Here is a 115,343-nt window from a genome sequence, read left to right as displayed (position 1 = left end):
CGGCGGTGGACGCCCTGGTCACGGTCGCGTTCCTGGACACCGCACAGCGGTGCCTCGTTTCGATGCAGGACTTCCTGGCGACCGCCGTGCCCCGCTGACGGCGCCGCCACCCCGAACAGGAGTGGAGTGGAGATGAGCACGTCCGGCCTTCTCGCCGAGACCGAGCACTGGGTGCCCACGTCCGGCGGTCACCAGCTGCACGTCAGGCAGGTCCCGCCGCAGGGCGGCACCGCTCCCGGCGTGCTCTTCCTGCCGGGGCTCTTCTCCGACGGCGGGTTCTTCCTCGGGTCGGCGGGGCGCGGCCCGGCCACGGTCTTCCTCGACCGCGGCTTCACCGCGCACGTCGCCTCGCTGCGCGGGCACGGCCGCAGCCGCTGGCCGCGGCGGCGCGCGTACGACTGGAACTTCGACACCTACGTGCGCCATGACATCCCGGACCTGGTCCGCGGGGTGGCGCAGCTGCACCGGGGGCCGCTGTTCGTGCTGGCGCACAGCATGATCGGGTACGCGGTCCTGGCCGCGCTCGGCGTCGATCCGGCGCTGCAGCGGCACCTGGCCGGGGTGGTGACCCTCTCGTCGGCCGTCAACGACTACTCCGAGGGCGGCGCCGGCAAGCGGGTGCAGCTGCGCGGCGCCGCGGTGCTGGCCCGGCTGGCCGGGCGGTTCCCGGCGAAGGCGCTCAAGCAGGGCCGGTGGGACGAGCCCGCCGGGCTGATGCGCCAGTTCGCCGACTGGGCGCCGAAGGGCGAGTTCCGCAGCGCGGACGGCGCCACGGACTACTGGCAGGCGCTGTCCCGGGTGACGCTGCCCGCGCTGGTCGGCATCGGCGCCGCCGACACGTTCCACGCCTCGCCCGCACGCGGCCGCAAGCTGGCCGACCGGCTGGGCGGCCCGGTGGACTTCCGGGTGTACGGCAGGCAGACCGGCCTGAGCTGGGACCCCGGCCACCACGACGTGGTCCGCGGCGCGCGGGCCGAGGCCGAGGTGCTGCCCGGCGTGGCCGCCTGGATGCGCCGGATCGCCACCGGCACCCCCGCGAACGAGGAGTAGGAGCCCACCGTGCTCGAGCACATCCAGCGCAACCACGACACCGTGCCGGAGCACGGCCTGTACCTCTACGAGAAGTTCGCCGGCACGCCGGAGTTCGTGAGCTACCGCGAGTTCCCCGAGCGCATCGCGGCGTACGCGGACCACTTCCGGGCGCACGGCGTCGGACCGGGCACCCGGGTGATCGTGCCGTTCGAGACCTCCAGCACGGTGATCCTGTCCTTCTTCGCCCTGATGGAGGTCGGCGCGGTGCCGCTGAGCGTCAAGCCGCTGCTGCCGCACTCGCCGAAGGCCGGCTACGAGGACTTCCTCGGGCGGGTGGCGGGGGAGTTCGCAGCGGCCGCCGTGTTGCAGACGCCCAGCCTCGGCACCGTCGACCTGCCGCTGACGCGGCTGCCGCTGCCCCGGCCGGAGCTGCGCAAGCCGGCCGCGCGGCTGCGCGTGCCCGACGCCGAGGAGATCGCGTTCGTGCAGTTCTCCTCCGGCTCGACCTCGTTCCCGAAGGGGATCCCGATCACCCAGGGCCGGTTGCGCGCGAACCTGGCGATGATCGTGCGCACCGACGGCCGTGGGGTCGAGGACCGGGTCAGCAGCTGGCTGCCGCTCTACCACGACATGGGCCTGGTGGGCGGCATGCTGTCCTGCTTCGCGGTCGGCGGCGACCTGCTGCTGGCCGAGCCCGCGACGTTCCTGTTCGACGCCCCGGGCTGGTGGGCGCACCTGGCCCGGGAGCGGATCGTCGGCACGGTGGTGCCGAACTTCGCGGTGGACTACTCGCTGCGCCTGATGCGCGACCTGGAGGCCGACGAGCTCGCCGAGCTGGACCTGTCCGCCCTGCACGTGATCTACCTCGGCAGCGAGCCGATCAACATCCGCAACCTGGAGGAGTTCCTGGCGCTGATGGCGCCGGCCGGGCTGCGCGACGACGTCTTCATGCCCTGCTACGGCATGGCCGAGACGGTGCTGGTGGTGACGAGCCGGCCGCGCGGCGGGCGGGTCCGGATCGTGCGCTCGCCCTCCGGGCTGCCCGCGATCTCGGTCGGGCCGCCGATGCCGGAGTTCACGGTGCGGCTGCGCACCGAGGACGGCAGCGTGTGCCGGGAGGGCCGGCTCGGCGAGATCGAGCTGGCGGGCGGCACGCTGGCGGACTCCTATCTCGACGACGCACGGCCGCTCGCCGGGCCCGACGGCTTCTACGCCACCGGCGACATCGGGTTCGTCGACGGCGGGGAGCTGTTCATCACGGGCCGGATCGGCGACCGGATCAAGGTCAACGGGCAGAGCCTGTTCGCCGCGGACTTCGAGCAGGCTCTGGAGCAGCTGGCGTTCGTCCGCCGGGTGGCGGTGGCGCAGTCCGGCGGGCGGATCGTCGTGCTGACCGAGGCCGACCGCACCGCCCGGACCGACCCGGACGGCTGCCGGGCGAGGATCGCGGAGCATCTGGTGCACGCGACCGGCGTCACGGTGCGCCCCGCGGACGTGCACTTCCTGCGCCCGGGGCGGCTGCTGCGCACCAGCAGCGGCAAGCTCCAGCGACGCGCGATCGTGCGCGCCTTCGAGAACGGCGACTTCAGCGAGGCGCCGCCGCCGCGGGAGCCGCTGTGCGACATCCCCACCTGATGATTACTTGGGAGTAGGATCACGGCTACGTATCGTTAGCCCATGCGCGGTTGACTGCGAGCGCAAACAACTACGACCATCCATCTCGTGGTTGGTGATGGCGGCATGGGGCGGTGGCCGGACCTCCCCGAACCGCGGGACCTGGACCTCGGCGGCCGTCGGCTGTCCTACCGGGACTTCGGCTCCGGGCGGCCGGTGCTCGCCCTGCACGGACTCTTCAGTGAGGGCAGGGCGTTCGCGCGCCTGGCCGCCGCGCTCGCGCCACGGTGGCGCGTCATCGCCCCGGACCAGCGCGGCCACGGCTGGTCCGACCCGGCCCCGCCGTACACCCGCGAGGGGTTCCTCGGCGACATCGTCGCGCTGCTCGACCACCTGGGCATCGCGCGGCTGCCGATCGTCGGGCACTCCCTGGGCGGCGCCAACGCGTACCAGCTGGCCGCGCGCCGGCCGGACCGGGTCAGCGCGCTCGTCGTGGCCGACGTGGGCGCCGTGATCGAGGCGGACCTGTCGTTCGCCCGCGCCTGGCCCCGCCGCGCGGCCACCCGCGAGCAGTTCCTCGACGGCCTGGGCTTCCTCGGGCCGTATCTGGTGGACGGGGTGTGCGAGCACCCTGACGGCTGGGGCCTGTCCTGCCGGGTCGAGGAGGCGCTCGACACCCAGCAGCTGCTCAACGGCGACCACTGGGCCGACTGGCTCGCGGTCTGCTGCCCGACGCTGCTCATCGCGGGCAGTGACAGCTTCGTGCTGTCCGCCGACCACGCCGCCGAGATGGTGGCGAAGCTGCCCCGGGCGTCCCTGACCGTGCTGCCGGGCGGGCACTTCGTCCACGACGACGACGAGGCCGGCTTCGCCGCCGCCGTGCGCTCGTTCCTGGACGCCACGGCCGCCTAGACCCCGCCGCCGCGCCGGGACCCACCCACCTCACTCCACCCTCGCCACGTATCGAAGGGTGTACGCCGCCTCGCGCGGCGCGTCCGGCCGCATTTCCTGCCTGGTCACACCCGCTACGGCCGGTGATCGGGAAGATGCGCCTTGTCGAGACAGTTCATCGCTTGTAGAGTTCCTCACAAGATGACTTTTGCTGTCCGACCGTCCGCTATGGAGCCGCACGTAGCCACACCCCGAGGAGCCACGAAGTGACCACGATCGACACCGACGAGATCCAGGCACGCGTCACCGCGTTCATCGTCGACCACCTGCTGGGCAGTGAGTCGGCGGGCGAGCTCGACGCGGACTCCCCGCTGCTGGAGTGGGGCGTCCTCAACTCGATGAACACGGCCCGTCTGCTCACGTTCATCCGTGAGGAGCTGCACGTCTCCGTGCCGCCGACGGCCATCACCGGCAAGCACTTCCGCAGCATCAACACCATCACCAGCCTCGTGCGGTCACTGCTGCCCACCGAGGTCGCAAACGCCTGAAGCCCACGCACTACGACAAGGAGGCGATCGTGCAACCAGCGTTCGACATCGCAGTGATCGGCGGCGGTCCCGCCGGCTCGACGGCGGCGTCCTACCTCGCGAAGGCCGGCCTCTCGGTGGTCGTCCTCGAGAGCGAGACGTTCCCCCGCGAGCACGTGGGCGAGTCGCTCGTCCCCGCCACCACGCCGGTGCTCCTGGAGATCGGCGCGATGGAGAAGATCGAGGCCGCGAACTTCCCGAAGAAGTACGGCGCGGCCTGGACCTCGGCGGAGTCCCGCCCCATCGACCACATGGGCTTCACCGGCCTGACCCACGACTTCCGCGCCGCGGACATCCTCTTCCACGAGCGTGACCAGCCCGGCGTCGACCGCGACCACACGTACCACGTCGACCGCGGGCTGTTCGACCAGATCCTGCTGGAGCACTCGGCCAGCCTCGGCGCCGACGTGCGCTACCGGGCCCGGGTGCAGAAGGTGGACTTCGAGGGCGAGTTCCCCGTGGTCCACGTCCGCATCGACGACGAGCTGCAGCAGATCCCGGTGCGGATGGTCGTCGACGCCTCGGGCCGGCGCACCCTGCTGGCCAACCAGATGAAGACCAAGCAGTCCGATCCGGTGTTCAACCAATACGCGATCCACACGTGGTTCGACAACTTCGACCGCAAGGCGCTGGCGCTGAACCCGGAGCAGACCGACTACATCTTCATCCACTTCCTGCCGCTCACCGACACCTGGGTGTGGCAGATCCCCATCACCGAGACCATCACCTCGATCGGCGTGGTGACCCAGAAGAAGCGCTTCGCGGCCTCGAAGACCGAGCGCGAGGAGTTCTTCTGGGACTCGGTGGAGAGCCGGCCGGAGCTGGCCCGCGCGCTGCGCGAGGCCGAGCAGGTCAAGCCGTTCAAGTCCGAGGGCGACTACAGCTACAGCGTCAGCCAGATCTGCGGCGACAACTTCGTGCTGGTCGGCGACGCGGCCCGGTTCGTCGACCCGATCTTCTCCAGCGGGGTCAGCGTCGCGATGAACAGCGCCCGCATCGCCTGCGCGGACATCATCGCCGCCGCCGAGGCGGGTGACTTCGCCAAGAAGCGGTTCAGCATCTACGAGACCAAGCTGCGCCGCGGCGTGAGCAACTGGTACGAGTTCATCTCCATCTACTACCGCCTGAACATCCTGTTCACCGCGTTCGTCCAGGACCCCCGCTACCGGCTCGACGTGCTCAAGCTGCTGCAGGGCGACGTGTACGAGGACGACGAGCCGGCGGCGCTGGCCGAGATGCGCGAGATCGTGCGCGCGGTCGAGGAGGACGAGACCCACCTGTGGCGGCCGTATCTCGGGGAGCTCAAGGCCCCGACGGCGGCGCCCGCGTTCTGACCCTTCGACGTCGCGCCGGCTCCCGGCCGGCGCGCTCACCGTCCGCATCGTTCGGGGGCCGACCCGCGATGCCCCGGCACATCCGCCGGAGCGGGCGGGCGATCAGTTCGAGGACGCGAGCCGGGGTCCGGTCTTCCGGACTCCGGCCGGTCAAGGTTAGGAGGTTTCCCCGTGTCCTACGCTTTCCAGCCCAATCCCCCGATCCCCGCTCACGAGGTGCTGATCTTCCTGCTCCAGATCGCGACGCTGCTGCTCGTCGCGGTGGTGCTGGGCCGGGTGGCCGAGCGGTTCAAGATGCCCGCGATCGTCGGTGAGCTGTTCACCGGCGTGCTGCTGGGTCCGAGCCTGCTCGGGGCCGTGGCCCCGGCGTTCTCGGAGTGGCTGCTGCCGCACAAGGCCATCCAGTCGAACATGCTGGACGCGGTCGGCCTGCTGGGCATCCTGCTGCTGGTCGGCATCACCGGTGCCCACCTGGACCTGGGGCTCATCCGCCGCCGCGGGATCACCGCGGTCCGGATCAGCCTCTGCGGGCTGCTGCTTCCGCTGGGAGCCGGCATCGCACTCGCCTACGCACTGCCGGCGGCCTTCCTGCCGGACGGCGTCGAGCGCACCGTGTTCGCCCTGTTCCTCGGCGTCGCGATGTGTGTCAGCGCCATCCCGGTCATCGCGAAGACCCTCGTCGACATGCGCCTGCTGCACCGCGACGTCGGGCAGCTGACCATCGCGGCGGGCACCGTCGACGACGCGGTCGGCTGGCTGCTGCTGTCGATCGTCTCGGCGATGGCCACGGTCGGGTTGAGCACGATGAAGGTGTCCCTGTCGGTGCTCTACCTGCTCGGCTTCATCCTCTTCGCGGTGCTGGTGGGCCGCCCGCTGGTCAACGCCGTGATGCGGTTGGCCAACCGCAGCGAGAACCGGGGCACGACCGTCGCGGTGGTGGCGGGCCTCATGATCCTCGGCGGCTCGCTCACCCACGCGCTGGGCATGGAGCCGGTGTTCGGCGCGTTCGCCGTCGGCATCCTGATCGGACGGCCGGGTGTGGTCGATCCGGAGCGCCTCGCGCCGCTGCGCACCGTCGTGCTCTCGGTGCTGGCCCCCATCTTCCTCGCCACGGCGGGTCTGCGTATCGACCTGACCGTGCTGGGCGACCCGACCGTGCTCGGCATCGCGCTGGCGGTGCTCGCCGTCGCCATCGCGGGCAAGTTCGTCGGGGCGTACCTGGGCGCCTGGATGAGCGGCCTGAACAAGTGGGAAGGACTCGCGCTGGGTGCCGGGCTCAACGCCCGGGGCGTGGTGGAGGTCGTCGTGGCCATGGTGGGCCTGCGCGTGGGGGTGCTGGACACCAAGTCGTACACCATCATCGTGCTGGTCGCGGTGGTGACCTCGCTGATGGCGCCGCCGATCCTGCGCTACGCCATGACCCGGGTCAACCAGAACGCCGAGGAGCAGGCCCGCCGGCTCGCGCACGAGGCGTGGTCGACACCGGTCTACTCCGCGGCGGAGAAGGAGAGCGCGTCGGTGCACTGAGGGCCCGGCGACGATGTCACCAGCCGTGCCGCCCCGCCTGGCGGCACGGCTGGTGTGCGTCACAGCGGCTCGGTCAGGTAGCACCCGACGGCGTCGCCGAGCACCGCGGTGAGGCCGGGGGCGGTGGCGGAGGCGAGCACCGGCTCGCTCACCAGGTAGCGGAACAGCGCGAGGCCGAGCAGCTGGGCGGCGATGAGCTGGGCCCGCAGGCGGGGCTGGTCGGCGCCCAGGCGGGTGATGACCTCGCCGAGGAACTGCTCGATCAGGTCGGTGCGGGCGAGCGCGGCGGCGTTCTGGTCGGTGAGCGCGGCCGCGAGGCGGGCCATCGGCACCAGCCCCGCCTCGGGGCTGTCCCAGACCGCCAGCACGGTGCCGACCAGCCGGCGCCCGGCCAGCTTGGGCGACCCGTGCACCACGACCCGGACCATGCGGCGGATGTCCAGATCCAGCTCGGTCGCCTCGTCGATCAGCTCCTGCCGGGTGTGGAAGTAGTGCCGCACCAGGGCCGGGTCGACGGCCGCCCGGCGGGCCACGCCGCGGATGGTGGTGGCGTCCAGCCCGTGCTCGGCGATCTGCCGCCGGGTCTCCTCGAGGATGAGATCTCGGGTCGTCATCTCCATGGCCGGGGCCTCCCTTTCTCAACAAGCGGGGAATTCAACGCTTGACAAGTCCAGTGTAGACCGGATACTCATCTGCAGATGAGTTTTCTTTCACAACACTCCGGGGGCGGCAGATGACGGTGATCGAGACTGTGCACACCGGTCGCGCACCAGGCGTCCAGGTGGCGGAGGCGACCGACCGCGCGAGCGCGCGGCTGCTCCCGCTGTTCGACGGCGGCAACCCCGACCTGCTGCTGCCGGCCCGCGACAACGAGGTGGCCGCCGCCTACGGGCTCATCGGCGGCGTGCCGGCCGCGGCCTACGCGACCGACCCCGCCCGCCGCGGCGGCGCGATGACCCAGGAGGGCTGCGCCCGCGTCGCCGAGGTGATCGAGCGCGCCGACCTCAAGGGCCTGCCCGTGGTGGGCGTCTGGCAGTCCGGCGGCGCCTCCCTCGGCGAGGGCGTGGGCGCGCTGGACGGCGTCGGCCGCGTGTTCCGGGCCATCGTCGGCGCCTCGGGCCGGATCCCGCAGATCTCGGTCGTGCTCGGCTCGGCGGCGGGCGGCGCGGCGTACGGGTCCGCGCTGACCGACCTCGTGATCATGGCCGAGGAAGCGTCGATGTTCGTGACCGGGCCCCGCGTGGTGCGCGACGCGACCGGCGTCGAGGTCGGCTTCACCGAGCTGGGCGGCGCAGCGGTGCACTCGCGGCACAGCGGCGTGGCCCACCTGATCCGCCGCGACGAGGGCGACTGCCTGGCCACGGCCCGCGACCTGGTCCGCCTGCTCGGCGGGCAGGGCGGCTTCGGCGAGCCCGGCGACGTGCTCGACGGCACCGACCTGCGCGCGCTGCTGCCGGAGTCGCCGCGCCAGGCCTACCCCGTGACCAAGCTGGTCGACGCCCTGCTCGACGCGCCCGCGGTGCAGCTGCACCCGCGCTGGGCGCCGAACGTGGTGACCGCGCTGGGCCGCCTCGGCGGGCGCACCGTCGGCGTGGTCGCCAACAACCCGCTGAAGCTGGGCGGCTGCCTCGACGCCGACGCCGGCGACAAGGCCAGCCGCTTCGTGCGCATGTGCGACGCGTACGGCGTGCCCCTGGTGGTGCTCGTCGACGTGCCCGGCTACCTGCCCGGGGTCAGCCAGGAGACCAGCGGCGTGCTGCGCCGGGGCGCGAAGCTGCTGCACGCCTTCGCCGCCTGCCAGGTCCCCCGGGTCACCCTGATCACCCGCAAGGCCTTCGGCGGTGCCTTCATCGCGATGAACAGCAGGTCGCTCGGCGCCGACGCGGTCTACGCCTGGCCCGGCGCCGAGGTCGACGTGATGGGCGTCGAGTCCACCGTGCGGGTGGCCCACCGGCGGCGGCTCGAAGCGGTCGCCGACCCCGCCGCCCGCGCCGCGCTGGAGGCGGAGCTGGTCGAGGAGTACCGGCGCACCGAGCACGGGCTGGCGGCCGCGGTGCGCGACCGGATCGTCGACGCGGTCATCGATCCCGTGGACACCCGGTCGACGCTGATCCGCGCGCTGAGCCACCGGCGCTCGGTGCCGCACCGCCTGCCCAACATCCCGTTGTGACCGCGGAACGTCCGAGGAGGAACCGTGGACTTTGGCTGGACCCCACAACAGCAGCGGCGCCACTCGGACACGGTCGCGGCCGTGCGGGAGGCGTTCGGGCAGGCGCCGCGCGAGGAGGGTTTCTACACCCGCAAGGACTGGCTGCGCCTCGGTGAGCTGGGCCTGCTCGGCTGCTGCCTGCCCACCGCGTACGGCGGCGGCGGGCTGGGCGCGGTCGACACCGCCCGGCAGATCGAGGCGCTCGGCTACGCCTGCCCCGACACGGGCCTGGTGTTCGCCGCCAGCGCGCACCAGTTCGCCTGCGCCGCGCCCATCGCCGAGTTCGCGAGCGAGCAGGCCAAGCGTGAGCTGCTGCCGGGCCTGAGCGACGGCACGCTGATCGCGGGCAACGCGATGACCGAGACCGACGCCGGGTCCGACGTGTCCCGGCTGGTCGTCACCGCGACCGAGACCGACGGCGGGTATCTCCTCAACGGCGAGAAGACCTTCGTCAGCAACGGCCCGGCGGCCGACGTGTACGTCACCTACGCCACCACCGACCCGCACGCCGGGCACCTGGGCGTGACCGGGTTCGTGGTGGACCGCGCCTCGTCCGGGCTGGTGGCGGGCGAGCCGTTCGACAAGATGGGGCTGGGCTCGTGCCCGGCCGGGCCGGTCCGGTTCGACGGCGTGTTCGTGCCGCACGAGCGGGTCCTCGGGGTCGAGGGCCTGGGCGGCGCGATCTTCCAGCAGTCGATGAGCTGGGAGCGCACCTGCCTGTTCGCCGGATACCTGGGCCTGCTGGAGCGGCTGGTGGAGCGCGCCGTCGCGCACGCGCGCGAACGCCGCCAGTTCGGCCGCCCGCTGGCCGACTTCCAGGCCGTCTCGCACCGCATCGCGGAGATGAAGCTGCGGGCCGACACGGCCCGGCTGCTGCTCTACCGCGCCTGCTGGGAGATGGACCAGGGCAGCCCGCGCCCGATGTCGGTCGCGATGGCCAAGCTCGCGGTCTCCGAGGGCGTGCTCGCCGCGGCGCTGGACGCCGTACGCGTCTTCGGCGGGCGCGGCTACCAGCGCGCGGACGGCATCGAGGCCGCGCTGCGCGACGCCGTGCCGGCCACGATCTTCTCCGGCACCTCCGACATCCAGCGGCACATCATCGCGAAGGAATTGGGGTTGTGATGCTGCACGAACTGCTCACCCGATCCGCCGCCCGATACCCGGACAGCCTGGCCGTGGCCGGGCCGGACGGCACGCTGACCTATGCCGAGCTCGACCGCGCCACCGACCGGCTGGCGCACGGGCTGCGCAACGCCGGCGTCGAGGCCGGTCACCGCATTCTGCTGTGGAGCGACAAGAGCTGCACCGCCGTCGCGCTGATGCAGGCGGCGCTGCGCATCGGCGCGATCTACGTGCCCGTGGCGCCGGGCAACCCGGCGGCGCGGGTGGGCCGGATCGCCGAGGACTGCGCGGCCACGCTGGTCGCCGCCGACGCCGAGCGCGCCGCGGCCGGGCCGGAGGTGCCCGGCGGTTGCCCGGTGGTGGCGTTCGAGCACCTCGACGCCCCGGCGACCGGGCCGCTGCCGCCGGTGGACGGCGCGCCCGGCGACGTGGCGTACATCCTCTACACCTCCGGCTCGACCGGGACGCCCAAGGGCGTCGCGATCAGCCACCGCAACGCGCTGGCGTTCGTCGACTGGGCCGTCGAGCTGGTCGGGGTCACCCCGGTGGACCGGCTGTCCAACCACGCGCCGTTCAACTTCGACCTGTCGGTGTTCGACCTCTACGCGGCGCTGCACGCGGGGGCTTCGGTGCACCTGATCCCGCACGAGATGGCGTACGCGCCCGCGCAGCTGGTCGAGTTCATGCGCGAGCAGGACATCTCGATCTGGTACTCGGTGCCCTCGGCGCTGGTGCTGATGATGCACGAGGGCGGGCTGCTCGCCGCCGATCCGCCGCCCGCCATGCGCGCCTGCGTGTTCGCGGGCGAGCCGTTTCCGATGCCGCAGGTCAAGGAGCTGCGCCAGGGCTGGCCCAAGATCCGGCTGTGGAACTGGTACGGCCCCACCGAGACGAACGTGTGCACCTCGTACGAGGTGACCGACGCGGACCTGCAGCGCGACCGGCCGCTGCCGATCGGCGAGGCCGCCGCCGGCGACGAGGTGTTCCTGGACCCCGAGGGCGCCGAGGGCGAGATCGTGGTCGCCGGGCCGACCGTGATGGTGGGCTACTGGGGCCGCGAGCCGCAGCTCGGCCCGTACCGCACCGGTGACCTGGGCCGCCGCGCCGAGGACGGCGTGTTCGAGTACGTCGGCCGCTTCGACCACATGGTGAAGGTGCGCGGGCACCGCATCGAGCTGGGCGAGGTGGAGGCCGTGCTGGCCGCGCACCCCGCGGTGGCCGACGTGCTGGTGCTGACCACCGGCGAGGGGCTCGGGGCGCGGCTGCACGCGGTCGTCGTGCCGGCCGCCGGGCAGCGGCCCACCCTGCTGGGCCTCAAGAAACACTGCGCGGCCGGGCTGCCCACCTACATGATCATCGACACGGTGCACGTCGTCGAGGCGATGCCGCGCACCGCGAACGGCAAGAAGGATCGCGGCGCGCTGACCGCGGCGATCGTCGAGGGGAGGATCTGATGACGTCGACCGAGCCGTACCCGGCCAGCGTGGACATGGACACGTTCCGGGCGGTGATGGGGTCCCTGCCCAGCGGGGTCTGCGTGGTGACCTCCATCGACGACGAGGGGCGGCCGCAGGGGCTGACCTGCTCGGCCGTGTGCAGCGTGTCGGGCGACCCGCCGCTGCTGCTGGCGTGCGTGAAGGAGCCCAGCCGGACGCTGGACGCGATCCGGTCGAGCGGCCGGTTCGCGGTCAACTTCCTGGACGCCGACGCCCAGGCGGTGTCGGCGCTGTTCTCCAGCCCCGTCGCGGACAAGTTCGGCACCGTGGCCTGGGACGACGCCAACGGCATGCCCCAGCTGCGGGCGGCCGTGGCCACCGCGCAGCTGATCGTCCACGACACCGTCCAGGCCGGCGACCACGCCATCGTGATCGGCAGGATGGTGGAGGGCGAAGCACACCGCAACCGCTTCCCGCTGGGCTACTGGCGGGGCAGCTACGTACGCGTGTTCCGGATCGCGCGGGCGTGACCGCTCACTTCTTCGCGGGCTCGTCCGCGGTCTGCTCCGGATTGATGACCGCGGCGAGCGCGGGGGCCATGATGTCGATGACCGCGTCCAGCTTCGCGTTGGCCAGCGGGCGCAGGCCGAGCATGTGCCGGGAGGCGGCAAGGCCGAACAACATCGCGCCCACGATGGCGGCCCGCAGGTCGGCTTCGGGATCGTCGATGGCCTGGGCCAGCGTCGCGTTGAGCTTGTCGCTGCTGGTGTCGCGCAGCAGGCCGGACGCGGTCGGGTCGGCCAGCGACGAGCGGTAGATCGCCTTGACGGCGTCCCCGGCGTCGGACTCCCACAGGTCCAGGTAGAGCCGCAGCAGCTCGGCGGGCAGCTCGTCGCCCGCCTCGGCCACGACCTCGGCGACGCCGTTGCTGAGCGGCACGATGTCGGAGACGGCCGCGGCGAACACGCCGGCCTTGTCGGTGTAGAAGTGGTGGATGAGCGCGCCGTCGACCCGCGCCCGAGCCGCGATCGCGCGGATCGTGGTGCCGGCGTAGCCTCGCTCGGCGAACAGCTCGCGGGCGGCCACGGCGATGTCCTCGCGGGTCCGGCTGTCCCCGGGACGCCGACCGGTGCGGGTTCGGCGCACCGTCTTGGTGGCCGCCGCTTCCTCGCGGTCAGCTGACTGATTAACCATTTTGATCCCATTCACAGCAGAATTCATCGTGTGCTGATTATTCATCAGCATACCACCCGGAATCTGCTTGACAATGAGGTCCGCTCAATGTGACTGAACGCCCACCGGCACCTCACTCACCGCTGCCGCATGCGGACTCCACAGGACCTCCCCGCCGAACCGGCGCCGGGGCAGCGCGTGGTGCCGGCCCGGCAGCACCCGCGACCAGTCCAGCGTGATCCCCTGGCAGAACAGGTGTGCCGCACCCTCCATCAGCTCCCCGACCGTCGCGTTCGGCCGGACGTCCAGGTGGGAGCCGGGCACCTCGACGCGTACGCCGCCCCGGCGCGACCGGCCGGGCACCGGCCGGCAGCGCGCCCGCTCCGCGATCCGCCGCCCGTTGAACCGCCGGTTGACCGCCTGCATCACCTCGTCGATGCCGGCCTCGCCGGTGACCACGAGCTTGGCGTAGCGGCCGATGCCGTCGGCGGTGACCGACTCGGGCGCCAGGCCCCACAGCCGCCACAGCTCGCACAGCGCGATCTGCACCGAGATCTGCGCGGCCACGTGCGTGCTCCGGTCGGCGAAGACCGCCTCGGAGAGCAGCCGCACGCCCCGGCCCGCCGTACGGCCGACGGCCGAGCGGCACTCGTCGAACGCCTGCCGGAAGTCCGGCTCGCTCTGGTAGAGGTAGCGCGCCGAGGCCAGGGTGGACAGCGGCTCCCCGACCAGCCGCAGGCCGACCTGCTCGTCCAGCGCGGCGGCCGTGTTACCCATGATCACGTTGCCCGCCGTACGGCCGTCGGCCAGCGCGCGCAGCGAGTGCAGCGCCCCCGGCAGCGACTGCGCCAGCACGGCGGCGCGCCGGTTCAGGTGCCAGCGCCGGTGCGCGAGCGTGTGCTGGATGTCGGGCAGCCGCTGCACCGGCGTCTCGGCCAGCAGGTCGGCCAGCCCGTCCGCGGCCGCCGCGAGCCCGTTCGCGTCCGCGCCGGACAGCAGCAGGAGCAGCGGGCGCCGCCAGCGCGGACCCGGCTCGGCGGCGGTGTGCCACGGCGCGGACCCGGGCCGGGCGGGGCTGGGGCGGGAGCCCAACCGGGGCGCGTGCCAGCGGGGCGCGGGCGGCGGCACCGGCGCGACCTCCGGGCGGCCCAGCAGGATGTGCGCGTTGGTGCCGCTCAGCCCGATGGAGCTGACGCCGACCAGGCCGTGCGCGGGCAGGTCGAGCGGCGCGCCCTCGGGCATCACCCGCAGGCACGACCGGGCCCAGTCGATGGCCGGGTTCGGCACGTGGTGGTGCAGCTGCGGCGGCACCTGCCCGCTGCGCAGCACGTGCACCGCCTTGAGCAGCCCGGCCACGCCCGCCGCGGCGTCGGTGTGGCCGAGGTTCGCCTTCACCGAGCCGACGTACAGCGGCAGCCCGGCCGGGCGGTTCGGGGTGAACACGCGGCTGAGCGCGTCCGCCTCCACCGGGTCGCCGACCGGCGTGCCCGGCCCGTGCGCCTCCACGTAGCGCACGTCGTCGGGGTGCGCGCCCGCGTCGAACAGCGCGTCGCCGATCAGGTCGACCTGCGCGTCCACGCAGGGCATGGTGGGGGTCATGGCGCGCCCGTTGTGGTTCACCGCGGTCCCGCGGATCACCGCGAGCACGCGGTCGCCGTCGGCCTCGGCGTCGGCGAGGCGCTTGAGCACCACCACGCCGACGCCCTCGCCGCGCACCAGGCCGTCGGCCCGCGCGTCGAACGGCTTGCACCGCCCGGTCGGCGACAGCGCGCCGAGCTTGGTCAGGTAGATGTTGAGGTCGGGGGCGACCAGCACGTTGACCCCGCCGGCCAGGGCCACGTCCGACTCGCCGCTGATCAGGCTGCGGCAGGCCAGGTGCACCGCGACCAGCGACGACGAGCAGGCGGTGTTCACCGTCATCGCCGGGCCGTGCAGGTTCATCAGGTACGACAGCCGCCCCGCGGCGAAGCTGAACTCGCGGCCGCTGGCGAAGTTCTTGTCGATGGCGGTGGTGCCGCCGCCCTGGGCGTGCAGCAGCAGGTAGTCCATCGCCAGCATGCCGAAGAAGACGCCGGTCCGGCGGCGCGACGCGTCGTCGTCGCCGAGCCCGGCGTCCTCCGCGGCCTCCCACGCCACCTCCAGCAGCAGGCGGTGCTGCGGGTCGATCTCCCGCGCCACGTCCGGCCGGATGCCGAAGAAGGACGCGTCGAACCGGCCGACGTCCGGCAGGAACGCACCGAACCCGCAGTACCCCGCGCCCGCGGTGGTGCGGTCGTCGGCGTTGTACGCCGAGCTCCACCGCTCCGGGGGCACCGTGCCCACCGCGTCCACCCCGGCCGCGATCACCCTCTGGAACGAGTCGAAGTCGACGATGCCGCCGCCGTAGCGGCAGCCGATCCCGATGATCGCTACTGACTCCTGCTCATCCCGTCTACGACTGAGCCGCATCCCTGTTCCCCCAGGTCTGTGTATGAAAAAGCGGCGGTTACGCCGCCGCCAGCTCCTCGACGAGTCTGTCGAGGCGTGCGGCGAGCGCCGCGGTGAACGCGCGGGCGGTGAGGAAGAAGTGGCCGCCCTCGAAGATCGTCATGTCGAACGAGTCGGTGGTCTCCCGCTCCCACGCCAGCATCCCCAGCGAGTCGGCCATCGGGTCCTGCCGGCCGCCGAACACGGCGATCGGGCAGGACAGCGGCGGCCCCGGCTCGCGCCGGTAGGTCTCGGCCAGCCGCAGGTCGGTGCGCAGCATCGGCAGGTACATCTCGAGCAGCTCGGGGTGCTCGTTGACGTCGTCCGGCGTGCCGCCGAGGCGGCTGAGCGCGGCCAGCAGCTGCGTGTCGGGCAGCTCGTGGATCGGGCGGTGGGACAGGCCCGCGGCCGGTCCGTTGCGCCCGGCAACCACCAGCAGCGCCGGTGAGTTGCGCCGGTTCTGCAGGTTGCGGGCCACCTCGTACGCCAGCAGCGAGCCGAGGCTGTGCCCGACCACGATGTACGGCCCCCGGATGCGGTCGACGATCTGGCCGGTGAGGTCGTCGATGAGGCACTGCCAGTCCTCGATCAGGCTCTCCCGGAAGCGCCGCCCGTGCCCGGGCAGGTCGATCGGGATGACCTCGCTGGCGTGCGGCAGCCAGCCCTGCCAGCTCTGGAAGTGCATCGCGCCGCCACCCGCGTGCGGCAGGCAGAACACCTGGATGCGCGGTGACGGCCGGTCCTGCGTGGGCTGCGGCGCAGCGGCGAGAAGGCGACCGAGGTCATCGGAAGTAGTCATCGCGTTCCGCCTTTCCTGGTAGTCCGCGGCCGGTGCGGAACCGCGCACGCGATGTCCATTGACATGGATGTCATCATACGTAGACTTCATCAAAAGGAGAACTCATCTTTTGATGACTTAGATCGCAGGCCGCGCAACCGGCACCGACGCGCAGGTCAGGACGCGATGAGCAGCGGGAGGCGCGGATCGCATGGAGACACGACAGCGCGATGCCGGACCGGCCGGCGACATCGCCGTGGTGGGCGTCGGATGCCGCCTGCCCGGCGGGGTGACCGACCTCGACGGGCTCTGGGACCTGCTGCGCCACGGCGTGGACACCACCGGAGCCGTGCCACCCGAGCGCTGGGGCGCCGAGTTCCACAGCCCCGACCCCGACGCGCCCGGCACCAGCTACTGCCCGCGCGGGGCGTTCCTCGCCGACGTGGAGACCTTCGACGCCGACTTCTTCGGCATCTCCCCGCTGGAAGCAGGCGAGATCGACCCGCAGCAGCGGCTGCTGCTGGAGACGGCGTGGGCGGCGATGGAGGACTCCGGCCGCCCCCGCGAGAAGTGGGCCGGCAGCCGCACCGGCGTGTACGCGGGCATCCTGGCCATGGACTACACGCTGCTGCACGCCAAGACCGCCGGCATCGGCAGCATCAACCCGTACTACGCCAGCGGCAAGGAGTTCAGCTTCGCCGCCGGGCGCATCGGCTACGTGTTCGGCCTGCACGGGCCGAGCATGATGGTCAACGCCGCCTGCTCCTCCTCGCTCATCGCGGTGCACCTGGCCTGCCAGGCGCTGCGCGCGGGCGAGTGCGACACCGCCCTGGCCGGCGGGGTGAACCTGCTGCTCGCGCCCGAGCTGAGCGTGTTCATGAGCAAGGTCCGCGCGCTGTCGCCCAGCGGCAGCTGCCGCCCCTTCGACACCACCGCCGACGGCGTCGTACGCGGCGAGGGCGCGGCGATGGTCGTGCTCAAGCGCACCGCCGACGCGATCGCCGACGGCGACCGGATCCTCGGCGTCATCGCGGGCAGCGCGACCAACCACGACGGCCGCAGCGCCGGCCTCACCGCCCCGAACCCCGAGGCGCAGCAGGCGGTGCTCGCCCACGCGCTGCGCGCCGCGAAGCTGGAGCCGCGCGACCTGTCCTATGTCGAGGCCCACGCGACCGGCACCCCGCTCGGCGACCCGATCGAGGTCGCCGCGCTCGCCTCCGTGCTGGGCGCGGGCCGCGACCCCGACGACCCGCTGCCGATCGGCTCGATCAAGGCCAACTTCGGCCACCTCGACTCCGCCGCCGGCATCCTGGGCCTGCTCAAGGCCATGCTGATCGTCCGGCACCGGGTCGTCCCGCCGCAGATCCACCTGGACCGGCCGATCGACGACCTGCGCGCCTCCGGCCTGACCGTGGCCACCGCCGCCACGCCGCTGGCCGGCACCGACGGCCCGGTCTACGCCGGGGTCAGCGCGTTCGGCCTGTCCGGCAGCAACGCGCACCTGATCCTCGCCTCCCCGCCCGCCCTCGGCGCGGGCGTGCCGCGCCGGCCCGCCGCGCGCAAGGGCCGCCCCGCCGCCGCGATGCCGCTGCTGCTGCTGTCCGCACCGGACCACGTCCGCCTCCGCCGGCACGCGGCCGAGCTGGGCGCGGCGCTCGCCGCTCCGGACGCGCCCGACGGGGCCGACCTGTTCGCCACCGCCGCCGTGCGGCGCACCCACTTCGCCGGCCGGCTCGCCGTGCGGGCCGGCGACATCGCGCAGGCGCGGGCCGCGCTGGACGCGTACGCCCACGGCGCCGAGCATCCGGCGCTGCGGGCCGGGGACACCGCCGACGCCCGGCCGCTGCCCTTCGTCCACGCCTTCACCGGCGCGGCCGCGCACCCCCGGCTGGGCCTCGGGCTCTACCGCACGCAGCCGGTGTTCCGTGCGGCGCTCGACGCGTGCGCGGCGGTGATCGAGGCCGAGGCCGGCTGGTCGCTGCTGACCGAGCTGGGCCGCAGCAACGCGGCCTCCTCCCGCGAGCCGGCGGTCAACCTCCCGGTCCTGGTCGCGGTGCAGCTCGCGCTGTCGCGCCTGTGGGAGTCGTGGGGGCTGCCGCCCGTGGCGGTGCTCGGCCACGGGCCCGGCCGGATCGCGGCCGCCGCGGCGGCGGGCGTGCTCGACACCGCCGACGCAATGCGGCTCGCCCTGCGCGCCGCCGCGCGGCCCGCCGCCGACGCCGCCGACCGGCTGGTCGTCGCCGAGGGCACGGTCGACGACGTCACCGCGGCCGTCGCCCCGATCGCCGGGGTGCGCGTGCTCGACGTGCTCGGCCCCGCCACGGTCGTGCTCGCCGGGCCGGGTAGCGCGATCCGCCAGGCCGCCGCAACCCTGCGCGGCGCCGGGATCACCTGCGGCCCCGCCCGCCCGCTCACCGCGTTCGACCTGCACCCGGGCTCGGCCGAGACCGCCGCGCTCGCGGCCGGGCTCACCGTCCGGCCGCCGCGCGTACCGCTGCTGGCGCTGCCCGCCGACTACGTCAACGACGCCGACCGGATCGGCCAGCTCGTCGGTCCGGATCGGCTCTGGCCCGCCGTCGACGAGTTCCTCGGCCGCCGCGCCGTCCACTTCCTCGAGCTCGGCCCCGGGCCGGTGCTGTCGTCCCAGCTGACCGCCGCGCTGCGGCACCGCAAGCGGACCGGCCGGGTGTACGCGGCGCTCAACCACGCGCCCGACGCCGTGGCCGCCGTCGCCGACACGCTCGCGGCGCTGTACGTCACCGGCGCGCCGGTCGAGTGGGATCGTGTCTTCACCCCACCGCGCCGTCCGGTGCCGCTGCCCGCGACCGAGCTGGCCGGGCGCCGATTCTGGCTGGCCGGCGTGACCGCCGGGGCACAGGGCGGGGCACCGGCCGCAGCGCAGAGCGGCCCCGCCGCCGGCCCGCCGATCACCACGACGCCGCGGGCCACGCAACCGGAGCCGGCGGCCACGGCGGTCCCGGCCGCAGCCGGTGCCCGCATCCCCGCTCCCCGGGCACCTCTGCCGGACGGCACGCCCACCGCCGGCCCCGCCCCCGGCGGTGCGGCGGTGACGGTGTCCGCGCAGGTGGCGGAGGTCCGGCCGGTGTCCCGGGAGGACGTCGCGGTCGAGATCACCCGGATGGCCGCCACGCTGCTCGGGCACGACCCGGACAAGCGGCTGTCCCGCGCGCAGGGCTTCTTCGACCTCGGCATGGACTCGTTCACGCTGGGCCGGCTCGCCCGCGCCATCAGCGAGCGGTGGGCCTGCGACGTCGGTCCCGGCGAGCTGCTCGACCACCCGAGCATCGACCAGACAGCCGAGCTGGTCGTCACCCTGGCTCCGGCGGAGCCCGCACCGCAGCCGTCCGCCCCGGCCGCGCCGGTGGCGAGCCCGCAGGCCGGGCACGGGACGCAGACCGCCGGAACGCCGGCCGGACCCACGGCACCGGCCACCGCGCCGACGAGTTCCCTCACGACGACGTCGCCGGAGGCCGTGCCAGCGGATCCGGTGGCGGCCGCCGTCGCGCCGGGGGTGGGCCCGGCGGGACCGGCGGCGCCCGCCGCCCCGGCAGCCGGGCAGGGGGTGCCCGGCGCCGGGGCGGCCGGAGCGCCACCCGAGGACGGCGCAGCGGCCGGAGCCCCACCCGCCGACGGCGTGGGGGCCGACGAGGACGCCATCGCGATCATCGGCATCGGCGCGCGCTTCCCCGGCGGCGACGAGGGACCCGACGGCTACTGGCGGATGCTGCGCGACGGCGTGGACGCCAGCGGCGAGGTGCCCGCCGACCGCTGGCCCGCGGCGCAGCTGCTCTCCGCCGACCAGGCGCCGGGCACCGTCGCCACCGCGCGGGGGTCGTTCCTGGACCGGGTCGACACCTTCGACCACCAGTTCTTCCGGGTGTCCGCCCGCGAGGCCCGCAGCATGGACCCGCAGCAGCGGATCTTCCTGGAGGTCGCGTGGGAGGCGCTCGACGACGCGGCGGTCGACCCGCGCGGTGACGCCGCCGGGCGGGCCGGGGTCTTCGCCGGGCTGAACACCACCGACTACCAGCAGCTGGTCACCCGGCACACGAGCAACGTCGACCTCTACTACGGCACCGGCAACTCGTTCTCGGGCACGTCCGGGCGGCTGTCGTACTTCCTCGGGCTGCGCGGGCCGAGCCTGTCCGTCGACACCGCGTGCTCGGCCTCGCTCACCGCCGTCCACCTGGCCTGCCAGAGCATCCGCTCCGGCGAGTGCGACCTGGCCGTCGCGGGCGGCTCCAACATCATGGCCACGCCCACCGTCTACCTGGCCATGTCGGCCGGCGGGGCGCTGTCGGCCGACGGGCGGTGCAAGACCTTCGACGCCGCCGCCGACGGCTACGGCCGGGGCGAGGGCGCGGGCGCCGTGGTGCTCAAGCGGCTGAGCAGCGCGATCGCCGACGGCGACCGGGTGTACGCGGTGATCCGCGGCAGCGCGGTGAACCACAACGGCGCCAGCGGCGGCCTGACCGTGCCGAGCACCGACGCGCAGACCGAGGTGATCCGGACCGCGCTGGCCCGCGGCGGGATCGCCCCGGCCGCCGTCGGGTACGTCGAGGCGCACGGCACCGGCACCCGCCTCGGCGACGGCATCGAGCTGCGCGCGCTCGCCGCAGCGTACGGCACCGGGCGTGATCCGGCCCGGCCGCTGCTGGTGGGCTCGGCGAAGACGAACATCGGGCACCTGGAGGCGGCCGCCGGCATCGCCGGTCTGATCAAGACGGTGCTCGCGCTGCGGCACGCCGAGATCCCCCCGCACCTGCACTTCACCGACCCGTCGACGCAGGTCGCCTGGGACCGGCTGCCGCTGCGGGTGAGCGCCGCGGGCGCGGCCTGGCCGCCCGGCCCCGAGCCCCGGCTGGCCGGGGTCAGCGCGTTCGGCTTCACCGGCACCAACGCGCACGTGGTCATCAGCGAGGCCCCGGCCGCGACGCCGGTCGAGACTCCCGCGACCGGGCGGTACTACGTGCTGCCGGTCTCCGGGGCGGGCGAGCCGGTGCTCGCCGAAGCGCTGGACCGCCTGCGCCACCACGTGTCCGGGCTGGACGAGGCGGGGCTGCGCGACGCCGCGCACACCGCCTTCCGCCGGGCGCACCACGAGCACCGCCGCGCGGTCGTCGGGCGCACCGCGGCCGAGCTGGCCGAGGCGCTGGCCGCCCCGCGCCACGCGGGCGTGGTGCCGGCCGGTACGCAGCCCCGAACCGCGTTCGTCTTCGGCGCCACCCTGCCCGACCTGGACTGGAACGCGCTGGCCGACCGGGAGCCGGTCTTCGCCGCCGCGCTGGACGAGTGCGCGGCCGAGATCGCCGCCCAGCTCGGCACGGACCTGCGGGAGCGGCTGCGCGGCGGGTTCACCGGGGACCGGGTCGCCGCGCTGGCCGTGCAGGTCGCGCTGGCCCGGCTCTGGCAGGCCCAGGGCCTGCACCCCGACGTGCACGTGGGACGGGGCGTCGGCGAGGTGGCGGCGGCGGTGTGCGGCGGCGCGCTGGACCTGGCCGAGGGCGTACGCGTCGCGGCCGGCCGGGGCACCCCGACCGCGCGCGGCACCGGCACCGTCCTGTTCGACTCGACCTCCGCGACCGCACGCACCGGCGACCCGCTGGCCCCCTGGTACGGCTCGGACGCGTGGGCACATGCCACCGCGTCGGCGCTGGCCAGGTCCGGGCCGGTGCTGGCGGTGGCGGTCACCGGCGGCCCGGCCGCGAGCGAGCTCGCCGGGCTCGCCCCCCAGCAGGTCACGGCGATCGGCGGCGATCCCGTCCCCCGATCGTTCGCCGACGCCGTGGCCCAGCTCTTCGTCCACGGGGCACGCCTCGACCCGGACCGGGTCACCCCGCGCGGCCGGGTGGTGTCGCTGCCCCGCTATCCGTGGCAGCGGCGGCGGCACTGGATCGACGTGCCGGTGCTGCTGGCCGACGACCCGAAGGTCGCCGGGCACGGCGGCCCGCACCCGCACCTGGCCCCGGCGTTCGTCCCGGCCGACCAGCCCGACGTGCGCTACCACGCGGTACGCGGCCCGCTCGCCGCCACCGACAGCCCGACCTCGCCGATCGACCTGGCGGAGGCGGCGCTCGGTGCGGCCCGGGACGCGCTCGGCACGGCACCGCTGTCGCTCACCGGGCTCGGCGGCGCGGACCTGTCCGGTGCCCTCGCCACCGGCGGGCGCGGCCCCCAGCTGCGGCTCTGCCGCGACGGTGACGGGCTGGCCGTGACACTGCACCCCGCCGACGGCGGACTGCCCGCCGCCCGGCTGCAGGCCCACCCCGCGGCAGCACCGGCCGTGCCGGCCACACCCGGCTCGGTTCGCCCGGCGGGTGGGCTGCTGCTCGCGCCGGATGCGGTCGCGGCGCTGCTGGCGGCCGCCGCCGAGGCGCTCGGCGGGCATCCGGTCGAGCTGTCCACCCTGGACGGCGTCGACTGGTGGGCCGCCGCGCCGGACCGGATCTCGGCCCGTGCGGCGGTCGGCCCGGACGGCGCGGTCGACGCGACGGCGTACGCCCCGGACGGCACCGTGCTGTTCGCGCTGCGGGGGATGCGGTTCGTGCGGACGGACACGTTCCTGGTCACGCCCGAGGAGGCGGAGCGCTGGACCGGTGCCGGCTACCGGACGCGGTGGGAGCGGGCGGAGGTGTCCCCGGCCGCGCCGAGCGGCACCTGGGCCGTGCGGCCCGCCTCGCCCGCCGCCGAGGAGCTGGCCGTCGCGGTCGCCGCGGCGCTGGCCGAGCGGGGCGCGGAGCTGACCGAGGGCCGGGCCGACCGGGTGGTGATGGTCGCCGACGGCGCGGAGCCCGCGCCCGAGGCGACGGCGGCGCTGGTCGCCGCGGCCCGCGACGCGGTCGCCACCGGCGCCTGGCTGTCCATCGTGACCTGCGGCGCGACCGACGCCCCGGGTGTCACGCCCCGGCCCGGCCCGGCCGCCGCCGCGGCGACCGCCCGGGTCGTCGCGACCGAGATCGGCACGGCGTGGGGGCTGCTCGTCGACGTCCCCGCGGGGGTGTCCGGCGCGGCCCACGCCGCGCTGGCGCTGACCGCGGGCCCGGAGCTGCCCGAGGACGAGCTGGTCCACACCCAGAGCGGCTGGTACGCGCCCCGCCTGGAGCACCACGGCCCGCTGCGCGGCCCGCTGCCGCCGCCCCGCCTGGATCCCGAGCGCTGGTACGTCGTCACCGACGCCCTCGACCCGCGCAACGAGACCTTCCTCGACTGGCTGCGGGCGCACGGCATGCGGCGCCTGGCCGTGGTCACCGCGACGAGCGACCGGGCGCCGTCCCGCGGCCGCGGCGCCGCGGCGGGGTCCACGACTGCCGCATCGCGGCCGGTGGCGGAACGGCTCGCCGGGCAGGGCGTCGAGGTGCGGGTGATCCCGCCCGGCGACCTCGCCGGAGCGCTGGCTGGGCTGGACGTCGGCGGCGTGGTGCACCTGGCGCAGCCCGCGCCGCTGCGCTCGCTCGCCGAGTTCGACCCGGCGGAGGCCGGTGCCGACCTGTCCCGCTACCGGATCGCCGCCCAGCTCGACGCCGCCACGCGCGGCACCGGCGCGGCGGGCGCGGCCACGACCCCGATGTTCGTCGTCACCGGCTCGGCGGCGGCGCACTTCGGCGCGGTGGGCGCGGCGGGGCGGGCGGCGGCCGAGGGGGCGCTGCTGTCCCTGGTCGCCGCCCGCCGCGCCGCGGGGCTTCCGGCGCAGCTGCTGCGCTGGATGCCCCGGGCCGACACCGGCGACCTGTCGGTGCGCGACGCGGCCGGGATGGCCGTCAGCGGGGTGACCCCGGCCGACGCGGGCGACCTGCGCGAGGCGTTCGACCTGCTGCTGCGGTCCGGGGTGGCGCACCTCGACCGGGCGGTGATCGCCGAGGCGGCGTTCGTGCGGGCGTACGGCCCGGCGGCCCGGCGGTCGGTGGCCGCCGCGCTGGCCGCCGACGGCGCGCCGGCCGCTACCGCCGCCGCGCCCCGTGCCGCCGAGGTGCTCGCCCTCGACGCCGACCAGCGGCTCGACCGGGTGCTGGAGACGGTGTGCGCGGCGGTCGCCGACGCGCTCGGCGAGACCGACGTCGCGCCGGACGTCGGGTTCTTCGAGCTCGGCATGGACTCGGTGATGTCCATGGCGCTGCGCACCACGGTGGAGCGCGCGTTCGGGTGCTCGCTCACCCCGACCCTGACCTTCGAGTACCCGACGAGCCGGGCGCTGTCCGCGCACGTGCTCGAACAGATCGGCGGTGCGCCGGGCGGCCCGCGGCCCGGACCGGCGGCGGCCGTCCCCGCCCCCGCCGGCACCGCACCGCCGCCGGCCCCGGCGGCGACCGCGCCGGACGGCCTCGACGAGGCCTCGGACGACGACCTGATGACCCGACTGGCCCTGGCGCTGAGCGGAGCCCGCCGCCTGCTGGACGAGAAAGGGCAGTGATGACCGACATCGACTACCGGCCGCACCTCGTGGAGGCGCTGCGCACCATCGAAGAACTGCAGGCGCGGCTCACCCAGCCGCAGGCCGCCGAGCCCATCGCCATCATCGGCATGGGCTGCCGGCTGCCCGGCGGCGTGACCGAGCCGGACGAGTTCTGGCAGCTGCTGCGCAACGGCGTCGACGCGACGGGGGAGTTCCCCGCCGACCGCGCCGACGCCGCGGCGTACTTCGACCCCGACCCCAACGCCCCCGGCAAGGCGCACACCATGCGCGGCGGCTTCCTCGGCCGGGTCGACCGGTTCGAGCCCGCCGTGTTCGGCATCTCGCCGCGCGAGGCGGTGGGCATGGACCCGCAGCACCGGCTCACCCTGGAGGTGACCTGGGAGGCACTGGAGCGCGCCGGGTACGCCCCGGACCGGCTGGACGGCAGCCGCACCGGCGTCTACCTCGGCGTGTCCACGACGGACTACGTGCGGCTGCGGCAGCAGGTCGGCGACCCGGCCGACATCGACGCGTACCAGCTGGTCGGGGAGCCGAGCTTCCTGGCCGGGCGGATCTCGTACACGCTGGGGCTGCGCGGGCCGAGCCAGGTGATCGACACGGCCTGCTCGTCGTCGCTGGTCGCGGTGCACGAGGCATGCCAGGCGCTGCGCTCCGGCGAGTGCGACCTGGCCCTGGCCGGCGGCGTCAACCTGATGCTCGCGCCGTACGGCTTCGTGCTGATGAGCAAGTTCGGCGCGCTGGCGCCGGACGGGCGGTGCAAGACCTTCGACGCGTCCGCGGACGGGTACGCCCGCGGCGAGGGCGCCGGGGTCATCGTGCTGAAGCGGGCGAGCGAGGCGCTGGCCGACGGGGACACCATCCTCGCCCTGGTCGCCGGTTCGGCGATCAACCACGACGGCCGGTCCAGCGGGATGACCGTGCCGAACCCCTCTGCCCAGCGCGATGTCGTGGAGCGGGCGCTCGCGCAGGCCCGGATCGCACCGGACCGGGTGGACTACGTCGAGGCGCACGGCACCGGGACCTCGCTGGGCGACCCGATCGAGCTGCGCGCCCTGCACGACGTGCTGGCCACCGAGCGGGCGGGCGACGACCCGCTGCTGGTCGGCTCGGCCAAGACCAACATCGGGCACCTGGAGTCGGCCGCCGGGATCGCCGGCCTGATCAAGATCGTGCTGGCCATGCGGCACGGTGAGATCCCGCCCCACCTGCACTTCACCGACCCCAACCCGAACATCGCGTGGGACCGGCTCAACGTCCGGGTGACCGCGTCGCACCAGGACTGGCCGTCCCGGGGGCAACGCCGGGTGGCCGCGGTGAGCAGCTTCGGCGTGAGCGGCACCAACGCGCACGCCGTGCTGACCTCGGGCCCCGACCCGGCCGAGCGCGCGGGCGCCGACCCGGCGCACGAGACCGTGTTCCTGCACGCCCGCACCGGCCAGGCGCTGACCGAGCTGGCCGACCGGTTCGCCCGGCACCTGCGCCGCGAGCCCGGCCTCGCGCTGCGCGACATCGCCTTCACCACGCAGGTCGGCCGCACCCGGCAGCCGGAAGGGCTGGCCGTGGTGGCCGACGGCGTGGACGGCGTCGCCGACGCGCTCGCCGCGTACGCCCGCGGCACCCGCGACACCCGGGTCATCGAGGCGAGCCTGCCCTCGCACAAGCACCGCAAGACCGCCTGGCTGTTCACCGGCCAGGGCTCGCAGTACGCCGGGATGGCCGCCGGGCTGCTCGCCGAGCCGGCCTTCCGGGCGGCGTTCGACGAGGTGGCGGCGCTGCTCGACGAAGGGCTCGACCGGCCGCTGCGCGAGGTGGTCTGGCCGACCGCGGGCACGCCGACGCCGCTGGACGACACCCGCTACACCCAGCCCGCGCTGTTCGCGATCGAGTACGCCCTGTCCGCGCTGTGGCGGTCGTGGGGCCTGAAGCCCGCGGCCGTGGCCGGGCACAGCATCGGCGAGGTCACCGCCGCGGTGGTCGCCGGGGTGCTGTCGCTGCCCGACGCGGCCCGGCTGGTGGTGGCGCGGGCGCGGCTGATGTCGGCGCTGCCCGCGGGCGGTGTGATGCTCGCGGTGCGCTGCGACGAGCAGACCGCGACCCGGTTCATCGGCGGCTACCCGGACACGGTCGCGCTGGCGGCGGTGAACAGCCCGAACGACGTGGTGGTCGCGGGCGCGGCCGACGACGTCGCCGCGGTGCAGCAGGCGATGGCCGCCGAGGGCATCGCGGGCACGCTGCTGACCGTCTCGCACGCGTTCCACTCGCCGCTGATGCGGCCGATGGTCGACGAGTTCCGCGCGGTGCTCGACGGGCTGACCTTCCACCAGCCCCGGCTGCCCATCGTCTCGAACGTGACCGGCACCTGGTGGACCGGCGCCGACGCGGGCCCGCAGTACTGGATCGACCACGCGCTCGGCGCGGTGCGCTTCCTCGACGGCGTACGCACCCTGCATGCCGACGGGATCCGGACGTTCCTGGAGGTCGGGCCGCAGCCGGTGCTGTCCACGCTCGGCGCGCGCTGCGTCGACGACGACCAGGCCGTCTTCGTCGCCTCGCTGCGCCGCGGCGGCGAGCGCCAGCAGCTCCCCCGCGCCCTGGCCACGCTCTACCTGCGCGGCGCGACGGTCGACTGGCCGGCCGTGCACGCGGGGCGGGACACCCGGCGCGTGGCGCTGCCGACGACGCCGTGGCACGGGGAGTCGTACTGGTTCCGCGAGGCGGCGCCCGCCCCGGCCGCGGCCGCGCCGCTCGGCGAGACGGTGCTGACCGAGCCCGTCGCCGCGCTGCGCCTGCCCGGCGCGTTCCCCCTCTACCGGCTGCGCCCGCCCGCCGACGGCGACGGCGCCGAGCTGCCTGTCGGCGCGCTGGCGGGGCTCGCGCTGGAGCTGGCCCGCGACGGGTACGGCCACCGCTTCACGGTGCTCGAACAGCTCGTCGTGCACGAGCGGCTCGGCGCGGCGGAGCTGGCCCGGGGTGCGCAGGTGACGCTGTCGCGGATCGACGAGGCCGGCGTGCGGTGCGCGGTGCACGCGGCCGACCCGGCCGGGGAGTCGGCCGGCGCGCCGTGGCGGCTGCTCGCCGAGGCGGTGGTGCGCACCCGGCCGACCGCCGAGCAGCATATGGCGATCGAGGCCGACCGCCTGGTCACGCACGACTTCGACGCGGCGGCCGCGGCCAACGCGAGCCGGGTGCTCACCTGCGACGTGGTCGCGCACGTGCGGCGCGAGGGTGACGGGGTGCTGTTCGCGCTGGACCCGGCCGCCGACATCACCGCCGCCCGGGTCGTCGACGCCACGCTCGCCGCCGTGCACTGGGCCGCGGGACGGTCCGAAAGCGACCGCGCCGCGCCGGTGGACGGGACCAGGCTGGGCGGCTTCGTCTGCGCCGACCCGGCGAAGGTGCGCTACGTGTACGCCACCGGCGGCCGGGACGAGGCGGGGGCCGTCACCGGCAGCGTGCGGCTGTACGCCGAGGGCGGCGCCTGCGTCGGCGGCGCGGCGACGGTCACCGTGCCCGCCCCGCCGCCCGCCGGGCTGGTCCGCACCGCCTGGCAGGACCCGGCGACGCTGCTCTACGACCTGGCCTGGCACCCGCTGCCGCCCGGCACACCGGCCCCGGTGCCGGTCGCCGGCACCGGGCACCTGCTGCTCGCCACCGAGCTGGCCTTCGCCGACCAGCTCGCCGAGGAGCTGCGGGCCCGCGGCGCGCAGGCGTTCGTGGCCGCGCCGCCGGTGCGGGGCGTCGCCGACGCCTGCGCACCGGACCTCGACGCGCTGCGCGAGCTGCTCACCTCCTGGGCCGCCTCGACCGCCGACCCGTCGCGGATCGTGCTGCTCACCGGGCTGGCCGCGCCGCGGCTGACCCATACCGACGCGCGCGGCCTGCACGAGCACCTCGCGGTCAGCGATCTGCTGGTCACGGCGCTGGTGCAGGTGCTCGGGGAGACGCTGCCGGGCGTACGCCTGGTCGTGGTCACCCGCGGCGCGGCGGGCACCGGGTTCGAGGGCTCCGAGGTGGACGCGGTCAGCCAGACGCTGTGGGGCCTGGGGCGCGTCGTCGCGCTGGAGCACCCCGAGCGCTGGGCGGGCGCGATCGACCTGGACCCGCACGACCGGCGCGGCGAGTGCGCCCGGCTGATCGAGGCGCTGGGCCGCACCGCGGTCGAGGACCAGCAGGCGGTACGCGGCACCGGCGTGCTGGTCGCGCGCCTGGTGCCCCGGCCGCTGCACGAGGGCGAGGCGGGCCGCGAGCCGGTGATCCGGCCCGACGGCAGCTACCTGGTCACGGGCGGCTTCGGCGGCATCGGCCAGGAGATCGCGACCTGGCTCGCGGTCGCCGGCGCGGGCCGGATCGTGCTGTCCGCGCGGTCCCCGCTGCCCGGCCGGGACACCTGGGACGGCGAGCTGAGCCCCGCCGACCGTACGCGGGTGGACCTGGTGCGGCGGCTGGAGCGGCTCGGCGCGCAGGTCACCACGGTCGCCTGCGACGTCGTCGACGACACCGGCATGGCCCGGCTGTTCACCGAGCTGGCCGAGGACCGGCTGCCGCTGCGCGGCATCGTGCACGCGGCGGGCGTCTCCGGCCCGGCGTTCGTCCGCGACGTCACCCCGGCGGAGTACCGCGCGGTCTGGGCGCCGAAGGTGGTCGGCGGCGCGCTGCTGCACCAGCTCAGCGGCGCGTCGACGGAGCTGGAGCTGTTCCTGTCGTTCTCCTCGGTCGCCGCGACCTGGGGCTCGCAGCACCTGGCCAGCTACGCCGCGGGCAACGCGTTCCTGGACGGGCTGGCGCACCTGCGCAAGGGGCAGGGCCTGCCCGCGCTGACCGTCGCCTGGGGCCCGTGGGACCTGCCCTCGGCCCTGTTCGACGCCGAGGTGATGGCGTTCCTGCACGCCACCGGCCTGCGCTCGCTGGACGCCGCGCAGTCGCTGCGGCTGCTCGGCCCGCTGCTGGCCGGCGACCGGGCGACGGCGGTGGTCTGCGCGGCGGACTGGTCGGTCTACAAGCCGGTCATGGAGGCCCGCACCGACCGGCCGGTGCTGCGCACCCTGCACGTCGACGACGACGAGGCGACCGACGGCGAGCGCGGCGCGTACGCCGACCTCGTGGCGCTGGCGGGCACGCCGGACGCGGCCGGGACGGCGCGCGAGCTGATCACACCGCTGCTGTCCGACGTGCTCGCGGGCGTGCTCGGCGGGACCGCGATCGGCCCCGACGACGACATCGTCGGGCTCGGCCTCGACTCGCTGATGGCGATGGAGGTGGTCCGGGCGCTCAAGCGGGAGCTGCGGGTGAGCGTCAAGGCGAGCGCGCTGTTCGAGCACCCGACGGTGACCGACTGGGCGGCCCTGGTCCGCGACGAGTTCGCGCGGGCGCACTGGGGCGACGAAGGCTCCGGCGACGGCGCGACCGGCGACGGCCGGCCCGACCAGACCGACCCGGCCTGGATCGACGGCGACGTGCGGCTCGACCCGGCGATCGTGCCGCAGGGACCGGTGGTGGTCACCGCGTCGCCGCGCCACGTGCTGCTCACCGGCGCGACCGGCTTCGTCGGGGCGTACCTGCTGGACGAGCTGCTGGACCGCACCGACGCGACGGTGCACGCGCTGGTGCGCTGCGACGACCCGGCCGAGGGCCTGGCCCGGGTGCGGGACAACGTCACGCGTTACCTGCCGTGGCGGCCCGACGCCGACGCCCGCGTCGTGATCGTGCCCGGTGACCTGGGCGAGCCGATGCTGGGACTGGGCGGGCAGCGGTTCGCCGCGCTGGCCGCGGACTGCGACGCGATCTTCCACGCGGGCGCCTGGGTCCACTTCAGCTACACCTACGACCAGCTCCGAGCGGCGAACCTGACCGGCACGCAGGAGCTGCTGCGCCTGGCCGCGCACGGCGCCCGCACCATCCCGGTGCACCACGTGTCGACGTACGGCATCTGGGGCGTGCCCGCGCAGGGCCGCCACGCGATCGCCGAGGACGAGCCGATCACCACGGCCGGCCGCCTGGTCACCGGGTACGTGCAGACGAAGTGGGCCGCCGAGCGGCTGGTCGAGCAGGCCCGCGAGCGCGGGCTGCCGGTGGACGTGCACCGGCTGGGCCGGGTGCTCGGCGACTCACGCAGCGGCGCCTGCCTGACCACGCACTTCACCACGCGGGTCATCAAGGGCTGCGTCCAGCTCGGCCTGGCGCCCGACATCGACATCGACATCGAGATGACGCCGGTCGACTACACGGCGCGGGCACTGGTCGCCATCGCGCTCGGCAAGAGCGCCTTCGGCGACACGTACCACCTGATCAACCCGAAGAAGATGCGCTTCCTCGACCTGATCCGGATCATCCGCGAGCACGGCTGGCCGGTCGAGGTGGTGCCGGTCGAGCGCTGGTGGTCGGTGCTGCGCGACTCGTACGGCAACCGCCCCAACGAGCTGCACGCGGTGATGGGCGTGGTCGAGGAGTTCGTCGTCGGCGGCGAGGAGGCCATCGACTACGGCACGGCCAACGCCGAGACGGCGCTCGACGGCACCGGCATCAGCTGCCCGCCGCTGGACGCCGAGCTGCTGCACACCTACCTGACCTGGCTGCGGGAGACCGCGTACCTGCCCGAGCCGGTCCAGGTCACCAAGTCCACCCCGGCGGCGCGGCCGCGGTCGCGCCGGACACGTTGAGAACGGCTACGGAGGTCGAGATGTCCAAGGGACTGTCCAAGCAGGTCATCGTCGTCGGCGCGGGCCCGGTCGGCCTGACGCTCGCGTGCGAGCTGGCCCTGTCCGGGGTGCGGACGCGCGTGATCGAGCGCCGCGCCTGGCGCACCAAGGAGTCGCGGGCCATGGGCCTCTACCCGGGCAGCATGGAGCTGTTCGACATGCGGGGCCTGGGCGAGACGTTCGCCGAGTTCGGCAACCCGGCCGACCGGATCACGCTCAGCACCGGCGGCGGGATCGAGCTCGCCGCGCTGGACTCGCGGTACGCGTACCTGAACGTCATCCCGCAGAGCACGATCGAGGAGATCCTGGAGACCCGCGCCCGCGAGCTGGGCGTCGAGATCGTCCGGCGCACCGAGGTCGTCGAGTTCACCCAGGACGAGACCGGGGTGACGGTCACCCTGCGCACCGACGGCGTGCAGCGCACGGAGCGCTGCGCGTACCTGGTCGGCTGCGACGGCTCGCACAGCGTGGTGCGCGAGCAGCTCGGCATCGACTTCGGCGGCAGCACCCACCAGTACGCGGCGATGCTGGCCGACGTGCGGCTGGCCAAGCCGCCCGCGGAGAAGGTCCGGCTGACGCCCGCGCCCGGTGCGGTCGCCGTGACCATCGACTACGGCGACGGGTGGTACCGGCTGGCCTGCCTGGACCGGTCGCAGCCGTGGAGCGACGAGCCGCTGACCATGGAGGTGCTGCAGCAGACGTTCGAGCGCATCCTCGGCTACGACCTCGGCCTGCACTCGCCCCGCTGGCTGGCCCGGTTCAAGGTGCACGAGCGGCTGGCCGACCGCTACCGGGTGGGCCGGGTCATGATCGCCGGGGACGCGGCGCACCTGCACTCGCCGCTCGGCGGCCAGGGCATGAACCTCGGCATCCACGACGCGTTCAACCTGGGCTGGAAGCTGGCCGCCGAGATCGACGGCTGGGCCCCGCCCGGCCTGCTGGACTCGTACGAGGTCGAGCGCCGGCCGGTGGCCGCGGCCACGATCCGGCTGACCGAGCGCGGCACCCACATGGTCACCAGCGCGTCGCCGCCGGTGCGCGGCGTGCGGCAGCTGGTCACCGGGCGGGTGCTGCGCAGCCCGCGGGTGCAGCGGGCGGTGGCCGCCCGGGTGGCCGGCCTGACCACCGCGTACGTCGACGGCCCCGGCGAGGGCGCGCTCGCGGGCACCCGGATGCCGGGCCTGACCCTGCACACCACCGGCGGCGTCGACGTGCAGGTGCACGAGCTGCTGCGCAACGGCACCTTCCTCCACCTGGAGCTGCGCGGCGCCGAGCCCGCCGACGTAGCCGACTGGGGCGAGCTGGTCACGACGGTGGCCGGGCGGATCGTCGCGTCGGGCGGGTGGGGCGCGGCGACGGCGGTGCTGGTGCGGCCGGACGGGCACGTCGCCTGGTCGACGACGACGATCGACGACGAGGACCGGGCCGCCGAGACCGCTGCGGCGATCACCACCTGGTGCGGCACGCCGTACCCGGGTCGCCGGCCGGTCGTGGGCTGGCCGCACGACTTCCCGGCGGAGGCCCTGGCCGCCCCGGCGGACGCCCTCGCCGCCCCGGCGGTCGAGGCCGACCTCGCGATCAGCGCCACGGAGCGGTGAGCCGCCGTGGAGCAGTGGCAGTCGGCGTTTGAGACGCCGCCGGACTGGACGGGCTGCGTCGTCACGATCGGCTCGTTCGACGGCGTGCACCGCGGGCACCAGGCGGTGGTCCGGCTGGCGGTGGCCCGCGCCCGCAGCCTGGGCCTGCCGAGCGTGGTGCTCACCTTCGACCGGCACCCCCGCTCGGTGGTACGCGCCGGGCAGGCGCCCGCCCAGCTCACCACCGCGGGCGAGCGGGCCCGGCTGCTCGCCGGGCTAGGCGTGGACTACCTGATCACCCAGCCGTTCACCGACCGGTTCGCGGCGCTGACGCCGGGCGACTTCGTGCAGTCGGTGCTGGTCGACGGGCTGAACGCGAGCCTGGTGGTGGAGGGCGCGGACTTCCGGTTCGGACGGTTCGCCGCGGGCGGGGTGGACGACCTGGCGGCGCTGGGCATCATCCACGGGTTCTCGGTCGAGGTGCTGGAGCTGCGGGCGGCGGGCAGCTACGCCGGTGCGGCGTACTCCTCGACGCTGGCCCGGGGCCTGATCGCGGCGGGTGACCTGCTCGGCGCGCGCGAGGTGCTGGGGCGGCCGCACCGGATCGCCGGGGTGGCCGGGCGGGCGGCGCGGCCGTCGGCCGGGCGCGGGCGGCTCGCGGTGCGGCCCGCGCCGTACGCGGCGCTGCCCACGCCGGGCGTCTACCGCGGCACGCTGCACCTGGACGGCGTCGCGCTGCCGGCGCGTCTGCTGGTGCGGCCGGATGCGGGCGAGCCGGGCGAGGTGCAGGTCGAGGTGCGGGACGAGGGCGCGGGGCTCGCCGCCGTGGGCGACGTGTCGCTGGACTTCCTGGCCCGGATCGCCGCGCCCGCGGCCGATCCGATGCGGCCGGCCGGGATCCTGCCGTGACGGCGCGGGGGCAGGCCGTGTCCGAGCCCGCCGCACCGGGCTGGCGGCGCCCCGGCCGGCGTCCCGGCGCGCACCACACCGCCGACCGCATCCTCGACACCGCCCTGGCGATGTTCGCCGAGTCCGGGCTGGACTCGGTGACCGTCCGCGCGATCGCCGCGCGGGCCGAGGTCGACGCGGCGCTGGTGCACCACTTCTACCGGTCGAAGGAGGGGCTGTTCACCGCCGCGGTGGCCGGCGCCGCGGTGCCGGCGGGGCTGGCCGACCTGGTCCGGGCGCCCCTCGACGGCGTGGGAGAGCGCCTGGTCGCCGTGTTCCTGGCGCACTGGGAGCAGGCCGAGGTGCGGCCGCGGCTGCTGGCGGTGCTGCGCTCGGTGCCGTCCAGCCCGGCGGCGGCGGGGCTGATGCGCGACTGCCTGGACGAGCATCTGACGGCCGCGGTGGCCGCCGCCGGCGCCGACCACCCGGCCGAGCGCGCCGCGCTGATCGGCTCCCACCTGATCGGGCTGGCCATCGTGCGGTACGTGCTGCGCTCGGAGCCGCTGGCGAGCCTGCCGGTGGGCCGGGCCGCCGCCGCGGTGGGGCCGGTGCTGGGGGCGTACCTCGTCCAGCCGGTCGCCCGGCTGCGCAGGGCGGGGTGAGACCGCCCATATCGACCGATTGGCATGGATCACGCTGGACCGGGACCATAATTGATCGTACGATGATTTCGTCACTCGATGACTTCAGCCGGAGTCGTCGTCACGCCACGATGGGAGTAGTCACGTGGAAACTGGAAGGAGGCAACCCAGTACCGCCTGGACCTGGGTTGCGGCACTCGTCGGCGTCTTCATGGTGGCCGTCGACACCCTGGTGGTGACGACCGCACTGCCGGAGATGCAGCGTCACCTGAACATCGGCATCTCCGGTCTGGAGTGGATCGTCAACGCCTACACGTTGACCTTCGCCGTCTTCCTGCTCGTCGGCGCGGCGCTGGGCGACCGGTTCGGCCGCCGCCTGCTGCTCGGCATCGGCCTGGTCATCTTCACCGGGGCCTCGGCCGCGGCCGCCGCCGCGCCGAACCTCGGCACGCTGGCCGGCTCGCGGGCGCTGCAGGGCTTCGGCGCCGCGATCATCATGCCGCTCACGATGACCCTGCTGGCCAGCGTCGTGCCGGCGGAGAAGCGCGGGCACGCGTTCGGCCTGTGGGGCGCGATGGTCGGCCTCGGCATCGCGCTCGGCCCGGTGGTCGGCGGCTCCATCACGGAGGCGCTGTCCTGGCAGTGGATCTTCTGGATCAACGTGCCGATCGGCGCGGTGCTCCTGCTGATCATGCCGCTGGTGCGGGAGAGCCGCGGCGGCGCCGGCAAGCTGGACCCGCTGGGCACCCTGCTCATCACGGTCGGCCTGTTCGGCGTCGTGTACGGCCTCATCCGCGGGCACGAGCTGGGCTGGGACGACCCGGGCATCCTGACCGGCCTGATCGGCGGCGGCCTGCTGGTGCTGGCGTTCGCGTGGTGGGAGCGGCACGCGGCGGCGCCGATGGTGCTGCCGGGCCTGTTCCGCAGCCGCGGCTTCACGCTGACCACGGTGATCGCCATGATCATGCCGTTCGGCGCGTTCGCGGCGGTGTTCCTCGGCGCGCAGTTCCTGCAGACCATCATGGGTTACTCGCCTCTGGAGGCCGGCGTGCGCACCCTGCCGATGACCGCGATGCCGCTGATCGCGGCGCCGCTGTCGGGCCGGCTCAGCGACAAGATCGGCGGCAAGCCGCTGGTCGTGCTCGGCCTCGCGCTGCTGGCGTCGGGCATCGGCTGGATCGGCCTCATCGCGACGCCGACCATGCCGTACAGCGACCTGGTGCCGCCGTTCATCCTGGCCGGGTTCGGCCTGGGCCTGTTCATGCCGGCCGTGGCCGCGCTGGCGATCAACTTCGCGCCGGCGAACCTCGACGGCGTCGCCTCCGGCGTGACCAACGCGGTGCGCCAGGTGGGCACGGTCCTCGGCGTCGCGGTCGCGGGCGTGATGTTCGCCGAGTACGGCGGCTTCACCAGCCCGCAGTCCTTCGTCGACGGCCTGGTCGCCGCGCACGAGGTGGCGGCGATCGCGCTGGCGGTCGGCTTCCTGGTCGCGCTGGGCATCCCCCGGTCGCGCCCGAAGGCGCACGGCCACGGCCCCGCTCCCGAGCAGGCGAGCGCGGCCCCCGCGCCCGAACTGGCCGGGGTCAAGGGCTGACCCCGGCACGTCGGGGAGGCCCTTTCCGCGCCCCGGTCGAGCGCCTCCCCGGCGTCCGTCGCATATCCGCTCTTTGGCCGATCGGACATCCCGCGAAGGTCTTAAATGGACCTAGTGTGGTACGGAGTCGAACCACGGCCATCGATCGATCGAAGGGTCCCCCTCACCATGAACGCCGTCCGCCTGCGCTGCAACGGAGCCAGCATCGTCCACTTCGAGCCCGACGGCCTGCTCGTCACCGCGAGCATGCTGCCGCTGGGCGCGCAGCACGTGTGGCACGCGCTGACGCTGCAGATCTCGTATCTCGGCACCGGCGGCGTGCTGACGTACGTGCAGACCGGCGGCGGCGGTGGTGAGGGTGACGTGTCGATGGAGCTGACCACGCTGGCCGGCCGCGGCGACCGCAGCCAGCCGGACGTCCGGCTGGTGCGCTTCGACCTGCCCGAGGGGGCCTCACAGCGGACGGTCACCATCTGGGGGATGCCCGGCGGCGAGGACGACGCCCGGGGCGAGCTGTCGATCACGATCGAGGGCACGCCGTCGGAGATGACGGTGACCACCCGAGCCGCGTTCACCCGCTCCGACCTGCCGCTGGCCAGGCTCCGGCCGGTCTCGTCCTGCGCGACCGACCTCCTATGATCAGCCCGCGTTCTCCTCGGCCGGGGACGGCTCGCGGCGGCGCAGCCGCGGGAACCAGGCGGGCACCGCGCGCCGGTACTCGTCATAGGACTCGCCGTAGCGGGCGCGCAGCCGGGGCTCCTCGTAGAAGTGCACGAACGCGGCCTGGCCCAGCGACACCACGACCCAGTAGACCAGCAGCGAGGTGCTGCGCAGCACCGCCGCCTGGCCGAGGATCGCCATGTCCACCGCGACGTACATCGGGTTGCGGACGAAGCGGTAGAGCCCGCCGACGACCAGGTGCTCCGTCTCCGCGACCGGGGCCGGCGTGCCGAGCCCTTCGACGATGAACCGCAGGAAGGAGTGCAGTAGGGTAGCGACGCCGACGACGATGAGGACCCAGCCCGCCGCGGTGAGCAGGCCCTGCGCCGGCACGGACGGCCCCGGGCGCCAGTGGCTTATCCACCAGGGCAGCAGACCGACCACCGTCCCCGGAGCTACACAGAGAAACAGCAGGCTACCGAGGACGGCTTTCGTTTTCCGCATTCCGATCATTCTACATAGGGATCATCGACCGTCAATGGAATCGGCGTCGACCGGACAAGGAGGAGCGATGTCCGAGGAGCGAGGCGAGGGCCCGGTGCCCAAGCCGACGGGACGCCGCCCCGGCCCGGTCTCCAGCTACCAGGCGGTGCTCGCGGCCGCCCGGCGGGAGTTCGGCACGCACGGCTACCAGGGCACCACCACCCGCGGCATCGCCACCGCGGCGGGCGTGGACACCGCCCTGATCCATCACTTCTTCCTCACCAAGGACGGCCTGTTCGAGGCCGCGGTCGGCCAGGCGTTCCGCTGTGACGACCTGCCCGCCCAGATCGACGGTGACCGCGCGCTGCTCGGCGAGCGGCTGGTCGCGGCGTTCCTGCGGCACTGGGCGCAGCCCGACGTCAACGACTGCCTGCGCGGCGTGCTGCGCTCGGTGCACACCTCGACGCTGGCCGCCGACGCGGTGCGCGACCTGCTCGGCGAGGGCGTGCTGGCCCCGGTGATCCGGCAGCTCGGCGTGGCCTCGGTGGAGCGGCGCGCGGCGCTGGTCGGTGCGCAGCTGGTCGGCCTGGCCACGGTGCGGTACGTGTACCGCCTCGAACCGGTGGCGTCGCTGGACCCGCAGCAGGCGGCCGTCCTGCTCGGCGAGGTGTTCCAGCGGCTGCTGGTCGGCCGGCTCTAGGGCTGCTGCGGCAGCGGGCCGGTCAGCAGGCGCTGCAGCACCGCGCCGGTGCCGCGGACCAGCTCGGCCAGGTCCAGCTCGGCCAGCGGGCCGCCGCCCAGCAGGTAGCGGCACATGGAGACGCCGGTCAGGTGGGTCGCCGCGAGCGCGGCGCGCAGGCGCGGCCGGTCCGGGCTGACGCTTGCCGCGATGGCGCCGAGCAGCTGGCTCACGTACTCCGACTCCAGCCTGCCCACCGCGTCCGGGCTCTCCAGCGACGCGGCCAGCCGCGCCCGGTGCAGGTCGGCGGTGGCGGCGTCCTCCCAGGGCGCGAGCACGGCCTGCGCGGCCCGGCGGCCGATGGTGGACGGGCTCTGCCGCAGCAGCCGCGCGGCCAGCTCCAGCGGGTCGCTGTCGACGGACAGCGCGTTCCACAGCAGGTTCTCGCGGGAGCCGTAGTAGTGGCGCACCAGCCGGGGGTCGACGTCGGCGGCCCGCGCGATGCTGCGCACGCTGGCGCCGCTGCAGCCGTGCTCGGCGATCTCGCGGCGAGCCATCTCGAGGATCGCCTGGCGCACTCCCCCGGGAGGCACCTCGCCGGCGTCTGCCACCGTCTGCTCTCGCGCAACCATGGGGCACACCCTCATCCCGGCCGTCAACGATGACAACGCGGACATCATACCGCAGCAACGGTGCAACAATCCCGAAGCAAACGTGTCCGTAGTGGAGGGATGCCACACGCCGGTCCGGCCCTGACGTGAGGCGAGGCTTCTGTCACGCCGCGGGAACGGCGTGGCAGAAGCCTCGCATCGGTGCGGCCGGCACTCAGGCGGGAGCGGCGGCCTCGTCGGGGATGACGGCGAAGATCTGGTCGGCCACGCAGACCGGGCGCGGGCTGCGGTCCGACGACATGGTCATGCGGGCCACCACCCGGTAGCCGCCGGGGATCCGGCGCACGTCGCGCACCTCGGCGCTGCCGCGCAGCCGCGAGCCGGTGGGCACGGTGCCGTTGAACCGCACCCGGTCGAAGCCGAGGTTGATGACGCTCTTCGCGTTCTGCACCCGCACCAGCTCCGCCACCATCGACGTGCACAGGGACAGGGTGAGCGCACCGTGCGCGATGGTGCCGCCGAACGGGCTGTCGGTCGCGGCGCGCTCGGCGTCCACGTGGATCCACTGGTGGTCGTTGGTGACGTCGGCGAACGAGCTCACCCGCTGCTGGTCGACGGTCTGCCAGTCGGTGGGGCCCCAGACCTCGCCGACCGTGTCCGGCAGCGCCGCCACGTCCTCGATGACCCTCATCGGCCACCGCCGTCGGGGCCGAAGGCCTTGATGCGCCAGCCGTCGATCTGCGGCGCCGCCGCCTCCTGACGGCCGCTGATCGTGCGCACCGCTGTGTACACGGCGCCGACCACGATCGCGCCGATGATCAACCGCTTGAGCACGGTATCCACCCTCTCCGGGGATTCGGGAAACGGAATAACTCCTCTTTTGATGAATTCTATTCCGGGCGCAGTGCCTGGTCAAGGCCGTCGATGCCCCGCACCGTGGCCAGACCCTGCAGCGCCGCCAGCACGTGCGTCACCGGCACGCCGTTGAGCTGGGCCGCCGCGACCACCTCGTCGTACTCGGGCTGCGCGGTGACCACCCGGCCGTCGAGGAAGCCCCGCTTCACCCCGACCTCGGCCGCGCCGACCCGCACCCGCACCCGGTCCCGGCGCAGGCTGCGCCGCTCCACCCGGGACACCCGTACGCCGAGGGTGGTGGTGTGCTCGAAGACCACGCGGCACACGGTGTCCAGGCGCTCGGCGTCGGTGAGCACGCTGAGCACGTGCGCCGGGCGGCCCTTGTGGCCGAGGGCGGCCGTGCACCAGGCGTCCGCCGCGCCGACCCCGCGCAGGTGGTCCAGCAGCGTGGGCCACACCCGCGGGTCGAGGTCGTCCACGGTGGCGTCGACCCGGTGCAGCTCCGCGTCGAGCCAGCCGTCCCCGGCCCCGGCCGCCGCCGTCGCGGTGCCGATCACGACGCGTACCACGTTGGGATGGGTCTCGGGGTCACGCGTGCCGGCGCCGACGCCGACGGCGACCGGGGTGCCCGCGGGCGGCGGCCCCCACGCGGTGGCGAGCGCGGCCAGCAGCGCGGCGCCGGTCGGCGTGCACAGCTCCATCCGCCCGGGATGCTCGGCGACCGGTGCGCCCGCGGCCGTGACCAGCTCCAGCACCGCGGGCACCGGCACCGGGATCAGCCCGTGCGCGGCGCGCACCGTGCCCGAGCCCAGCGCGATCGGGCCGACCACCCGCGTCACGCCGTCGCCCAGCAGGTCGAGGTCGTGCAGGGCGAGCGCGCACCCGACCACGTCGGCGATCGCGTCGAGCGCGCCCACCTCGTGGAAGTGAATGCGCTCGATCCCGACGCCGTGCACCCGTGCCTCGGCCTCGGCCAGCCGCTGGAAGGCGGCGGTGGCGAAGGCGGCCGCCTCGTGCGGCAGCCCGGCCTTGCCGATGACGGCCAGCACGTCCGACAGGTGCCGCTCGGTCTCCGTCTCCGGAGCCTGGACCTGCGCGTACGTGGCCCGCAGGCCATGCCGGCGCACCTGCACCGGGTCCACGGTGACCGGCTCCACGCGCAGCCCGGCCAGCCCTGCGCGCACCACGTCGAGCGAGGCGCCCGCGTCCAGCAGGGCGGCGAGCAGCATGTCCCCCGCGCAGCCCTGACCCGGGTCGATCCACAGCGTCCTCACGCGGCGGCCCTGGCCGTGGCACGCGCGATCCGGGCGGCGGCCACCCCGGCGCCGAACCCGTTGTCCACGTTCACCGTGGTGATGCCGGGCGCGCAGGTGTTCACCATGGCCAGCCAGGCGGTGACGCCCTCCAGGTGCCAGCCGTATCCGACGCTGGTGGGCACGGCGACGATCGGGGTGCCGATCAGGCCGCCGACCACGGACGGCAGCGCCGCCTCCATCCCGGCGACGACGACCACGACGTCGGCGGCCCTGATCCGGTCGAGCTGGTCGAACAGCCGGTGAATTCCGGCCACCCCGACGTCGACGATCTCGTCGGCCCGGGAGCCGAACACGGCGATGGTGGTGGCGCACTCGCGCAGCACCGGCAGGTCGCAGGTGCCCGCGCTGACCACGGCCACCCGGCCGCGCGGCGGTGGTGGCGGCCCGAGCACGACGGTCCGTCCGATGTCGTCGACCACCGCTCGGGGCAGGTTGCGGCGGCAGTGTTCCCGGCCCGCCTCGTCGACCCGGGTCGCCAGCACGGCGGTGTCCGGATTGGCCGCATGCAGGCCGCGCAGCGCACCGACCACCTGCTCGGGCGTCTTGCCATGTCCGAAGACGACCTCGGCATCACCGGTGCGGGCGCGGCGATCGACGTCCAGCGTCGCGTATCCCAGCTTCATCTGATGATTTCCTCGTCTGTTGAGTTTATGCTCTAACCATACATCGCCATGTGTCGACTAGGGAGCCCTGATTCGCATGAACGGAGACCGCAGCACAGCCGAACTCGCCGACCTGCTCGTCCAGGAGATCGCCGGATACGGGCGGACCCTGGTCGCGGCCTCCGGCGGCATCGACTCCACCGTGGTGGCCGCCGCCGCGGTCCGCGCCCTCGGCCCGGCCGGCGTCGGCCTGCTCACCGCCGTGTCCGCGTCGCTGCCCGCCGAGGAGCTGGTCGAGATCCGGCGGCTGGCCGCCGAGCTCGGCGTCGCGCACCACACCCCCGCCACGCGCGAGCTGGACGTGCCGGAGTACGCGGCCAACGGCATGCAGCGCTGCTACTTCTGCAAACGCACGCTGCTGGAGGCGGCCCTGGAGACCGCCGCGGCCGAGGGATACGCCGCGATCGCCACCGGCACCAACGCCACCGACCTCGGCGACCGGTTCCGGCCGGGCATCGTCGCGGCCCGTGAGCGCGGCGCCCGCACCCCGCTGGCCGACCTCGGCGTCGGCAAGGAGCAGGTGCGCGCCATCGCCCGCCACTGGGGCCTGCGCACCTGGGACAAACCCGCCGCGGCGTGCCTGTCCAGCCGGATCGCGTACGGCATCTCGATCACCTCGGCCCGGCTGGCCCGGGTCGAGCGGGCCGAGGCGGTGCTGCGCCGGCACCTGCACGGCCTGGGCAACCGCGACCTGCGGGTACGCGACCTCGGCGAGTCCGTCCGGGTGGAGGTGGACGCCGACGCCGTCTGCTGGATCGAGCGCGACGTCGAGGTGCGCAACCTGCTCCGCGAGTCCGGCTTCGGCCAGCTCTCGGTGGAGGTCGTCGCGTTCCGCTCCGGCTCCATGAACGAGCTCCCCGTCGCCGCCTGATCCGCCGAGACGAGCGAAGCTCCGTGCACGCTGTCAGACCAGCGCGCACGGAGCTTCGGTCGGGTCAGCGGGAGGACGACGACCAGATGCGCTCGGGGCGATCGGCGCGGATCGGGCGGGTGGCCTCCCACAGGCGGCGCCACGTCGCGCCCCGCGGCCCGGACGGCCGCTCGATCCGGCCGGCGTGCGACTCGCGCAGCGCCCGGTACCAGCCCAGCTCCTCCTCGGCCCAGAGCCGGTGCACCGCGTCGGCGACCCGGACGTTGAAGTCGCGGGCGGCCTCGCCCTCGTGGGGGAGCATCGGGCGGCCGTACCGGACGGTCAGCGACGGCCGCCCCCGGATGATGGCCCACTCGCCGCGCGGCATCGCCGCGTACGTGCCGCGCATCGCCACCGGCACCACCGGCACCTTGCGCGACCAGGCCAGGAACGCCGCGCCGATGCGGAACGGCGACATCCAGCCGTCCTGCGAGCGGCTCGCCTCGGGGAACAGCAGCAGGCTCCAGCCCAGGTCGAGCAGCTGCGGCGCGAGGCTCGCCTGCTTCTGCTTCGCCGAGCCGCCGAAGCGCTCCACCGGGAACGCGTTGAACGCGAGCGTGGTGACGATCGCGCGCCAGCGGGCGGTGAAGAAGTAGTCCGCGGCGGCGCCCACGGCGACCCGGCCCGCGAAGTTCTTCGGCAGCGTGTTGAGGATCAGCGGAGCGTCCAGGTGGCTGGCGTGGTTGGCCGCGAAGATCACCGGCCCGGTGAGCCCGTCGAGGTACTCGGTGCCCTCGACGGTGGGCCGGGTCTGCGCCCAGACCAGGGGCTTGAGCACCCCCGCGTGCAGGCCGCGCCGGGCGGCCCGCGCCGCCTTGCTGCGCGTCCACGCGGTCCGGAAGGTCAGCCCGGGGCTGGGCTTCCGGAACGGCACGGCCGAGCGCGGCGTACGCGAGCGCCCGCGGAAGTCCCGCCCGGCCAGCAGCTGCTTCAGATCGCTTCGGAAGGTCATCGGCTTCCTCTCACCGGACGTCGGCCAGCGTGGCCGGCGGCGTGTGCTGGTACGTGATCGACGGGCTGCCGCCGACCGTGTCCTTGGCCATCTCCAGCGCGTCGGCCAGCGTGGACGCGCTGCGGAAGCCCATCCGGGCGGCGGCCTTGCGGTCCGCGCCGACGAAGATGACGTCGCCCAGGTGCTCCATCGCGTGGGCGCCCCAGTACCACATGTAGAGCGGGTGCACGCCGTGGTAGGCGTAGCTGTTGCGGTAGAGGTGGGTGTACCAGGGGTCCTCGGCGAACTGCTTCTCGAACTTCGACTCGATGGCGGCCTGGTCCGTGGTCTGGGTCAGCACCTCCTCGAAGAAGTCGATGTAGCTGGGGTGGTGGATCTGGTGGAAGTCGTTCGGCATCGGGTGGTAGAAGATCGCCACCCCGCCCTGCCGCACGATCGGCTTGTTGCGGTACAGGTTGAAGAAGTAGCCCAGGCCCAGGCTCATCACCAGGATCGGGTTCATGATCGAGTTCACGTTGTACGGGCACAGGAACGGCAGCCCCCACACCCCGATGTCGGCCTGCCCGTCGATCTCGGTCAGCTGCTGGCGGTGCACGTTGGCCAGCGTCAGCGGGTGCACCTCCTTCGGGTCGCCCGCGTGGATGCCGGTCACCCCGAACGGCGCGTCGTTGCGCTGCCAGATCTCGCGCCGCAGCTTCAGCGGCGTCAGCTCGTTCGCCTTCTTGAACGCCAGCAGCGACGCCTGGTCGCGCAGGTTCCACTCCCACTCGCGCTTCTGCAGGAACTTCGTCGCCTCGGGGAAGTTGTCGCCGTTCAGCGTGGTCTCGATGGTGAAGACCTTGACGTGGTCCTCCACCACCTTGGCCATGCGGTGGTAGGAGTGGTGCATCGCCGAGTTCGGCGGGTCGTTGAACGACGTCGAGTGCCGCAGCGTGTGCACGTTGTGGTGGTGCTTCAGGCTCTTGTACGAGCCCAGCCCGACCGCCACCGACTTCGGCCCGCCGCTCATCGCGGTGAGCGTGATGTTGACGTACACCAGCAGGTCGCTCTCGGCCGCCCGCTTGTTGATCTCGACGTCCTCGCCGTGCCGGGTCAGGCCCAGGTGGGTCATCCCGTCCGGGTCCTCGGCGTCGTGGTTGCGCAGGTGCTTGGGGAAGAAGGCGCGGAACACCCGGTCGCCGACGGCCCGCTTGAGCTCGGCCGGCGTCATCCGCCGGTGCAGCGCGTTCGCCGCGAGCAGCTCGACGTCGTCGACCCCGGCCGCGGCGGCCAGCTCCAGCACGTGCTCGATGATCCGGCCCCGGATGTCCGGCGGGCGCATCTGCGGCAGCGGCAGCGAGATGTCGTCGAAGACGATGGTCAGCTTCATGTCCGGGCGCAGCAGCTCCGGCAGCGGCGGGGTGCCGTGCGGGTTGAGCAGCGCGTGCCGGATGGCCGCGTCCAGGTCGCGGATGCCGGGCAGCGAGTCGGGCGGGTAGATCACGCGCGTGCCCAGCGGGAACTTCTCCAGCCGGAAGCCCTCGCCCTGGTGCACGAGCAGGGAGGGGGTGCGCTCGTCCACTTCGAGTACGAATCCGGGTCTGCTCATCTCGGTCTCCTCAGATCTCGGCCAGGTCGAAGGCGACCTTGACGGTGCCCAGGCGTCCGGCGTCGGCGGCGTGGCCGACCGCCTCCCGCCAGCGGGACAGGGGGTAGCGGGCGTCCACGAACCCGTCCAGCGGGGCCCGCCCGACCAGGTCCAGCGCGCGGTCGAAGTCGCCCTCCCGGCCACCGCCGGCCTCGGGCACGCCACCGGAGTCGGTCGCGTACGCACCGACCAGGTGCAGCTCGCGGAACCAGACCGGGGTCAGGTCCACCGTGGTGGAGGGCATGCCGGTGAGCACCACCGTGCCGCCCGCGCGGGTGAGCCGCAGCGCGGTGTCCACACCCCCGCCGCCCGTGCACTCGAACGTCACGTCCGCCCCGCCGAGCAGGTACTCCGCGCCCATCACCGGGCTCTCCAGGGTGCCGCCGGTCAGCCGGCGCACGGCCCGCGCGGCGCGGTTGGGCTCGATCACCTCGGTCGCGCCGAGCTGCCGGGCCCGCACCTGCTGGTGGCGGTGCTTGGCCACCACGTGGATGCCGCCCACCTCGGTGAACTCGCGCAGCGCCAGGATGGTGAACAGGCCCACCGTGCCCGCGCCGACCACCAGCACGGTCGCGCCGGGGGCCAGCGCCACCCGGCGTACCGCGTGGATCGCGCAGGCCAGCGGCTCGGCCAGCACGGCCAGCTCGTCGGGCACACCCTCGGGCACGACGTGCAGCTGGCTGCGGTGGGCCACCATCTGCTTGCTCCACCCGCCGCCGGTGTCCCCGCAGTACCCGGTCTGCAACCCGGCCGCGAGCCCGCCCGAGGTGACCGCGGTGCACCGGGACTGGCGTCCCGCGGCGCACGCCGGGCAGAGCCGCAGGCCACGCGCCGCGCAGGACAGCACCGGGTCGACCACGACGCGGCTGCCCTTGGGCAGGTCCGGCGCGTCGTCCAGGGTCACCGCGACCACCTCGTGGCCGGGCACGAACGGTGTCGACACCAGCGGCGTCAGGTACGGCGACGAGCGGCCGGTGAGCATCGCCAGGTCCGAGCCGCAGATCCCGGACAGGAGCGGGCGCAGCCGCACCCAGCCCCGCCCCGGCAGGTCCGGCTCCGGCACCTGGGTCAGCGTCAGCGGCGCCAGGTTGCTGGCGATGGTGCTGGTGAAGCGGGAGCCGAGGCGGGTGCCGGTGGCCCCGCGGGCGGTCAGGTACTTGACCGGCGAGTTGCGGTACTGCAGGGCGAGCATCATCGGACACCACCGGGCACTCGGTTGACGGTTTCGGCCAGGGTCTGCAGCGCGCCGTGGGTGTTGGCCCCCCACTGCTCGATCTGCCAGTGCTGCTTCTTCGCGTGCCGGTAGAGCCGGGGGTCGGGGTTGACCGGGATCGGGTTGCCGACCAGCTCCAGCAGCGGGCGGTCGGAGTAGCTGTCGCCGTACGCCCAGGAGCGGGACAGGTCGAGCCCGGCCTGGTTCGCGTAGCGCCGCAGCCAGGCCGCGCGGGCCTCGCCGACCAGGGGCGGCGTGTCCAGATACCCGGAGAGCACCCCGTCGCGCTGCACGTGCAGCCGGCTGGCCTGGATCTCGTCGAACAGCGGGGCCAGCGGGGCCAGGAACAGCGACGCGGTGCCGGTGATCAGGACCGTCCGGTGGCCCGCCGCGCGGTGCGCCCGGATCCGGCGGATCGCCTCGGGCATCGCCCGCAGCAGCAGCGCCTCGCCCATCCGCTCGTCGACCAGGCGCTTGATCGCCGCCTCGGACGCACCGGCGTAGCGGCGCATGAACTCGCGGATGAAGTCGCTGCGGCTGCGCCGGTCGGTCTTGGCGTACCCGACCATCGCGCCGGCCAGCGAGAGCAGCTCGCCGGGCCACTGCGCGCGCTCCCGGTCGACCAGCCGCGCCCACAGGTACGTCTCGATGACGTTGGACTTGACGACGGTGCCTTCGAGGTCGAACACCGCCGCGATGTCGTCGCCGGGGACCAGCTGCTTCGGCCCGGCGGCACGGGAGCGGCGGCCGCCGGCCTGCCGCTGCAGCGCGGTGATCGCCGGGCAGTGCACCTCCCGGATGTAGTGCGTCCAGTCGATCACCGAGGTGTCGAAGCCGAACCGCTCCGCGTGCTCCGCGGGCATGGACCGGTGCAGCGCCAGCGTGTTGTCGTCGGTGTAGATCGTCTCGACGGCGCTGTACACGCTGTACAGATCGGACAGCCGGCGCAGCTGCTCCACCCGGGTCTGCTCGGTGTGCACCTTCGTCATCCAGCCGCGGGTGCGCGACGACGAGGGCAGCCGCATCACGGTGCGCTCGGCGGCCGAGACCAGGCGCTCGCCGTTGCGCAGCAGGCCGTCGAGCTTGCCGGTGCCCACGAACCGGAAGGACGGCACGGTGATGTGCCCCTTGTCGCGGTCGGGCATCGGGTGGCGGCTGAAGTAGTCGCGCAGGTGCTCGTCCATGTCACGGGCGCTGAGCGGGTTCCGGAAGCCGGAACCGGCGTGGTAGTACGCCGTCTGCCCGGGGGCGACCGGGTTGGCGGTGACCGCGAGCATCGCGTTGACCACGAAGTCGATCGGGATCACGTCGACCGGCGCGTCCGGCACGCCGGGCGGGAACGGCAGGATGCCGCGGCCGTAGGCCAGGATGATCGGGTCGAGCATCTTGTACGACTCGAACCAGCCCGGGAACGGGTGGCTCAGCGCGCTCTGCACGATGGTCGGCCGGAACACCGAGATCCGCATGCCCTTGGTGCGGGCGTACTCCTCGGCGACGCGCTCGGCCATAGCCTTGGTGAACGTGTACACGTCGGTCCAGCCCAGGCTCTTGGCACGCTGCCTGCCCGCCTCGACCAGGCGCTTGTCCACCAGCTCCAGCCGCGCCCGCTCCGCCGCGGCGGCGGCCCAGCTCGGACCGGCCTTGCCGTCGGCGGCCCGGCCCTGCGCGACCAGGCGGCGCAGCACCTCGGGGCGGCGCGACTCGTGCTCCACCTCGACCCGCGCCGCGTCGGCGGCGGCCAGCTCGGCCCGCCAGTCGACGTCGTGCTCCAGCGCCGCCTCCGCCACCAGGCCGAACCGGCCGCCGTTGACGTACGCCGTGGACACGTGCACCACGTGCGGCTGCACCGCCAGCCGGGCGACCGCGTCGTAGAGGTTCACCACGCCGGTCACGTTGGTCCGGAACGCCTCGTCGATCGGCGGGTCGAACGAGACCGAACCGGCACAGTGCAGCACCGCGGTCAGGTCCTCGGGCATCGTCAGGGACGGCGAGGTGAGGTCGCCGTCCAGCACGCTGACCCGGGTGCGCAGCAGCTCCTCGATGCCCGCCGTGCCGATGCGCTTGCGCAGCGCGCTGAACACCGGCTTGCGGGTGAGGCCCGCCAGGCGGCTCGCGGCCGAGGTGGCGCCGCGGCCCCGGATCAGGACCGTCACCCGCGTGGTCGGGTGGTCGGAGAGCAGCCGCTCCAGGAGCGCCTGCCCGAAGAAGCCCGTGGCGCCGGTGATCAGCACGTGGCCGTTCTCCAGCAGCCAGTCGGGCGTGGGTGCGGTGGACACTGATCCTCCCTAGGGTGAGCTGTCGGCGTGCCGGCCCGGGCTGGCCGGCTGCTGGTCACGGGACTCCGTGAGGAAGTCCAGGACCCGGCCGACGACCTCCGGCCGGCGGAGGATCCGGCGGTGGCCGTAGCCGGTGGTGCCGATGAGCCGCACGTCGGGCAGGGCCCGCTGCAGCGTCAGCGCCTCGGTGTACGGCACCTCTCTGTCGTGGTGGTCGTGGATCAGCAGGGTCGCCGGCAGCGTGTCCGGCGCGCGGTCGGCGAACCGGGCGGGCAGCGTGAAGTCGGTCATCGGGCGGCCGAGCCGCTCCTCCAGGCCGGTGCGGAAGCGGGCCAGGCAGCGCGGGCCCATGCCGAGGGTGCGGGCGAAGACCGCGATGTGCGGCTCCAGCTCGCTCGGCGCTCCGATCGTCACCAGGCGCTCGGTGGCCAGCCCGTCGGCCACGGCCACCCCGGTGGCGCACCCGCCGAGCGAGTGCGCCACCACGGCGTACGCCGGGCCGCAGTCGGCCACGACCGCGCCCAGCGCGCCGATCAGGTCGGTGAGCAGCCCCCGCCCCGCCCCGAACGGGCCCGGGTCGGAGTCGCCATGGCCCGGCGCGTCCAGCGCGACCACGCGGAACCCGGCGTCCACCAGCGGCGCGACGAAGTCGCCGAGGTCGGTGCGCCGGCCGCCCCACCCGTGCATCAGGTAGACGTTCCGCGGCCCCGCACCCCACTCCTCGGCCACGATGCGGCCCGAGGACCCGGCCACCTCGAAGCGCCGGCCGGGCGGGCACGCGCCGGCCGGGTGCCGGCGCGGGATCGCGCACCAGATCCGCTCGGCGAGCCGGCCGCCGGCCGCCGGTGCCAGCCGTTCCAGGACGGCGAACACCGAGCGGACCGCGACCAGCTGCACCGCCTGGGCGGGCGTGGCCTTGCTGACGGGACTGACTGCCATGGCAACTCCTCCGAAGGACGCGCCGGGTCAGCCGGCGGTGGCGCCGGCCTCGGCGAACACGAGACTCACGTTGTGGCCGCCGAAGGCGAACGAGTTGGACAGGGCCGCGGCGACCGGACCCGTCCGAGTCTTCACCACCAGGTCCACATCGCACGCCGGGTCGGGATCGTCCAGATTGGCCGTGCCGGGTATCATGCCCCGGTCGACGGTGAGCACGGTGGCGATCGCCTCGATGGCCCCGGCCGCGCCGAGCAGGTGCCCGGTGACGCCCTTGGTGGAGCTCACCGCGGGCGAGTCGCCGAAGGCCGCGCGGATGGCGGTCGCCTCGACCTGGTCGCCGAGCTTGGTCGAGGTGCCGTGCGCGTTGACGTACTTCACGTCGCCGGGCGCGATGCCGGCGCTGCGTACCGCCTTGCGCATGGCCTCGGCGGCGGCGTGGCCGTCCGGGCGGGGCATCGTCGGGTGGTACGCGTCGGTGGTGGCGCCCCAGCCGATCAGGTCGGCGTACCGGCGCGCCCCGCGGGCCTGCGCGAACTCGGCGCTCTCCACGACCAGGATGCCGGCGCCCTCGCCGAGCACGAAGCCGTTGCGGCGCACGTCGAAGGGGCGGCTGGCGTGGGTCGGGTCGGCCCAGCCCGCGGCCAGCGCCCGCGCGTTGCCGAACGCGGCCACGCCGGTGCCGCCGAACGGCGCCTCGGCGCCGCCGCAGACCACCACGTCGCACTCGCCGTCGCGGATGAGGCGCAGCGCCTCGGCGATGGCGTGCGCGCCCGCGGCGCAGGCCGTGGAGATGCTGGAGCTGAAGCCGCGGATGCCGTACTTGATGCCGATCCGGGCCGAGGCCATGTTGGGCAGGAAGCCGGGGTAGAGCAGCGGGCTGACCGCGTTGCCCCCGCGCGCCTGCCAGCCGAAGGACTGCTGCTCGTAGGTGGACATGCCGCCGACGCCGGTCGAGACGACCACGCCCACCCGGTACGGGTCGACGTCGGTGCCGATCTCGATCTTGGCGTCGCGGATGGCGTCGTCGGCCGCGGCCAGCGCCATCAGCAGGAAGCGGTCGACGACGCGGGCCGCCAGCGGCGGCAGCACCTCGATGGCCTCGATGGGCGGGGCGATCGCGGCGGCATCGACGGCGCCGAACGTCGGGTGTCCCTCAGGCGGGTTGACGATGCCCGAGCGGCCGACGCACAGCGCGTCGAAGAACTGGTCGAGGTCGCGGCCGACGGGCGTGAAAACGCCCATGCCGGTGATCGTTGCGGTTCGTGCGGCGGAAGCGGGCATCGCTCTCGGGTCTCCTCGTCACTTGAGGGCGGCCCGGCCGGTCCGGCCGGCCGGGCCGTGCACTGGGGGAGGGAAGCCGCCGGTCAGGCGCTGGCGCCCACGGCGGTGCGGGCAGCGACCTCGCCCGCGATCTGGTCGATGGTCATGCCGGTGAAACCCGACATCTCCTCCTCGGTGAACTTCGAGCCGTACGTGTCCTCGAGCAGGATCGCCAGCTCGGCGATGGCCAGGGACTCCAGGTCCAGGCCCTCGGGACCGAGCACGGTCTCGCCGGTCACGTCGCTCACGTCGTAGTTCATCTGGGCCAGGCCGTCGATGACGGTCGTGCGGACCTCAGCGATCATCGGGATCACTCCTTCTCTGAGCGGGTCGCTCAGCTGATGTGGATGGACGGGCTCAGGCCAGCTCGGAGACGAGTGACCGCGAATCGTGGGCCGTGAGGACCTCCGACACCACCCGCTGTCCGGAGCGGATGGCGCCTTCCATGAGGCCGAAGTACTCGGTGCTGGTCTCGGTGCCGGCCCAGTGCACGCGCCCGGACGCGGTGGTGAGCCGGGGCCCGTGCCGCGTCCAGTCGCCGGGTCCGAACAGCGCCGCGTAGCAGCCGACGCTGAACGGGTCGTTGAGCCAGTCGGTGATGTGGCACGCGACCGGCTCCCCGAGGAAGGGGAAGACGTGGCTCGCCTGCGCGACCGCCACGGCCCGCTGCTCGTCCGCGGGGAGTGCGGAGAAGCGGTGGGCCTCGGCGCCGGTGACGAACCCGGTGAGCACGCCGGGCGAACCCCCGGCGGGTGTGTCGTCGACGGTCGACAGCAGCGGTCCGTCCGCGCTGATCGACCAGCCGGACAGCCCGTGCTCCCGCCACAGCGGCGTGGGGTAGACGAGCTGGATCTTGAGGGCCGAGCCGCGCGCGGTGTGCGCGCTGGTCCGGCTCTGCGGCAGCCGCGGCGTGAACTCGATCCGGTCGGCCAGGGCCGGCGGGATCGCCACGATCACGGCGTCGGCGCGGTGCGCGCCGCTCGCGGAGTGCACGACGACGCCGTTGTCGTCGGTGTGGATCGCCGTCACCGGCTCGTTCAGCCGCACCGGATGCGGCAGCTGGGCTGCCAGGCGCTCGCTGATCTGGTGCGCCCCGCCGTCGACGCGCGACTCCTGCGCCCCGCCCTCGAACGCGTTCAGGTAGCGCAGACCGCCGCCCGAACGCAGGTAGAAGGCCATGTGCAGGACGGAGACGGCAGCCGGGTCGGCGGCCATCATCTCGCCCAGGAACAGCGGCAGGAAGGTCGCCGCGTCCGGGTGGTCGATCTCCTGAGCCGCCCACCTGTCGACGGTGAGCCGGTCCAGCACGTCCGCGCCGGGCGTACGCCACGGCTCGTTCACGTCGACCAGCCGGGTGACCTCGTCGAGGGCGTCGAACATGGTGCCCAGCGCGATGGCGTTCAGCGGCGGGAAGCGCCCGTCCACGGTGCGCAGGCCGTCGCCGATGTCGAAGCGGCTGGCCCCGACCATGTCGGTCGACATGGTGCGCAGGCCCAGGCCGGTGAGCATGGAGATCAGTTCGGTGTGGCGTACGCCCAGGTAGGCAGCCCCCGCGTCGACCCACCGGCCCGGCGCGACCTCGATGCCGTGGGTGCGCCCGCCGACCCGGTCGCGCGCCTCCAGGACGGTGACGTGCACGCCGGCGGCGGACAGGCCGGTGGCCGCGGTCAGGCCGGCCAGGCCGGCGCCGACGACGATGACGTTCATACCGTCACGCACGCGAGCTTCTCGGAGAGGCTGCCGGGCGTGGGCGCGGCCATGAAGTCGTCGAACGTCAGCTCGGTGCCCGTCCGGCGGGCCACGGCGCTCAGGATGCGCGTCGCGGTCAGCGAGTCGCCACCCAGCTGGAAGAAGTCCGAGTCGACGTCGATGTCGTTGGTCTCCAGGATCCGGCGGAAGATGTCGACGATGTCGTTCGCGTTCATCAGTGACCTCCGAGGTCGGTCGTGCTGGCGAGTGCGGTCGTGTATCGGCTGTGCGAGCTGCGGCGGTCGACCTTGCCGCTGGCGGTGTGGACGAGCTCGGGGACGGCGATGATCCGGCCGGGCACCAGGTGGCCCGGCACGCGGTCGACCAGGTCGGCCCGCACCCGCTCGACGAAGGCCGCGCTGTCGGCGGTCTCCGTACGCGGCACGATGTAGGCGACCAGGGTGGTCCGGCCGAGCGTGGTCACGCCCAGCACCGCCGCGGCGGCGACGCCGGGGCACCTGGTCAGGTGCGCCTCCACCTCGGTCGGGTTGACCCGGATGCCGCGCACCTTGACCTCGTCGTCGAGGCGCCCGGCGTGCACCAGCGCGCCGTCGTCGCGGGCCCGCACCCGGTCACCGGTGCGGAAGAAGCGGCCTGAGGCCGGGCCGAGGTCGAGCCGGACGAACTTGACCAGCGTCGCGTCGGCCATGCCGCGGTATCCGGTGGCGATGGCCGGGCCGCCGATGAGCAGCTCACCCTCGTCGGTGACGTGCTCGACGACGTGCGGCAGGCGGTAGCCGATGGGGATCGCGGGCTCCGCCGGGTCGGCCGCCACGGCCAGCGGCCCGTGCAGGTCGATGGCGTGGGTGATGAGCGTGGTCTCGGTGCAGCCGTACGTGTTGACCAGCCGGAGGTGACCGGTGCGCAGCGCCTTCCAGTCGGCCAGCCGGGCGGGGTTGACCGCCTCGCCGCCGATGATCACCGTGCGCACCGACGGCGGCAGCGTCGCCTCGTCCTCGGACAGGTGCAGCACCAGCTCGTGCCAGTACGCGGTGGGCAGGTCGGCGACGCTGACGCGCTGCCGCTCCAGCATCCGCAGGAACCGGTGGAACGAGCCCGAGTGCGCGTCCGGGTCGAAGACCAGGGTGGCGCCGGTGGTCAGCGCCGGCAGGATCTCCTCGAAGGCGGTGTCCCAGTTCAGCGACGCGAACTGGAGCACCCGGTCCTCCGGGGACAGGTCGAACAGGTTGCGCAGCGACGCCGTCGTCGCGTTGATGGCGGCGCGCGGCGTGGTCACCGGCTTCGGCATCCCGGTCGAGCCGGAGGTGAACAGCAGGTAGGCCGGCTCCTCCGGGCCGTCCGGCAGGCGCGGCGGCTCGGCGGCCACCGGCTCGTGCCGGATGTCGAGCACCTCCACGCCCGGCGGCACCGGTGGGGCGAGCTGGCCGTCCGCGGTGACCAGCACGGTGCCGGCCCGCGCCGCGGCGAGCATCTCCAGCTGCCGCGCGACCGGGAAGCCCGGGTCGAGCGGGCAGTAGGTGCCCCCGGCCAGCAGCGTGCCGAGCAGGCCGACGATGGTGGCCGGCGCGTGCGTGGCCAGCACGCACACCACGCCCGGGTACGGGCCCAGCAGCTCGGCCACCGCGTTGCTGCGGCGGGACAGCTCGCCGTAGGACAGTTCCCCACCCTGTGCCGTGATCGCCACCCGGTCCGGGTAGCGGGCCGCGACCCGCCGGAACGTCTCGATGAGATCGGGGACCGCGGGCGTCGGCTGGTGGGCGCGGGTGGCTCTGCCACTGTTGCGGTGGACCAGCATCACATCCTCCAGCAGGTTCATGACCAGCGCGGACGCTGATTCATCGTTGGACGAGTTCCTCGCTTGTTGAAATCCTTGGACTGATGCAGTTAAAGCCACGACCGTGCGCCGCGTCAAGTCATCAGCCATTGACATCTTGTGGACGGAGAGGGAAAGTCATCAAAGAAGGAAGTCAACGCATGTCGAAAACTCGAAATGAAGGGGCGACCGGCCGACGCCTCGGCTTCCTCCACCCCTACGCGACGCACCCGAAAGGACCAAGATGGATCCGAAGGACGAATACGACGTGATCGTCGTCGGCTCGGGTCTGGCCGGATCGATGACGTCGGCCTGCCTGTCCCGCAACGGCGCACGAGTGCTGCTCATCGACGCCGGCTCGCACCCGCGCATGTCGATCGGCGAGTCCACCATCCCGGCGACGTCGATGATGATGCGCCTCGTCGCCGAGCGCTACGACGTGCCGGAGATCAAGTATCTGGCCACCTTCGAGGGCGCCTACTCGAAGGTCACCACCCAGGTCGGAGTCAAGCGCAACTTCGGCTTCGTCTACCACCGGCCGGGTGAGCGACAGGTCCCGCGCGAGACCCACATGTTCCCCATCCCGAAGATCACGCACACGGAGAACCACTTCTTCCGCCAGGACGTGGACGCGTGGATGGTCATGGTCGCGGTCAAGTACGGCACCAAGGTCATGCAGCAGACGCGGGTCACCGACTTCGACATCGACGACGACGGCGTCACCGCCACCCTGCACACCGGCGCCCAGGTGCACGCGCAGTACGTCGTCGACGCGTCTGGCTACCGCTCGGTGCTCGCCGAGAAGTTCGGCCTGCGCGAGGAGCCGACCCGGTTCCGGCACCACAGCCGCACCCTGTTCACGCACATGGTCGGCGTGAAGCCGTACGACGAGCTGGCGCCCAAGAGCCGCTACCACCACCCGAGCCCGTGGCACGAGGGCACCCTGCACCACATCTTCCCCGGCGGCTGGATGTGGGGCATCGCCTTCGACAACCACCACCGCGCGACGAACCCGCTGTACAGCGTGGGCCTGCAGCTGGACCCGCGGCAGCACCCGAAGCCGGACTGCTCCCCGGAGGAGGAGTTCCGCCGCTTCATCGCGCAGTACCCGGACATCGCGCCGCAGTTCGCCGGCGCCAAGGCGGTCCGCGACTGGACGAGCACGGACCGGCTGCAGTACTCGTCCCGGCAGACCGTCGGGTACCGCTGGTGCCTGACCTCGCACGCGGCCGGCTTCATCGACCCGCTGTTCTCGCGCGGCCTGTCCAACACCATGGAGACGATGAACGCGCTGGTCCACCGGATCCTGTCGGCCATCTCCGACGGTGACTGGTCGGTCGAGCGCTTCCAGCACATGCAGGACCTGGAGCAGGGCCTGCTCGACTTCAACGACGACCTCTGCGCCAACGCCTACATCTCGTTCCGCCACTTCAAGCTGTGGGACGCGTGGTTCCGGATGTGGTCGCTGGGCCAGATCATCGCCACCTTCGAGATCAACCGGGCGTACGCCAAGTACGTCGACACCCGCGACGAGTCGGTGCTCAAGCCGATCGAGGCGCCCTGGTGGCGCGGGCGCGTGGTGACCGAGGGGCAGCCGTACGAGAACGCGCTGCGCCTGCTGCAGGAGGTCAACGAGGTCATGAAGGCGGTCGACCGCGGGGAGGTCGACCCCGAGACGGCCGCGGACGACCTGCTGCACCGCATCCGCACCGCCGACTTCGTGCCGCCGGCCTTCGGGCTCGGCGACCCGGACAACCAGTGGACCGACGCCTCGACGATCGGCGTGCTCAAGACGCTGCGCTGGGCGAAGAAGGTGGCTCCGACCGACATCGGCCAGCTCACCTACGAGGGCCTGACCCTGTTCATGAAGAAGCGGTTCGACAAGGGCGAGTTCGAGTTCAGCGAGGAGCTCAAGCACGCGCTGGCCCCGATGCCGGTCATCGGCCGCCGCTTCCGGGTCCCCGCGCCGAAGTAACGCACCCCTCACCGAAAGGAGATCCAGTGTCCGACAAGGGAAAGTCCCAGGAAAACGTCTACGACGTCGCGATTCTCGGCTCCGGGTTCGCCGGGTCGATGCTCGCGGTGATCCTCGCGCGGCAGGGCGCCAAGGTCATGATCGTCGACACCAAGGCGCACCCGAAGTTCGCCATCGGCGAGTCCACCATCCCCAACATGCTCGTCTCGCTGCGCACCATGGCCATCCGGTACGACGTGCCCGAGCTGCTCGCGCTGTCCACCTTCTCCGGCTGCCAGGACATCATCTCGCCCTGGCACGGCGTGAAGAACCACTTCGGCTTCCTCCAGCACCAGGAGGGCAAGCCGCAGGACCCGGGCCAGCTGACGATGTTCAACTTCCCGAAGCTGCTGCACGAGACCTCGCACATGTACCGGCAGGACACCGACGCCTACCTGTACTACGCGGCCATCAAGTACGGCGCGGACGCCAATACCAACTTCCACGTGGTGGACGTCGACTTCGACGATGACGGCGCGACCGTCACCTCCAGCCGCGGCGAGACCGTGCGCTGCCGGTACGTGGTCGACGCCAGCGGCTACCGCTCGCCGCTCGCGGACAAGTTCCACCTGCGTGAGGAGCCGTGCCGGTTCAAGCACCACTCGCGGGCGATCTGGAACCACTTCATCGACATGCCGAACACCGACGCCGTGTTCCCCCGGGACAAGAAGGACACCCCGCCGGTGCCCTGGTACGAGGGCACGGTGCACCACCTGTTCGAGCGCGGCTGGCTGTGGATCATCGCGTTCGACAACGACAAGTCCTCCAAGAACCCGCTGTGCAGCGTCGGCTTGACGCTGGACGAGCGGCGCTGGCCCCGGCAGGAGGGGATGACCCCGGAGGAGGACTTCTACTACCACATCAACAAGTTCCCGGACATCGCGCGCCAGATGGAGGGCGCCAAGCCGGTGCGCGAGTGGGTCGCCACCGACCGCCTGCAGTACTCCTCCAAGCAGACCGTCGGCGACCGCTGGGTGCTGCTCGCCCACGCGGCCGCGTTCATCGACCCGCTGTTCTCCCGCGGCCTGTCCAACACCTGCGAGACGATCAACGTGCTGGCCTGGCGCATCCTCGCCGGGATCAAGGACGGCGACTTCTCGGCCGAGCGCTTCCGCGAGGTCGAGCGGCGCCAGCAGGCCCTGTTCGACGGCAACGACAAGCTGGTCAACGCCGCGTACATCTCGTTCGAGCACTACGACCTGTGGACCGCGGTGTTCCGGACCTGGGCCTGGGGCTCCAACGCCGGCGCCTTCCGCGCCCACGAGGCCTTCCGCAAGTGGCGCAAGTCCGGCGACGAGGCGGACCTGCTGGAGCTGGAGGACGTCAAGAACCCCGGCCTGCACTGGTCGGACCACGAGGGCTACAACGAGCTCTTCGACGACATGGTCAAGCAGTGCGACGACTTCGAGGCCGGGATCATCAGCGGTCCGCAGGCCGCCGACAACCTCTACCAGCACCTGCGCGAGGCGAAGTACGTGCCCAAACACTTCGGCTGGGACGACCGCAACCTGCGGTTCATCAACCCGACGCCGCTGAAGCTCGCCAAGACCATGTGGTGGGCGGCGACCGAGGCCCCGCCGGAGGTGCGCCGGATCATGCTCGGCTTCGTGCGGGAGGCGACCAAGGAGTTCGTCATGGGCCGCAGGATCTTCTGACCCGCGACCATCGGAGGGATACCGACATGGATCGATTCGATGAGTCGTTCGACGGGCGGCAGGACGGCGACTACGACGTGGCCGTCGTCGGCCGGCACCTGGCGGGCGGGTGGCTCGCGGCCATCCTCGCCCGCCACGGCGCCCGAGTGCTGCTCGTGGACGGACCGAAGACGCCCGGCACGCAGCCCGGCGAGACGACGGTGCCCTACACCACCGCCGTGCTGGAGCTGCTGGCCGAGCGGTTCGACGTGCCCGAGATCGGAGCGTTCGCGCACTTCGTCGACCTGCCCCCCGCGGTGCGGGCGGCCAGCGGCGTCAAGCGCTCCCTCGCCTTCCTGCACCACCAGGCGGGCCGGGTGCACGACCCGAAGCACACCGTGCAGTTCAACGTGCCCGGCGAGCACAACGAGTGCCACGTCTACCGACCCGTGGTGGACGAGCACGCGTGCGACATCGCCGCCCGCCACGGCGCCCACCTCATCACCGCCGCGACCGTCACGGCCGTGACGCCGGCCGACGACCGGGTGCAGCTCACCCTGTCCAACGGCACCCAGGTCAGCGTCCGCTACCTCGTCGACGCCTCCGGCAGCGCGCTGACCGGCGACGCCGGCGACGAGACGGACCTGGCGCTGCGCTCGCGCGTGCTCACCACGTACATGACGGGCGTGGAGGATCTGGGCGAGGTGGCCCGGCTGAGCGCGTACCGGCAGGCCACGCCGTGGTCGGCGGGCACGGTCCATCACGTGTTCCCCGGCGGCTGGGTCCAGGTCGTCACGTTCGCCAACCACCCCGAGGGCATCAACCCGGTGTGCGCGGTGACGCTCAGCGTCGACCGGGACAGCGCCGCCGTGCTGCCCGGCGAGCCGGAGGAGCTGTTCCGCACGGTCATCGCCCGCTACCCGACCATCGCCGCGCAGTTCCGGCGGGCCGTCGCGAGCAGGCCGTGGACCGCAGCGAACACCTCCCGGCGGCCGGTGGGCGCCACGTACGGCCCGCGGTGGATCGCCGTGGACCGGGCGGTCGGGGTGGTCGAGGACTTCCTGTCTTCGGACATCTCGGTCGCGGCCGAGGTCGTGCACGCCACGGCCGCGGCCCTGCTGCGGGTGCTGGACGGCAGCGAGCCGGCCGAGGAGGCGCTGGCCGGGGTGGCGAGGTTCCAGCACAAGCTGCTCGCCTACAACGACCGGATGCTGGCCGCGGCGCGGACCGCGAGCGCGGACTTCGGCTCGTTCAACGCGTTCACCCGGGTCTGGCTGCTGTGGCAGATCCTCGCGCACCTGTCCCTCAAGCGCGCCTGCGCCGACGCCGAGACCACGGGCTCCTGGGCCCCGGTCGAGCGCTTCGCCGACGGCGCGCTCTGGTTCCGCACGCCGGACGGGCTGGTGCAGCTGCTGGCCTGGTTCTTCGCCCAGTTCGACGACGTGCGGCGCGGCATCCGCACCCCGGCCGGGGCGGCGTCGGCGATCTTCCGCCGGCTCGCCCGGTCGCGGTTCGTGCCGCCGCTCTACCGGTTCGCCGCCCCGTCGGCGCGCTACTACAAGTTCACCGCGACCCGCCGCATCGTGATGCTGCTGTGGGTCCTGACGATCGCCCCGAAGGACTTCCAGCGGCTGCTCCGCCGGCAGAACGTGACGGGCCAGCGCCGCCCGCCCGCGGTCACGCCGGCGGCGGCACGGGTCACCGCGGCGGCGGAGCGCCACTGACCCGGGCGCCGGGCGGCCGCGGTCACCCGCGGCCCTCCGGCGCCCGGCAGCAGAAGGTCCGGGGTCACCCGGGCCGTCCCCTGACAGCAGAAGGACCGGGTTCACCCGGACCGCCTCCGACGAAAGGGCCGGACCCGCGTTCGACGCGGATCCGGCCCCTTCATGTGGAGCGTCAGGCGGCCGAGGCCGCCGTGTAGCAGATCATGCCGTTCGGGTCGGGCCGCGACGCCAGCTCGGTCAGGCCCAGCTCCGGCGCCATGGCGATGGCCCGGTGGTTGCTGTCCCAGACGCAGACCGTGCCCACGCCGACCCGCTTCATCGCCGCGGTGAGCTCGGCCGCGGACGCCGGCGCCGCGTCGCCCTGGCCGGGCACGTCGGCGGAGGTCTCGGCGTCGCCGTCGGCGAACGCGCTCAGCAGCAGCCGGTCCCGCGCGAACTCGGACGTCAGGTCGTACTCGACGAGGTAGCCGTCGCGCGCCATGACCACGGGGACCTTGCTGGTCACCATCGGCATGGCCCGCATCACGATGCTCGGCGCCAGCAGGTAGCCGGCGGGCCGGTCGAGGTCGCGGATCCAGAACGCGGCGACCTTGCGGCCGACCGGGATCTTCCACGCGGGCACCGGGATGCGCAGGCTGGTCGCGCGGTCGACGAAGACGTGGCTCCCCTTGCTCCACATCGGGGTCCCGGCGACCGCGAGCACCGCGACCAGCGCCGCGGCGACCGCGACCGGGACGGCCCTGGGCAGCAGCTCCCCGCGCGGGGTGGCCGACAGCCGCAGCCAGCCGGGGACCGGCAGTGCCGCGTACATGCCGATCAGCACGGGGAACGGCACGATCCAGGGCAGGCGCCACAGCACGGGGCCCAGGCCGGTGAAGTCGTGGATCGTCTCGATCACACCGGGGATCAGCAGCACGGTGAGCGTGGTGACGATGCCGGCGGTGAGCAGGCGCGGCACGCCGTCGCGGACGAACAGCGCCCCGGCCCACAGCGCGAACGCGCTGATCACGCCGATGACGCCGAGCAGCACGGTCCGGGCCAGGGTGCCGCGGGCGTCGTAGAACTGCACGCTCGCCACCTGCTCGGTGATGCCGCCCATGGCCAGCCGGAAGATCACCGTGATCGCGACCGGGTAGACCGTCAGCACCAGCGCGTACCCGAACGCGTCGCGTACCCGGCGCATCAGCAGCAGGATCACCGCGGTGGCACCGGCGATCACCGGCAGCAGCATCACCGCCACGGTGGACAGGCCGACCGACGTGATCGACAGCGCGAGCAGCAGCCACAGCGTGCGGCGCGAGCGGCGCTCGACCAGGTCGGTGAGGTACACCCAGACCAGGGGGATCATCGCGGAGACGAACGTGCCCTTGCCCTCGGCGAGGCGGATCAGGTGGAACGTGCCGAGCGCGGCGTCGCCACCGGCGACCAGCAGCACGTAGAGCAGGCCGACGCCGAACACCAGCAGCGGGCGGCGGGGGGCCCAGCGGTGGGCCAGCCGCCACAGGCACAGCACCGCGAGGACCGCCAGCACCGGCAGCATCACGAACCAGGTCGCCGACGAGGCGTGGATGCCGAACGCCGCGCCCATGGCGCCCGCGAACGCCTCGAACGACGAGATCGGCGGCTGCGAGGACAGGCCCGGCAGCACCTGGTCGGTGAAGAGGAAGTCGCGCAGCGGGATCAGGTCGTTCTCGGCGATCCACACGGACTTGCCGACGTAGAAGACGTCGTCCTTCGAGTTGCGGTTGAGCACCAGCGCGAGCACGGCCGAGGCCAGCGCCGCCGCCAGCACCACGCCCCCCTGCAGCGGGGTGGTCGTGGTGGCGCCCGCCGTCGCCGGGCGGGGCGAGAAGCCGGTCGAGATCAGCACGGCGGCGCAGGCGATCAGGCCGAGCGCGATCGCGAGCCACCAGGACCAGCCGGAGGTCAGGTACGCGACCAGCACCGCCGCGCCCGCGGCCGCGACCAGCGCGACCTTCGTCAGCAGCGGGCCGCGCGAGGTGGCGGCGGGCGGCTCGGCCGGCTGCTCCGCCGCGGCGTCCGGGCCGGGCTGTGCCGCGTCCGGCGCGGCGGCCCGGCGGCGGAGGCTGACCGCCACCCCCGCGACGGTCAGCACCAGCCAGGCGTAGAAGAGGTACGACGGACGGGCCGAGATGAGGAAGCCCGCGTGGTAGAGCACGGTCCACGCAGCGAAGGAGAGGACGGCCGCGTCCGTGAGGGCCACCGGTGCGCCCGCCAGGAGCCGCCCGAGGCGTTGGCTCATACGGTGACTCGCTTCTTGGTCGTGTCGTTGAGGGCGATCGCCTGGTCGACGGCCTTCTGGAACGGCTCGTCGGACCCGGTCGGCCCGAGGATGTAGGTGCGCAGTGCGGCGCGCTTGTCGGCCAGCACGTCGAGTTCGTCCGAACGCGCCGCGTCGAGCGCCGCGGGCAGGCCGCCGAGGTTGCCGTCGATCAGGTACGCCGCCGAGATGCTCGGGTTCTCCGCGACGAAGTCGGCGTCGCTGAGGTTGCTGGTGTTGACGACCGCCAGCGGCTTGCCCGTGGACAGGAAGTCGGAGACGACGCTGGACACGTCGGTGATCATCAGGTCGGCCTGGGCGAAGCAGTCGTAGAGCTCGCCCTGGCCCGGGTAGGAGATGTCCGACTCGGGCAGCAGGTCGACGACGGCCTTGAGCGCGGCGGCGGCCGCCGGGCTGCGGGTGCCGGTCAGCGGGTGCGGCCGGAAGATGATCTTCACGCCGGGGGTGGCCCGCTGCAGCGCCTTGACGATCTGGACACCGCAGCGGACCAGCGAGGTGTGGTGCTCCTCGGTGGTCCAGCCCTCCCACGTCGGCGCGTAGAGCACGACCGGCGTGCCGGTGCGCTGGCGCGGCGTCGCGGCGAGCTTCTGCGCGAGCTGGGTGAGCTGCGGCCGGCCCACGTGCACGAAGTGGTCGGCCGGGATCGGCACCCCCGCGGTGGCGTACCGGTCCTGGCCGGCCTGGCCGGCGACCCAGATCTCGTCGTACGCCTTGGTGAAGGGGTTGACGCTGGCCAGCTTGTCGCTGTCGCCGTGGCCGATGAAGGTGGTGCGCAGGTGCGGCAGGCGCAGCAGGTTGATGTTGTTGCCGTTGTTGCCGGGGAACATGACCAGCTTCACCGACGACACGTCGAGCGTCAGGTACTCGGCGGCCTTCTGCACGCAGATGACCGGGGTCTTGCTGGGCTTCAGCTCGTTCCACAGGGCCGGGTTCTGGAAGATAACCAGCACCCGCTGGTCGAGCTTGTCGAGCGTCGGCAGCCACACGTTGGTCTGGTAGCCGGTGCTGGCCTGGCCGCCCGCGTACAGCACGACCTCGGGACGGTACTCCCGCAGCGCCTTGTTGATCGCCTTCATCCGGCGGGTGCCGGACAGCCGCAGCGTGCGCTGGATGCGCCGGGCCAGCGAGTAGAGGTACACGGCCGAGACGGCGGTGATGCCCACCGCGCCCAGCCAGGCCGCCTCCGCCGACCACTGCGCCAGCGCCGCCAGCACCAGCACCGCCGCGGTGTGCGGCCAGTTGCCGGAGGTCGGGTCGGAGCCGACCCGCGGCTCCAGCGCCTTGATGCCCAGGCCCCGCGCGGCGGCACCCGCCTGGTTGAGCTCGCGGGCCGCGGTGAGCAGGCCGATCGCGGAGACCACCAGCCACAGCAGCCAGGCGCACCAGGTCGCGATCACCAGCGGGGCCGACTCGGCCAGGCCCAGCAGCAGCACCGGCATCGCCGCGGTACGCAGCGCGCTGCGCAGGTGCACGTCGAACGACGCGCGGGCGAGCACCCGGTGGAGCTTGTCGTACTCCGCGCGCCGGGTGTACCACTCGGCGAACTGCCCGACCGCGACCACGAGCGCGGTGACCGCGGCCCAGCCCACGGCGGCGGTCGCCAGCGCGAGCGGGATCGAGACGAGCATGAAGCCGGTGAGGGCGATTCCGGGGAGGTTCGAGCCGAGCACGCGCCGGACATCGCTGACCATCAAGTGCATCCTTTCGCGGGTTCGCCTGCGCGGGAGGTGACCGGGTACGGGACACCGCCGCCCGGCCGGGGCCGGACGGCGGCGCACATTACCAGCGGGTGCCCTCGGAAGGGGATTCGATCTCCTCCGCCAGGAGGGTGTACGGGTCCACCGGGCCGGTGCTCCGCTCGCCCTGGCGGACGTCGATGATGTGCCCGGTCATCGCGGAGATCAGCACGTCCACCGAGGTGTGCGCGACCGTCGCGGCGTCGAGCAGCGAGTTCTCGGGCTCGTCGCCGAAGGCCTTGGTGCGCATCGGGGTGCGGGTGCGCTCCGGGTTGATGCAGTTGACCCGCACGCCGTGGTCGGACCACTCGTCGGCCAGCGCCTGCGTCAGGTTGACGATCGCGGCCTTGGTGGAGGAGTAGAGCGAGTAGTCGGCGCGCCCGCGGGTGTACGAGCTCGACGTGTAGTACAGCAGCGAGCCCTGGGTCTCGCGCAGGTAGCGCAGCGACTCGCGGGCCAGCACGACCGGCCCGAGGTAGTTGACCCGGACGGTCTCGTCGATGATCGACTCGTCCACCTCGTCGATCTTGCCGATGTGCAGCACGCCGGCGGTGTTCACCACGTAGTCGATGCGGCCGGTCTCGGCGTACGCCTGCGCCAGCGCGGCCTTGACGTGCGCCGGGTTCTCCAGGTGCGTGCCGGTCAGGCTCCGGCTGAACCGGTAGACCTTCGCGCCGTACGACTCCAGCAGGTCGGCCGTCTCGCCGCCGATGCCGTAGCTGCCGCCGAGCACCACCGCGGTGCGCCCGGCGATGCCCGCCAGGTAGGCCTCGCGGCTCGGCTGGACCGGCGCGAGGTGCGAGCCGAGCTGGAACAGCCGGTCGGCGAGGTAGATGTCGACCGGGTGCGTGATCTTCATGTTCTGCTCGCTGCCGGGCACCACGTAGATCGGCACCTCGGGCAGGTAGCGCCGGACCACGCCGCAGTCGTCGGTCGCCTTGAAGTCGGGGTCCTGCATGGCCAGCTCGTACGCCCGGCGCAGCACCGAGAGCCGGAAGCCCTGCGGGGTCTGGCCGCGGCGGAGCTTCGCCCGGTCCGGGATGTCGCTGATGATCTCGCCGCCGTCGGCCGGCGTGGTCACGATGATCGTGTCGGCCGACGGGATCGCCACGTCGATCGCCTCGTGCGTGTTCAGCGCCGCGACGCAGTCGGCGATGATCCGCTGGTCGACCAGCGGGCGGACCGCGTCGTGGAGCAGGATGTTGCACTCGCGGTCGCCCAGCGCCGAGACGGCGCGCATGGTGGTCTCGCTGCGGGTGGAGCCGCCGGGCAGCACGGTGATCGACTTGTCCGACGCGACGTCCGCGACGATCTTCTCGACGTCCTCGACGAAGTTCGGGGTCATCAGGATGATGATCTCGGAGATCTCGTCGCTGGACACGAACGTCTCCAGCGTGTGCCGCAGCACAGGCTTGCCGGCGACCTTGATGAGCTGCTTGGGCAGCTTCAGGCCGATGCGCTCGCCGGTCCCACCCGCAAGGATGACAGCGACAGTGGTCAGACGATCCCCGTCGATCATTGGTGAGGCTCCGAGCGGTGGAGCAGTCGACGGCCGGGCTGGGCAACCCGGGCCCGCTGGGGACCGCTGGAAACCGACGGCGACACGTCGCTACGCCGACTGCCGCGGGGCAGCCAACGCGACGAGCCACTGACGGAGGGGCGGCGCTGGGGTGTGGCCGTACAGACTGCGAGGGGTAAACCGGACCCGGGAATGTTAGCAGCGGCCGTAGAGGCTGTTCAACCGACGTTCACGCGCCCGCCGTCCCACAACACAGGACGGCGCCGGGCCGCTGCGCTCAGTTAGCCTCCGCTGTGACATCGGCCACGACGACCGTCACGTTGTCCGGCGCACCGGCCGCGAGCGCCCGCTTGATCAGCTGGTCGGCGCAGGCGGCGACGTCCCCCGGTGCGGCCATCTCCTCGGTGATCGCCTCATCCGCGACGATGTCCGACAAACCGTCACTGCACAGCAGCAACCGGTCGCCGGGTGCCAGCACGAGCGCCATCACCGTCGGCGTGAACTCCCGGCCCTGCACCGCCTGCGTGATGATCGAGCGGTGCGGGTGGTAGCGGGCCTCGTCCGCGCTGAGCAGCCCGCGCTCGACCATCGCCTGCACCAGGGTGTCGTCGACGGTCAGCTGGCTCAGCCGCCCCTCCCGCAGCAGGTACGCCCGGGAGTCGCCGACGTGCAGCAGGATCGCGTGCTCCGGCCCGAGCAGCAGCGCGGTCAGCGTGGTGCCCATGCCGTCGCTGGCCGGATCGGCCTCGATCGCCGCCCGGATCCGCCCGTTGGCCACCGCGAGCGTCTCCAGCAGCACGTCCGGGCCGTGCTGGGCCGGGTCCTGCTCCAGCGGTGCCAGCGTCTCGATGACGATCTTGCTGGCCACCTCGCCCGACGGCGAGCCGCCGACGCCGTCGGCCACGGCCACGAACCGCCTGCCCGCGTACGCCGAGTCCTCGTTGTTCTCGCGGACGAGGCCGGCGTCGGTGCGGGCGACGGCGTGCAGGATCACGGTCATGCCCCCTAGCCTGCCTACTGCGCGGCCGTTTGTCTTTAAGCAGTTGTACGTATCCTGCCCCGGCCGCGCGTCGGCCACGCGTCCGGCCCGGTCAGCGGGGGTGGGCCCGTCGCCGCGGGCTGGTAGGCGGCCCCGTCGCCCGGCGGTCCCACGGCGCGTCGGCCTCGCTGCGGGGCGCACGCTCCAGCAGCCGGCGGCGCGGCCCGGCCGGCGGGGTCCAGGGGGCCGTCCGTGGGCTGGAGCACCGCGGCTCACCGGCACTGCCCGCGCGGTGCGCCTGTTATCTATGGTGATCCGGTGACCGCGGTGTCGATGGTGGGGCGTGAGGCGGAGCGCGACGAGCTGCTCCGTCGCTGGTCCCGCCCGCGCACGGGCGGCCGCCCCGAGGTGGTCCTGATCACGGGTGCGGCCGGCATCGGCAAGTCCCGGCTGGCGGCCAGCGCCGTGTCGGCGTTCGCCCCGGCCCCGGCGGCCGTCCTGTCCGGAGCCGCGCGGCTGCACTCGCCCGCGCCGTACGACTGGCTGGCCGCCGTGCTCAGCGGCCGCGACACGCACGACCTGCCGGTGCCCGCCGGGGGCCTGGCCTGGCTGGCGCAGGACCCGCACGCCCCGGCCGAGCGGTACGCGCCGGAGGCGCTGCTGCGGCTCGCCGTGCGCACCGTGCGGGCGCTGGTCGGCGCGGGGCCCGCGGTGCTCGTGGTGGAGGACCTGCACGCGCTCGACCCGGCGAGCCTGAACCTGGTCGGCGAGCTGGCCACCGCGCCCGACCTGCCCGCGCTGCTACTGGTCACCAGCCGCCTGCCGGAGTCGGCGGACTCGCCGGAGCTGGTGGCCCGGACGCTGGCCCGGCTGTCCGGCGCGCCCGGCGCGATCCGCCAGCACCTGGCCCCGCTGAGCCCGGCCGAGGTCGCCGGGATCATCGCCCAGGTGCACGGCGAGGTGCCGCAGCAGCTGGCGGCGGCGGTCCGCGAGCGCACCGGCGGCAACCCGTACTGGCTGGTCGAGCTGCTGGCCGCCACCGCCGGGCGGGAGCCGTCGGCGCTGCTGCGGGAGCCGCTGCCGGGGCACCTGCGCCCGGCCGCCACGCCGGAGCCCGCCGAGCTGACGGCGCGCGAGCGGGAGGTGCTCGACTGCCTCGCGGCGGGCATGTCCAACAAGCAGATGGCCCGCCAGCTCGACATCTCCATCCGCACCGTGGCCGTGCACGTGTCGAACCTGCTGCGCAAGACGGGCTCGTCCTCGCGGACCGAGGCGGCGCTGTGGGCGGTTCGCCGCGGATGACGCGCCGTGTGCGCTATTTGTCCGTTTTCTTCGCTAAGCTGGCCGCGTGCAGCTGACCTTCATCCGAAAGACGGTGCTGTCCGGCGACACCAACTGTCCGTCGCTCTACCGCACCGACCGGGACACCTTCGTCGTACAGGGCTGGCGGGTCACCGACCCGCAGGCCCTGAGCCAGCTCGACATCCCCGAGCACGAGACGGTGGTCGAGGTCCCGTCCGACGTGCTCGCCGAGATAGCCCGCAACCTCTGACCGGCGCCCGCCGGAGCACCACCGGCGGGCGTTAAGAAGGGCACCTTCTTCTACGCATGGCGTTAAGAAGGTGCCCTTCCTTTCTTCGGGTCAGTCTTCGAGCTCCTCGACGAGGTCCTCGTCGCGGCTGCGGCGGCGACGGCGGCGGATGGACGGCATGGCCATCACGAAGCCGACCTCGCGGCGGCGGCGGTAGTAGTGGCGGCGGCGCGGGCCGGCGATGGCGTACACGATCGAGGTGATCACGCCGAACACGACGTAGACGCCGAGGATGACGATGCCGCCGGCGTCCTTGATGCCGAACACCCCGCCGTCGCCGAACAGCGGCAGGATGAGCATCGCCAGCACGGCCCAGGTGACCATGCCCCAGACCAGGCCGACGCCGACCGCGGGGACGATCTGGCCGCGGATGAACTTGCCGACGAAGGCGCCGAACAGGCCGCCGGCCGCACCGGCGACGACGAGCACCATCACCCACGCCGTGGAGGCGTCGGTCTCGCCCACGAGCTGGGCGTACGGCTTGATGTGGCTGGTGACCTGCAGCGCCAGGGCCAGGAACAGGCCGCCGGCGACACCGCCGACCACGCCGGCGCCGGTCCGGCTGACCAGGTTCACCTGAGGGGTGTATTCACTCATGATCGGGCTCCGGAGGGGTTGAGGGTTGCGCGCGAACCCTACAACGCCTGCGCAAGCCGCACCTAACCACTGTCTCCTATGTGATCGCAGATCGCGCGACCGCCCCGCGGCGCCCCGCGCGCCGGTCACATAGGACACTAGTTCGTTGTCACATCAAACTATTGACATGCCTGTGAGAGGCGTGTGAACCTCTCCACGGGACCGGTGCGCGCAACCGAGGGCAGTCCCGCGCAACGCATACGCACGTTCTGTCGCCGTACGCGGCACGGGCGGTGCGGCGGTTGCTCACTGCCCGGGCCCGCCCTGCTTCCTGTGCGCCAGCGGCTCCGTCCTTCCCTGGAGTGCCACAGATGCAACCCCGAGCCCGAAGAACCCGCACCCTCGCCGGCACCGTCGCCGCCACCCTGACGGCCGGCGCGCTCGCGGTCGTCACCCAGCTGGCCGGGGGCACCCCGGCCGCGGCCGCCGCGTCCGAGCCGTACACGTGGAAGAACGTCCGCATCGACGGCGGCGGCTTCGTCCCCGGCATCATCTTCAACCAGACCGAGCAGAACCTGATCTACGCGCGCACCGACATCGGCGGCGCGTACCGCTGGAACCAGTCCACGAGCAGCTGGATCCCGCTGCTCGACTCGTTCGGCTGGGACAGGTGGGGCTACAACGGCGTGCTGAGCATGGCCACCGACCCGGTGCAGACGAACAAGGTGTACGCCGCGGTCGGCATGTACCTCAACAGCTGGGACCCGAACAACGGCGCCATCCTGCGCTCCGCCGACAAGGGCGCCACCTGGGCCGTCGCCGAGCTGCCGTTCAAGGTCGGCGGCAACATGCCCGGCCGCGGCATGGGTGAGCGGCTCGCGATCGACCCGAACCGCAACAGCACCCTCTACTTCGGCACCGAGGCCGGCAACGGCCTGTGGCGCAGCACCGACTCGGGCGTGACCTGGGCGAAGGTCACCAACTTCCCGAACGTCGGCAACTACGTGCAGGATCCGGCCGACACCAACGACTACCTGAACTACAACCAGGGCGTGGTGTGGGTCGCCTTCGACAAGTCGACGGGCACCGCGGGCAGCACCACCCAGGCGATCTACGTCGGCGTCGCGGACCTGCAGAACACCGTGTACCGCAGCCTCAACGGCGGCACCAGCTGGGAGCGGGTCGCGGGCCAGCCCACCGGCTTCCTGGCCCACCAGGGCGAGATCGCCGGCGGCTACCTCTACATCACCACCAGCGACAAGGGCGGCCCGTACGACGGCGGCCACGGCGACGTGTGGAAGATGCAGCTGTCCACCGGCACCTGGACCCAGATCAGCCCGGTCCCGTCGACGGACACCAACAACAACTGGTTCGGGTACTCCGGCCTGTCCGTCGACAGGCAGAACCCGAACACGCTGATGGTCACCGGCTACAGCTCCTGGTACCCCGACACGTTCATCTGGCGCAGCACCGACGGCGGCACGACCTGGCGGCAGTTCTACGACTACGCCTGGCCGAACCGCACCAACCGCTACACGCTGAACATCGCCGGCGTGCCGTGGCTGGACTTCAACGAGCAGAAGTCGGCCCCGGAGCAGTCGCCCAAGCTGGGCTGGATGACCGAGGCGCTGGAGATCGACCCGTTCAACGCCAACCGGATGCTGTTCGGCACCGGCGCGACGATCTACGGCACCACCAACCTCACCGCGCTGGACACCGGCGGCACGGTCGCGCTGAGCCCGTTCGTCAAGGGCCTGGAGGAGACCGCGGTGCTGGACCTGATCAGCCCGCCGACCGGCACCTCGCCGCTGATCTCCGGCGTCGGCGACATCGGCGGCTTCCGGCACACCAACCTCGACGTCGTCCCGGACATGTTCGACATGCCGTACTTCGGCAGCACCAACAGCATCGACTACGCCGAGCTGAACCCGAGCTACGTGGTCCGGGTCGGCAAGGGCGCGCGGACGGCCAACGGCCAGACCAACATCGGCGTCTCCTCCGACGGCGGCGCGAACTGGTGGTCGGGCAGCTCGCCCAGCGGCGCGCAGGGCGGCACGGTCGCGCTGAACGCCAACGGCACCCGCGTGGTGTGGAGCACCGAGGCCAACGGCGTCTTCTACGCCACCAGCTTCGGCGGCGGCTTCAGCCAGGCATCGGGCGTGCCGGCCACGGCCGAGGTCGAGTCGGACCGGGTCAACCCGAACAAGTTCTACGCGCACTACAACGGCTCGTTCTACGTCAGCACCAACGGCGGCCAGAGCTTCACCACGGCCGCGACCGGCCTGGGCGTCATCTCCGGCTTCAAGGCGATGCCGGGCGTCGAGGGCGAGATCTGGCTGGCCAGCGACACCGGCCTCTACCGCTCCACCGACTCGGGCGCCTCGTTCACCAAGTTCGCCGCGTCGGCGAGCGCGGTGAGCGTCGGCTTCGGCAAGGCGGCGCCGGGGCGCACCAACATGGCGGTCTACACCATGGCCACCATCGACGGCGTGCGCGGCGTGTACCGCTCCAACGACGCCGGCGGCAGCTGGGTGCGCATCAACGACGCCCAGCACCAGTGGGGCAACGCCGGTGACGCGATCACCGGTGATCCGCGTACGTACGGCCGGGTCTACCTGGGCACCAACGGCCGCGGCATCCTCTACGGCGACAGCACCGTGACGCCGTCGAGCCCGCCGCCCAGCCCGTCGGTGTCGGTCTCCCCGTCACGGTCCGCCTCGCCGTCGCCGTCGGCGTCGGCCTCCCCGTCCGCCTCGCCGTCGGCGTCCCCGTCGGCCTCGCCCAGCCCGTCCTCCCCGGCCGGCAAGGCGTGCACGGCCACCTACCGGATCGTCAACTCGTGGCCGGGCGGCTTCAGCGGTGAGATCAAGGTGACCAGCACCGGCACCGCCGCCACCACGGGCTGGCGGGTCACCTTCACCTTCGGCGCGGGCCAGGTCATCAGCAACATGTGGGGCGGCATCCGCACCCAGACCGGCTCCGCGGTGCAGGTCGTCAACGAGGGCTGGAACGGCGCGCTCGCGCCCACCACCAGCACCACCGCGGGCTTCAACGCCTCCTGGAACAACACCTCGAACCCGATCCCGGCGCCGGTGTCCTGCACCGCGCTGTGATCACCCCCGGATGACGCGAGGCGTCCCTCCCACGCGGAGGGGCGCCTCGCGCCCGTCCCCACCCAGTGAACAGAGAGGAAGTGCGCAGATGAGCGACGCACGGATCACCCGGCGCGGGCTGCTCGGCGCGGCGGGAGCCGTCGGCGCGGTAGCCGGAGCCGGGCTGCTGGGCGCCTCGCCCGCCCTGGCCGGGCAGCACTACCGCTGGCGCAACGTCGAGATCGTCGGCGGCGGCTTCGTCCCCGGCATCGTCTTCAACCAGTCCGAACCGGGCCTGGTGTACGCACGCACCGACATCGGCGGCGCGTACCGCCTGCACCCGGCCACCGGCCGCTGGATCCCGCTGCTGGACTGGGTGGGCTGGGAGAAGTGGGGCTGGTCGGGCGTGGCGAGCCTGGCCACCGACGCCCGCGACCCGGACCGGGTCTACGCCGCGGTGGGCACGTACACCAACGACTGGGACCCGAACCCCGGGGCCGTGCTGCGCTCGCGCGACCGGGGCCGCAGCTGGCAGGTCACCGAGCTGCCGTTCAAGCTCGGCGGCAACATGCCCGGCCGGGGCATGGGCGAGCGGCTCGCCATCGACCCACATCGCAACAGCGTGCTCTACCTGGGCGCGCCGAGCGGGCATGGGCTGTGGCGCAGCACCGACCACGGCGCGAGCTGGGCGCAGGTCACCGCGTTCCCGAACCCGGGCACCTACCGCGCCGACCCGAACGACACCAGCGGCTACTCCAGTGACCTGCAGGGCGTGGTGTGGGTGGTGTTCGACCCGCGTACGGGCAGCCGGCGCCGGGGCACGCAGACGATCTACGTGGGGGTGGCGGACAAGGACAACCCGCTCTACCGCTCCACCGACGGCGGTGCGACCTGGGCCGCGGTGCCGGGCGCGCCGGTCGGGCACGTGCCGCACAAGGGCGTGCTCGACCACGAGGGCGGCTTCCTCTACCTGGCCACCAGCGACACCGGCGGGCCGTACGACGGCGGCGCGGGCAAGGTGTGCAAGCTCGACACGGCGACCGACACCTGGACCGACATCACGCCCGAGAACGGCGCCTGGGGCTACTCCGGCCTCACCATCGACCGGCAGCACCCGGGCACGCTCATGGTCGCCACGCAGATCGCCTGGTGGCCCGACGTGGTCTTCTTCCGCACCACCGACGGCGGCGCGACCTGGACCCGCTCCTGGGACTGGGGCGCCTGGCCCAACCGGGTCAAGCGCTACGACCTCGACATCACCGACGCGCCCTGGCTCACCTGGAACGCCGTCCCCGCGCCGCCCGAGGAGGCGCCCAAGCTGGGCTGGATGACCGAGTCCCTGGAGATCGACCCGTTCGACTCGGGCCGGCTGCTGTACGGCACCGGCGCGACGATCTACGCGACGGACAACCTCACCGACTGGGACACCGGCGGCACCGTGCACATCTCCGTCCGCGCCCGCGGGCTGGAGGAGACGGCCGTGCTCGACCTGGTCAGCCCGCCGGTCGGCGCGCACCTGATCTCGGCCGTGGGCGACGTGGGCGGGTTCGTGCACCACGACTTCGCCGATCCGGGGCTGATGTTCGACAACCCCACCCACGGCAGCACCACCGGCCTCGACTTCGCCGGGCTGGTGCCTTCGACCGTGGTGCGGGTGGGCAACCCGACGAACGGCACGCGCTTCGGGATCTCGTACGACGGCGGCGCCACCTGGACCCCCGCGGCCACCCAGCCGGACGGGATCTCCGGCGGCGGCCGGGTCGCGGTCAGCGCCGACGGCGGGCACGTGGTCTGGTCGCCCGACGGCGCGGCGGTGCACCACTCCGCCGACGGCGGCGCGACCTGGTCCCCGAGCACCGGGGTGCCGGCCGGGGCGCGGGTCGAGTCCGACCGGGTCGCCCCGCACACCATGTACGCCTTCGCCGCCGGGACGTTCTACGTCAGCACCGACGGCGGGGCGGCGTTCACCGCCGCGGCGACCGGGCTGCCCGCCGAGGGCGACGTGCGCTTCCAGGCGGTGCCCGGCCTCACGGGCGACATCTGGCTGGCGGGCGGCAGGACCGGCGGCGCGTACGGCATGTGGCGCTCCACCGACGGCGGGGCGTCGTTCGCCCGGCTCGCGGGCGTGGACGAGGCGGACAACGTGGGCTTCGGCAAGGCGGCGCCGCGGCGGGCGTACCCCGCGGTGTTCTCCAGCGCGAAGATCCGCGGCGTGCGCGGGATCTTCCGCTCCGACGACGCCGGGCGGCACTGGACGCGGGGGAACGACGACCGCCACCAGTGGGCCTGGACCGGGGCCGCCATCACCGGCGACCCGCGCGTGTACGGCCGGGTCTACGTCGGCACCAACGGCCGCGGCATCATCGTCGGCGACCTGCGCTGACCCGCCGCGGCGCGACCGCGTCCGGCCGCCGGGCGCGCCCGGTATCGCACCGGCCGGTCGCGGTCGCGCCGCCGCACCAATCCCGTGGCCAGACCCTCGTTCCTGCTTCTCCACCTGCGGGAACAAGGGTCTGGTCACTCTGTGTAGTTGTCAGATATCGGGCAAACGGGACGCCGCGCTGTCCATTCGGCTGGAACGTCCCGCCGAACGTGCCACCATGATTTCGTGCGAACCGTATTAGGACCGACAAATCACGTGATTATTGTCGGAGCGGGTCTCGGCGGACTGTCCTGCGCGCTGCACCTCGCGGGGGCCGGCCGGGAGGTGACCGTGATCGAGCGTTCCGGCTGCCCCGGCGGCCAGGTCGGCGTGCTGGAACTCGACGGCCACCGATTCGACACCGGCCCGACGATGATCACCGCGCCGGACCTGCTGGCCGAGCCGCTCGCCGCGGTGGGCGAGCACCTGCACGACTGGATCGACCTGATCCGGCTGGACCCGGCCTACCGAGCCCACTTCCCCGACGGCACCACGCTGGACGTGCACGCCGACACCGACCGCATGGTCGCCGCCATCGCGAAGCTGTGCGGCGGCAAGGAGGCCGCGGGCTACCTGCGGTTCCAGCGCTGGGCGCGGCGGCTGCAGCAGTTCGAGCGGCGCGACCCGGCCGGCCACTGGCGCACCCTGGCCACCGAGGGCGCCCGGCGGCGGCTCACCGACTTCTTCGCCGACCCGCGCTGCCAGCGGCTGTTCTCCTTCCGCAACCTGTTCACCGGCCGCGACCACGCCGCCGCGTCCTACCTGGACACCATCGCCGAGGTCTGGTATCCGCGCGGCGGCATGAGCGCGGTGCCCCGGGCGCTGGCCGCGGCGGCGGAGAAGCACGGCGTGAACTTCCGCTACCACACCGACGTGACCTCGGTGGAGACCCGCGCGGGCCGGGCGGTGGCGGTGCACACCGCCGACGGCGAGCGGCTCACCGCCGACACCGTGGTGCTCAACCCCGACCTGCCCGCGGCATACAGCCTGCTGCCCGGCATGCCCCCGGCCCGGCTGCGGCGGCTCACCCCGTCGCCGTCCTGCGTGGTGCTGCACCTGGGCACCCGGGACACGCGCGGCGGATACCAGCGCATCGCCCACCACAACCTGCACTTCGGCCGGTCCTGGCGGCAGACCTTCGACGAGGTGGTCAACCGCGGGGAACTGATGAGCGACCCGTCGATCCTGGTCACCAACCCGAGCCGGACCGACCCCACCGCCGCGCCCACCGGCCGCCAGACGTACCAGGTGGTCGCCCCGGTGCCGAACCTGCGGACCGCACCCGTGCGCTGGGACGGCCCGGTCGGGCGCCGGTACGCCGGCGAGCTGATGGCGACCCTGGAGGCGCGCGGCTACCTCGACCTCGGGGCCGACCTCGCCCTGTCCTATGTGGTGACTCCCGACGACTGGGCGCGGCAGGGCATGGCCTTCGGCACGCCGTTCGCCAGCGCGCACACGCTGCGGCAGAGCGGCCCGCTGCGGCCGGGTAACCTGCATCCAACCCTGAGTAACGTGGTCTTCACAGGGTCCGGCACCCGTCCCGGCGTCGGCGTACCCATGGTGCTGATCTCGGGCCGGGCGGCGGCACGTCGAGTGGTCGGAGCACGCGCATGAGGTCTCGCGAAGAGGATCTGGTCGAGCTGGTGGACGCGGCGGGCCTGCCCTGCGGCAAGGCCACCGTCGCCCACGCGCACAGCGCACCCGGGCTGCGGCACCGGGCCTTCTCCGTACACCTGCTGGACGGCTCCGGCCGGCTGCTGCTGCAGCAGCGCGCCGCGGTGAAGACCCGGTTCGCGCTGCGCTGGGCCAACGCCGCCTGCGGGCACCCCGGCCCCGGCGAGGACCTGGTCACCGCCGCATCCCGGCGGCTGGCCGAGGAGATCGGCGTGCGGGGCGTCGAGCTCACCGAGATCGGGGTGTACGCCTACCGCGCCGAGGACCCGGCCACCGGCCGCGTCGAGGACGAGTACGACCACGTGCTGCTCGGCATCCTGGGCCCCGCCGCGGAGCTCCCGCGGCCCGACCCGGCCGAGGTCGCGGCGCTGCGCTGGGTCCACCCGGCCGACCTGCTCGGCTGGCTGGACGAGCGCCCGGACGACTTCGCCCCGTGGCTGGCCGGGGTGACCGGGGTCGCCGTGCCCGCCCTCGGCGACTTCGCCTGACGCTGCGCCACGGGTGAGCTTCGTCTCAGCCCGCCGCGGGGCAGTCGGCGAGCTGTCCGCAAGTCGACCGATGCCCGATACCGCCAGGGGCGTCCGCTGTGGCACCCTGAGGTCCCTTCGCATTGCGGAGACCGACCTGGGGAGCGGCGATGGCGCGACGACGCGTCCACGGCCTGGCCGCCGTGGTTACCGGATTCACCCTGTCCCTGTCCGCGGCGGCCTGCGGCGGCTCGCCCACCGCGTCGCCCTGGCACCCCGCCTCCCCCGAAGCGTCCGCGAGCGCGACGACCGCCGCCTCGCCGTCGCTGGACCCGAGCCCCAGCCCGAGTCCCAGCCCGTCGCCGGCGGCGCCCAGCCCCACGCCCAGCCGTGCCCCCACGCGCAAGCCCACGGCGAAGCCGACGCCGGAGAAGGCCGGGTTCACCATCCAGCGCACCACCGGCTCCAGCGGCGTGGCGCTCACCTTCGACGACGGGCCGCACGGCACCTGGACGCCGCGGGTGCTCGACGCGCTCAAGGCGCGGGGTGTGAAGGCCACCTTCTGCCTGGTCGGCACCCAGGCCAAGGGGCACCCGGAGCTCGTGCGGCGGATCGTCGCCGAGGGCCACACCCTGTGCAACCACAGCTGGAACCACGAGACCAAGCTCGGGACCCTCAGCGAGGCCGCGATCCGGGCCAACATGCAGCGCACCAACGACGCGATCCACGCCGCCGTCCCCGGCGCGCCGATCCGCTACTTCCGCCACCCCGGCGGGGCCTGGACCGCCGCGGCGGTCAAGGTGTCCCGGCAGCTCGGCATGAGCCCGCTCGGCTGGACCGTGGACCCGCAGGACTGGCGCCGCCCGTCCGCCTCCACGATCGCGAGCCGGGTCGTCAAGAACACCCGGGCCGGGGGCGTGGTGCTGCTGCACGACGCCGGCGGGGACCGCGCGAACACCCTGGCCGCGCTGCCCACCATCATCTCCGGCCTGCGCGGGAAGTACCGCCTGATCCGCCTGCCCGACGCGCACTGACCCCCGATTTGGCGGAACGGGTGCTGGTCACATATGCTTTCCGAGCCTCCGGCGGGGCCGGATGGGAGCAACAGCCACCATTCCAGGGCAGCTGCAGCTTTATCGCGGCTCTGTGGGATGATGGTTCGGCCGCCCTCATCGTCTAGCGGCCCAGGACGCCGCCCTTTCAAGGCGGTAGCACGGGTTCGAATCCCGTTGGGGGCACGACGGAAGACCTGATAAGGTCTCCCGGTAGCAAGGAAGAGCAAGTAGCAAGGTCCTGTGGAGCAGTCGGAGTGCTCGCCGCCCTGTCAAGGCGGAGGTCGCGGGTTCAAGTCCCGTCAGGACCGCCAATGCACGACCACCCCGGTGGTTTCGGCCAGGTAGCTCAGTTGGTACGAGCGTCCGACTGAAAATCGGAAGGTCGGCGGTTCGACCCCGCCCCTGGCCACCAAAGCTCTTCGCCGGGCTTTGTTGCCCCGAACTGCGCCTGAGACATCAGGCCGCGGCTCGGGGCGTTTTCGTATCCGGAGCCGGTCCGCGAGATCTCTGTTCGGTGCCCGAACCCGAGGTTCGGGCACACCGAGACAGTGATCGAGCCCGCGAACCGGGAGCTCAGCCCTCGCGGCGGCGCTTGGTGGCGACGGTGGAGCCGGCGAGGGTGAGCAGGCACTGGGGGAGCTGGCCATCGGCGAGCGCCGCCCCGATCAGCGCCTCGCCGGTCGGCTCGTCGTGGTTGACGTACGCGCTCACGAAGCGGGCCACCCAGCGGGCGTCGTACGCCGCCTCCTCGATGCCGGGGAAGTCGAGCGCCCAGGCGCCGGCGCGCACGCCGTCACCCGCGAGCTCGCCGGCCAGGCACCAGGCGACGTTGTAGGCCCCGGTCCGGCCGTCGCGCTTCACCACCTTGTCGAGGGTGCCGGCTACAGCCGAGCCGTCACCGGCCAAGGCCTGGTCAAGTACGAGAGCGGCGTCCTCGAAGGAGTGGTCTGGATCGACGGTCACTCCGGGAGCCTATCGGGCGCGGGCAACCGTACCGGAGCACTCGACACCCATCGGACGTAATGGCCCCTCCCCCAATCCGGGGAACAACGCTAAGGTGCCCGTTGGACCATCGCCATGGAGGCACCCTCATGCGTATCTCGCGAGCTGTACTAGCCGCTGCCTGCGTATCGCTGTTCACGCTGTCCGCGTGCGGCTCGACGCCGGAGGACCAGGATTCCTCGAACTACCAGGGGGCCTACCTCTACGGCACCGACGGCAACATGGCGAACGAGTTCGGCGCCCTGTTCAAGGAGCAGACCGGACTGCTCGACGGGATGAAGGGCACGCTTCCGCTCACCGAGCTGAACCAGTCCTTCACCAGCCGGCTCAACGCCGTCTGGCCGGGGCTGAAGGACTACCTGTTCGCCGCGGAGACCTACGACGCGATGATGATCAGCGCGCTCGCGGCCCAGCAGGCCGGCACCACCGAGCCGACGAAGATCGCGCAGTACGTCAACGGCGTGACCTCGGGTGAGATCGTCTGCCGGACGTTCGAGTCCTGCGTCGCCCTCGCCCAGGACGGCAAGTCGATCGCGTACCGCGGCATCACCGTGCGGCACGGCTTCACCGAGGCCGGGGAGCCGTCGACGACCACCTACGGCACCGTTCACTTCAGCTCGTCGAACCAGCTCGACAACGGCAAGACCGAGTTCCTGGGCACCGGCGACGAGCATGCCGCCAGCGGCAAGAAGCCGCCGCGCCCGGTCAAGGGCGGCAAGTCGGACACGCCGCTGAAGTTCGGCGGGCTGCTGCCGCAGACGGGCGCCCTGTCGTACACCACGCCGCCGATGGCCGCCGCCGCGAAGCTGGCCGTCACGGAGATCAACGCGGTCGGTGGCGTGCTCGGCAAGAAGGTCGAGTGGGTCGACGGCAACGACGGCACCGACCCCAACGTCGCCAAGGCCACGATCGCCCAGCACGCCGCCGCGGGCGTGCACATCCTGATCGGCCCCGGCGCGTCCGGCGTGGCCCTGGGCTCGCTCCCGGAGGCCGTCAAGAACGGCATGATCATGTTCTCGCCGTGCAACACCTCGGCGAGCCTCACCACGGTGGACGACAAGGGCCTCTACTTCCGTACCGCCCCGTCCGACATCCTGCAGGCGCGGGCGATCGCCGACGTGATCCTCCGCGACGGCGACCGCAAGGTCGCGATCATCGCGCACAGCGGCAACTACGGCACCAACCTCGCCAAGGACGTCGTCAAAGAGCTGGTCAAGGCGGGTCTGAGCGAGATCGACGTGCAGACGCACATCTACCAGATCACCGACGACGGCAGCGTGAAGGACCCGGCCGAGCTGGCGAAGATCGCCGGCGACATCGTCCCCACCAAGCCGGACGGGGTGCTGGTGATCGGCTACTCCGAGTCCGCCGAGGTGATCAAGGCACTCTCGACGGCCGGTGCGGACATCCGCCACTAACGTGGTGCCCTGTAAGTCCCCCGAGAAGGAGTACGCATGAGCGACACGGTGGAGACCCGCGGCGACGACCGCCGCGACCTGATCACGGGTGACACCAACCAGGACGGCAAGGCAGACGTCTGGGTGGCGGACACCGACGGCGACGGCAAGGCCGACCTGTTCCAGTTCGACACCGACGGTGACGGCGAGGTCGACATCACCCTGGTCGACCTCGACCAGGACGGCACCCCCGAGATCACGGTCGACGGCGACGGCGGCCACGCCCCCAACTGAAGACCCGCGCCGAAGGGCCGCCCCCGCCGACCCGGCGTAGCGGCCCTTCGCCGTTCCCACCCACCACCCACCCGCCCGGCCCCGCCCGGCCCCGCCCGGCGCGCCGGGAAGATCGCTGCTTCCGGTCAGAACCTGCACTGAGAGTCCACATCCTGACCGGAAACAGCGATCATGCCCGGACCCAACCCGCCCGGACTCCACCCGGCCGGACCCAACCCGGCCGGACTCAACCCGCCCCCGAACCCGCCCGGCCCTGGGAGCCCGCCGGGTCAGGCCGCGTTCATGGTGCGGATGGCCTGCCAGATGAGCAGGAACAGACCGATCGCGAACAGGATCCCCAGCACCACCACCCGCGGCACGGCCGGGCGCATCGGCGAGACGATCGCCTCCGGGTGGCCGAGGTCGACGAGCCGCTGCCGCTGCGCCAGCACCTCGTCCCGGCAGTGCACCAGCAGCTCGTCGCCGGGGAAGATGCGCTCCACCCGGCTCAGCTCCACGGCCAGCCGGGCCTGCGCGGTCTGCAGCCCGCGCACCGCCCGCTCCCCGGCCCGGCCGCAGCGGGCCCGGCCGTAGCGGCGGGCGTCGGCCCGCAGGTGGCCGTGGCCCATGATCTGCAGCTCGCCGGGGGTGGCGATGCGCGGGTCGCGCAGCCGGGCGAGCTGCGCCACGTAGTAGTGGGCCTCGCGGTGACGGGCGACCCAGAGCAGGGCGAGCACCATGGCCAGCGCGGGCAGGCCCTTGCCGAGCATGCCGAGCAGCACCCCGGCGGCGCCGGAGCCGAGCCCGTCGGCGAACAGGGGCGAGTTCCACACGAAGTGGGTGAGCCAGGCCAGGCCGAGGCCGAGGCCGAGCCCGCCGAGCCGCCACCACAGCGGCTTGTCGGTGCGCACCACGAACCAGGCGATGCCCGCCCCGGCCAGCGCGGTGAACAGCGTGTGGCTCCACAGGCCGGCCAGGAAGCCGCGCAGGAAGAAGGTGGCCACCACGGGCCCGACGCCGTCGCCCTGGCCGCGCAGGGCCACCGCGTTCACCGCGAACACGATGTTCTCGACCACCTGGTAGCCGAGCCCGATCAGGGCGCCGTACACCATGCCGTCGAGCACGCTGTTGATCTGCTTGCGGGCGACCAGCACGATCATCACCACGCCGAGCGCCTTGAGCAGCTCCTCGACGGTGGGCCCGGCGATGGCCGAGCCCCAGGTGGCGGCGAAGGCCGGGGAGATGAGCTTGGCGACCAGGTCGTGCAGCGCCTGGGTGCCGGGGATGGCGGCGGTGGTGGCGACCGCGCCGCCCCAGGCGAACGCGGTCGCCATGAGCAGGGGCGGCTCCCGTTCCAGGAAGTCCATGGAGGCGATGAAGAGCCAGAACGGCACGGCGTACAGCGCGAACAGGACGATCGCGGCGGTGGTGGCGACGGGGAAGCGGGCCAGGTCGGCACGCAGGATCTCCAGCAGGCGCGCCATGCCGGCCAGCAGGATCAGCCCGAGCAGCCAGAACGCGGGCAGCTGGAGCGACTTCAGCGCGCGCGCCGCCCGCGGCGTCGGGCGCACGGAGAACCGCCAGCGCCGGCCCTTGGTCTGGCCCGCGACCGTCACTCGCCACCGCCGTACGTGATGGAGCTGATCGAGTCGTCGATGCCCGCCAGCTCGCGTTGCAGTTCGAGCTGGGCGCCGCTGACGGTCACCTCGATGGAGTGCGGGCCGGCGAGGAACACGGCGTACCGGCCGCTGCGGCCCGGCGCGGTGTAGCCGCCGGCCACGCCGGACAGGCCGCCCGCGGTGCTCACCCGGCCCTCGTCGCCGGTGACCTGGTAGCCCTGCGTCGCCTTGATCTTCGTGCGCAGCTTCTCGGCCGCGTCGCCGATCCGCCCGGCGAACGGCTGCACCACGATGAGGTAGCGCACGTCGCCGACCAGGAACATCACCGTCGCCCGGTCCGCGCCGGGGCGGGTCTTGCTGGCGTCGACCCGGGCGCCCGGTGGCGGTGCCACGCTGACGCCCGCGCCGACGTCGTAGTGCCGCCCCGCCAGCGACCGGTCGGTCGGCACCGCGCGGTTCAGCGCGGGCAGCCCGAAGACCACTATGAGCAGCGCGGCCAGCACCGCGACGGCGCCGGCCAGGTTCCGCACCAACCGATGGGCAACCATGGTCCGACGGTAACGGGGCATAGAACTTGAATGCTGCTATATCGACCGATGCCGGGCCTTGACCTGCACTTTGACGCTCCCGGCACGCCCGGACAAGATGAGTGAATGACCGGACGGGTGATCAACCGGCGGGAACAGCACAAGCAGCACACCCGGGCGGCGCTGGAGGAGGCGGCGCTCGCGCTGTTCGCGCGCCGGGGCTACGAGCAGACCACGGTCGAGGAGATCGCCGCCGAGGCCGGCGTCTCGGTGCGCACCTTCTTCCGCTACTACTCGTCCAAGCAGCACGCGCTGTTCGGCGACGTGGGTCACGAGCGGGTCAGCGTGCTGCGCGGCGCGCTGGAGGCCCGGCCCGCCGACGAGCCGCCGCTGGAGTCGGTGCGCACGGTGCTCGACGGCGCCGACATCACCGACCAGGCGCAGCTCGCCCAGATCCGCGCCCGCATCGGCCTGCTCAGCGAGCAGCCCAGCCTGCTGAGCCAGTACCTCGTCATCAGCGAGGAGCTGCGCCGCCTGGTGAGCGTGTTCGTCGCCGGCCGGTGCGGGGTGCCCGACACCCACCCGTACCCGCTGCTGGTGGCCGGGGCGGCGCAGGCGGCGTGGGACAGCGCGCTGTGGTCCTGGGCCGCGGGGCAGACCGCCGATCTCGCGACCCAGCGCCGGTCCGCCTTCGCCCAGCTCACCGCGGGGGTACGGCCACCGGGGTGAAAGGGGCATAGTGCCTCACCAGCCATAACAGTCCGGTAACAGCGGACAGGCGCTGTGAACCGGTAAAGGCTGCTTCCGGCTCCTACAGAGGTTGGTGATCGGATCCTGGGGAGGCGTCATGCTGGGACGTCGGCGGGCCTACAGCGCGAAGGGCCTGTTGACAGCCGCGGCAGCGGCAGCGCTCATCTCGACGACGCTGCTGGTGGGGCTGGCAAGCTACAGCGGCGCGGTGATCGAGGCCGGGGGACGGGCGGCGGTCGCCGCGGCGCCCCCGGAAGAGCGCGCGATTCAGGTGCGCCTGCCCTCCCGCACCGGCGGCAGCGGCTGGTCCACCAGCGGCGAGGACGTCAGCAAGTCCTTCTCCGGCGAGACGTGGGCCGCCACCGACGCCAAGCTGCGCGCGTCGTTCGCGCAGCGGTTCGGCGACACCCGGGTCGCGGTGTCCGCGGCGGGCTACGCCAGCGGGCTGCGCTTCACCGGCGACACCGGCGACGCGGTGGCCGACTCCTACGGCGTCGTCTACGCCCGGGTCATGTTCCTGGAGGAGCTCTCCCAGCACGCCCGGCTGGTCGAGGGCGCCTGGCCGACCCCCGGCGCGGCGTCGCCGCAGACGGTCGTCGGCGAGGCCGCCGCGCACGCGCTCGGCCTGAAGGTCGGCTCGCGGGTCTCGATGACCAACGGCATCACCAAGAAGGTCCAGGAGGTCACGGTCAGCGGCGTGTTCGCGGCGCTGTCCACCGACGACCCCTACTGGCTGCTCGTGCCCGAGCTGGCCGAGGGCGTCGAGCCGGGCCGCAACACGTACGGGCCGCTGGTGCTGACCCGGGAGGACTTCTTCGGCGACTGGTCCTACCTCGGCAACAGCGCCTGGGTGGTGACGCCGGACCTGTCGCGCGCCGAGCTGTCCGAGCTCGTCGCCGCGCGCCGCGCCGTCGAGACCCTGCCCGGGGTCCCCAAGGAGCTGGGCTACGGCGACGGCGGCCAGGCCTCGACCCACCTGGAGCGCCTGGTCGACCGGATCCAGCAGGCCAGCCTCGTGGGCCGCTCGGACCTGCTCACCCCGCTGCTGCTCATCTCGATCCTCGGCGGGTACGCCCTGATCCTGCTCGCCGCGCTGCTGACCGAGGGCCGCCGCGCGGAGACCGCGCTGCTGCGCGCCCGCGGCGCGTCCCGCGGTCAGCTCGCCGGCCTGGCCTCGCGCGAGGCGCTGCTGATCGCCGCGCCCGGCGCGGTGCTCGCGCCGTTCCTGGTCGCGCCGCTGCTCCAGCTCGCCGAGCGGGTCCCCGGCCTGGCCGGGATCGGCGTACGCCTGGAGGGCGGGGTCACCCCGCTCACCGTCGGCGTCGCCGCGGCGGCCGGGCTCGGCTGCGTACTGGCGATGCTGCTGCCGGCGCTGCGCGGGGGCGGCACCTACGTCGCCGACCTCGCCGCCCGGTCCCGGCCCGGCCGGGTCGCCGCGGCCCAGCGCACCGGCCTGGACCTGGCCCTGATCGGCTTCGCCGTGCTGGCCTGGTTCCAGCTGCGGCAGTACGACTCGCCGCTGTCCGGCGTGGCCGGGCAGCTCGGCATCGACCCGATGCTGGCCGCCGCGGGCCCGCTGGGTGTGCTGGCCGGCGCGGTGGTCGCGCTGCGCCTGCTCCCGCCGCTGACCCGGCTGCTGGAGCGGCAGGTCGACCGCCGCAACTGGTTCGCCACCCAGCTCGGCGTCTGGCAGGCCGGCCGCCGCCCGCACGCCGGGCCGGTGCTGCTGCTGGCGCTGAGCGTCGCGGTGAGCACGCTGGCCTGGACCCTGGCCGCGACGGCCCGGCAGTCGCAGCTCGACCAGGCCGACCACACCGCCGGGGCGGACCTGCGCCTGGCCGAGACGTCGTGGGCCGCGCCGCGCCAGCGCGTCGAGCAGATCGGCGCGCTGCCCGGCATCGTCGGCAGCCTGCCCGCCTGGCGGACCACGCTGACCGCGGGCGAGAACGAGACCCCGGTGTCGCTGCTCGCCCTCGACGCCGCGGCCGCGGGCGACGTGCTGCGGCTGCGCGCCGACCTCGGCGACGCGCACGCGCTGACCGCGAGCATGTCCGCCGAGACCAGGCAGGCTCCGGGCGTGGCGCTGCCGCCGGACGTGAAGAGGCTGCGCGGCTCCGTCCGCATCACCGCGAACGGCGAGGACTTCATCGCCCGGCCGCGGGAGGCCACCTCGGCCCTGTTCACCGACGTGCACGGCGCCGTCTACCAGGTGCCGCTGTCCGACGGCGGCGACGTCGACGGGTACGCCTTCGACGTGCCGGTGCCGGGCGCGCCCGGACCGCGGCTGACCGGCTTCGCGGTGGACGGCCCGGACATGCCGTTCGGCCTGCCGATCGCGTGGGAGGTCAGCGGGCTCGCGACCGTCGACGCGGCGGGTGCCGCCCACCGGCTGGACCTGACCCTGCCCAGCGGGCGCTGGGGGATGGGCGCGGCCGCCATCGGCGAGCCGACGATGTCGGTGTCGGGGGACACCGCCCGGCTCGAACTGCTCGCCCTCGGCGGCGCGAACGTCCCGCGGTACGCCTTCACGCTGCGTCCCGACAGCGAGCCCGTCACGGTGCCCGTCGTGGCCACGCCGGAGGCGCTCGCGGCGCTGCACACCGAGGTCGGCGGCAAGCTGGACATCCCGCTGTGGGGCCTGCCGGTGTCGGTGCACGTCACCGGCGAGGCGACCGCGCTGCCCGGCGAGCTGTCCCCGGCCGCGCTGCTGGTGGACATGCCGTCGCTGGCGACCCATCTCCAGCAGAAGGGCTGGCGCGTCCCGATCATCGCCGAGTGGTGGCTGCACACCGACCCGGCCCGGCACGCCGAGGCCGCCGCCGCCGCGGGCCCGCTGCCCAACCTGCTCACCGTCGACCGGACGGCGCTGGCCGTACACGCCGCGGACGACCCGTTCGGGGCGGGCGCGCGCATCGCGCTGTTCATCGCCGCGCTGGGCGCGATCGCGCTCGCGCTGGTCGGCGTCGCCGTCGACGTGCGGGCCACCGCCCGGCGGCGGGTGGCCGAGCTGGCCGTGCTGAACACGCTCGGCGCCCCACCACGCCTGCTGGCCCGCGCCCTCATGATCGAGCAGGCGTTCCTGGCCGGCCTGGGCGTGGCCGTCGGACTGCTGGTGGGCCTGCTCGTCGCACGGACGACGGGCCCGCTGGTGATTCTCACCCCGAGTGCGAGCCGGCCGGTGCCGCCCGCCCTCACCACGACGGACTGGCTGCCTGTGCTCGGCACGGCCGCCGTCCTGCTCGCCCTCACCCTGGTGATGGCCGGGCTCGTGGCGACCACGATGCGGCAGCGGCTGGCCGCGGCCCAGCTGCGGATCGGAGCTGACCGGTGAAGGGATGGATCGCCCGGGTACGCGCCGGAGCCGGGCCGCTGGCGCTGCTCGGCGTGCTGACGCTGGCGGCCGGGACGCTCGTGGTGGGCGCGCCCCGGATCGCCAACAAGCTGACCGACGAGGGTCTGCGCAACGAGATCTCCCAGCTCAGTTACACCTCTCGCGACCTCACCTACCGCGGGCCGAAGCCGGAGGACGCCACGTGGACCCCCGGCCGCCGGCTGGAGGACCAGAAGACGGTCTTCTACCCGGCGCTGCGCGAGCGCGTCGAGCGCTCCTGGTGGGCCGCGTCCACGGTGCCGGAGCAGTCGCCGGTCCGCGGGACAGGGCTGCCGGAGCGCACCCCGCCGCTGTTCAGCGTGCGCACCGGCAGCGGGTTCGAGGAGCAGGTCGACCTGGTCGAGGGCCGGTTCCCGAAGACCGCGCCGGGCAGCGCGGGCGCGCTGGAGGTCGTGCTCACCAAGTGGAACGCCGAGAAGCTGGAGCAGCGGATCGGCAGCACGTTCCGCTTCCAGGACCAGGTGACGATGGAGGTCGTCGGCATCGTCGAGCCGCACGACGAGGCCGACACCTTCTGGGAGCCGGTGCCGACCGGGCTGCGCGCGTACCTGCCGAACGACGACGGCGACCCGTACCGCGCGGTGGTCTTCACCGACGAGGCCGGGCTGGCCCGGGTGGCGAGGCTGGCCCAGGTCGTCTACGAGTGGCGCTACCGGATCGACGCGGCCACGCTCGACCTGGGCGTGCTGCCCGACGTCGTCGAGGCGACCAGCGTCGCGCGCCGGCAGGGCCTGGAGACCACGCTGGTGACCGGCCTGGATGGGGCGCTGGCCCGGTTCGCCGCCCGGGCCCGCGCCGCGCAGGCGCTGCTCGCCGTGGTGCAGCTCGGCGCGCTGTGCACGCTGGCCGGGCTGGTGCTGCTGGCCGCGCGGGTGCTGGTGACCCGGCGGCGGGGCGAGTTCGCCCTGCTACGGGCCCGCGGCGGCGCGATCCTCACCATCGGCACGTACACCCTGCTGGAATCGCTGCTGGTGATCCCGGCCGCGGTGGCGGGCGGCCTGCTCGGCGTGGCCCTGCCGGGCCGGCCCGCGCTCACCTGGCCGATCCTGGTCGCCTTCACCGCGCTGGCCGTGCTCGCCGTCCCGGTGATGACCATGCGCATCGCCCGCGATCCCTCGTTCTCGGGCGAGCGCGCGGACGTCGCCTCGGCCCGGGTGGGCGCGAAGCGGCGCACGGCGGAGCTGAGCCTGCTGGTGCTGGCCGGGCTGGGCGTGTGGCTGCTGCGCAAGCGCGGCCTCAGCGAGACCGGCGAGGTCGACGTCTACCTGGCGGCGGTGCCCGCGCTGCTGGCCGCCGGTGCGGCGGTGGCGATGGTGCGGGTGGTCCCGCCCGTCGTCGGCCGGCTCGGCCGGCTGGCGGCACGCGGCCGGGGCGCGGTCGGCTTCCTGGGCCTGTCCCGCGCGGGACGCACCGCGGGCGCCGTGATCGGCCCGGTGGCGGTGCTGGTCGTCGCGGTCAGCACCGCGGTGTTCAGCGTCGCGGTCGCGGCCACCATCGACGCCGGCCGCGACCGCGCCACCGACCTGCGCATGGCGGCCGACGTCAAGGTCGACGGCTACTACTTCGACGACCGGACCGCGGCCGAGCTGGCCGCGGTGCCGGGGGTCACCGCGGTGGCGCCCTACGCGCTCGAGTCCGCCGGCGACATCATGATCGGCGAGCAGCGGCGGGGCACGGTCTACGCGCTGGTGCTCGACGGGCCGTCGTACGCGCGGGTGCTGGAGCGGTCCGGCGTCGCCTACACCCCGCCCGCCGCGTTCACCGGCGCCACGCAGGGCTCGATGATCCCGGCCCTGGTGTCGCCCGAAGCGGCCCGGCAGCTCGGCGGCGAGGCCGGCATGGTGACGCTGCGCGGCCGGTTCTACGAGTTCACGGTGGCCGGGGTGGTCGACGGCTTCCCGCCGATCGCCAACGGCACCACGAACTTCGTCGTGCTGCCCCTGCAGGCCATCCCGGACAACGCCCGGCAGGCGCTGCTGCCCAACGGCTTCCTGCTGGCCGGCGACCCCGACCCGGCGGCGCTGCGGGCGGCCGGCGACGCCGGGCAGCAGCGCTGGGCCAGCGCCGGCTACGACGCGCGCGCGTACGAGCCGGTCACCACCGTGACCACCTGGGACCAGGCCCGCGCCGAGCTCGACCGGACCAGCGTCAACGCGCTGATCACCTTCGCGTACGGCATCGGCGCCGGCACCGGCGTGCTGCTGGCCCTGCTGGCGATCGGCTTCGCGGTCGTCTCCGGCGCGCGCGGCCGCGGCACCGTGCTGTCCCGGCTGCGGACCATGGGCCTGACCCGGGGCCAGGGCCGGCGCCTGCTGCTGGTGGAGCTGATGCCGGTGGTGACCGTGGCGGTGCTGACCGGCGCGGTGGTGGGCGTGGTGATGCCGCAGCTGCTCGCCCCGGCGCTCGGGCTGGCCGCGTTCACCGACGGGCTGGAGGTCGGCGTGACCTTCGACCCGGTGGTGGCCGGGGCCGCGGTGGCGCTGGTACTGATCGGAATGCTGACCGCGCTTGCGGTGGAGACCCTGTTCAACCGCCGGTTGCGCCTCGGTGAGGTGCTGCGGCTTGGTTCCTTCGACGCGGGAGAGAGCTGATGTCGACTACTGACGAGACCACCGCCCCGCCGGACCTCGCCACGCTGCAGGCACGCGCCGCGCAGCGGGCCGCGGACCGGGCGGGCGGCGCGGACCGGCTGCGCGGGCACCTGGTCTGCGACGGGCTGGTGCGCATCTACAAGACCGAGGGTGTCGAGGTCGTCGCGCTGCAGGGGCTGGACCTGGTGGTGGACCGGGGCGAGCTGCTGGCCATCGTCGGCGCCTCCGGCTCCGGCAAGTCGACCCTGCTGAACATCCTCTCCGGGCTCGACGTGCCGACCGCCGGCATCGCCCGGGTCGGCGAGTACGACCTGCTCACCATGTCGGCGAAGAAGCGGCTGTCCTACCGGCGGCACATGGTCGGCTTCGTGTGGCAGCAGACCGGCCGCAACCTGCTGCCGTACCTGACCGCGCTGGAGAACGTGGTGACCCCGATGAGGCTGGCGGGCACCCGGTCCGGCCGGGCGGCCCGGACGCGGGCCATGGAGCTGCTGGACATGGTGGGCGTGGGGTACTGCGCCGACCGGCGGCCGGACCAGATGTCCGGCGGCGAGCAGCAGCGCTGCGCGGTGGCGCTCGCGGTCGCCAACGACCCCGAGGTGCTGTTCGCCGACGAGCCGACCGGTGAGCTGGACGAGTCGACCGCGGCCGACGTGTTCACCGCACTGCAGACGATCAACGCCGAGCTGGGCGTGACCGTGGTCGTGGTGACGCACGACCCGAACGTCTCCACCCAGGTGCGGCGCACCGTGGCGATCCGCGACGGCCGGCTGGCCTCCGAGACGCGGCGGACCTCGCGGGCCACCGCCGACGGCGGCACCGAGCTGGTCAGCGAGGAGTACGCGGTGCTGGACCGGGCCGGGCGGATGCAGCTGCCCGCCGCGTTCGTGGAGGAACTGGAGCTCAAGGACCGGGTGAAGCTCAACCTGGAGTCCGACCGTGTGGAGGTGCGCCGTGGCTGAGGAGCTGGTCAGGGTCGAGAACGTGTGCCGCGACTTCGGCCGGGCGGGCAAGGTCGTGCACGCGGTGCGCGACGTGTCCTTCACGGCGGGCCGCGGGGAGCTGGTGGCCGTACGCGGCCGCTCCGGCGCCGGCAAGACGACCCTGCTCAACATCATCGGCGGGCTGGACCGGCCCACCTCGGGCAAGGTCTTCATCGCCGGGCAGGAGGTCACCTCGGCAGGCGAGTCGCAGCTGGTGGCGCTGCGCCGGGACGTGGTCGGCTTCGTGTTCCAGTCGTTCGGGCTGGTGCCGATCCTGTCCGCGGCCGAGAACGTGGGCGTGCCGCTGCGGCTGGCCAAGGTGCCCCCGGCCGAGCGGGAGCAGCGGGTGGCGGTGCTGCTGGAGCTGGTCGGCGTCGGCGCACACGCCAACCAGCGGCCGTACGAGCTGTCCGGCGGCCAGCAGCAGCGCGTCGCGGTGGCCCGCGCGCTGGCCAACGACCCGCAGCTGCTGATCGCGGACGAGCCCACCGGCCAGCTCGACTCGGAGACCGGCCGTCAGATCATGGACCTGCTCCGCGCGCTGGTGCACGCCCGCGGCATGACGGCGCTGGTCGCCACGCACGACGCGGCGCTGATGGACATGGCCGACCGGGTCGTGACGCTGCGCGACGGTGCCCTGGTCTGACCGGCCCTGAACAGCAAGAAGGGCGCTCTGGGGGAGAGCGCCCTTCTTCGTATGTTCAGTTGTCTGGATTTCAGTCGCCCTGACGCTGGTGCGGGATCTGACCCTGGAGCAGAGCACGCACCTCCGACTCACGGTAGCGGCGGTGGCCGCCCAGCGTACGAATAGCGCTGAGCTTGCCCGCCTTGGCCCACCGGGTGACGGTCTTCGGGTCGACGCGGAACATCGACGCAACCTCTGCCGGGGTGAGCAGGGGTTCTGGTTCGTGCGTACGCGACGCCATGCGGTCACTCCTCCACAAGTACCTATAGACGAAGGCCGGGGTCCCGCCGGCCAACGCGCTACCCATAGTCCGGCTAGTCCCCGATGTCCGACATGGGCCGAACGGGTGAAGGTCCGTGGATGGACGGATGATGAATGAACGACATGTCTGCTTTTAGGGGATGAAGACAGGAATTTCATAGCTTTCGATCACCACAGGGTGACCCGTACGCTACCGCCTGTCAGTTGCTCCGCTCCAGCAACTGGATCGCCCGCCACCGCTGCACGAGCTGCTCGTACGCCGCCGTGGCGGCGTCGCCGTCCTCCCGCTCCAGGCCGGCCAGCCCCGTGGCGACCAGCTCGACCGAGTCGTCGTCGCGCAGCGCGTCGTCGGACAGCAGCCCGGTCAGGCCGCCGTAGTCCAGCTCGATCACCGACCCGGGGTGGAACGACTCCAGCCAGCGCGCCGTCTCGCGCAGCGACTCGGTGATGGGCACGTCGCCCAGCGTGCGGCGCAGCACGCGCAGCCCCTTGTGCGCCCGCTGACGGGCCTTGCCGATCTCGGTGCGGTAGCGCAGCACCCGGCGGCCCGGCTCCAGCACCAGGTCCCGCTCGGCCGGTGAGACCAGCACGAACCAGCGCAGCGGCACGCCCCAGGTGGCCACCTGCTCGTGCATGCGGTCCTCGGCCCGGATCTGCCCGACCACGGTCTGCGCCAGGTCGACGAGCACCGGCGGGACGAAGGCGTCGGCCAGCACCTGCGGCACCCCGTCGCGGGCCTGCAGCGCCGCCTCGGCCACCCGGACCCGCAGGTTCCACGGGCAGACCAGGGGCACCTCGGCCTGGCCGGTCAGGCCCTGCATGACGTACGCCTCATCGGGCAGGTCGGGCAGGCGCGACCAGCCCGCGCCCAGCGCCTCCAGGACCGTCGCCCGCTGGCGGCCGGGGCCGTCGGACACGCCGACAGCGCGCCCCTCGTCCACGTAGCGGCGCCAGAATCGTTCACGTTCCGGCGCGAACGCGGTGAGCGGCTCGTAGACCCTCAGGTACGCGGCGAACTGTGACGGCACCTCGCGATCCTCCCACGATTAGGCTGTCAGCGGGAGCGTCGCTACCGCGGCGTCTACCGACCCCTCGGAAAGACCGAGACGGATCCGGCCTCACAAGGGCCATCGAAGTCACCTTGGAGCCAGCAGTGGGCGTATTCACCGACGGCAGTCACGAACAGGTCGTGTTCTGCCAGGACCGGGCCAGCGGCCTGAAGGCCATCATCGGCATCTACTCGACGGCGCTCGGGCCCGCCCTGGGCGGCACGCGCTTCTACCCCTACGCCACGGAGGAGGAGGCCCTGCACGACGTGCTCGACCTCTCCCGCGGCATGGCGTACAAGAACGCCCTCGCCGGGCTCGACCTCGGCGGCGGCAAGGCCGTCATCTGGGGCGACCCTGAGCAGATCAAGTCCGAGCAGCTGCTGCGCGCGTACGGCCGGTTCGTGCAGTCGCTGGGCGGCCGCTACTACACCGCGTGCGACGTCGGCACCTACGTCCAGGACATGGACGTGGTGGCCCGGGAGACCAGCTTCGTCACCGGCCGCAGCGTCGAGTACGGCGGCGCCGGCGACTCCTCCATCCTCACCGCCTGGGGCGTCTTCCAGGGCATGCGCGCCGCGGCCGAGCACCGCTGGGGCACCCCGTCGCTCAAGGGCAAGCGGGTCGGCGTGGCGGGCCTGGGCAAGGTCGGCAAGTACCTCACCGCCCACCTGATCGAGGACGGCGCCGAGGTCGTGGCCACCGACGTCAGCCCGAAGGCGCTGGAGTGGGCGAAGGCCACCTACCCGCAGGTCACCATGGTGGCCGACGCCACCGCGCTGGTCGCGAGCGACATCGACGTCTACGCGCCGTGCGCGCTGGGTGGCGCGCTCAACGACGACACCGTCCCGGCGCTGAAGGCGCAGATCGTGGCGGGTGCGGCCAACAACCAGCTCGCCCACCCCGGCATCGAGAAGCTGCTGGTCGACCGCGGCATCCTGTACGCGCCCGACTACCTGGTCAACTCCGGCGGCGTGATCCAGGTCGCGGACGAGATCGACGGCTTCAACTTCGAGCGGGCGAAGCTGCGCGCCACCAAGATCTACGACACGACGAAGCGGATCCTGGAACTCGCCGACACCGAGGGCATCTCCCCGGCCGCGGCGGCGGACCGGCTGGCCGAGCAGCGCATGGCCGAGGTCGGCCGCCTGCGCACCATCCGGGTCTAGCCGTTAGCCGCGCAAAGCTCCGCCCACGCTGCACAAACGGCGTGGGCGGAGCTTTGCCGGTCGTGAAGCCGTCATTACTGGGAAGGGATATACTCCTTACCAGTCATAAAACGGACAGGTTCCGATGTGCTGTCAGACACCCGGCAACCCGAGATGCCGAAGTGCCCTCCTCCCATGTACCGTATGACCCACGAGAGATGTCTGACGTCATCGGGGCCCGCCTTCGGGTAGCCCCGTCATTCATGTGCGAGGGGGTCGGCCATGGGGCGCGGCCGAGCTAAGGCCAAGCAGACTAAGGTGGCCCGGGAGTTGAAGTACCACTCCCCGAACACCGACCTCGCCGCCTTGCAGCGCGAGCTTGCCGGGAGCGAGCTCAGCAGCGGCAGCGGCAGTACTGTTGCCGAGGATCACGACGACGACGAGCGCGATCCGTACGACCCGTACGCGAATTACGCAGTCGACGACGATGACGAGGACGACGGCAAGGACTGGAACTCCCGACGCTGACTTCCTGAGCCGCCGGCGCCCTAGCGCGGCCGGTTGTTCCAGTTGAAGAACGTCGGGATGTTCTCGAAGTGGTTCCAGGCGCAGACGGCCCCGCCGTCGGCGCCTGGCACTTCGGAACGGGCGAGCCGCGCCAGCCTCGCCTCCTCCAGCAGGGGAGCGAGCTCGGTGCGCACGGCCCGGATCCGGTCGGCCAGGCAGTCAGGTGCGTCGGACATGGTCGAGCACTCCCTCCAGTAGGTTGATCTTGCTGTTGCGGCAGTGCTCGGTCTCCGTGCCGTCGAACCGCCCGTGCTCGAAGTACCGGTTGGCGGCGTGCCCGCCACCGCAGAAGCCGAAGTACGGGCAGGTGCCCCGGCATGCCTCGATCCCGACGAGGAACTCCGGCACCCAGCCCGTACCCGGCTGCGCCAGCAGCGCCGACAGCGGGCTGGTGAGCACGTTGCCGCTGCTGAAGTCGCCGTACGCCGGGTCGTCGAACCCGGCCAGCTCCGGCGAGAGCAGCACCACCGCGCCGTCGTGCCCGATGGTCGGGATCGGGTCCAGCGTGCGCGGCAGCAGGCCGTCCGCCGTGTCGTCCAGCACCGCGCCGACATAGCGCAGGCTCCACTCCAGCTCGCGCACGTGGACCCGCGGCTCGGCCCGCCACGCCGCCGTCAGCTCGGCCCAGAAGGCCCGCACCGCGGTGTCGTCATGCCCGTTGGGACGCTCGTTGACCCCCTCGCGCTCCTCGATGTTGACGCCGAGCGTGTCGCAGCCCAGCGCCAGGAAGTACGCGTACAGCCGGGCCGCCACGCCCGGCCGCGGCTCGCCCACCACGCACAGCGCCGAGAACGGCAGGCCGTGCCGGCGCAGCGCCGCGATCCCCCGCTCGATCCGGGCGTACGCCGGCCGCCCGGCCCGCGTGATCCGCCCGCCGTTGAGCTCCTCGGGCCCGTCCACGCTCACGCTCACCCGCACCCCGCGCTCGGCGAAGAACGCGCACCAGGCGTCGTCGATCAGCGTGGCGTTGGTCTGCACGTGGTGCTCCACCGCCGGGCCGAACGGGGCCATCAGCGCCGCCAGGTGCTCGCGGCCCGCCGCCAGCGGCTCACCGCCGTGCCAGACCACGGAGAAGCGGCCCTGCGCCGCCCAGACGTTCGCATCGGCGGCCACGGCCCGCGCCACCGCCACCGGCATCCGCCGGTCGACCCTGCGCAGGGGCAGGTAGCAGTAGACGCAGTCCAGATTGCACAGCGTCGTGGGTTGCATCACCACGTACCCCGGCACGCGGGACAGGCCTCGCATACCGCCACCACCGGCCACCCGCTCATTCCAGCAAACCGCGACCGGTCTGTCTCCCCCTGCCACACCCTCTTTAATGAGCAGAGCTCCCTTCACGCTGCCGGAACAGCGGGAAGGGAGCTCTGCCGAGCTATGCCGGGCGGTCAGTCGTCCAGCCAGTCGAGGCGGCGGTCGCCGCGGTTGCCGCGCCGGTCGTCGCCGTAGCCGGGCTGCTGGCCGTAGCCGTCCTGCTGGCCGCCGTACGGGTCCTGGCCGTAGCCGCCCTGCTGGGTGCCGTAGCCGGCCTGGTTCGAGCCGTACGGGTCCTGCTGCTGGCCGTAGCCGCCCTGCTGCCCGTAGGTCTCCTGGCCGTAGCCGCCCTGCTGGGTGCCGTAACCGGCCTGGTTCGAGCCGTACGGGTCCTGCTGGCCGTAGCCGGCCTGCTGACCGTACGAGTCCTGCCCGTAGCCGCCCTGCTGGGTGGCGCCGTAGCCGCCCTGGCCGGCACCGTAGCCGTCGCCCGAGGCGGGACCGGCGTAGTGCGTGGGCTCGTCGTACTGACCCTGGTAGCCGCCCTGCTGGGTGCCGTAGCCGCCCTGCTGGGTGCCATAGCCGGGCTGCTGGCCGTAGCCGGGCTCGCCGTAGCCGGGCTGGCCGCCGCCGTAGCCGCTGGTCGGGGCCACCGGCGAGCCGTAGCCGCCGGCCGCGCCGCCGCCGTAGCCGCTGGTCGGAGCGGGGCTGCCGTAGCCGCTGGTGGGCGCCACCGGCGACCCGTAGCCGCCCGCCGGAGCGGCCGGGGAGCCGTAGCCGCTGGTCGGGGCCACCGGGGAGCCGTAGCCGCCCGCCGGCGCCGGGGAGCCGTAGCCGGCCTGCTGGCCGTAGCCCTGGTCGCCGTAGGTCGGCTGGCCGCCGCTGTAGCCGCTGGTCGGCGCCGTCGAGCCGTAGCCGCCGTACTGCTGGGTCGCCGCGGCCGGGGAGCCGTAGGGCTGCTGCGGGCCGCGCTGCTGCGGCACACCGTAGTCGCCGGGGCGGTGCATGACCGTCGCGTCGGCACCGGCACCGGGCCGGGCCACCATCGTCGGGTCGGCGGGACGGCCGTACGCACCCGCACCGGCGCCGCCGCCGTAGACGCCCGCCCCGGCCCCGGCCCGCACCGGCTGGCCCGCGGCGGGGCGCACGCCCGGACGGCCGCGCACCGGCTCGTCGTCGTCCTCGTCGTCGTCCTCGTCGTCATCGTCGTCGTCGCCGCCGCGCTTCATCACCAGCAGCACGATCGCGCCGATGCCCAGCGCCACCAGGAGGCCGCCCAGGATGATCATGACCCAGGTCATGCTGTCCAGGCCGCCGTCCTCCTCCTCCTTGTTCCCGGAGACGTCGACGGGCTCACCGGGGGTCTCCTCGGTGCCCAGCGACTCCTCGGGCAGGGGGCTCGCGATGTCGGTCGGCGTGGCCTCGGCGGTCGGCGAGGCGGTCGCCGACGGGTTGCTCATGGAGACCTTCACGTCACGCTTGGACGCGCCGTTGACGAGGTTGAAGGTGACGCTCTTCGGCTCGAACGGGTCCTTCTGCGCGGTGATGACGATCATGCCGGGCGCGATCGGGTTGCTCGCGGTCGGCTTGAAGCTGAACCGGCCCGCGCTGTCGGCGGTCTTGGTCTGCTCCTTCTGATCACCGTCGGAGAGCATCACCAGCGCCCCGCCGATGGTCTTGCCGGTCGAGATGTCCACCACCTGGCCGGAGATCTCGCCCGTGGACTGTGGCGCCTGAACCGCAGGTTGCAGATTGATGAGCGCGTTGTCGGACTTTCCGTCCGCGCGGATCGTGACCTCAACCCGATCGCCCTGCGAAGGGTCACCGGTCACTGTGAGCTTGAACTCGAACGCCTTCGTCCCATCAGGCAGCACAGCGGCGTCTGCTTGTATCGAGCACTGCGTGCACTCGACCTTGCTGCTGTTGTCGCTTGCCGTGATCTCGCCGAGCCCAGCTGCGGGACCGTTCTTGACCGACCCCTTGATGGTGATCGTGTCGCCCTTCTTGGCGGACGACGGGAAGGAGTCGATGTTAACGCTGGCAGCCTGCGCACTTGCCGGTGCTGCGACGCCGACGAGTGTGCCGAGCGAAACGATCGCAACCACTCCGACGCGTGCCAACCAGGACCGTCGCTGGGTAGTCACGGCCACCGCCTTCCAAGCTCCTCGATATCCCACAGCGAGCGGGGTGTGGGGGGCGCTGCGGGAATACACCGCCCGCAACTATGCCTTGCGAAGGAAGGGTTGCGCGACCCAGGGGCCGTACATGATGAGTAAAAGTCATCTTGTATCGTCCGCTTATGTCCCCCTCGCCTGAAATATCACCGGCGGTGACCGCGGCACTGGACTCCCTGGCCACGGGCGTGGCCCCGGAACGTTTGACGCTGCGCGATGCGGTTAGGGCATTGTTGGCACATCTTGCGACGACAGTTCCTGGCCGTTCGGTGGAGGTGCGGGTTCCCCCATACGGCGCGATTCAGTGCGTCGAAGGGCCAAGGCACACCCGGGGCACACCCCCCAACACGGTGGAGACCGATCCGGTCACATTTCTTCAGCTCGCCGCCGGACGCGTCGATTGGTCGGATGCGGTGTCCGATGGCCGGATTCGAGCCAGCGGGATTCGGTCCGATATCAGCACTCTTTTCCCGATCGTCTGAGCCTGGCACACTGGTATGCCTGGATTCAGTCACGCGGCGCACACGCCGGGCACCGGGGTTTCCACCCCGCTCGGTCACGTACACTGAGCTGCGGCGGCAATCGCCGCGCGACGCCGACACACACCACCGATGCCGGCTTTCCGAGCAGGGCATCAACCAGCTACTGAAGCGACAAGCGCAAGGAGCAGCAGGGTGCCCCGAGGCGACGGCCGGTTGAGCCACGAACTCGACCCCCACCGGCCAGGCCCGCAAGACGCATGCGGCGTCTTCGGTGTCTGGGCTCCTGGTGAAGAGGTCGCGAAACTGACCTACTTCGGCCTGTACGCGCTGCAGCACCGCGGCCAGGAGGCGGCGGGCATCGCGGTCAGCGACGGCTCCGGCGTGGTGGTCTACAAGGACGTCGGCCTGGTGGCCCAGGTCTTCGACGAGCCGACCCTGGCCAGCCTGCGCGGTCACCTGGCGATCGGGCACGCGCGCTACTCCACCACCGGCGACTCGACCTGGGAGAACTCCCAGCCCACGCTGCAGTCGACGAGCGCGGGCACCACCATCGCGCTCGCCCACAACGGCAACCTGGTGAACACCGCCGACCTGGCCCGCCGCGCGGCCGAGGCGGGCATGGACAGCCGCGGCTCGACCAACGACACCGGCCTGGTCACCATGCTGCTGGCCAGCCGCCCGGACCTGTCCGTCGAGGCCGCCGCGATGGAGGTGCTGCCGACCGTCGAGGGCGCGTTCAGCTTCGTCTTCATGGACGAGAACACCCTTTACGCCGCGCGCGACCACCACGGCGTGCGCCCGCTGATGCTGGGCCGCCTGGAGCGCGGCTGGGTCGTCGCGAGCGAGCAGGCCGCCCTCGACATCGTGGGCGCGTCCGTGGTCCGCGAGGTCGAGCCCGGCGAGCTGATCGCCATCGACGAGTACGGGCTGCGCTCGCAGCGCTTCGCCGCGCCGGACCCCAAGGGCTGCCTGTTCGAGTACGTCTACCTGGCCCGCCCCGACGCGACCATCTCCGGCCGCAACATCTACTCGACCCGGGTGGAGATCGGCCGCAAGCTGGCCGCCGAGCACCCGGTCGAGGCCGACCTGGTCATCCCCGTGCCCGAGTCGGGCACGCCGGGCGCGATCGGCTACGCCGAGGCCTCCGGCATCCCGTACGGCCAGGGTCTGATGAAGAACGCCTACGTCGGGCGCACCTTCATCCAGCCCTCGCAGACCATCCGCCAGCTGGGCATCCGCCTGAAGCTGAACCCGCTGCGCGACAACGTGCGGGGCAAGCGCCTCGTCGTGGTCGACGACTCCATCGTGCGCGGCAACACGCAGCGCGCCATCGTGCGCATGCTGCGCGAGGCGGGCGCGCTGGAGGTTCACGTACGCATCTCCTCTCCGCCGGTGAAGTGGCCGTGTTTCTACGGCATCGACTTCGCCACCGGCGCCGAACTGCTGGCGAACGGCATGGACATGGAGGGCATCCGCCGCTCCATCGGTGCCGACTCGCTCGGCTACGTGTCGCTCGAGGGGCTGATCGCCGCCTCCGAGCAGCCGAAGAACCGCCTGTGCCGGGCCTGCTTCGACGGGGAGTACCCGATCGCGCTGCCGGCCGCCAACCTCATCGGCAAGCACGTGCTCGAAGGGGTCGGCCGCCGCGTCGGGCCCGAGGAGCGCACCGGCGACCAGCCCTCAGCGCCGACGACGGAACTGAGCCGGTCCTAGCACCACTCGTCACGGCACCACCGACCCTTCAACGAACCCGGTGCCGCGCACAAAGAGGAGAAATACCGTGACGCACGTGACCGAGCGCCCCGTCTCCGGGCAACCGGAGAACGGCAACCGTCAGCTGTGGACGGCGGAGGGCAGCACCAACCGCCGGCGCACCGTCACCTACGCGGACGCGGGCGTGTCGATCCACGCCGGCGACCGCGCCGTGGAGATGCTGAAGGACAAGGTCGCGCGCACGCACCGGCCCGAGGTGCTGGGCGGCCTCGGCGGGTTCTCCGGCCTGTTCAAGCTCGACACTTCGAAGTACAAGAGCCCGGTGCTGGCCTCGTCGACCGACGGCGTGGGCACCAAGCTGGCCATCGCGCAGCAGATGAACATCCACGACACGGTCGGCATCGACCTGGTCGCGATGGTCGTCGACGACCTGGTCGCCTGCGGCGCGGAGCCGCTGTTCCTGCTCGACTACATCGCCTGCGGCGAGGTCGTGCCGGACCGGATCGCCGAGATCGGCGCGGGCATCGCCGACGGCTGCCGGTACGCCGGGTGCGCGCTGCTGGGCGGCGAGACCGCCGAGCACCCCGGCCTGATGCGCCCCGACGAGTACGACCTGTCCGCCAACGGCGTCGGCGTCGTCGAGGAGGACATGATCCTCGGCGCCGAGCGGGTCCAGCCCGGTGACGCGGTCATCGCGATGCGCTCCTCCGGCCTGCACTCCAACGGCTACTCCCTGGTCCGCCACGTGCTGCTCGGCCAGGCCCGGCTCAAGCTCGACTCGGTCATCGAGGACCTGGGCGACCAGCGCACCCTCGGCGAGGAGCTGCTCACCCCCACCAAGATCTACGCCAAGGACTGCCTGAGCCTGATCGCCGAGTGCGAGGTGCACGCGCTCGTGCACGTCACCGGCGGCGGCATCCCCGGCAACCTGGTCCGCGTCCTCCCCAAGCACCTGGACGCGATCGTCAACCGCTCCACCTGGGCCCCGCAGCCCATCTTCGACCTGATCCAGCGCAAGGGCCGCATCGACACCGGCGACCTGGAGTCGACCTTCAACATGGGCGTCGGCATGTTCGCCGTCGTCTCCGCCGCCGACGCCGACCGCGCCATGGCCCTGCTGACCGGCCGCGGCGTCGAGTGCTGGCACGTCGGCGACATCGTCGAGGGCACCGGCCAGGTCCACATGCTCGGCCACCACACCCGCGGCTGACCGCCGCCCCGACCCCCAAGATCGCGACGATCTTGCGTGGACTGTGGGGATGACACGCCCTAACCGGGCATATCCCTAACAGTTCACGCAAGATCGTCGCGATCTTGCTTTGGCGGGGTACGGCGCGCCGGGTCAGAGCCAGGCGGTCAGGGCGGCGCGGATGCCCGCCGGGTCCAGGGCGTGCCAGTGGGCGTGGTCCGCGGGGGTGCCGAAGGCGTGCAGATCCTTGCGGGCCACGCCGAGGCTGAGCAGGCGGTGCGGGCGGTCGGCGAGGGCCTGCCCGACCACGTGGGCCGAGGTGCCGGCCAGGTACGGCTCGACCAGGGCCACGTTCCCGGAGCCGGCCAGCGCCCGCAGGCCCGCCGTGTCGAACGGGCGGGGCGTGTGCGTGTACGCCACCGTCACGTCCAGCCCCCGCGTCGCCGCCAGCACCGGCGCGAGCATCGGCCCGACCGCCACGACCACCGCCCGCGCGCCGTGCCGCACCGGCCGCAGCAGGTGCGCGTCGGCGTACGCGATGTCGTTGGCCTGGGTCGACAGCCGCAGGTACACCGGGTCGTCGTGGGCGGTCGCGGCCTCCAGCAGCGGCGCCACCTCGCCGGGGTGGCCGGGCACGTGCACGGCCCAGCCGGGCAGCGTGTCGATGAGCTGGACGTCCATCGGCGACATGTGGGTGTAGCCGGCGGTCGAGCCGTCATACGACGCGCCCACGCTGACCAGCACCGCGCCCACGCCCTGGTGGGCCAGGTCGAGCTTGATCTGCTCGTACGCCCGGTCCACCAGGAACGTGGCGTAGGAGTGGGCGACCGGTCGCAGCCCGGTGAGCGCCAGCCCGCCCGCGACGCCGATCATGAGCTGCTCGCGGATGCCCACGTTGAGCACCCGGTCGGGATGCTTGAGCGCGGCCGGCTCGAACGCGGCGGCCGAGATGTCGGCCAGCACCAGCGCGGTGCGCGGATCCTGCTCGATCAGCCGGGACATGGTGTCGACGAACGCCTGCCGCATGATCAGCTCTCCTTGCTCTCGACGCGCGCCACGACGACGTGCGGCGCGCCCTCCCGTGCCTCCGCCAGCCCGGCGGCGATGGCCTCGTGGTCGCGGCCGTCCACGGTGACCGCGGTCCAGCCGTGCACCGCGAACCGGGACGCGATGCCGCCCGGCCAGCCGTGCGAGGCCGACTGGTTGTCGATCACCACTGCGGTGATCGCGTCCAGGCCGGTCGCGCCGGCGTACGCGATGGCCTCGTGGTTGCTGCCCTCGTCGAGCTCGGCGTCGCCGAGCAGGACGTAGACCCGCGGCTCCATGCGGCCCTGGGCCCGCAGCCCGAGCGCGGTGCCCACGCCGAGGCCGAGCCCGTGCCCCAGCGAGCCGGAACTGATCTCCACGCCGGGCACCCGCAGCCGGTCCGGGTGGTGCCCCAGCGGGCTGTCCGCCCCGCCGAGATCGTCGAGCCACTCCTGCGGGAAGAAACCCTTCGCGGCCAGCACCGCGTAGTACGCGGCCGGGCCGTGCCCCTTGGAGAGCAGGAAGCGGTCCCGGTCCGGGTCGTCGGGGCGGCGCGGGTCCACCCGCAGCACCCGGTCGTAGAGCACCTGGAGCACGTCCAGGGTCGAGTACGCGCTCGGCGCGTGCTTCTCGTCCCCCGTCAACCGCGTCAGCAGCGGCTTCACATCGATTACGGCCATACGGGTAGCCTGCAAGTTAAAGTGCACTTGAACTCAAGGCGGGGGCTCGTGAAATCTGGTGTGACGCTGTTGACGATCGGCGACCTGTCGGCGCGCAGCGGGGTGGCGCCATCGGCGCTGCGCTTCTACGAGGAACGCGGCCTGATCCACTCCGTGCGCACGAGCGGCAACCAGCGGCGGTACGAGCGCGGCGAGCTGCGCCGCGTCTCCTTCATCCGGATCGCGCAGCAGGTCGGGGTGTCCCTGGAACGGATCCGGGAGGCGCTGTCGGAGCTGCCCGAGCGGCGTACGCCCACCAAGGCCGACTGGACCCGGCTGTCCGCACGCTGGCGTGCCGACCTCGACGCCCGGATCGCGCTGCTGGAACGCCTGCGCGACACGCTCGACGGCTGCATCGGCTGCGGCTGCCTGTCACTGCAGTCCTGCAAGCTCTACAACCCCGGCGACGAGCTGGCCGCACAGGGCCCCGGGCCGCGCAAGCTGCTGTCCTGATCAGACCGGGGCTGCGCATCACGGTCGATGCCTCTACCGTGAGGGAGTGACTCTCGTCGACCTCCCCCGGTCGGCTCCCCTTCCGCCGCCGAAGGGGAGCCGCCGCCTCAGGATCGCCGCCATCGCCGTCGCGCTGGCGCTGCTCGCGGGCATCGCCTACGGCGCGGTCCAGTACTACTACGCCGGCGTGCCGATCCCGAAGGAGCGGTTCGACACGACCCACCCGGTGCGCGTGGTGAACCTGCGCCCAGGCGTCGCGGACGCCTTCGTCGCGGCCGTCGATCCGGACTTCTACCAGGAGGATCCCGGCCTGATCTGGCCGTCCTCCCTCATCGCGAAGAAGTACGCGGTCGTCGCGATGGGACTGCCCGAGTCCGACCTGGACAGCTGGCGGGTGCGCGTCGCCGCGCACAAGCTGGAGCTCTGGTACACGGAGGCGGACCTGCTCGGGTTCTACCTGACCACCGCCCGCTTCGACACGGGCGCGATCGGCCTGGCCGAGGCCTCGCAGTGGTATCTCGGCAAGGAGCCCAGGGACCTGACCGTCGCCGAGTCGGCGCTGGTCGCGACGCACGTGGGCGCCGGCACGACGCAGCCCGAGCAGGCCTGGCACCGGGTGCTGGACACGATGGTGGAGCGCGGCCTGCTCGACCCCGCCGAACGCCGGAGCCTGACCTTCCCGCAGGCGCGTCACTGAACCCGGCCCCGGCGTCGCCGGGTCAGCGCCCCACCCGCGACGGACCTAGAGTGAGGCTCATGACCATCGTCGATACGGCGCCGCTGCCACCGCCCGCACCGTCATCGCCGCCGTCCGCGCCGCGCCGCGGCCGCGTGCTCGGCGCCGTGACCGGCGTGCTCGTCCTCGCCCTGGCCGGCGCCGCGCTGGCCGCGAACATGTACTACGACAGCATCCCCGAGGCCCCCGAGATCCGGGACAACCAGGCCGTCGTGCGGGTGCGGGACGTGCCCGCACCGGTGCTGAACACGTTCGTCGCCGCCGTCGACCCCGACTTCTACGCGGGCGGTGACTGGCCCTGGTCCAGCTCGCTGATCACCCAGCGTTACGTGATCGTCGCGGCCGAAGACTTCGAGGCGCCTGCCCTGCGCACCGCTGTCATGGCGTCGAAGCTCGAAGACAAGTACATGATGACCGACATTCTCGGCTTCTACCTCAGCACCGCCGACTTCGGCCGGGGCGTCACCGGCCTCGACGCCGCCGCGCAGGCGCACTTCCGCAAACCCGCGACGGCGCTGACCGTCGCCGAGGCGGCCCGGCTCGCGGTGCTGCTCGACCCAGACGCCCCGGCCGACCCGCGCGCCGCCTGGGACCGGGTGCTCGGCACGATGGTGGAGCGCGGCTGGCTGAGCCAGGCAGAGCGCGACGCGCTGCGATACCCGGCCTGACCTGCGCGACGGCGGCCCGGGAGTCGATGCCCCGGGCCGCCGTCGCCGTATCTCCTAAGCGAACGTCGTCGGCCCGCTGCTCTGGGCGAACCTCGTGCCGTTCCAGCGGTAGCCGCGCCACTGGAACTTGCCCTTGAAGCGGTTCTCATCGGTGTAGGTGGTCTCGTGGTTGCCGACCTCGACCAGGACCTCGCCGGGCTTGCCCACCTTGATCTTCCTGACGTTCTCGATCCGGTCGCTGCCCGGCCCGCCCGTGCGCTCGTTCTCGATCACGACGCCGAGGGTGGTGAACCGGCCGTTGCCCTTCGGACGCAGCGCGAGCACCTGGCCCAGCAGGCCCTCACCCTGTCGGCAGGTGATCAGCGCGATCTCCTCGAACGCGCCGTCACCGTCGATGTCGACGCTGACCACGTCCGCGATCCGGGTGGACTCGCCGGCCTTGCCGTTGCGGAACTTCACCGCGCCGCTGGGGCAGGACGGGTCCGCCTTGCGGACCGGCAGGTCCAGTGTCGCGTTCTCCAGCCCGTGCAGCGTGCTGGCGGGCGGGGGCGGCGAGGTCGCGACCGACGTGCTCGGCGACGCGGACGGCGAGGGCTCGGGCGAGGGCGAGAGCGACGTCACGGGGGACGGCGCGGCCGAGCTTGCACCCGGCTGCGGGGGCGTGACCGGACCGGCGGTGAACGAGGCGTACGCCCCGCCGCCGACCAGCACCGCGGTCAGCGCGCAGGCCGCCACGGCGGTCGTGCGGACCCGCTTGCGGTGCTGCACCGTGCGGTACGCGGCACCCGTGCCGGTGGGCTTGATCAGCGGGTTGGTCTCCGACCGGTACTCCGCGAAGGCCGTCGTGAGCAGGTCGTCGTCGAATTCAGACATGGTTCGGCTCCTTCCGGGCCTCGGTGAGCTGGGCGGCGAGCGCGGTGCGACCGCGGTGGAGCCAGGACTTGACGGTGCCTTCGGCGACCTCTTCCTGCTCCGCGATCTCCGCGATGGTCAGCTGGGCGATGTAGAAGAGGATGCAGGCCCGGCGCTGGGTGTCCGGCAGCGTCGCCAGCGCCCGGGTGACCGCGATCCGGTCCGGGCTCGGCCCGGCCACGTGCTCCTCACGCTGCCGGTGCAGGAAGTTGAGCATCGTGCGCCGGCGGCGCCAGCCGCTGGTGGCCAGGTTCCACGCGACCCGCCGCACCCAGGCGGCCGGATCGGCGTACCCGGCGATGCCGTCCCAGCGCGCCAGCGCGCGGCAGAACGCCTCCTGCACCATGTCCTGCGCCTCGCTGAGGTTGCCTACGTACGCGTTGAGCTGCAGCGTCAAGCTGTGGAAGTGGGCCGCGTAGCACTCCTCGAAATCGGCGCGGCCGGCCGATCCCGTGTCGCCTCGGTCTGAAGCCATGTCCCCGTGCTCCCCTGGATGGTGCGGGCTCCTTCCGCCCGTCGCGACATCACGTCCCGCCATGGGTAAAGGTTGCGAGGAATTTTCTGTCATGCACCGGACAGCCGGACGTCGGCCCTGACCTGCACGGCAGGCCACTTGCCCGGGGGGACGCGGGAGGAGACCCGTCGAGCGGGGGCATGATCGCCGTTTGCGGCCAGAAAGCGGAGCCTCACTGCACTTCGTGACCAGAAACAGCGATCTTCAGCCCCGCGCCAGCGGTGGAGGCGCTTCCCGGCGGTGGATACCGGACAGTGGGCGCGAAGCGGGCGGCCCGCTCGGCAGTGGATCACCACCACCGAGCGGACCGCCCGAAGAAACGCATCCGGCCGAGGGCCGGCTCCTGCCTACTGCTCGTCGGCCTCGGGCCGCGCAGTGCCGTCGGCGTCCTGCGCGACCGCGCCGGCCTGCGTGACCTCGCTGGGCTGCGCGAACTCGCCGGGCTGCGCGAACTCGCCGGCCTGTGCCACCGGCTCGCCCTCGGCGAACAGCGCCGGCTCAGCGGCCGACTCGCTCCCGGCGAACGACTCGCTCCCGGCCGCCGACTCCGCCGCCCCGGTTTCCACGACTGCGGTCTCGGCGAGCACGGCCGTGGCGGCGCCGCCGGCTGTGGCCGATTCCTGCGCCGTGGCCGGCGCCTCGGACGCGACCGCGCCCGGCTCGCCGGCGCCGAACAGCTTCGGCAGCGCGCCCGAGAACGCCTCCCGCAGCTCGCCCTGGCTCACCGCGAAGCGGCCCGCCTCGCCGTGGCCGATCACGGTCAGGTCGGCGCCCTCGTCGTCGACCTGGCCCAGGATCGTCGCCGGCAGCTCGTGCTCGGCCAGCAGCTGCTCGAACGCCTGGCGGTGACCCACCGGGACGGTCAGCAGCACGCGGCCCGCCGACTCGCTGAACAGCGAGACGAACGGTTCCAGCTCCACCGGCAGGGTGATCGTGGCGCCGAAGCCCTTGCGCAGCACCGACTCCACCAGCGCCTGCGCCAGGCCGCCGTCGGACAGGTCGTGCGCCGAGCGGACCAGGCCGGTCTCGGCGGCACGCTGCATGAACGCGGCGATGGCCTGCTCGCGGCCGAAGTCGACCTTCGGCGGGCGGCCGCCGAGGTGGCCGTGCGCCACCCAGGCCCACTCCGAGCCGGACAGCTCCAGCGCGGTGTCGCCCAGCAGCACCAGCACGTCGCCGGCGTGGCCGAAGCCCATCGGGATGCGGTGCGCCACGTTCTCCAGCACGCCCAGCACCCCCACGACCGGGGTGGGGTGGATGGCCACCGCGCCGGTCTGGTTGTAGAAGCTGACGTTGCCGCCGGTCACCGGGATGCCCAGCTCCTGGCAGCCGTCGGCGATGCCGCGTACGGCCTCGGCGAACTGCCACATGACCGCCGGGTCCTCCGGCGAGCCGAAGTTGAGGCAGTCGGTGACCGCGACCGGCTCCGCGCCGGTGACGGCGACGTTGCGGTACGCCTCGGCCAGGGCCAGCTTCGCGCCCTCGTACGGGTCGAGGCGGGCGAACCGGGAGTTGCAGTCCAGCGACAGCGCGACGCCGAGGCCGGTCTGCTCGTCGAGGCGCACGATGCCGGCGTCCTCGGGCTGCGCGAGCACGGTGTTGCCCAGCACGTACCGGTCGTACTGCTCGGTGACCCAGGCGCGGTCGCACAGGTTCGGCGACGCGGCGAGCTTGAGCATCGCGTCCTTGAGCTGGTAGTCGTGGTGCGGGCGGGGCAGCGTCTCGGCCCGGTCGGCCTGCAGCAGGATCAGGTCGGCGGGCTCGCGCAGCGGCCGGGCGTACACCGGGCCGTCGTCGGCGAGGCTGCCCGGCGGGACGTCCACCACGGTCTCGCCGTGGAAGGTGATCCGCACCCGGCCGGTGTCGGTGACGACGCCGATCGGGGTCGCGATGACGCCCCACAGCTGGGCGATGCCGAGCACCGCGTCCAGCTTCGCCGGCTCCACGATGAAGAGCATGCGCTCCTGCGACTCGCTGGCCAGGATCTCGTGCGGCTCCATGGAGGCCTCACGCAGGTGGACCTTCTCCAGCTGGATGTCCATGCCGGTGCCGGCCGCCGCGGCGGTCTCGGTGAGTGCGCAGGTCAGGCCCGCGCCGCCGAGGTCCTGCACGCCGACGATCAGCTTGGCCTGGTAAAGCTCCAGGCAGGACTCGATGAGCAGCTTCTCGGTGAACGGGTCGCCCACCTGCACGCTGGGCCGGCGCTGCTCCGACGCGTCGTCGAAGGTGGCGCTGGCCAGCACCGACACGCCGCCGATGCCGTCGCGGCCGGTCTTGGCGCCCATCAGCACGACGATGTTGCCGGGGCCGTCGGCCTCCTTGCGCTGCAGGCCGTCGACCGGCAGCACGCCCAGGCTCAGCGCGTTGACCAGCGGGTTGCCCTGGTAGCACTCGTCGAAGAAGACCTCGCCGCCGACGTTGGGCAGGCCCAGGCAGTTGCCGTACCCGCCGACGCCGGCCACCACGCCCGGCAGCACGCGCTGGGTGTCCGGGTGGTCCGCGGCGCCGAAGCGCAGCGAGTCCATCACCAGGATCGGGCGCGCGCCCATGGCCAGGATGTCGCGCACGATGCCGCCGACGCCGGTCGCGGCGCCCTGGTAGGGCTCCACGAACGACGGGTGGTTGTGCGACTCGACCTTGAAGGTGACCGCGAGCTTCTCGCTGATCTGGATGACGCCCGCGTTCTCGCCCATGCCGGCCAGCATGCGGTCCGACGGCGGGGCCTTCTCGCCGAACTGGCGCAGGTGCACCTTGCTCGACTTGTAGGAGCAGTGCTCGCTCCACATGATCGAGTACATGGCCAGCTCGGACTGGGTCGGGCGGCGGCCGAGGATCTGCTTGATCCGCTGGTACTCGTCGTCCTTGAGGCCGAGCTCCAGGTATGGCTGCAGCTCGTCCGGGGTCGCCTCGGCGGCCTTGACGGTGTCCACGGTCAGGTTGTCGTTCATGCTGCCGCCTTAGCGTCGGCCAGGTGCTTGAGCACCGACGAGAAGAATCCGAGGCCGTCCAGGGACGGGCCGGTCAGCGCCTCGACGGCGTGCTCCGGGTGGGGCATGATGCCGAGCACGTTGCCCGCCTCGTTGCGGATCGCCGCGATGTCGCGGGTCGAGCCGTTCGGGTTGCCGCGGATGTAACGGGCCACGATCTGGCCGTTGGCCTCCAGCTCGTCCAGCGTGCGCCGGTCGGCGACGTAGCAGCCCTCGCCGTTCTTCACCGGGATCAGGATCTCCTGCCGGTCGGCGAAGTGGTTGGTCCACGCCGTGTCCGTGCTCTCCATGCGCAGCCACTGGTCGCGGTTGCGGAAGTGCAGGTGCTGGTTGCGGGTGAGGGCGCCGGGCAGCAGGTGGGCCTCGCAGAGGATCTGGAAGCCGTTGCAGATGCCCATGACCGGCATGCCGCCGCGCGCGGCGTCGGCGATCGCCTCCATCACCGGCGCGAACCGGGCGATGGCGCCGCAGCGCAGGTAGTCACCGTAGGAGAAGCCGCCCGGGAGCACCACGGCGTCGACGCCGTGCAGCTCGGGATCGGCGTGCCAGAGCCGCACGACCTCGGCTCCGGAGATGCGCGCGGCACGCGCCGCGTCCCCGTCGTCCAGCGAACCGGGGAAGGTCACCACACCGATCTTGCTCATGCGGCTTCGACTACCCGGATCTCGTAGTCCTCGATGACCGGGTTGGCCAGGAGCTTGTCCGCGATCTCACGGGCCCTCTCCAGGTCGGCCTCTCCGGCGAAGTCGATCTCGACTCGGCGACCGATGCGCACTGAGGCGACGTCATTGACGCCCAGGCGGGGCAGCGCGTTCGCGACGGCCTGCCCCTGCGGGTCGAGGATCTCGGGCTTAAGCATGACGTCAACCACGACGCGAGCCACGGGGAAACTCCTGACTTTTTCTATGTCTGCCTGTCCGCCACGGGCAGCTTCAGATTACCGGCAGGCGCAGCCGGGGCGTTTTCTGGGGAGCACCGAAACTCCCACGAGTTCACTGCTTTCACAGAGCTGAGAGCAAGGTCACGACGGAGAGCACGCCGCAGACCCCCGCCCCCACGTAACGGATGACCGACAGCTTCACCCGTTTCAACAACCACCGGCCGAGGAGCACGGCGAGCCCGGACACGGCCGCCAGGCCCAGCCAGCCGCCCAGGAACGTGGGGACCATCGGCCGGCCGCTGGCCACCAGACCCGCCAGCAGCAGCTGGGACAGGTCGCCCCACTCGGCGGTGAACAGCACCAGGAAGCTCGCCCCGGCGGCCCGCCAGCCGCGCTTGGGCTCGACCGCCTTGGCCTCGAACTCCCGCTCCTGCTCCACCTCCTCCGCGTCGGCCTTCTTCGCACCCTTGGCCAGGACGAACGCGCCGACCGCGAACAGCGCCGCGGCGACCAGCTGCACCGGCTGGGTCGGCAGCTTCGTCAGCAGCGCGCCGAAGGCGACCGCGATGACGCACTGCACGCCGAACGCCGCGACCACCCCCAGCCAGGTGGGCAGCGCCGGGTAGCGGGTGCTGAGCACCAGCGTCGCCACGAACGTCTTGTCCGGCAGCTCCACCGGGAAGATCGCCACGAAGGCGACCAGCATCGGACCCAGGAACTCCATCAGAGGATGGCGCCGGGGGTGTACGCGGCGGCGGCCGGGTGCTGCGCGGCGATCTTCTCCACCTGCGCCGTGATCGCGGCGACCTGGGCCGAGGCGGCGCCGACGAAGGCGGAGCGGTCGGCCACCAGGGCGTCGATCTCGGCCCGGGACAGGCCGAGGCGGGTGTCGGCGGCGAGGCGGTCGAACAGGTCGTTGTCGGCCTGGCCGCGCTCGCGCATGGCCAGCGCGACACCCACCGCGTGCTCCTTGATCGCCTCGTGCGCGGTCTCCCGGCCGACGCCCTTCTTCACCGCGCCGACCAGCACCTTCGTGGTGGCCAGGAAGGGCAGGTAGCGGTCCAGCTCGCGGTTGATGACGGCCGGGTACGCCCCGAACTCGTCGAGCACGGTGAGGAACGTCTGGAACAGGCCGTCCAGGGCGAAGAAGGCGTCCGGCAGGGCCACCCGGCGCACCACGGAGCAGGACACGTCGCCCTCGTTCCACTGGTCGCCGGCCAGCTCGCCGGCCATGCTCGCGTACCCCCGGACGATCACGGCCAGGCCGTTGACCCGCTCGCTGGAGCGCGTGTTCATCTTGTGCGGCATCGCCGACGAGCCGACCTGGCCGGGCTTGAAGCCCTCGGTGGCCAGCTCCTGACCGACCATCAGCCGGATCGTGGTAGCCAGGCTCGACGGCGCGGACGCGGCCTGGGCCAGCGCGGTGAGCACGTCGAAGTCGAGCGAGCGCGGGTAGACCTGGCCCACCGAGTCGAGCACCCGCTGGAAGCCGAGGTGCCCGGCGACCCGGCGCTCCAGCTCGGCGACCTTCGCGGCGTCGCCGTCGAACAGGTCGAGCTGGTCGGCCGCGGTGCCGACCGGGCCCTTGATGCCGCGCAGCGGGTAGCGGGCGATCAGCTCGTCGATCCGCTCGTACGCGATGAGCATCTCCTGCGCGGCCGAGGCGAACCGCTTGCCCAGCGTGGTGGCCTGCGCCGGGACGTTGTGCGAGCGCCCGGCCATGATCAGGTTGTCGTGTTCGGCGGCGCGGGCGGCCAGCCGGGTCAGCGTGGCGACGATCCGGTCCCGGATCAGCAGCAGCGAGTCGCGGATCTGCAGCTGCTCGACGTTCTCGGTGAGGTCGCGGGAGGTCATCCCCTTGTGGATCTGCTCGTGCCCGGCCAGCTCGCTGAACTCCTCGATGCGCGCCTTCACGTCGTGCCGCGTCACGCGCTCCCGGGCCGCGATCGAGTCCAGGTCGACCTGGTCCAGCACCCGCTCGTACGCCTCGATCACGCCGTCCGGCAGCGCGATGCCCAGGTCACGCTGGGCCCGCAGCACCGCGAGCCACAGCCGGCGCTCGGCGCGGACCTTCTCCTCCGGTGACCACAGCGTCACCAGTTCGGCGGAGGCGTAGCGGGTGGCCAGGACATTCGGCACATGCGGGCGCTTCGTCACGTGCCTCATTCTCGCACGCAGCGATCACCGCCCCTGGTCTGCCCGCGCCCGCGCGTATATACTTCCTTGTTAGATCGTATATATCGCGGCCGCGAGGGGGACCCGATGGCGAAGATGCTGATCGACATCGACGAGGAGCTGCTCGCCGACGCCGCCGAGGTCTTCGGCACCAAGACCAAGAAGGACACCGTCAACACCGCCCTGCGCGAGAGCGCCGCCCGCCTTCGCCGCGCGCGCGCCCTCGAAGGGCTACGGGAGATGGCGGAGAGCGGATACTTCGACGAGTTGCTGGACAAGAACAACTATCGCCCGAAGCCGTGACCGCCGACTACCTGGTCGACACCAGTGCCCTGGTGCGGCTGCTGCGTCCCGGGTCGTCCGCACTCGGGTGGGACCAGCAGATCGAACAGGGCCTGCTCGGCGTGTGCCCGATCACCGAGCTGGAGTTTCTCTACACGGCCCGCTCCCGGGCGGACCGCAAGAAGATCCTTGCCCTGCTGACCGAGACCTATCCCTGGATACCCGTCCCCGACGACGTCTACCGCCGCGCCGCACAGGTGCAGGATCTGCTCACGCAGCAGGGCCAGCACCGCAGCGCCGGTCCGATCGACCTGCTGGTCGCCGCGACCGCCGAGCTCACCGGCCTCACCGTCCTGCACTACGACGGCGACTTCGACGTCATCAAGAAGGCCACCGGCCAACCCGCCCGGTGGCTCGCGCCACCCGGCACCATCCGCTGACCTCGCCCGCGCCTCCCCGCGACTTCGGGGACGCAGTTTCGGGGAAACTGCACGTTCGCAGGGCGCGGATGGCGCAGTTTCCCCGAAACCGCGACATCCGGCCGAACGCGGCGACGGCGTCAGCGTTCCAGGACGGCCACGACGCCCTGGCCGCCGGCGGCGCAGATGGAGATGAGGGCGCGGCCGGAGCCCTTCTGGGCGAGCAGCTTGGCGGCGGTGGCCACGATGCGGCCGCCGGTGGCGGCGAACGGGTGCCCTGCGGCCAGCGACGAGCCGTTCACGTTCAGGCGGGAGCGGTCGATGGTGCCCAGGCCGTTGGACTCCCAGGCGGCCAGCGTCGCGAGCACCTGCGACGCGAACGCCTCGTGGATCTCGTAGAAGTCGAAGTCCTGGAGTTTGAGGTCGAGGCGGGACAGCAGCTGGGGGACCGCGTACACCGGGGCCATGAGCAGGCCCTCGGGCTCCGGGTCGCCGTGCACGAAGTCGACGGCGGCGGTCTGCGCGGTGACGAAGCGGGCCAGCACCGGCAGGTTGCGCGCGGCGGCCCACTCCTCGGTGCCGAGCAGCACCACCGCCGCGCCGTCGGTCAGCGGCGTCGAGTTGCCCGCGGTCATGGTGGGGTTCTTGCCGCGCAGGCCGTACACCGGCTTGAGCGAGCCGAGCTTCTCCAGCGAGGTGTCGGGGCGCAGGTTCTGGTCCCGGGTGAGGCCGAGGTACGGCGTGACCAGGTCGTCGAAGAACCCGGCCTCGTACGCCGCGGCGAGCTTGCGGTGCGAGTCGAGCGCCAGCTCGTCCTGGTCGGCGCGGGTGACGCCCCAGCGCTCGGCGGTGAGGGCGGCGTGCTCGCCCATGGACAGCCCGGTGCGCGGCTCGGCGTTGCGGGGCACCTCGGGCTTGAACGGCTGCAGCGGCCGCAGCGCCATCGCCGCCTTGAGCCGCTCGCCGGTGCTCTTGGCGTTGTTCAGGCGCAGCAGGATGCGCCGGAACTGCTCGTTGAGCTGCAGCGGCGCGTCGGAGGTGGTGTCCACGCCGCCGGCGATGCCGGAGTCGAGCTGCCCCAGCGCGATCTTGTTGGCGATATACGTGATCGCCTGCAGGCCGGTGCCGCAGGCCTGCTGCAGGTCGACGGCGGCGGTGGCGGGGTCGAGGCCGGTGCCGAGCACGGACTCGCGGGTCAGGTTGAAGTCGCGGGAGTGCTTGAGCACGGCGCCCGCGGCGACCTCGCCGAGGCGCTGGCCGGCCAGGCCGAAGCGGGCGATGAGCCCGTCCAGCGCGGCGGTGAGCATGTCCTGGTTGGAGGCGCGGGCGTACCGGCTGTTGGACCGGGCGAACGGGACCCGGTTGCCGCCGATGACGGCCACCCGGCGCACACTGTCAGTCACAACGACCTCCTGGTGTCAGACCTTACTCGCGAGTAAGGTCTACCGCATGAGCGACCGATACACAAGTTTCGCAAGGTCCGGGCCGGGGCGGGCGATAGTCAAGCGGCTCGGCCTGCCCGATCCGCCGAAGCTGCCCCGCTTCCGCGAGGGCGACGCGCTCTTCCCCGGACCGGTGCTGGTCGGCCCGTCCGACGGCCCGCGCGCGGCGGAACTGGCCAAGATGTACGGCTCGACCGAGGACCTGGACCGGCACCACGGCCTGGTCTTCGACGCCACCGGCATCACCGGCCCGGCTGGCCTGCGGGCGCTCTACGACTTCTTCCACCCGGTCGCGCGGGCGCTCACCCCGGCCGGGCGCGTCGTCGTGCTGGGCCTGCCCCTCGACGCGGTGACCGACCCCGCCCAGGCCGCGGCCCAGCAGGCGCTCGACGGTTTCGTACGCAGCGTCGGCAAGGAGTTCGGCCGGGGCACCACGGCACAGCTGGTCCGGGTGCACCCGGACGCCGACACCGCCGCGCTGCGCTCCACCCTGGACTTCCTGCTGTCGGCGAAGTCGGCGTACGTGAGCGGGCAGACGATCACCGTGGACGCCGCCCCGGCCCCGTCCGGCGGGACGCTCGACGGGAAGATCGCGCTGGTCACCGGCGCGGCGCGGGGCATCGGCGCGGCCATGGCCCGGGTGCTGGCACGCGACGGCGCCCACGTGATCTGCCTGGACGTCCCGGCGGCCGGCGACGACCTGGCCAAGGTCGCCAACGAGGTACGCGGTGAGGCGTACCAGCTGGACCTGACCGGCGAGGGCGCGGCGCAGCGGCTGGCCGACCACGTCAAGGAGCGGCACGGCCGGCTCGACGTGCTGGTGCACAACGCGGGCATCACCCGCGACAAGCTGCTCGCCAACATGGACGGCAGCCGCTGGGACAGCGTGCTCAAGGTCAACCTGATCGCCCCGGCGCACGTCACCGACGTGCTGCTGGACGCCGGGCTGATCCCCGACGGCGGCCGGATCGTCGGCGTGGCCTCGATCGCGGGCATCGCGGGCAACCGCGGCCAGACCAACTACGCCGCCAGCAAGGCCGGGGTGATCGGCTGGGTGCACGCGCTGGCGCCGGTGCTCGCGGCGCGGGGCATCACCGTCAACGCGGTGGCGCCGGGCTTCATCGAGACCGCGATGACCGCGAAGCTGCCGATGTTCATCCGCGAGGCCGGACGCCGCATGAACAGCCTGGCCCAGGGCGGCCTGCCGGTGGACGTCGCCGAGACGGTGGCCTGGTTCGCCGCGCCCGGCTCGGCCGCGGTCACCGGCAACGTGGTGCGCGTCTGCGGCCAGTCGCTGCTGGGGGCCTGACATGCCGAGCATGTTGCGCGCGGCGCTGTCGGTGGTGCCGTTTCCCCGGCCGAGCACGCTGCCCGACGATACGCTGACCACCGCGGTCCCCGTCGACCGCGAGCATCTGGCCCGCTACCAGCGGGTGTGCGGGTTCGCGCTGAGCGACCGGCTGCCGGTCACGTACCCGCACGTGCTGGGCTTCGGCCTGCAGCTGGACTTGATGACCCGGCGTGACTTCCCGTTCCCGGTGGTCGGCGGGGTGCACGTGGCCAACCGCATCGAGCAGACCCGGCAGCTCACCGCCGACGACGTGCTGGAGCTCGCGGTACACGCGCAGGACCTGCGCGACCACCCGCGCGGGCGGCAGTACGACGTGATCACCACGGCGGCCGTGGACGGCGAGGTGGTGTGGCGGGACGTCTCGACGTACCTGCGGCGCGGGCCGTCCGCCGCGCCCCGCGAGCAGCGCCCCGCGCGCGAGCCCGCGCCGGACGCGCCGCCCCACGCCACCTGGCGGGTGCCCACGTCGACCGGCACGGACTACGCCGACGTCTCCGGCGACCACAACCCGATCCACACCTCGTGGCTGGGCGCGCGGGTGTTCGGCTTCCCGCGCCCGATCGCGCACGGCATGTGGAGCAAGGCCCGCTGCCTGGCGGCGCTCGAAGGGCGGCTGCCGGCGGCGTACACGGTCGAGGTGTCCTTCAAGCTGCCGATCCTGCTCCCCGGCACCGTCGGCTTCACCTGGACCGGCCGCGAGTTCGGGCTGCGCGACGCCCGCTCCGGCAAGCCCTACCTGACCGGTACGGTCACGGCCTGATCCGCCCCCGGTCGAGCCCCACGCCGCCGCGCCGCGGGGACTACATCGGTGCGCGGCCGACAACTTCTGGGTTGTCGCGACAACCCAGAAGTTGTCGGGGGCCGGGGGATAAATGCGGGGGGGGTGGGCGCGCGGTGGGGGCGGCCGACCCCCCGGCGGGGGGC

General features: G+C 73.0%; 92 protein-coding genes and 3 tRNA genes (1 of these 95 running past the window's edge). 52 read left to right on the top strand and 43 right to left on the bottom strand.

What is annotated here, in order from left to right; translation table 11 throughout:
- The 7 genes from AB0J67_RS01775 to AB0J67_RS01745 all read left to right on the top strand — a co-directional run.
- On the top strand, positions 1–98 hold the 3' end of the coding sequence (locus AB0J67_RS01775; protein WP_363475164.1) for an acyl-CoA thioesterase. It extends 256 nt beyond the left edge of the window; the window shows 98 of its 354 coding nt (coding positions 257–354); its start codon lies beyond the left edge, outside the window; it ends in the stop codon at positions 96–98.
- Positions 99–132: 34 nt separating this feature from the next.
- Entirely contained in the window at positions 133–1,050 is a 918-nt protein-coding gene (locus AB0J67_RS01770; RefSeq protein ID WP_363475162.1) for an alpha/beta hydrolase, read from the top strand.
- Between the two features lie 9 nt (positions 1,051–1,059).
- Positions 1,060–2,667: an AMP-binding protein gene (locus AB0J67_RS01765; protein ID WP_363475160.1), complete on the top strand. Its 1,608-nt coding sequence runs from the start codon at positions 1,060–1,062 to the stop codon at positions 2,665–2,667.
- Positions 2,668–2,754: 87 nt separating this feature from the next.
- Positions 2,755–3,558 (top strand): alpha/beta hydrolase, encoded by an 804-nt coding sequence (locus AB0J67_RS01760; RefSeq protein WP_363475158.1) that lies wholly within the window; start codon positions 2,755–2,757, stop codon positions 3,556–3,558.
- Positions 3,559–3,803: 245 nt separating this feature from the next.
- The gene (locus AB0J67_RS01755) at positions 3,804–4,085 is read left to right on the top strand and encodes a phosphopantetheine-binding protein (protein ID WP_363475156.1); all 282 of its coding nucleotides are present in this window, start codon (positions 3,804–3,806) and stop codon (positions 4,083–4,085) included.
- Between the two features lie 29 nt (positions 4,086–4,114).
- On the top strand, positions 4,115–5,458 hold the full coding sequence (locus tag AB0J67_RS01750; protein WP_363475154.1) for an NAD(P)/FAD-dependent oxidoreductase: 1,344 nt from the start codon (positions 4,115–4,117) through the stop codon (positions 5,456–5,458).
- A 171-nt stretch (positions 5,459–5,629) separates the two neighbouring features.
- Entirely contained in the window at positions 5,630–6,985 is a 1,356-nt protein-coding gene (locus AB0J67_RS01745; protein ID WP_363475152.1) for a cation:proton antiporter, read from the top strand.
- Between the two features lie 59 nt (positions 6,986–7,044).
- Here the strand turns inward: AB0J67_RS01745 and AB0J67_RS01740 are convergent, their stop codons facing one another.
- Positions 7,045–7,605, bottom strand: coding sequence for a TetR family transcriptional regulator (locus tag AB0J67_RS01740; protein ID WP_363475150.1), 561 nt, complete (start codon positions 7,603–7,605; stop codon positions 7,045–7,047).
- A gap of 119 nt (positions 7,606–7,724) precedes the next feature.
- Between AB0J67_RS01740 and AB0J67_RS01735 the strand changes: the two genes are divergently transcribed.
- Genes AB0J67_RS01735 through AB0J67_RS01720 form a run of 4 tightly spaced genes read left to right on the top strand, consistent with a single transcriptional unit; the run spans position 7,725 to position 12,282 of the window.
- Complete coding sequence (locus tag AB0J67_RS01735) at positions 7,725–9,155, top strand: carboxyl transferase domain-containing protein (protein ID WP_363475148.1); 1,431 nt, start codon at positions 7,725–7,727, stop codon at positions 9,153–9,155.
- A 24-nt stretch (positions 9,156–9,179) separates the two neighbouring features.
- Positions 9,180–10,316: an acyl-CoA dehydrogenase family protein gene (locus AB0J67_RS01730; protein ID WP_363475146.1), complete on the top strand. Its 1,137-nt coding sequence runs from the start codon at positions 9,180–9,182 to the stop codon at positions 10,314–10,316.
- Complete coding sequence (locus tag AB0J67_RS01725; protein WP_363475144.1) at positions 10,316–11,770, top strand: amino acid adenylation domain-containing protein; 1,455 nt, start codon at positions 10,316–10,318, stop codon at positions 11,768–11,770. The genes AB0J67_RS01730 and AB0J67_RS01725 overlap by 1 nt, the downstream gene beginning before the upstream one ends.
- A complete protein-coding gene (locus AB0J67_RS01720) occupies positions 11,770–12,282 on the top strand; it encodes a flavin reductase family protein (RefSeq protein ID WP_363475142.1) in 513 nt (170 codons plus the stop codon). Before AB0J67_RS01725 ends, AB0J67_RS01720 begins: the two co-directional genes overlap by 1 nt.
- A gap of 4 nt (positions 12,283–12,286) precedes the next feature.
- Here the strand turns inward: AB0J67_RS01720 and AB0J67_RS01715 are convergent, their stop codons facing one another.
- The 3 genes from AB0J67_RS01715 to AB0J67_RS01705 all read right to left on the bottom strand — a co-directional run bounded on the left by AB0J67_RS01715 (position 12,287) and on the right by AB0J67_RS01705 (position 16,190).
- Positions 12,287–12,838: a TetR family transcriptional regulator gene (locus AB0J67_RS01715; protein WP_363475140.1), complete on the bottom strand. Its 552-nt coding sequence runs from the start codon at positions 12,836–12,838 to the stop codon at positions 12,287–12,289.
- Positions 12,839–13,030: 192 nt separating this feature from the next.
- Positions 13,031–15,373, bottom strand: coding sequence for a beta-ketoacyl synthase N-terminal-like domain-containing protein (locus tag AB0J67_RS01710; protein ID WP_363475138.1), 2,343 nt, complete (start codon positions 15,371–15,373; stop codon positions 13,031–13,033).
- 37 nt (positions 15,374–15,410) lie between these two features.
- Positions 15,411–16,190: an alpha/beta fold hydrolase gene (locus AB0J67_RS01705; RefSeq protein WP_363475136.1), complete on the bottom strand. Its 780-nt coding sequence runs from the start codon at positions 16,188–16,190 to the stop codon at positions 15,411–15,413.
- Between the two features lie 190 nt (positions 16,191–16,380).
- Between AB0J67_RS01705 and AB0J67_RS01700 the strand changes: the two genes are divergently transcribed.
- The 7 genes from AB0J67_RS01700 (at position 16,381) to AB0J67_RS01670 (ending at position 36,634) form a co-directional block, all read left to right on the top strand.
- Positions 16,381–24,597 (top strand): beta-ketoacyl synthase N-terminal-like domain-containing protein, encoded by an 8,217-nt coding sequence (locus AB0J67_RS01700; protein ID WP_363475134.1) that lies wholly within the window; start codon positions 16,381–16,383, stop codon positions 24,595–24,597.
- Positions 24,597–31,256, top strand: coding sequence for a thioester reductase domain-containing protein (locus tag AB0J67_RS01695; RefSeq protein WP_363475133.1), 6,660 nt, complete (start codon positions 24,597–24,599; stop codon positions 31,254–31,256). The genes AB0J67_RS01700 and AB0J67_RS01695 overlap by 1 nt, the downstream gene beginning before the upstream one ends.
- Positions 31,257–31,276: 20 nt before the next feature.
- Positions 31,277–32,893 carry an FAD-dependent monooxygenase gene (locus tag AB0J67_RS01690; protein WP_363475131.1) on the top strand — a complete coding sequence of 539 codons (1,617 nt, stop codon included), beginning with the start codon at positions 31,277–31,279 and terminating at the stop codon, positions 32,891–32,893.
- 6 nt (positions 32,894–32,899) lie between these two features.
- Entirely contained in the window at positions 32,900–33,781 is an 882-nt protein-coding gene (locus AB0J67_RS01685; RefSeq protein ID WP_363475129.1) for a bifunctional riboflavin kinase/FAD synthetase, read from the top strand.
- On the top strand, positions 33,778–34,422 hold the full coding sequence (locus tag AB0J67_RS01680; RefSeq protein WP_363475127.1) for a TetR family transcriptional regulator: 645 nt from the start codon (positions 33,778–33,780) through the stop codon (positions 34,420–34,422). The genes AB0J67_RS01685 and AB0J67_RS01680 overlap by 4 nt, the downstream gene beginning before the upstream one ends.
- Positions 34,423–34,546: 124 nt before the next feature.
- On the top strand, positions 34,547–35,995 hold the full coding sequence (locus AB0J67_RS01675) for an MFS transporter (RefSeq protein ID WP_363475125.1): 1,449 nt from the start codon (positions 34,547–34,549) through the stop codon (positions 35,993–35,995).
- Positions 35,996–36,163: 168 nt separating this feature from the next.
- Complete coding sequence (locus AB0J67_RS01670; protein WP_363475123.1) at positions 36,164–36,634, top strand: hypothetical protein; 471 nt, start codon at positions 36,164–36,166, stop codon at positions 36,632–36,634.
- On the opposite strand, the gene AB0J67_RS01665 is transcribed toward AB0J67_RS01670, so the two are convergent.
- The gene (locus AB0J67_RS01665; RefSeq protein ID WP_363475121.1) at positions 36,635–37,048 is read right to left on the bottom strand and encodes an isoprenylcysteine carboxylmethyltransferase family protein; all 414 of its coding nucleotides are present in this window, start codon (positions 37,046–37,048) and stop codon (positions 36,635–36,637) included. It abuts the gene before it with no gap.
- 178 nt (positions 37,049–37,226) lie between these two features.
- Here AB0J67_RS01665 and AB0J67_RS01660 point away from each other — a divergent pair, with 178 nt between their 5' ends.
- Positions 37,227–37,838 carry a TetR family transcriptional regulator gene (locus tag AB0J67_RS01660; protein WP_363475119.1) on the top strand — a complete coding sequence of 204 codons (612 nt, stop codon included), beginning with the start codon at positions 37,227–37,229 and terminating at the stop codon, positions 37,836–37,838.
- Here AB0J67_RS01660 and AB0J67_RS01655 read toward each other — a convergent pair.
- The 5 genes from AB0J67_RS01655 to larB all read right to left on the bottom strand — a co-directional run bounded on the left by AB0J67_RS01655 (position 37,835) and on the right by larB (position 41,222).
- Positions 37,835–38,449 carry a TetR family transcriptional regulator gene (locus AB0J67_RS01655; protein ID WP_363475117.1) on the bottom strand — a complete coding sequence of 205 codons (615 nt, stop codon included), beginning with the start codon at positions 38,447–38,449 and terminating at the stop codon, positions 37,835–37,837. The two genes, AB0J67_RS01660 and AB0J67_RS01655, sit on opposite strands and share 4 nt — an antisense overlap.
- A 193-nt stretch (positions 38,450–38,642) precedes the next feature.
- Positions 38,643–39,119, bottom strand: coding sequence for a MaoC family dehydratase (locus tag AB0J67_RS01650; RefSeq protein ID WP_363475116.1), 477 nt, complete (start codon positions 39,117–39,119; stop codon positions 38,643–38,645).
- Positions 39,116–39,262, bottom strand: a complete 147-nt coding sequence (locus tag AB0J67_RS01645) for a hypothetical protein (RefSeq protein WP_363475114.1) — start codon at positions 39,260–39,262, stop codon at positions 39,116–39,118. The genes AB0J67_RS01650 and AB0J67_RS01645 overlap by 4 nt, the downstream gene beginning before the upstream one ends.
- A 56-nt stretch (positions 39,263–39,318) precedes the next feature.
- Entirely contained in the window at positions 39,319–40,557 is a 1,239-nt protein-coding gene (gene larC, locus AB0J67_RS01640; protein ID WP_363475112.1) for a nickel pincer cofactor biosynthesis protein LarC, read from the bottom strand.
- Positions 40,554–41,222, bottom strand: a complete 669-nt coding sequence (larB, locus tag AB0J67_RS01635; protein ID WP_363475110.1) for a nickel pincer cofactor biosynthesis protein LarB — start codon at positions 41,220–41,222, stop codon at positions 40,554–40,556. Before larB ends, larC begins: the two co-directional genes overlap by 4 nt.
- A gap of 76 nt (positions 41,223–41,298) precedes the next feature.
- Here larB and larE point away from each other — a divergent pair, with 76 nt between their 5' ends.
- The gene (gene larE, locus AB0J67_RS01630; RefSeq protein ID WP_363475108.1) at positions 41,299–42,132 is read left to right on the top strand and encodes an ATP-dependent sacrificial sulfur transferase LarE; all 834 of its coding nucleotides are present in this window, start codon (positions 41,299–41,301) and stop codon (positions 42,130–42,132) included.
- 64 nt (positions 42,133–42,196) lie between these two features.
- Here larE and AB0J67_RS01625 read toward each other — a convergent pair whose 3' ends face one another.
- The 10 genes from AB0J67_RS01625 to AB0J67_RS01580 all read right to left on the bottom strand — a co-directional run bounded on the left by AB0J67_RS01625 (position 42,197) and on the right by AB0J67_RS01580 (position 54,024).
- Positions 42,197–43,123, bottom strand: a complete 927-nt coding sequence (locus AB0J67_RS01625; RefSeq protein ID WP_363475106.1) for a lysophospholipid acyltransferase family protein — start codon at positions 43,121–43,123, stop codon at positions 42,197–42,199.
- Between the two features lie 10 nt (positions 43,124–43,133).
- Positions 43,134–44,711, bottom strand: coding sequence for a lactate racemase domain-containing protein (locus tag AB0J67_RS01620; protein WP_363475104.1), 1,578 nt, complete (start codon positions 44,709–44,711; stop codon positions 43,134–43,136).
- Positions 44,712–44,721: 10 nt separating this feature from the next.
- Positions 44,722–45,942: an alcohol dehydrogenase catalytic domain-containing protein gene (locus tag AB0J67_RS01615; RefSeq protein WP_363475102.1), complete on the bottom strand. Its 1,221-nt coding sequence runs from the start codon at positions 45,940–45,942 to the stop codon at positions 44,722–44,724.
- Positions 45,942–48,239: an HAD-IB family hydrolase gene (locus tag AB0J67_RS01610; protein ID WP_363475100.1), complete on the bottom strand. Its 2,298-nt coding sequence runs from the start codon at positions 48,237–48,239 to the stop codon at positions 45,942–45,944. The genes AB0J67_RS01615 and AB0J67_RS01610 overlap by 1 nt, the downstream gene beginning before the upstream one ends.
- Positions 48,240–48,248: 9 nt before the next feature.
- A complete protein-coding gene (locus AB0J67_RS01605; RefSeq protein ID WP_363475098.1) occupies positions 48,249–49,178 on the bottom strand; it encodes an alpha/beta fold hydrolase in 930 nt (309 codons plus the stop codon).
- Positions 49,179–49,205: 27 nt separating this feature from the next.
- Positions 49,206–50,459, bottom strand: coding sequence for a beta-ketoacyl-[acyl-carrier-protein] synthase family protein (locus tag AB0J67_RS01600; protein WP_363475096.1), 1,254 nt, complete (start codon positions 50,457–50,459; stop codon positions 49,206–49,208).
- 83 nt (positions 50,460–50,542) lie between these two features.
- On the bottom strand, positions 50,543–50,803 hold the full coding sequence (locus AB0J67_RS01595; RefSeq protein ID WP_363475094.1) for an acyl carrier protein: 261 nt from the start codon (positions 50,801–50,803) through the stop codon (positions 50,543–50,545).
- Between the two features lie 52 nt (positions 50,804–50,855).
- The gene (locus tag AB0J67_RS01590) at positions 50,856–52,217 is read right to left on the bottom strand and encodes an FAD-dependent oxidoreductase (protein ID WP_363475092.1); all 1,362 of its coding nucleotides are present in this window, start codon (positions 52,215–52,217) and stop codon (positions 50,856–50,858) included.
- Entirely contained in the window at positions 52,202–52,423 is a 222-nt protein-coding gene (locus AB0J67_RS01585; RefSeq protein ID WP_363475090.1) for an acyl carrier protein, read from the bottom strand. The genes AB0J67_RS01590 and AB0J67_RS01585 overlap by 16 nt, the downstream gene beginning before the upstream one ends.
- Positions 52,423–54,024: an AMP-binding protein gene (locus AB0J67_RS01580; RefSeq protein ID WP_363475088.1), complete on the bottom strand. Its 1,602-nt coding sequence runs from the start codon at positions 54,022–54,024 to the stop codon at positions 52,423–52,425. Before AB0J67_RS01580 ends, AB0J67_RS01585 begins: the two co-directional genes overlap by 1 nt.
- Before the next feature lie 241 nt (positions 54,025–54,265).
- Between AB0J67_RS01580 and AB0J67_RS01575 the strand changes: the two genes are divergently transcribed.
- Genes AB0J67_RS01575 through AB0J67_RS01565 form a run of 3 tightly spaced genes read left to right on the top strand, consistent with a single transcriptional unit; the run spans position 54,266 to position 59,393 of the window.
- Positions 54,266–55,996, top strand: coding sequence for an NAD(P)/FAD-dependent oxidoreductase (locus AB0J67_RS01575; RefSeq protein WP_363475086.1), 1,731 nt, complete (start codon positions 54,266–54,268; stop codon positions 55,994–55,996).
- A 26-nt stretch (positions 55,997–56,022) separates the two neighbouring features.
- On the top strand, positions 56,023–57,690 hold the full coding sequence (locus tag AB0J67_RS01570; RefSeq protein ID WP_363475084.1) for a tryptophan 7-halogenase: 1,668 nt from the start codon (positions 56,023–56,025) through the stop codon (positions 57,688–57,690).
- A gap of 26 nt (positions 57,691–57,716) precedes the next feature.
- Positions 57,717–59,393, top strand: a complete 1,677-nt coding sequence (locus tag AB0J67_RS01565) for a hypothetical protein (RefSeq protein ID WP_363475082.1) — start codon at positions 57,717–57,719, stop codon at positions 59,391–59,393.
- A 172-nt stretch (positions 59,394–59,565) separates the two neighbouring features.
- Here the strand turns inward: AB0J67_RS01565 and AB0J67_RS01560 are convergent, their stop codons facing one another.
- The 4 genes from AB0J67_RS01560 to AB0J67_RS01545 all read right to left on the bottom strand — a co-directional run bounded on the left by AB0J67_RS01560 (position 59,566) and on the right by AB0J67_RS01545 (position 65,950).
- Positions 59,566–61,656, bottom strand: coding sequence for a DUF6077 domain-containing protein (locus AB0J67_RS01560; RefSeq protein WP_363475080.1), 2,091 nt, complete (start codon positions 61,654–61,656; stop codon positions 59,566–59,568).
- The gene (locus AB0J67_RS01555) at positions 61,653–63,386 is read right to left on the bottom strand and encodes a CDP-glycerol glycerophosphotransferase family protein (protein ID WP_363475078.1); all 1,734 of its coding nucleotides are present in this window, start codon (positions 63,384–63,386) and stop codon (positions 61,653–61,655) included. The genes AB0J67_RS01560 and AB0J67_RS01555 overlap by 4 nt, the downstream gene beginning before the upstream one ends.
- A gap of 88 nt (positions 63,387–63,474) precedes the next feature.
- Positions 63,475–64,950, bottom strand: coding sequence for a bifunctional cytidylyltransferase/SDR family oxidoreductase (locus AB0J67_RS01550; RefSeq protein WP_363475076.1), 1,476 nt, complete (start codon positions 64,948–64,950; stop codon positions 63,475–63,477).
- A gap of 277 nt (positions 64,951–65,227) precedes the next feature.
- Positions 65,228–65,950: a protein phosphatase 2C domain-containing protein gene (locus tag AB0J67_RS01545; RefSeq protein WP_363475074.1), complete on the bottom strand. Its 723-nt coding sequence runs from the start codon at positions 65,948–65,950 to the stop codon at positions 65,228–65,230.
- 297 nt (positions 65,951–66,247) lie between these two features.
- Between AB0J67_RS01545 and AB0J67_RS01540 the strand changes: the two genes are divergently transcribed.
- Positions 66,248–67,231 (top strand): AAA family ATPase, encoded by a 984-nt coding sequence (locus AB0J67_RS01540; protein WP_363475072.1) that lies wholly within the window; start codon positions 66,248–66,250, stop codon positions 67,229–67,231.
- A 46-nt stretch (positions 67,232–67,277) separates the two neighbouring features.
- Entirely contained in the window at positions 67,278–67,481 is a 204-nt protein-coding gene (locus AB0J67_RS01535; protein ID WP_363475070.1) for a hypothetical protein, read from the top strand.
- Between the two features lie 90 nt (positions 67,482–67,571).
- Here AB0J67_RS01535 and AB0J67_RS01530 read toward each other — a convergent pair whose 3' ends face one another.
- The gene (locus AB0J67_RS01530) at positions 67,572–68,117 is read right to left on the bottom strand and encodes a hypothetical protein (RefSeq protein WP_363475068.1); all 546 of its coding nucleotides are present in this window, start codon (positions 68,115–68,117) and stop codon (positions 67,572–67,574) included.
- A gap of 350 nt (positions 68,118–68,467) precedes the next feature.
- On the opposite strand from AB0J67_RS01530, the gene AB0J67_RS01525 reads away from it, so the two are divergent.
- The 8 genes from AB0J67_RS01525 to AB0J67_RS01490 all read left to right on the top strand — a co-directional run bounded on the left by AB0J67_RS01525 (position 68,468) and on the right by AB0J67_RS01490 (position 77,218).
- Positions 68,468–71,209, top strand: coding sequence for a cellulose binding domain-containing protein (locus tag AB0J67_RS01525; protein WP_363475066.1), 2,742 nt, complete (start codon positions 68,468–68,470; stop codon positions 71,207–71,209).
- A gap of 88 nt (positions 71,210–71,297) precedes the next feature.
- Positions 71,298–73,571, top strand: coding sequence for a xyloglucanase (locus tag AB0J67_RS01520; RefSeq protein WP_363475064.1), 2,274 nt, complete (start codon positions 71,298–71,300; stop codon positions 73,569–73,571).
- A gap of 225 nt (positions 73,572–73,796) precedes the next feature.
- A complete protein-coding gene (gene crtI, locus AB0J67_RS01515) occupies positions 73,797–75,224 on the top strand; it encodes a phytoene desaturase family protein (RefSeq protein ID WP_363475062.1) in 1,428 nt (475 codons plus the stop codon).
- Entirely contained in the window at positions 75,221–75,772 is a 552-nt protein-coding gene (idi, locus tag AB0J67_RS01510) for an isopentenyl-diphosphate Delta-isomerase (RefSeq protein ID WP_363475060.1), read from the top strand. Before crtI ends, idi begins: the two co-directional genes overlap by 4 nt.
- Before the next feature lie 149 nt (positions 75,773–75,921).
- Positions 75,922–76,785, top strand: a complete 864-nt coding sequence (locus AB0J67_RS01505; protein WP_363475058.1) for a polysaccharide deacetylase family protein — start codon at positions 75,922–75,924, stop codon at positions 76,783–76,785.
- A gap of 131 nt (positions 76,786–76,916) precedes the next feature.
- Positions 76,917–76,989: transfer RNA gene (locus AB0J67_RS01500), tRNA-Glu, on the top strand.
- A 51-nt stretch (positions 76,990–77,040) separates the two neighbouring features.
- A tRNA-Asp gene (locus AB0J67_RS01495) sits at positions 77,041–77,117 on the top strand.
- A gap of 24 nt (positions 77,118–77,141) precedes the next feature.
- Positions 77,142–77,218: transfer RNA gene (locus tag AB0J67_RS01490), tRNA-Phe, on the top strand.
- A 161-nt stretch (positions 77,219–77,379) separates the two neighbouring features.
- Here AB0J67_RS01490 and AB0J67_RS01485 read toward each other — a convergent pair.
- On the bottom strand, positions 77,380–77,769 hold the full coding sequence (locus AB0J67_RS01485) for a hypothetical protein (protein WP_363475056.1): 390 nt from the start codon (positions 77,767–77,769) through the stop codon (positions 77,380–77,382).
- A gap of 128 nt (positions 77,770–77,897) precedes the next feature.
- Between AB0J67_RS01485 and AB0J67_RS01480 the strand changes: the two genes are divergently transcribed.
- The gene (locus AB0J67_RS01480) at positions 77,898–79,226 is read left to right on the top strand and encodes an ABC transporter substrate-binding protein (RefSeq protein ID WP_363475054.1); all 1,329 of its coding nucleotides are present in this window, start codon (positions 77,898–77,900) and stop codon (positions 79,224–79,226) included.
- A gap of 36 nt (positions 79,227–79,262) precedes the next feature.
- A complete protein-coding gene (locus tag AB0J67_RS01475; protein WP_363475052.1) occupies positions 79,263–79,499 on the top strand; it encodes a hypothetical protein in 237 nt (78 codons plus the stop codon).
- 269 nt (positions 79,500–79,768) lie between these two features.
- On the opposite strand, the gene AB0J67_RS01470 is transcribed toward AB0J67_RS01475, so the two are convergent.
- Together AB0J67_RS01470 and AB0J67_RS01465 are read right to left on the bottom strand one after the other, a co-directional pair.
- Positions 79,769–81,094 carry a PrsW family intramembrane metalloprotease gene (locus tag AB0J67_RS01470; RefSeq protein ID WP_363475050.1) on the bottom strand — a complete coding sequence of 442 codons (1,326 nt, stop codon included), beginning with the start codon at positions 81,092–81,094 and terminating at the stop codon, positions 79,769–79,771.
- The gene (locus AB0J67_RS01465) at positions 81,091–81,645 is read right to left on the bottom strand and encodes a hypothetical protein (protein WP_363475048.1); all 555 of its coding nucleotides are present in this window, start codon (positions 81,643–81,645) and stop codon (positions 81,091–81,093) included. Before AB0J67_RS01465 ends, AB0J67_RS01470 begins: the two co-directional genes overlap by 4 nt.
- 105 nt (positions 81,646–81,750) lie before the next feature.
- Between AB0J67_RS01465 and AB0J67_RS01460 the strand changes: the two genes are divergently transcribed.
- From AB0J67_RS01460 to AB0J67_RS01440, 5 genes are all read left to right on the top strand, one after another.
- Positions 81,751–82,353 carry a TetR family transcriptional regulator gene (locus AB0J67_RS01460; RefSeq protein ID WP_363475046.1) on the top strand — a complete coding sequence of 201 codons (603 nt, stop codon included), beginning with the start codon at positions 81,751–81,753 and terminating at the stop codon, positions 82,351–82,353.
- Positions 82,354–82,471: 118 nt separating this feature from the next.
- Positions 82,472–85,705, top strand: coding sequence for an FtsX-like permease family protein (locus tag AB0J67_RS01455; protein ID WP_363475044.1), 3,234 nt, complete (start codon positions 82,472–82,474; stop codon positions 85,703–85,705).
- Positions 85,702–88,356 (top strand): FtsX-like permease family protein, encoded by a 2,655-nt coding sequence (locus tag AB0J67_RS01450; RefSeq protein ID WP_363475042.1) that lies wholly within the window; start codon positions 85,702–85,704, stop codon positions 88,354–88,356. The genes AB0J67_RS01455 and AB0J67_RS01450 overlap by 4 nt, the downstream gene beginning before the upstream one ends.
- Positions 88,356–89,318 carry an ABC transporter ATP-binding protein gene (locus tag AB0J67_RS01445; protein ID WP_363475040.1) on the top strand — a complete coding sequence of 321 codons (963 nt, stop codon included), beginning with the start codon at positions 88,356–88,358 and terminating at the stop codon, positions 89,316–89,318. The genes AB0J67_RS01450 and AB0J67_RS01445 overlap by 1 nt, the downstream gene beginning before the upstream one ends.
- Complete coding sequence (locus AB0J67_RS01440; RefSeq protein ID WP_363475038.1) at positions 89,311–89,985, top strand: ABC transporter ATP-binding protein; 675 nt, start codon at positions 89,311–89,313, stop codon at positions 89,983–89,985. Before AB0J67_RS01445 ends, AB0J67_RS01440 begins: the two co-directional genes overlap by 8 nt.
- 70 nt (positions 89,986–90,055) lie before the next feature.
- On the opposite strand, the gene AB0J67_RS01435 is transcribed toward AB0J67_RS01440, so the two are convergent.
- Together AB0J67_RS01435 and AB0J67_RS01430 are read right to left on the bottom strand one after the other, a co-directional pair.
- Positions 90,056–90,265: a BldC family transcriptional regulator gene (locus tag AB0J67_RS01435; protein ID WP_020522548.1), complete on the bottom strand. Its 210-nt coding sequence runs from the start codon at positions 90,263–90,265 to the stop codon at positions 90,056–90,058.
- Between the two features lie 220 nt (positions 90,266–90,485).
- Positions 90,486–91,313, bottom strand: a complete 828-nt coding sequence (locus tag AB0J67_RS01430) for a hypothetical protein (RefSeq protein ID WP_363475036.1) — start codon at positions 91,311–91,313, stop codon at positions 90,486–90,488.
- A gap of 125 nt (positions 91,314–91,438) precedes the next feature.
- Here AB0J67_RS01430 and AB0J67_RS01425 point away from each other — a divergent pair, with 125 nt between their 5' ends.
- Positions 91,439–92,500 (top strand): Glu/Leu/Phe/Val dehydrogenase, encoded by a 1,062-nt coding sequence (locus AB0J67_RS01425; protein ID WP_363475034.1) that lies wholly within the window; start codon positions 91,439–91,441, stop codon positions 92,498–92,500.
- A 261-nt stretch (positions 92,501–92,761) separates the two neighbouring features.
- Positions 92,762–93,007 (top strand): DUF3073 domain-containing protein, encoded by a 246-nt coding sequence (locus AB0J67_RS01420; RefSeq protein ID WP_363475032.1) that lies wholly within the window; start codon positions 92,762–92,764, stop codon positions 93,005–93,007.
- Between the two features lie 20 nt (positions 93,008–93,027).
- On the opposite strand, the gene amcA is transcribed toward AB0J67_RS01420, so the two are convergent.
- The 3 genes from amcA to AB0J67_RS01405 all read right to left on the bottom strand — a co-directional run bounded on the left by amcA (position 93,028) and on the right by AB0J67_RS01405 (position 95,997).
- Positions 93,028–93,222: a multiple cyclophane-containing RiPP AmcA gene (gene amcA, locus AB0J67_RS01415; RefSeq protein WP_363475030.1), complete on the bottom strand. Its 195-nt coding sequence runs from the start codon at positions 93,220–93,222 to the stop codon at positions 93,028–93,030.
- A complete protein-coding gene (amcB, locus tag AB0J67_RS01410; protein ID WP_363475028.1) occupies positions 93,206–94,291 on the bottom strand; it encodes a cyclophane-forming radical SAM peptide maturase AmcB in 1,086 nt (361 codons plus the stop codon). Before amcB ends, amcA begins: the two co-directional genes overlap by 17 nt.
- A gap of 140 nt (positions 94,292–94,431) precedes the next feature.
- A complete protein-coding gene (locus tag AB0J67_RS01405; protein ID WP_363475026.1) occupies positions 94,432–95,997 on the bottom strand; it encodes a hypothetical protein in 1,566 nt (521 codons plus the stop codon).
- A gap of 599 nt (positions 95,998–96,596) precedes the next feature.
- Between AB0J67_RS01405 and AB0J67_RS01400 the strand changes: the two genes are divergently transcribed.
- The 3 genes from AB0J67_RS01400 to purM all read left to right on the top strand — a co-directional run bounded on the left by AB0J67_RS01400 (position 96,597) and on the right by purM (position 99,876).
- A complete protein-coding gene (locus AB0J67_RS01400) occupies positions 96,597–96,953 on the top strand; it encodes a sterol carrier family protein (protein ID WP_363475024.1) in 357 nt (118 codons plus the stop codon).
- 192 nt (positions 96,954–97,145) lie between these two features.
- Complete coding sequence (gene purF, locus AB0J67_RS01395) at positions 97,146–98,666, top strand: amidophosphoribosyltransferase (protein ID WP_363475022.1); 1,521 nt, start codon at positions 97,146–97,148, stop codon at positions 98,664–98,666.
- A 67-nt stretch (positions 98,667–98,733) separates the two neighbouring features.
- Positions 98,734–99,876 (top strand): phosphoribosylformylglycinamidine cyclo-ligase, encoded by a 1,143-nt coding sequence (purM, locus tag AB0J67_RS01390; RefSeq protein WP_363475020.1) that lies wholly within the window; start codon positions 98,734–98,736, stop codon positions 99,874–99,876.
- A 132-nt stretch (positions 99,877–100,008) separates the two neighbouring features.
- On the opposite strand, the gene AB0J67_RS01385 is transcribed toward purM, so the two are convergent.
- Positions 100,009–100,881, bottom strand: a complete 873-nt coding sequence (locus AB0J67_RS01385; protein WP_363475018.1) for a transketolase — start codon at positions 100,879–100,881, stop codon at positions 100,009–100,011.
- A 2-nt stretch (positions 100,882–100,883) separates the two neighbouring features.
- On the bottom strand, positions 100,884–101,561 hold the full coding sequence (locus AB0J67_RS01380) for a transketolase (RefSeq protein ID WP_363475016.1): 678 nt from the start codon (positions 101,559–101,561) through the stop codon (positions 100,884–100,886).
- Between the two features lie 60 nt (positions 101,562–101,621).
- Between AB0J67_RS01380 and soxR the strand changes: the two genes are divergently transcribed.
- From soxR to AB0J67_RS01365, 3 genes are read left to right on the top strand one after another with little or no spacing between them, the layout of a single operon-like run.
- A complete protein-coding gene (gene soxR / locus AB0J67_RS01375; protein ID WP_363475171.1) occupies positions 101,622–102,053 on the top strand; it encodes a redox-sensitive transcriptional activator SoxR in 432 nt (143 codons plus the stop codon).
- Positions 102,054–102,099: 46 nt separating this feature from the next.
- Positions 102,100–102,750: a transglycosylase domain-containing protein gene (locus AB0J67_RS01370; RefSeq protein WP_363475014.1), complete on the top strand. Its 651-nt coding sequence runs from the start codon at positions 102,100–102,102 to the stop codon at positions 102,748–102,750.
- Between the two features lie 59 nt (positions 102,751–102,809).
- Positions 102,810–103,457, top strand: a complete 648-nt coding sequence (locus AB0J67_RS01365) for a transglycosylase domain-containing protein (protein ID WP_363475012.1) — start codon at positions 102,810–102,812, stop codon at positions 103,455–103,457.
- Between the two features lie 54 nt (positions 103,458–103,511).
- On the opposite strand, the gene AB0J67_RS01360 is transcribed toward AB0J67_RS01365, so the two are convergent.
- From AB0J67_RS01360 to purB, 7 genes are all read right to left on the bottom strand, one after another.
- Positions 103,512–104,330: a hypothetical protein gene (locus AB0J67_RS01360; RefSeq protein ID WP_363475010.1), complete on the bottom strand. Its 819-nt coding sequence runs from the start codon at positions 104,328–104,330 to the stop codon at positions 103,512–103,514.
- Complete coding sequence (locus AB0J67_RS01355) at positions 104,323–104,844, bottom strand: sigma-70 family RNA polymerase sigma factor (protein ID WP_363475008.1); 522 nt, start codon at positions 104,842–104,844, stop codon at positions 104,323–104,325. Before AB0J67_RS01355 ends, AB0J67_RS01360 begins: the two co-directional genes overlap by 8 nt.
- Before the next feature lie 386 nt (positions 104,845–105,230).
- Positions 105,231–107,831 (bottom strand): phosphoribosylformylglycinamidine synthase subunit PurL, encoded by a 2,601-nt coding sequence (purL, locus tag AB0J67_RS01350; protein ID WP_363475006.1) that lies wholly within the window; start codon positions 107,829–107,831, stop codon positions 105,231–105,233.
- A complete protein-coding gene (purQ, locus tag AB0J67_RS01345) occupies positions 107,828–108,514 on the bottom strand; it encodes a phosphoribosylformylglycinamidine synthase subunit PurQ (RefSeq protein ID WP_363475004.1) in 687 nt (228 codons plus the stop codon). The genes purL and purQ overlap by 4 nt, the downstream gene beginning before the upstream one ends.
- Positions 108,511–108,753, bottom strand: a complete 243-nt coding sequence (gene purS / locus AB0J67_RS01340) for a phosphoribosylformylglycinamidine synthase subunit PurS (RefSeq protein WP_203750717.1) — start codon at positions 108,751–108,753, stop codon at positions 108,511–108,513. Before purS ends, purQ begins: the two co-directional genes overlap by 4 nt.
- A gap of 118 nt (positions 108,754–108,871) precedes the next feature.
- Positions 108,872–109,474: a TMEM165/GDT1 family protein gene (locus tag AB0J67_RS01335; RefSeq protein ID WP_363475001.1), complete on the bottom strand. Its 603-nt coding sequence runs from the start codon at positions 109,472–109,474 to the stop codon at positions 108,872–108,874.
- Entirely contained in the window at positions 109,474–110,916 is a 1,443-nt protein-coding gene (gene purB / locus AB0J67_RS01330) for an adenylosuccinate lyase (protein WP_363474999.1), read from the bottom strand. The genes AB0J67_RS01335 and purB overlap by 1 nt, the downstream gene beginning before the upstream one ends.
- A 96-nt stretch (positions 110,917–111,012) precedes the next feature.
- Here purB and AB0J67_RS01325 point away from each other — a divergent pair, with 96 nt between their 5' ends.
- Complete coding sequence (locus AB0J67_RS01325; RefSeq protein WP_363474998.1) at positions 111,013–111,228, top strand: type II toxin-antitoxin system VapB family antitoxin; 216 nt, start codon at positions 111,013–111,015, stop codon at positions 111,226–111,228.
- A complete protein-coding gene (locus AB0J67_RS01320) occupies positions 111,225–111,647 on the top strand; it encodes a PIN domain nuclease (RefSeq protein WP_363474996.1) in 423 nt (140 codons plus the stop codon). The genes AB0J67_RS01325 and AB0J67_RS01320 overlap by 4 nt, the downstream gene beginning before the upstream one ends.
- 119 nt (positions 111,648–111,766) lie before the next feature.
- Here AB0J67_RS01320 and AB0J67_RS01315 read toward each other — a convergent pair whose 3' ends face one another.
- A complete protein-coding gene (locus AB0J67_RS01315) occupies positions 111,767–113,029 on the bottom strand; it encodes an acetyl-CoA C-acetyltransferase (RefSeq protein ID WP_363474994.1) in 1,263 nt (420 codons plus the stop codon).
- A gap of 46 nt (positions 113,030–113,075) precedes the next feature.
- Between AB0J67_RS01315 and AB0J67_RS01310 the strand changes: the two genes are divergently transcribed.
- Complete coding sequence (locus tag AB0J67_RS01310; RefSeq protein ID WP_363474992.1) at positions 113,076–114,377, top strand: 3-oxoacyl-ACP reductase; 1,302 nt, start codon at positions 113,076–113,078, stop codon at positions 114,375–114,377.
- 1 nt (position 114,378) lies between these two features.
- On the top strand, positions 114,379–115,179 hold the full coding sequence (locus AB0J67_RS01305) for a MaoC/PaaZ C-terminal domain-containing protein (RefSeq protein ID WP_363474990.1): 801 nt from the start codon (positions 114,379–114,381) through the stop codon (positions 115,177–115,179).
- Positions 115,180–115,343 lie beyond the last annotated feature (164 nt).

It is taken from the genome of Catellatospora sp. NPDC049609 (assembly GCF_040675365.1).
GTDB lineage: Bacteria > Actinomycetota > Actinomycetes > Mycobacteriales > Micromonosporaceae > Catellatospora.
Note: the sequence above shows the minus strand (reverse complement) of the source record. Positions and strands in the feature narration are given on the sequence as shown.

Bases quoted from the DNA above. Each gene is read 5' to 3' on its own strand.
- AB0J67_RS01770 (WP_363475162.1), top strand. From the start codon at position 133: ATGAGCACGTCCGGCCTTCTCGCCGAGACCGAGCACTGGGTGCCCACG.
- AB0J67_RS01740 (WP_363475150.1), bottom strand. From the start codon at position 7,605: ATGGAGATGACGACCCGAGATCTCATCCTCGAGGAGACCCGGCGGCAG.
- AB0J67_RS01725 (WP_363475144.1), top strand. From the start codon at position 10,316: ATGCTGCACGAACTGCTCACCCGATCCGCCGCCCGATACCCGGACAGC.
- AB0J67_RS01720 (WP_363475142.1), top strand. From the start codon at position 11,770: ATGACGTCGACCGAGCCGTACCCGGCCAGCGTGGACATGGACACGTTC.
- AB0J67_RS01710 (WP_363475138.1), bottom strand. From the start codon at position 15,373: ATGCGGCTCAGTCGTAGACGGGATGAGCAGGAGTCAGTAGCGATCATC.
- AB0J67_RS01705 (WP_363475136.1), bottom strand. From the start codon at position 16,190: ATGACTACTTCCGATGACCTCGGTCGCCTTCTCGCCGCTGCGCCGCAG.
- AB0J67_RS01700 (WP_363475134.1), top strand. From the start codon at position 16,381: ATGGAGACACGACAGCGCGATGCCGGACCGGCCGGCGACATCGCCGTG.
- AB0J67_RS01695 (WP_363475133.1), top strand. From the start codon at position 24,597: ATGACCGACATCGACTACCGGCCGCACCTCGTGGAGGCGCTGCGCACC.
- AB0J67_RS01690 (WP_363475131.1), top strand. From the start codon at position 31,277: ATGTCCAAGGGACTGTCCAAGCAGGTCATCGTCGTCGGCGCGGGCCCG.
- AB0J67_RS01670 (WP_363475123.1), top strand. From the start codon at position 36,164: ATGAACGCCGTCCGCCTGCGCTGCAACGGAGCCAGCATCGTCCACTTC.
- AB0J67_RS01660 (WP_363475119.1), top strand. From the start codon at position 37,227: ATGTCCGAGGAGCGAGGCGAGGGCCCGGTGCCCAAGCCGACGGGACGC.
- AB0J67_RS01655 (WP_363475117.1), bottom strand. From the start codon at position 38,449: ATGGTTGCGCGAGAGCAGACGGTGGCAGACGCCGGCGAGGTGCCTCCC.
- AB0J67_RS01650 (WP_363475116.1), bottom strand. From the start codon at position 39,119: ATGAGGGTCATCGAGGACGTGGCGGCGCTGCCGGACACGGTCGGCGAG.
- larB (WP_363475110.1), bottom strand. From the start codon at position 41,222: ATGAAGCTGGGATACGCGACGCTGGACGTCGATCGCCGCGCCCGCACC.
- larE (WP_363475108.1), top strand. From the start codon at position 41,299: ATGAACGGAGACCGCAGCACAGCCGAACTCGCCGACCTGCTCGTCCAG.
- AB0J67_RS01625 (WP_363475106.1), bottom strand. From the start codon at position 43,123: ATGACCTTCCGAAGCGATCTGAAGCAGCTGCTGGCCGGGCGGGACTTC.
- AB0J67_RS01620 (WP_363475104.1), bottom strand. From the start codon at position 44,711: ATGAGCAGACCCGGATTCGTACTCGAAGTGGACGAGCGCACCCCCTCC.
- AB0J67_RS01615 (WP_363475102.1), bottom strand. From the start codon at position 45,942: ATGCTCGCCCTGCAGTACCGCAACTCGCCGGTCAAGTACCTGACCGCC.
- AB0J67_RS01605 (WP_363475098.1), bottom strand. From the start codon at position 49,178: ATGGCAGTCAGTCCCGTCAGCAAGGCCACGCCCGCCCAGGCGGTGCAG.
- AB0J67_RS01600 (WP_363475096.1), bottom strand. From the start codon at position 50,459: ATGCCCGCTTCCGCCGCACGAACCGCAACGATCACCGGCATGGGCGTT.
- AB0J67_RS01595 (WP_363475094.1), bottom strand. From the start codon at position 50,803: ATGATCGCTGAGGTCCGCACGACCGTCATCGACGGCCTGGCCCAGATG.
- AB0J67_RS01585 (WP_363475090.1), bottom strand. From the start codon at position 52,423: ATGAACGCGAACGACATCGTCGACATCTTCCGCCGGATCCTGGAGACC.
- AB0J67_RS01580 (WP_363475088.1), bottom strand. From the start codon at position 54,024: ATGAACCTGCTGGAGGATGTGATGCTGGTCCACCGCAACAGTGGCAGA.
- AB0J67_RS01575 (WP_363475086.1), top strand. From the start codon at position 54,266: ATGGATCCGAAGGACGAATACGACGTGATCGTCGTCGGCTCGGGTCTG.
- AB0J67_RS01565 (WP_363475082.1), top strand. From the start codon at position 57,717: ATGGATCGATTCGATGAGTCGTTCGACGGGCGGCAGGACGGCGACTAC.
- AB0J67_RS01560 (WP_363475080.1), bottom strand. From the start codon at position 61,656: ATGAGCCAACGCCTCGGGCGGCTCCTGGCGGGCGCACCGGTGGCCCTC.
- AB0J67_RS01555 (WP_363475078.1), bottom strand. From the start codon at position 63,386: ATGGTCAGCGATGTCCGGCGCGTGCTCGGCTCGAACCTCCCCGGAATC.
- AB0J67_RS01550 (WP_363475076.1), bottom strand. From the start codon at position 64,950: ATGATCGACGGGGATCGTCTGACCACTGTCGCTGTCATCCTTGCGGGT.
- AB0J67_RS01545 (WP_363475074.1), bottom strand. From the start codon at position 65,950: ATGACCGTGATCCTGCACGCCGTCGCCCGCACCGACGCCGGCCTCGTC.
- AB0J67_RS01530 (WP_363475068.1), bottom strand. From the start codon at position 68,117: ATGAGTGAATACACCCCTCAGGTGAACCTGGTCAGCCGGACCGGCGCC.
- AB0J67_RS01525 (WP_363475066.1), top strand. From the start codon at position 68,468: ATGCAACCCCGAGCCCGAAGAACCCGCACCCTCGCCGGCACCGTCGCC.
- AB0J67_RS01520 (WP_363475064.1), top strand. From the start codon at position 71,298: ATGAGCGACGCACGGATCACCCGGCGCGGGCTGCTCGGCGCGGCGGGA.
- idi (WP_363475060.1), top strand. From the start codon at position 75,221: ATGAGGTCTCGCGAAGAGGATCTGGTCGAGCTGGTGGACGCGGCGGGC.
- AB0J67_RS01505 (WP_363475058.1), top strand. From the start codon at position 75,922: ATGGCGCGACGACGCGTCCACGGCCTGGCCGCCGTGGTTACCGGATTC.
- AB0J67_RS01480 (WP_363475054.1), top strand. From the start codon at position 77,898: ATGCGTATCTCGCGAGCTGTACTAGCCGCTGCCTGCGTATCGCTGTTC.
- AB0J67_RS01475 (WP_363475052.1), top strand. From the start codon at position 79,263: ATGAGCGACACGGTGGAGACCCGCGGCGACGACCGCCGCGACCTGATC.
- AB0J67_RS01465 (WP_363475048.1), bottom strand. From the start codon at position 81,645: ATGGTTGCCCATCGGTTGGTGCGGAACCTGGCCGGCGCCGTCGCGGTG.
- AB0J67_RS01460 (WP_363475046.1), top strand. From the start codon at position 81,751: ATGACCGGACGGGTGATCAACCGGCGGGAACAGCACAAGCAGCACACC.
- AB0J67_RS01455 (WP_363475044.1), top strand. From the start codon at position 82,472: ATGCTGGGACGTCGGCGGGCCTACAGCGCGAAGGGCCTGTTGACAGCC.
- AB0J67_RS01445 (WP_363475040.1), top strand. From the start codon at position 88,356: ATGTCGACTACTGACGAGACCACCGCCCCGCCGGACCTCGCCACGCTG.
- AB0J67_RS01435 (WP_020522548.1), bottom strand. From the start codon at position 90,265: ATGGCGTCGCGTACGCACGAACCAGAACCCCTGCTCACCCCGGCAGAG.
- AB0J67_RS01420 (WP_363475032.1), top strand. From the start codon at position 92,762: ATGGGGCGCGGCCGAGCTAAGGCCAAGCAGACTAAGGTGGCCCGGGAG.
- amcA (WP_363475030.1), bottom strand. From the start codon at position 93,222: ATGTCCGACGCACCTGACTGCCTGGCCGACCGGATCCGGGCCGTGCGC.
- amcB (WP_363475028.1), bottom strand. From the start codon at position 94,291: ATGCGAGGCCTGTCCCGCGTGCCGGGGTACGTGGTGATGCAACCCACG.
- AB0J67_RS01400 (WP_363475024.1), top strand. From the start codon at position 96,597: ATGTCCCCCTCGCCTGAAATATCACCGGCGGTGACCGCGGCACTGGAC.
- AB0J67_RS01385 (WP_363475018.1), bottom strand. From the start codon at position 100,881: ATGCGGCAGGCGTTCGTCGACACCATGTCCCGGCTGATCGAGCAGGAT.
- AB0J67_RS01380 (WP_363475016.1), bottom strand. From the start codon at position 101,561: ATGGCCGTAATCGATGTGAAGCCGCTGCTGACGCGGTTGACGGGGGAC.
- AB0J67_RS01365 (WP_363475012.1), top strand. From the start codon at position 102,810: ATGACCATCGTCGATACGGCGCCGCTGCCACCGCCCGCACCGTCATCG.
- AB0J67_RS01360 (WP_363475010.1), bottom strand. From the start codon at position 104,330: ATGTCTGAATTCGACGACGACCTGCTCACGACGGCCTTCGCGGAGTAC.
- AB0J67_RS01355 (WP_363475008.1), bottom strand. From the start codon at position 104,844: ATGGCTTCAGACCGAGGCGACACGGGATCGGCCGGCCGCGCCGATTTC.
- purL (WP_363475006.1), bottom strand. From the start codon at position 107,831: ATGAACGACAACCTGACCGTGGACACCGTCAAGGCCGCCGAGGCGACC.
- purQ (WP_363475004.1), bottom strand. From the start codon at position 108,514: ATGAGCAAGATCGGTGTGGTGACCTTCCCCGGTTCGCTGGACGACGGG.
- AB0J67_RS01335 (WP_363475001.1), bottom strand. From the start codon at position 109,474: ATGGAGTTCCTGGGTCCGATGCTGGTCGCCTTCGTGGCGATCTTCCCG.
- purB (WP_363474999.1), bottom strand. From the start codon at position 110,916: ATGAGGCACGTGACGAAGCGCCCGCATGTGCCGAATGTCCTGGCCACC.
- AB0J67_RS01325 (WP_363474998.1), top strand. From the start codon at position 111,013: ATGGCGAAGATGCTGATCGACATCGACGAGGAGCTGCTCGCCGACGCC.
- AB0J67_RS01310 (WP_363474992.1), top strand. From the start codon at position 113,076: ATGAGCGACCGATACACAAGTTTCGCAAGGTCCGGGCCGGGGCGGGCG.
- AB0J67_RS01305 (WP_363474990.1), top strand. From the start codon at position 114,379: ATGCCGAGCATGTTGCGCGCGGCGCTGTCGGTGGTGCCGTTTCCCCGG.